Below are 115343 nucleotides of genomic sequence, written 5' to 3' on the forward strand. Positions count from 1 at the left end.
AAAATGACGGCCTTTTTTGTTCTCCATATTTATATACATAAAATGTCCGTTTCGCACCGATTGATTGGTTATATAAGTATCTTTTTGTCAGAGAGGAGGAGAAACGTATCGATACGACCACGGTTGAAGAATATGTAGTACAAGTCCAATCCGGCCAAACGGATGCATTTATTCCAATTGTTCAGGCATATCAAAGGCAATTGTACATCTATACATGCAGGATGCTGGGAAGCGAACAGGATGCGGAGGATGCTGTGCAGGACATTTTTCTCAAAGCGTTCAAATCGCTGCACGGCTACAAACCTACGGTTAGTTTTAATGCCTGGATCTATCGAATTGCTTATCATCATTGCCTGAACATCCTACATAAACGACAATCTTACGGAAGAGTTGCGAGATTGCTCAAGCGGGACGCTCAGGTTGGTAGTGCGGAGGAAGAATTTTTAAATGGAGTCTTTAGCGAGTCGCTATCGCTGGCGCTTGATAGTCTTCATGGCAAGGAGCGAGGCATGCTGATCTTGCATGCTTTTCATGAGAAGTCTTACGCGGAAATCGGAGAAATAACCGGCAAAAGCCCGGAATCGGTACGGAAGAAACTGACGCGAATTAAACAGAAACTCAAAAATAAGATGAGTCAAGGGCAGGAGGAAACCACATGGCAGACAAGCTGGATTCAAACGAAGAGCTGAAGAAGAATGCCAGGCCTGATCATAAGTTCCGCGATATCGATCTTACATATCCTATCCAGGATCAGATCCAAAGGATGGTGCAGCGTGACATGAAGCCGAACAAACGCGCATTCCGAAGGCCGGTGGTCGCTTCGATTACCGTATTGTCCATAGCATTCATGTCGTTTACCGCCTATGCAGCTTCGGAACATCTACAAATTTTTAATCAACAGGGAAAAGTGATCGTCAAAACAACGGACCCTTCACCGGGACTACCCGAGAAACTAAGTCGTCAGTTGGAGGATTACCGGATTCAGGTGCAGAGCGAACTGAAGCCCGGGGAACTAGCCGCTTATTATATTCATGATGAGTATATAAACACTACCAACGGTTATGATACCGTCAATCCGATTAAATACGAGTATAGGCCACTGGATTATACAACCTATGAGTCCTTTGAAGCCGAGCTTAAACGGACGCATGCGCCACAACTTGCGCTTCCTGAGCGTTTGCCAGATGGTTGGTCATTCTCTTATGGACAATTATCTCCGAGAGGGCTGTTTCGTGTCGGTGATGAGAAGATCCAATACGACAGCTTGAAACAGCGACTGACGGACCTTGCTATACAAGAACAAGATGGAGAAACACTGTTTATTGAGAAGCTCAAATGGACTCATGCCACTTCGGCAACTCTGTATCTGACGGATGGGACAAACAAGCACGCTCTATCGCTTCAAGCAACATATGGTTCGAATATTAGCCTGCCACACCAAGCTAATGGGACTTCTGAAAAAATAATGCTGAATCACTTAGAGGCCATCTACCAACGTAGTGAGAGTGGAGAAATGCGTATTGCCTGGTATGACAGCAAACAAGGTATCGCATATAATCTCAGCTTGAATGAGCACGGGGCGCTAAGCAAGAAGCAGCTTCAACAAATGGCTGCAAGTATGGTAGAGGATTAATGTGTGAAAGTCATTCCACATCAACCATAGGAATAAGCGGTTTGTTCTCAATAGGCGATGACATTACAATCAGAGTAACCGAATCACCGTATTTACCGCAGGCATTCGTAAACATTTCCAGTGATTGCAACGATTCCGTAACCACCTTCAATAGGAAATTATACTGACCACTGATGCGGTGTAATTCTATTAGTTCGGAAGATTGGTTGCAGAACGCAACCAGTTCTTCACAATTCTTGGTCAGGAACATCAAATACGCCGTGACATGTTTGTTGATTTTAGAGGGGGGGATGACGGCACGGTAATGATCTACCACGCCCCGATCCTCCAGCTTACGTACTCGCTCGGCAACAGCCGGCTGTGATAAGCCAACCAAATGACCTAATTCTTTCATCGAAATGCGGCCATGTCCTTGTATAATTTCTATTATATTCTTATCTGTAACATCCATGCAGATCGCTCCTTATTTAAATAAATCAAATGGTGGGATATTCCTTATTAAATTAATGATGTACACATAAACTCAGTTATTAATATATTCAATGTAGCATCATACTCCCTTAAAATAAAGTTAAAGATAACAAAAGGGAGTGAAAACATTGAGTTTATTGTTTACACCTATACAGATCCGTGACGTTGAAATTAAAAATCGGGTCATGATGTCTCCGATGGGAACTTTATCTGCAGGTTCCGATGGAAAAATAACAGATTGGCATATTGTGCATTATGGAGCCAGAGCGCTCGGACAAGTGGGTCTCATTATGATGGAAGCGACCGCGGTACAGGAAAAGGGAAGAGACGAAGGGTCGATCGGAATATGGAGCGATGATCACATCGAGAGCTTGCAGAAGCTTGTTACTACGATACATTCGCATGGTTCAAGAGCAGGTATCCAGCTCTGGCATGTCGGACGTAAATCAAATATTCGTGGCTATCAAGTTTCAGCGTCGGGTTTTCCATATCAAGATCGGGATAGCAGAGAACTCACTGTTCCGGAAATTCAGACCGTGGTAAGAGATTTCCAGTTAGCCGCAAGTCGTGCGGCATTGGCTGGTTTTGATGTGATAGAACTTCATGCCGCTCACGGGTATCTGCTAAATGATTTTCTTTCATCCTATACCAATAGAAGAACAGACGAATATGGTGGTTCGTTTGAGAAGAGATATCGACTTCTGGGGGAGGTCATTGAGGCCATCCGTAGCGTATGGCATGGACCGCTGTTTGTTCGAGTATCTGCTGATGAATACGGGGATATCGGTAACCGAATTGAGGATGCAATCCAATATGCATCTAAAATGAAAGAGCAGGGAGTAGATTTGATTGATGTGAGTACTGGTGGTGTTCACCCGGATAAACCGGAGATTTATCCAGGTTATCAAGTGCCGTATGCAAAGGCGATTAAGGATGCAGTCCAAATCCCCACAGCAGCTGTAGGTTTAATCACGACGGGAAGCCAAGCCGAGCAAATCCTACAGAATATGAGTGCGGACCTTATTGCCGTAGGCAGGGCGTTATTGCGTGACCCGTTCTGGGTAAGAAATGCCTCAGAGGAAATAGGAGAATACATCGAAGCTCCGAAGCCGTACCTTGGTCATTGGTATACATCAGAACATGCTCCAACCATGTCCTTGGAGATAATCTCTAATAGCTGTACGCCAGCTTGGCTGTTTCCTTTATCGTTCAGTGCAGGCCCAACGACGCCGATGCCGTATTGACCCGGTACCAAGGTCAGAATGCCGCCAGAGACGCCGCTCTTGGCCGGGAGGCCTACATCAATGGCGAATTCCCCGGAAGCATTGTACATGCCGCAGGTGGTCATAAAAGTCTTGGCGATTCGCACATAGCGCCGAGGAATAAGGGTCTTGCCTGTTATAGGATCTACGCCATCCATGGCCAGCACCAGCGCCATTCGAGCGAGATCCGCACAATTGGCCGTGATGGAACAATGCCGAAAGTATACATCCAGTACATCGTCTATCCGCCCAGTCAGAATACCATTCTCTTTCAAGAAATACGCAATGGAGCGGTTCAGATCACCGCTATCGAGTTCAGAGTTGTACACATCCATATCCACGGTTAGTGATTCATTACCGGATATGTCTTTGAAGAAACGCAGGACCCGCTCTGATTTCTCTGCGGGGTTACTGCCCTTAATTAAGGAAGTGACGGTAATCGCTCCGGCGTTAATCATCGGGTTGAACGGGATGCCTGGCCGCACCAATTCAAGTTTGAGCATGGAGTTAAAGTTGTCCCCGGTCGGCTCCATGCCAACCTTGCTGAAGACGAGCTCCTCACCGTTGTCCATCAAGCCGAGAATAAGCGTGAACACTTTAGAAATACTCTGCATCGTGAAGTTCAGGCCACATTCACCTGCTGTCGCGGTGTCACCATCAGCATTGATCAGTGTGATTCCGAGGGCATCTCGCGGAGCTTTGGACAATTCGGGAATATATGAGGCGACTTTGCCACTGGCGGCATAGGGCACGCTGGCTTTAATCCAGTCAGGCAACTTCTGCTGAATCGTGAGCATTTCGGGTGATATCATCTATACAAAAACTCCTTTCCTGATCATCTGAGATTGTGAAATTAGATACAAACAACGGTCTATTCTTGAAAAGTGTATCCCATCTTTAGTGAAATTTCAAAGCTGACGGCACAAATAATTCTCCCATTAAGATAACATGATTAGCATTAATAGGATAAAGTGAAGCTATTCAAGGGCTGTGTCGCTAACATAGAGAGGAGTGTTTACAGTACGAGGACAAGGATGTACAGCAGCAATGGATCAAGGATGATGAATAAAGAAATGCCTGCTTGAGAGCAGGCATTTTTTGTTGTATATCTGTCAGCCTCATTAAGGCTTGGCATTCTTCCAATAGGTATAGGCATGCACGACATGACCTGTGTAGGAAGTTGAGTCTTTTAGCATGTCGCGCAATTTAGCAAGCTCTTGCTCCATGTAAGCTTCACCTTCTTCGAAGAAGGTGATATGATCGCCTTCATGGCTTTCTTTCATCTCCACCGAGATCAGTATCGGCTTACCCAGCTCCTCCGCGAACGCGATCTCTTCCCTTGATACGGCGGCAATGCCATTGGTGCCTTCGGCCGTATCGCGGAAAGCCATAAGGGAAACATGGTCCATTCGATCGATCATCCATTTACTAAGAGATATATTGGTGCCTGGAACATTGAATTTATCCAGCCACACGGCCATATCCATGCTGGCTTCAAGATTTGAATCCTTCTTCAACTCATTGACAAAGGCATCGATATTGGATGTCCACTCCGTCATGACCCGATCTTGATTTTCCCTCCATATTGGCAGAACGTAGGGTTCAATATCGAGATGAATGCCATGGAATCGTTCATCGCCTTGCACGTTACGGTTATATTCCTTTACATAATTGACCAAACGCATTATACGATCACGATTCTCTTGCAGTGCCCAGATCGGATGACCGCCTAGAGCGTGCACCTCGATCCCTTGTGCAGCAGCTTGCTTCACGAAGGATGCGTATGCACTATATGGCTGCTGAAGATCTAACCGAACGTAAAGCCAGTTTACGTCTTTTTCTTTTGCAAATTCTAGAATTTCATGTCCATTATCTATGACTTCGTGGGCTTCCCATATGTAAGTACCCCTAATCATCGGATCTCGATTTACTGGATCTGCATCCGGCACGCGATCACCTTCACCTGGTTCTGGATTGGGTGTAGAAGGGTCTGGGTTCTCTCCGGCAGGAGGTTCTCCCTCGTTACCATCACCCTGCAGGTTCTGCCAGTAGCGGATATCGTGAATGGCAATACCTGCAAAGGAACTGTGAGAAGCAAGCCGGTCCGACAGCTGTTCCAGCGTCCGGTTCAGGCGATCTCTTCCTAGACCATAAAATGTAGTATGGGCTTCGCCTGGCATCTCTTTGGTATTCACAGCCACGAGGATCTGCTTGCCTAAGCGGTTGCCAATCTCGAATTCGTCTTCAGACAGTTTGATGATCCCGTGATCTGTATCGATTTCATTCCGGTAAGTCATAACGGTCACATGATCAAATGCACCAATCAACCATTCATTGAAGTTGCTGCCATCGGCTCTGGTGTAATGATCGACCAGAATGGTATATCAATGCCGAGGTCTAACGGTTCTCCCGATAATTGTTGTAGAAATAAATTCAAATTCTCTTCCCATGACGCAAGGATGTTGTTCTGTTCCTCTTCCCATTGAGCCAAAACATATGGCTCGATATCGAGATGGACCCCGTCAAAGCGGCCAGCTTCAGCTACACTCGCATTATATTCCTTTACCCAGTCGGCAAGACCAAGCATATCCGCTCGATAAGCGGTAAGTGCCCACCTAGGATCTCCGCCTAAGGCATGAACTGCGATCTGTTCTTCGTGCGCTCGTTGTAAAAATGATTCATATGTTGCTGCTGGAAGTTGGCGATTAATCTGTAAGTAGATCAGATTGATGCCTTCTTCACGTGAATAACGAATTAACTGCTCTCCACCATCTTGTATTAATTCCGTTTGCCACACCCATGTTGCCTTAATGGTAGATTTCTCTGCATGAGCCTGAGTTGGCAATCCGACTAGAATCAGGGCAAACAACAGACTAGTCAACCATCGGTAACCCTTTACATTCATGCTTTCCCTCCGTTTCTCTGTAAGAATGATTGATTCTGGTGCAGTAAACGGGCTAATTATAGCATTGATATTGGAAAATGAGATGAGCCCAATTTCTCAGGAAACTGACGCGAGTTTAAGAGAGAACAAATGATCGGTATATAAGGAACTATACCTGCTATGGAATAATATTTCTGTTTAAGATAAAACAGGAATTGATCTCCAGTTTTAAGGCCAACTGCTCAGGAATAAAGTTGCATTTTACGACGGAAATGCCATTAATGGTCACGGTTTTTCGGTAGAAGGTACGAAATATGATCTTTTATAAGATATTTAGATAGAATTTGAAAGATAATGATTGACAAATTATGGTGTGCGATTAGTATGAAGGTGAAGGCCTAATATTTTCATATATTAGTATTTAATTAGGGGGAGATTAAATGAGTCAACCGACGGTTCCATATCACGAGATTGAGCCATTATTACAGACCGGGGATATTTTTCTGGCGCATGGGATTTCGAAAGGAAGTATCATTATTGAAACACTTGAGCAGTGCCCTTGGTCTCATGTTGCTATTGTGGTCCGAACTCCTGATAATGAGGTGCTGTTATGGGAATCCACTTCTGCAGATGATCTAGAGGATTGTTGGTTTCACGTTAAGAAATCTGGTCCACAGCTCGTTAAACTACGTGATCGGATTATTAGTGATATTTCCGGTCAATATGATTCGATGTTTGCTATTCGTCAATTGGAGGTAGAACGTACTCCGGAAATGTATGATCAACTTGAAAATTTTATTGGACAGGTTCATGACGCAACTTTTCCAGATAAACTTCAAATGTATTGGGAGGTTCTTGAGGGGAAATTCGGGATTAAATCTTCCTTTAAAGATTTCTTCTGTAGTAAATTAGCTTCGGAAACTTACATGAGACTTGGATTGCTGTCTGAGTCAAAACCTGCTAATAGTTATGAGCCAAAGAACTTTACTTCTGAGCACCCTCTGAAACTTTTGAAGAATGCAAAATTAATGAATGAGATATATATTGATCCTGCTTCGGTTTATGTATGAAATGGTATAACTTTTTTCTGAAAACTTTAATTTTTTTTTTAATCTTCAGTTTATGGATAAATCCGGCTATATTCGCAGATGAATCTTCTTTCAGGGTAAAGAAGGGTGAAGTTAATATAACTAACTGGGATTTTGACAAAGACGGTATTTTTAACCTAAACGGTGAGTGGGAATTTTATTGGAGTCAGTTGCTAACTCCCTCCGATTGGAAGATGAATATTAATACTGAAGATCATTCTTACATACAAGTCCCTGGGTATTGGAATAAGCAAATAATAAACGGGGAGACTCTTCCAATCGAAGGATATGCAACATATCGCTTAACGATTCATGGAGTTAAATCAACTGAGCAGATGGCGATAAAGCTTCGTAACATGTACTCTTCGTATAATGTCTGGATTAATGATGAACTGGCTATATCAAATGGTCTGCCTGGGACAACACCTGAGGAAACCATCCCTAAACATGGTGCTTCTACAGTTGTACCAATCAATTCCAATTCGAAAGAGCTGACTATATTAATTCAAGTTGCAAATTTCACATATCCAAAAGGAGGGATAAATGATCAAATCCAGTTAGGTAATGCCAAACAATTACAGCATGTAAAGTCTAGCGAACTGGTTCAAGATAGTTTTGTTGTTGGTTCACTATTAATTATGGGAATCTACCATTTATTTTTATTTGGAATCAGACGCAATGACAGTACACCGCTTTATTTTGGGTTGTTTTGTATAACCATAGCTATTCGTACTCTATTGATAAATTCTCGTTTTATTTTGGAAGTTTTACCTGATTTTTCCTGGTTTTGGTTAGTCAAGGCTTCTTATCTAACTATTTATATAGGTGAATTATTCTTAGTATCATATATATATCATCTGTTTCCTCAATACTTATCCCGTTTGGTTTGGCGTACAACTCAGATCTTCACACTAAGTATATCGGTGCTTGTAGTGGTAAGTGACATTTATATTTATGACTACTCTCTTATACCCTTTGAAATTTACTCAGTTGGATTAGTCTTATATGCTGTTTATGCTTCTATACAACTAACTCGTAAACGCCAGGAAGGTCTATTCTTTTGATTGTCGGATTCAGTCTTTTATTCACTACAGCTATTAATGATATTCTTAATCGAACAGTATTTTTATTTATGCCTTCTTTACTGCCGTATGGGGTCCTAGCTTTCGTCTTCTTGCAATCGATACTCCTATCCCGTAAGTTCTCCAGCATTTACGCAAGTGGAACAATTATCGGAAAGATTACTGTCTCTGGACAAACTGAAGGATGAATTTCTGGCGAAGACGTCGCATGAATTGCGAACGCCTCTACATGGTATTATCGGCTTGGCGGATGCATTAATTGATGGTAGTTCCGGCAAATTGCCGCCTGCGGTAACGGAATTGCTAAGGCTGATGAAGACAAGCGGTCAGCGTCTTGCGCATCTGGTCAACGATATTTTGGATTTCTCGAAGCTGAAGCATCAGGAGATTGCACTGATTCCCGTGAAGGTGAATTTACAGCTGGCAGTAGAGTTGACTATTCAAGTTCTAAAACCTTTGGCAGAGAAGAAGGGGCTAGGGCTTTCGCATAAACTCTCGCATGATGTATATGTTATGGCAGACGAGAATCGATTGCAGCAAATTTTACATAACTTGATTGGTAATGCGATTGCGTATACAGAAGCAGGTACTATTACGATCACGGCCCAGGTTGAGGATGGGCAGGTCTTGATTCAGGTCACGGATACCGGAATTGGCATCTCGGCAGCGGATCAGGAACGGATATTTGAATCTTTTGAACAGGTGAATCCGATGGAACGACCGCAGCAGGAAGGGACGGGCCTCGGATTGTCTATTACGAAACAACTGGTTGAACTTCATAAAGGGACGCTGACGGTTAAGTCCGAATTGGGAAAGGGCTCTACATTTACACTTACTCTTCCTGTCTCAGGGGAGAGTGATCTTCACATATTGGGAACATCTGCTCAACAGAAGTCACCTATAGAAGCCATGAAGCAGCGTGAAGTCGCCGTTACCATCGCTCCTGCACCAAGTGAGCAGATGAACGAATATGAGGATGACCGGGCCTCCGTACTGATCGTTGATGATGACCCGATTAATGTCCAGGTGCTTGTTCAGTTTTTACGTGGACAATATTCACTCCGCTCGACTTGCAGTGGGCAAGAGGCGATGGATTGGATTCAGAGCGGATATCGACCGGACATCGCTTTAGTGGATGTCATGATGCCTTATGTTTCCGGGTTCCAGGTAGGTGAAGAGATTCGCCGTCATTATAATCCCGGTGAACTGCCCATTATTTTCCTTAGTGCGAAGAGCCAAATGAGCGATATTGTGGTAGGCTTTGAACAGGGCGGCAACGATTATCTGGTTAAGCCTGTGGAGAAACAGGAGCTGCTGGCCCGGCTCGCATTGCATCTCCAATTAGCGCATTGGAACGCTTCGCTTGAGCTTGAGGTGGATGCGAGAACGACTGAGCTCGAGGAATCGATGGAAGAGCGCGCACGAGCCATGTCGGAAGTATCCGTGCTTGCGGAGCGCAATCGTATTGCGCGTGAGATTCACGATCAAGTGGGGCATATTCTCACGGCTAGTGTGATTCAATTGGAAGTTGGAATGAAGCTATTCCATGATGAAGCTCCACAATCCGTCGAGAAAATGCAGGTTGTTTCTGATTTGGTTCGCAAAGGTCTGCATGAAATGCGAAAGTCTGTGCATATGCTTGCAGAAGAGCCTGCCAATCTATCAACCTTCCGTGATGTCCTGCTGCAGATCATCGATGATTCCAAGCGTTACGCGGACGTAACCATCGAACATACGATTGATATTATGGATGACAGATTCGAGCCAGATACAGAGAAGACCATTCGCCATGCTCTACAGGAAGGAATTACGAATGGGGTGCGACACGGATTGTGTACGCATTTTGAATTTGAGTTAATCGAAGTGGAAGGTATGCTCCAGTTCACACTCGATAATAACGGGCTTCCGTACAACGCAGTGGAGCTTGGTTTCGGATTGGCGATGATGAAGCGCACGATAGAGCGTCAGGGTGGTATGTTTCATATCAGCACGAATGCAGGCATAGGCTGCAGGCTCCAGTTCACGCTGCCTTTATAAGGAGTGATTAAGCATGCCAAGTATAACGATCGTTATCGCCGAAGACCAAGCGATAGTGCGCGATGGTTTGGAAACTATCCTGAATCTCGACCCTGAACTTCAGGTCGTCGCCACCGCAGATAATGGTCTGACGGCCTGTGAGTTGGTCAAAGAACATCGTCCACAAGTTGTCTTGCTGGATATCGAAATGCCTGTCATGAACGGGATTATAGCGACACAACGTATCAAAGAGCTTTATCCGGACACAATGGTTTTGATTCTCTCAACGTTCACGAATGAAGACTACATTATTGAGGGACTTGCAAATGGTGCTTCCGGTTACTTACTTAAGGATTTTACCGCGGACAAACTCATCTCTTCATTAAAAGAGGCCATTAACGGTGATCTGCTGCTCCCATCCAAACTGGCAGCAAAGCTGGCTGCGCGTCTAAGAACAACGCCCGTTAAGCGGATGCCAGCACAAGATTATGGATTAAAGCCAAGGGAGCTGGAAATTGCCAGACTAATAACAGAAGGCAAGAACAATCGTGAAATTTCGAAGAAATTATTCATAACCGAAGGAACGGTCCGTAACTATATCAGTTTAATCTACGAGAAAATCGGTACGAGTGAGCGTACGAAAGCGATTCCTATCTTGAAGCAAGCGCTAGGTGAAGAGGAATAACTTCAGTTTGAGCGGAGTTATTCCGTATAAAGCATGCCCATAACGTCCATCCTTTAATTAAAACAATGAGGATGGCGATGATGTATGATCGGTTTGCAATCAAGGTTTGAAAATTTGGAAGATCGGTTCGTGAAAATTGATGACTATTTGTGCAAACATCATTTTACGTTAGCCGGCAATTGGGATTATAAGCACGGATATCTGGATAGAGGACTGGATCAGGAGCGCATGGTATGGCTTAGAATTCCGTTTCACGTTACGAAGGGGAGTCTGGATGGCGAGTGCGGCGGCTGTAATGCTACGATCAAACTCGGCCGCCCCTATGTGTTCAAACACGTGTACAATACAGGGACGGACAAACATGCCGTTCCGCGATTGTTCGGAGCGTTGTTTGATCAGTTCCAAGCCCCGATCGATCCGGATGCAAGTGTAGATGATATGTGGGTTCAACAAGCCCAGCAACTACTGAATGAAGTAGAGAGCGGATATTTGCATTAGTTGCCAAGGCTGTCTTATGATTTTCCCGGAAGCTCAAGGACAGCCTTCATGTTTACCTGATTTTTCGAATCGCTGACTATTTCTGTCAGGAATGGTCCCGATCGCTTGGTGAAAAAGGCTATAAGAAACATAGTTGACATTGAAATCGGATTTCACTATACTGACTGTAATCTTATATACGATATACGTTGAAAGAGCCCAGTAGCAGCTTGGTCCCTGTCATAGAAAGCCGGGGGTTGATGGAACCCGGCACACACCAATGCTTGCGAATTACACTCTGGAGTATCTCGGGTAATGCCGAGCGGAACTTACGCGAACGATATCTCGCGACAAGAGCGGCTTCCATAGTCTTGCACACGTGCAAGCTCAACGGAAGCAATCTGGGTGGTAACACGGTTAAATAATCGTCCTATGTCAGTTCATGACATATGGGGCGATTTTTTGGTTTCAGCTGCCAACGAACATTCGGTATAAGGACTATATCATTAAGGGAGTGTTATGACGTTGAATATTATCGACGAACTACAGTGGCGTGACGCCATTAATCAACAGACCGATGCGGAAGGACTGCGAGCTTTAACCGAGCAGAAATCCATCTCCCTATATTGCGGTGTGGACCCAACAGGAGACAGTATGCATATCGGGCATTTGATTCCGTTCATGATCCTCAAGCGGTTCCAGCTTGCAGGTCACCGTCCTGTTATCCTGATCGGTGGAGCAACCGGTACGGTCGGTGATCCGAGTGGTCGTCAATCAGAGCGCTCCCTGCAGACGATGGAGCAAGTACAGGCGAACGTAGACGCGCTGACAGAGCAGATGAAGAAACTGTTCATAACCGAAGGCGACAATCAGATTCGGATGGTGAACAACTATGATTGGACGCATAAGATTAACATTATCGAATTCTTACGCGATTACGGTAAAAATTTCAGCATAAATTCCATGCTGGCGAAGGATGTAGTTGCCAGTCGATTGGATAGCGGGATTTCTTTCACTGAGTTCTCGTATCAAATTTTGCAATCCCTGGACTACTTGCATCTATATCAGAATGAAGATGTGCAACTGCAGATTGGCGGTTCGGATCAATGGGGCAACATTACGAGCGGACTTGACCTCATTCGGAAGAAAGAAGGGTCCGAAGCCGAAGCATATGGTCTCACCATTCCGTTAATGTTGAAAGCGGACGGAACGAAGTTCGGTAAGACGGCAGGTGGTTCCATCTGGCTCGATCCGAAACAAACAACGCCGTATGAGTTTTACCAATTCTGGGCAAATACGGATGATCGTGAAGTTGTAAAATACCTGAAATATTTCACCTTCCTTTCCAAAGAGGAGATCGACCAATTTGCCGAGAAAGTGCAGTCGGAACCACATAAGCGTGAAGCACAGAAGACGCTTGCGCAAGAAATGACGAGATTTGTGCATGGCGAAGACATGCTGGAGCAAGCCAAACGGATTACAGCTGCGCTCTTCAGCGGCGATATTCAGTCATTGACAGCCGATGAAATCGAACAAGGATTCAAAGAAATGCCAACCTTTGAATCCAATCTGGAAGCGAAGAATATCGTGGAATGGCTGGTGGATCTCGGCATCGAGCCTTCAAAGCGACAAGCGCGTGAAGATATTACGAAAGGAGCCATCTCGCTGAATGGCGAGCGTGTCAACGACCTGGAATTCGAGGTTACAGCGAGCCAGGCCATCGGCGGCCGCTTTATCATAATCCGTAAGGGCAAGAAAAATTACAGCCTGGTCAAAATGACGGTAACCACGGAGTAAGACTACCCACAGTAAGACCGCTTAACACGGAATGTGTTTAGGCGGTCTTTTTTAATTTGGATAATATGGCAGTGAACAAGTTGCAGGGGCAACACTCGATGTAACGTCAATGAACAGTGAGAAAAGAGCGTTTATTTCGTTAGGAGAGTCATTATGAAAAAACGGATGTATTCTTTGTTATTCTGGTCCATGCTTGCCGTCTATCTCTATTTGTTGGTCGATCTATTGTTCTTATCCAGAGGAAGCGGGTCGAACCAGCGCAGCATCAACCTCATTCCTTTCCATACCATTTCGCAGTACATTAGGGTTGATGATGGTATCCGTACGAAGCTTGTCGACGTGAATGTATGGGGGAATGTTCTCATTTTCATGCCAGCCGGGATTTACATGATGCTGTTTCGACACGGCCGATATGTCTCGACCTTCTTCTTGATCATGTCCCTCTCGATTCTGGCAGAGGTTATTCAATATGCATTTGCCATCGGTGCTTGTGATATCGATGATGTTCTCTTGAACTCGCTGGGCGGCCTCATCGGGATCGGCATTTATGCCTTACTTGCGGCTATATATCACTCGCCAGAGCGAATACGCAAGGTGATTACGGTGACCTCAACAGCTGTGGGTATCCCCGTGTTCGTCTTGTTTGTCATCTTACTTGCGGCGAATCTTTAAGACACAATCATTTGAATTAAAGAAGATGCTTTAAAAATCTTAGAATATGCTTAACTTGCGACTGGACAATGACTCATCATGATATAGTTATGTTAAAAAATGATGAAAGCGAGAACACGCCACCATGAACCAAAAATTACGTTTCAACGATGGTTGGGCATTTGCCAAGAGCGGCCTTGGAGTAACGGAATGCTCCGGCTTAAGTTTTGAACCGGTTGATATTCCGCATGATTGGCTTATCTATGATAGTCAGAACCTATACGAGAACAGTATCGGCTGGTATCGTAAAACATTTCATGTTCCTGATCATGAACAGCAGTGGCTAATCCACTTCGACGGGGTTTATATGGATTCATCCGTTTATGTAAATGGTCACTTTATTGGGGAATGGAAGTACGGATATTCCGCTTTTGAATTGGATATGACCGAGGCCATCGTGGAAGGCTTGAATGAAATCGTGGTGAAGGTTGTAAATCAGAGCCCGAACAGTCGATGGTATTCCGGTGCCGGGATCTATCGTAACGTATGGCTGAAGACAAGGGATCGGACTCATATCGCAACCCATGGTGTATATATCCATTCTACAAGACAAATGGATAGCAACGATTGGCTGATTGAGATCGAGACCGAGGCGGTCCTCGCCGAAGATGCAGAAATTCGGCATACGCTATGGTATGAGGGAGAGGCGATAGCGAGCGTTAATTCTGACGTACGGACAATCAACGGTGATGCCGCCATCATAACAAATCAGCAGCAGTTGATTGTGAATAAGCCCAATTTGTGGTCTCCTGACCACCCGCATCTGTATCAGGTCACCACCGAGCTGTGGGTGATGGGGCGAAGCATGCCACGAGCGGCGGTAAAGCTTGTTCTGGCGGAGACCGTTACTCATGCTATCGGATTCCGCGAAGTTCAATTACACCCCGAGCAGGGATTTATACTGAACGGGTCTAAGTTGAAACTCCAAGGCGTGTGTGAACATCATGATTTGGGAGCGCTTGGGGCGGCTTTTAATGTAAGCGCTCTCCGAAGGAGATTCAAGCTGCTGAAAGAGATGGGTGTAAACGCGATACGTACAGCACATAACATGCCGGCCAAAGAGTTCATGGTTCTGGCAGACGAGATGGGCTTCCTGATTGTGTCGGAGTCATTCGATATGTGGGAACGATCCAAAACACCGTACGATTACGCGAGGTTTTTCCCGGAGTGGTATCAAGCTGATGTAGAAAGCTGGGTAAAGCGCGATCGGAATCACCCCAGCCTAATTATGTGGAGCATCGGTAATGAAATCTATGATACACATGCGGATGTAAGAGGTCAGGAAGTCACGCGGATGTTGATGGATGAAGTGCTGAAGTATGATCCCAAGCACAATGCGGTCATAACGATCGGGTCCAATTATATGCCATGGGAAAACGCTCAGCGATGTGCGGATATCGTAAAGGTAGCTGGATATAACTATGCGGAGAAGTATTACGACCAGCATCATAAAGATCATCCGGATTGGATTATTTATGGAAGCGAGACGGCCTCCGTTGTCCAGAGTCGCGGCATCTATCATTTTCCGTTTGAGAGATCCATCTTGGCAGATGATAATGAACAATGCTCGTCATTAGGCAATAGTACCACCAGTTGGGGAGCGAAATCCGCGGAAGCGTGTATTTTGGCCGAACGGGATGCACCTTACTCACTCGGGCAATTCATTTGGACCGGGTTTGATTACATCGGGGAACCGACGCCCTACCATACCAAAAATTCATACTTTGGTCAGCTGGACACAGCGACTTTCAAGAAGGATGCCTATTATATCTATCAGTCTGCCTGGACGGACTACCGCAGCCAACCGATGGTGCATATCATGCCGTACTGGGACTTCAACGTTGATCAGATGATCGATGTAAGAGTATGTTCAAACGCGCCGCGCGTAGAACTGTTACTGGACGGAAAGCCTGTCGGAGACCTGGAAATCGATCATGAGAACGGGACGCAGCTCGTGGGATGGTGGAAGATTCCGTACGCTGCCGGTGAGTTAAAGGCGCTCGCCTACGACGAAACAGGCAATGTGATTGCGACGGATTGTCGAAGATCGTTCGGTGATGCGAGGCAAATTCGGCTGGAGACAGATAAAGATGAATTGATGGCGGACGGATCGGATCTTATGTTTATCGAAATTTCAATGGAAGATGAGTATGGGAATCCCGTGGAGAATGCAAATAATCGGGTCTGCGTCCAAGTGAGTGGAGCAGGACGGTTGCTCGGTCTGGATAATGGCGACAGCACAGATTACGATTCTTATAAGGGTATGAGCAGAAGACTGTTCAGTGGTAAACTGATGGCGATCATCGCGCCGACAATGGAGCCGGGTGACGTGCAAGTGGAAGTCTCATCTCCGGGAATGGTGAACAAGACGTTATCGCTTAAGACGCGCCCTGTTGATCGGTGCGAGCTGGAAGGAAAGGCTGCGAGTACCAGAAATGCAGTCATGCCAGCGGTTACGGGTAAGCAAGATGAATTGCCGGTACGCAAAATCGAGCTTATCAGCGAGTCTGGTCAACGATTGTCGGCGTCCAAGCGAGAGCTGGTTGTACATGCACAATTACACCCTGAATCTGCCTCCTATCAGGATGTCGAATGGTCGGTTGTGAATGATACGGGAGTCATCTCGAATATTGCTTCTGTTGCGGCCGATGGTCATGAAGCCAAGATTACCGCACTCGGCGACGGTAAATTTCGACTTCGCTGTACGAGCAAGAACGGCACGGACAAGACGAAGTTAATTTCACAGTTGGAGTTTGAAGCGACAGGTTTGGGGATGGCTTACAAGGATCCATATCAATTAATATCAGCAGGCTTGTATGATTACAGTCAAGGAGAAGTCAGTAATGGGAATGAGCGTGGTGTAGCTACTAGTAGGGACGGAGAAACACATGTCGGTTTCCGGGACATCGATTTCGGTTCGTACGGTGCGGATACGATCATTTTATCGATTTTCGCACTCAGCAGTGAACCGTACTTCCTGCAGATATGGGAAGGGATGCCGGGTGAGCAGGACAGTACGTTACTGGCTGATGTGATCTATCAGAAGAAATCCAGATGGAACGTATATCAAGAGGAGACGTATGTCTTATCCAAAAAACTGCGCGGCATCACTTCAATCTGCTTTGTGCTGCGGCAGAAAGTGCATATCAAAGGATTCTGCTTCAAGCCCGCCCGCAGAGCCTTTGAAATGAATCACGCCGCTGCATGTGATCGGGTATATGGAGATACGTTTAGGATTGAAGGAAGCTGTGTGGAAGGCATCGGAAACAATGTGTCCCTTGAATTTAAGCAGATGGACTTCGGTGACGGAGGAGCGAACCAACTTGTAATCTGCGGCAGATCGCCAATCGACAAGAACACGATTCAGATTAGATTCGGTGGTGGTGCTACCGGCGAAGAGCAGCAAGTAGTAGAATTCATTCATTCTGGTGAATACGAGGAACAAGTATTTGATCTCGCTGCAATCAAAGGTCTGCAGGTTGTGACGTTTATCTTCCTGCCCGGCAGCCGGTTTGACTTCGGATGGTTCCAGTTCAGGTGCAACGGAGAGTGATGATTTGATAGAGAAACCGCGGTTGAAGACAACCGCGGTTTTTTCGCTTGTATGTGTACAGTCGTGCCTATTTTCAATTTATGATTTGTGTTACAAAATAGCGAACATAAGCGCCTGTTATTGAAACGTGTTAAGCTGTTCTCTGTAGAGGTGACACCTTGTTAACTTATAGAGGTAGAGTTAATGAACGTGGAAGGGGAGTACCTATGAGAACAGAGCAACTTACAGATATTGCAGCGCGTTACGGAATTCCGGAGCCGACCGTTACTTTTATTAGACATAATGAGAATAGGACTTACCGGGCAGAGGGATCGGATGGGCAGACCTATCTGCTCCGAATTCATCAACCCGTCGAGGACGGAATGGCTGGGTTACAGCATACTTATGAAGGACTGCTTGGCGAACTGGTCATGTTGGAGGAATTATCAAAATGGGATGACCTTCCCTCGCAGAGACCGCTTCGGAACGAAGCAGGGGATTTGATTACCCTAATTGAAATAGATGGTAGGACTCAGAATTGCTCGGTCATAACCTGGCTTGACGGTAGGGACATGACGAAAGACGATGTGAAGGATCCTGTTATCGCACATAAGGTGGGTCATGATCTGGCACGGCTGCACACCTTTTTCCGCCAACATCGGCAGCAAGGTTTGGAGTATCGTCCAAGTCAAGGAATCGATTACAATGAGCATATGGTTCAAGTGATTCGCAGTGGACATGATCGGGGGTTGTTCACATCCGGTGATGTAGCGACGGTAGCACGGACCGTAGATTTCATTATCAAGCAATTGAAAGAGCGAGGGACAAGTGAATGGGGCTTGATTCATGGAGATGTGAATCTGGGCAATACGATCATATCACCGGCTGGTGAGATTTGTTTCATTGATTATGGCTTTTATGGTCCAGGCTACTACTTATCCGACATAGCGATGGGTGCGATGATGGTGCCTTCAGACAATCGCGAACGATTTTTGCAAGGGTATTATGGTCAGAATCGCGGTTATGATGAGGATATCAACATTTTAGAAGGTTTCATGCTTCTCTCCATTATCGGATATTACGTCTTTATGATGGAGAATGAGGCAATACATGACTGGATGCGTGAGCGAATGCCGCGACTATGCGAGAATTACTGCATCCCATATCTTAAGGGTGCTCGTATTTTTGATCAAATCTAGCAGCTTGCGAAAGGCGGGACATACTTGGCATTGGAGATCAATTGGGAAAGTATTCGTCAAGATCATTATCCTAAACATATCGCAATCATGATGGATGAAAATGGAATATGAGGAACAAAACAGAGCTTACCGAGAACCGTTGGCCATCTGGCAGGGATGAAAACCATGCGGAAGATCATACGTTTATGCCAGCGTATTCAGCTGCAATATGTAACGCTGTATGCTTTTTCATCTGAGAACTGGAAGCGCCCTCGTGCGGAAGTTTATCCTTGGGTTGCCACATAAGACAAACTTATAAATTGGCTATCCGGGGGATCCATATGTATTCAAGATCATAATCGAAAGAGGAGAGCGATAAACGATGGGCATATTGAAGCCGTATCTGATTTCGGAGGATGCAAGAACTCAAGCGAATTTTTATGTTCAATCTTTAGGCGGAGAGATTGTATCCATCTTAACACATGGGGACGCGATGGGTGTACAGGGAGAACTGCAGGATAAAGTCATGCATATGTGCGTGGCAGTCTCTGGACGAAATTATATTTTTATGGAGGATGCCATTGAACCCGTCACTCAAGGTACAGGATTCTGCTTGTCGATTGAATTTAAGTCATTAAAGGAAGCCGAGGAGGCATTCTCCAAGCTTGCTGAGGCAGGTAAGGTTAAGCTACCGTTCGAGCTACAACCATTCGGTCTGTATCTAGGTGAGCTTACCGATAAATTCGGTGTTCGATGGATGATTTCAGCTGAGATAAAAGAATAAGATAAACCGTGTTACTGGAAATTTTATAAATAAGGTTTACCGGAGATATGGTTTTATATATAATAATCATAATAAATGCGATGAAGAGATGAGTAAATAAACACGATTCGTTCAAAGAGAGCTCTGGTAGCTGAGAAGGGGCAACGGATAGTTTATTGAATAAAGACTCCGAGCAGCACATCGGAACCACAGGTGGGTTGGGATGGTGTGACAGGCGCTCCTGTTATAGAGCTAGAGTATATGCATGCCCGTTCATGCCGTACTCGATGAGGTTGATATGGTGACATATTAACGATTCTAGGGTGGTACCACGAGTATACAACATCTCGTCCCTGAGACTGCGGTCTTGGGGGTGGGATTTTTTATTATTTTCAAGAAGTTCTACGGCAAATGGGCAATCGACAGACACCATTTCAGGCGGTTTGAATAGTTATCTAGAAGATGAATTTTTTCATAACTACTCCTGGGGTCTATATACAGAAAGATCATGCTACTTCGAAGGGATTGATATCACTTATGTCAGAACAACTAAAAGTCGGTATTGTCGGTGGTACTGGGATGGTGGGACAACGACTCGTCCAATTGTTGGACGGTCACCCATGGTTTAACGTCACAGCGATCGCAGCCAGCAGCAGTTCTGCAGGCAAAACATATGAAGAATCGGTACAGGGTCGCTGGAAGCTTGCAACACCGATGCCAAATCACGTGAAAAACATCGTTGTGCAAGACGCATCGAAGGTAGAAGAAGTTGCCGCAGGTGTTGATTTTATCTTCTGTGCCGTTGACATGAAGAAGAATGAAATTCAGGCACTCGAAGAGGACTATGCTAAGACGGGAACACCGGTAATCTCCAACAATTCAGCACATCGCTGGACTCCGGATGTTCCGATGGTAATTCCAGAGATCAATCCTGGACATATCAAGGTTATCGATGCTCAGCGTAAACGTCTGGGTACAAGTACCGGGTTTATCGCGGTCAAGCCGAATTGCTCTATTCAGAGCTACGTTCCAGCACTGCATGCGCTGCTTCAGTTCAAACCCACAAATGTCGTGGCATCCACGTATCAGGCGATATCCGGAGCAGGTAAGAACTTTACCGATTGGCCGGATATGCTCGATAATGTCATTCCCTACATCGGTGGGGAGGAAGAGAAGAGTGAGCAAGAGCCGCTTCGTATCTGGGGTAGTGTGAAGGACGGCGAAATCGTAAAAGCAGCAGGACCACTCATTACAACACAGTGTATTCGGGTTCCTGTTACGGATGGGCATCTGGCCACGGTGTTTGTGTCCTTTGAGAACAAACCATCCCAAGAAGAAATCATTCGCCTCTGGCGCGAATTCCAGGGTCGTCCGCAAGAGCTGGGTCTGCCGAGTGCACCCAAACAATTCATCACGTACTTTGAGGAAGAGAACCGACCGCAAACCAAGTTGGATCGCGACATCGAGAACGGCATGGGTGTGTCGGTTGGCCGACTGCGTGAGGACTCATTGTATGACTATAAGTTCGTGGGGCTGTCGCACAATACGCTGCGCGGAGCTGCCGGCGGGGCTGTGCTGATCGCCGAACTGTTGAAGGCGGAAGGCTATATTCAAGCGAAGTAATCCATGTGTAGGTTCGAAATAACCCGCCTTAAATCAAGGCGGGTTATTTCTATGTACAGTTCCATTCTAGCACCAGCACTTGCACTTTGCTTACGACACGAGGTTAGCCAGTGATCTACCTCCGATCATTCGAGCCAGCGGGCTAATGACACCTATATTGATTATTGTTGGAGAGTTAAACCCTGATTCCATGCCTGATGTGGGTCTTCTGTTGACGGAAGCTATCCCTGATGCCAGGTTTATTCAACTAGCCGCGCAAGATCGTATGCCGGAGCCAGAATTGCTGTTGCCCATCTTCACGGAATTTCTATAATCAGGCGTCTAAGTTGTTTCGTTTTCTTGAGATTCATCGGTGTTCTGCTTCACCACTGGCTGGCTTAGTTCTCTTCGAAGCAGTGAGATTTCGTGCTTATAGGGCGGGTTTTTATATTTGATTTTGCCGATGGAAGGAGTTTCAAGAAGCTTCGGGATGCTCGTTAATTGTGGATGGTGTACGACGTAATCCAGCGCCTTCAAGCCAATATAACCATGATCGATATTCTCATGACGGTCTTTTCTTGATCCTCTCACGTTCTTGGAATCGTTGATATGAAGTACCTTCAATCGTTCTAAGCCGATGACTCGGTTAAATTCGTCCAGAACTTCGTCGAAATTGTGGACGATATCATAACCGGCATCATGAACATGGCACGTATCTAGGCAGACGGATAGCCGTTCGTTGTGAGTGACACCGTCGATGATATGAGCCAGCTGCTCGAAGCTTGCTCCAAGTTCAGTACCTTTACCTGCCATGGTTTCAAGGGAAATTTGGACTTGCGATGAATCGGTCAGAACTTCATTTAATCCCTCTATGATTTTTTGGAGACCAAGATCCGCTCCTGCTCCAACGTGACTGCCAGGATGCATGACAATCTGTTCAGAACCTAGAGCTTGCGTCCGCTCAATCTCGTCACACATAAATGAAACGCTGTGTTCAAACACCTGAGGGTTGACCGAGTTCGCCAGATTGACCAAGAATGGTGCATGAACAACGATATCGGAAATGCCATGCTCCTTCATATGAGCATGGCCCGCTTCGATGTTGTAAGCGGAGATGGGCTTTCGTTTGCTATTTTGCGGTGCGCCAGTATAAATGAGAAACGTCGATGCTCCATACGAAGCAGCCTCTTCACTGGCGCGTAGCAGCATTGTTGTACCACCCATGGATACATGACTGCCAATTAACATGGAGATCACCTCAGCTCATACAACATTCATAATAGAATTACACTACAATCATCCTACATTATTGGTCGAATATGGGAACGGATATACGCTACGTTTACGAACTTATTCCTAATGACAGGAAGTCTGCTAACCGTTAACCAGTATTCATGGATAGCGGTTGTTTTTTATACTAAGAAAGACATTGCTAATACAGAGCTTATGTTTTATAATGAGTAAAAACTCACTCAATAAAAGAGGTGGTATGATGCCACGTACCAAAGAACAGTTTGAAGAAATGCGCAATGCTACGAAGGAGAAGATCCATTCCGCCGCCATGAAGTTGTTTGTCAGGCAGGGATATGGCTCGACGAATGTTCAACTTATCGCGGATACGGCAGGCATCAGCATCGGTCTGCTGTATCGACATTATAGAACGAAGGATCAGTTGTTTCATGAACTGGTCACATACGCACTGGAAGGATTAAAACGGAATATCGCAGCATTTGAGTCAGGCGAGTCTCCGAAGCAGCTAATGGATCAGTTCGTGGACGAAGTCTACCACGATATGATGAACGGGGAAGAACTGGCTAATCTATTGATACTTATGAATCAATCCCTTTTGGCAAGTGCTGACAAAGACGACGCATTGCATGAAGAGATGCTCCAGGTCAATGCTAGACTGCTAGATGTGACAGCTCAACTCATCAGAACAGGGCAGCAGCTAGGGGAGTTTCGCGCAGGAGATGCACGGGAGTTGGCTGTATTATTCTATGCAGCCATTCAAGGTTTGGCTAATCTGAAGGTTTTGCTTAAAGAGGAGTTCTCAATGCCTTCACCGTCTGTATTCACATCGTTTCTATATAAGGAAGGGGTCTGATCATAATATGATTACCGTAATGAGAGCCGATCAAGTGGAGTTTGATGTCAGGCAGGAGATGTCAGTTATTTTCGGGGAGGGTTTTGCCCAATGGCTAGGTTTCTTCTCCAAAGATCCGAACAAAATAGCCAAGGCATTTGCTCATATGTTCGTATTGGATCAATTCTATGTCGCTATTTACAACCAACAAGTAGTCGGTATTACCGCATGCACGGATGGGGCAACCCATTCGGTGAAACTGGATAAGCAGGAGCTGCGCAAGCACCTAGGGTTCATCAAGGGCAGTCTGGCGGCAAAATTCCTGAAAAGAGAGTTTGAAAATATACTTGACCAACCTGCACCAGGCATTGGCTCGATTGAATTTGTTGGCACGGCTTCCTCTTCAAGAGGAAAAGGCGTTGCGTCAAAAATCATTCGCCATATTCTGGAGAACACGGACTATAAGGTATATTTGATCGGAGAAGTAGCAGACACGAATACTCCGGCCATGAAACTATATCGCAAGCTTGGATTCGTTGAATATCAACACCGTCCGATTCCGAAGGCCCAAGCCAAGAAGATCGGAATTAATTCTATGGTCTCCTTAAAATATGAAAAGGCACAGTGATCTAAGTTATATCCGATGAGAACAATCGTTGTACCTGCACATCAGTCAGGATATGACGATTGTTTTTGCTTCCCCAGTTTCTTTTTGGACATGTAGAAGGAAATGAAGTCACTTTGCTAGAATCCATAAACTCGATTACTTTTACAAGGAGAAGATCTTAATGATAACCCTATCTAAGCACAGCAAGCATGCATGTATACTAATTGGCCTTGCTTCTTGTCTGTTATGCAGTGGCTGTACGCTGTCACATGCCAACTCTGGCAGTACCCGTGATATTAAAGAAGATATAGTAGTACATAAGTCAACGAATAGTGAAGAAGTTTCATCATCATCTGATGATTACATTATTTTAGCTGAGAACAACGGGATAGTCATAACGACGACAGCGTCCCAAGATAATCTATTACGTGATATATCCGTGGATGTACGGGGAGAACAGAAGAGAACTTTTCAATGGAACGCTGTAGTGGATGAGACTCGTCCTCCGATCATTGATGAAGTCGATGTTAATGCGGATGGCATCAAGGAAATCGTGATTCGTCTGAATGCGGGAAGGGGAACTGAGTTATCGATCAACGATATCCATGTACTTCATCCCGATACGCTTGATGAATTGCACGTTGAGGATCCGGTAACGGCACTGAATGAACAATTGAAATCATCCATTGAACAACGTAATGGCAAAACCTATATCGATATGGAGCTTAACGGCAGGCATATAAGCAGGGTTTACGATTACGAAGGCTCCTCTTGGAGCGAGAATATTGGTTTCGGTTCGATCGTTAGTTATGAAGTGGTGGACGGTTATCTACAAGCCCGTCTCGATGGTCGAGCTTCGATCACTGAATTTCCGGTGCATGTCGTAGCCGATTACGGGAGCGATCTCTCCATTCAGGATGTGAAATTATACTACAGTTCATTCCTTCAACCATCGTTCACAGAAGAGGACGTAAAGTATATGGTGGAACAATGGTTACCTGGAGGAGAGATCACGTTTGACCCGAAGTCGGATCAATACACCGTCGTCTACCCCGTGGAGACCGGGAAAGGTGAGCCGATGATGTTGAAGATCAATCCTCAGACAGGTACCGTATACGATGCAACTTCAGGCAGCCCACGGATGAATTTTGCGAACAGGGAGGCACTTGATCTACCTCCATTTTCGAATGGGACACTTTACTATGAAGAACTGCATAGATTATTAGAGCCGATATTGGATGCGGCTAGTTTAAAGCTGGTGAGTCCTGAGTCGTGGTTCTCAGGCTTTCTAGGTGATGGTTATCTCATGATAGAGGTCGTTCAGGCTGAGCGGGAGGTTACCATTAAGATTGATGCATTCACAGGGCAGTGGGAAGTGATGGGAGAACATTCGTAATCAGCATCTACTGATCAGGCTTCTGCTCATGGTAGACGACTAGAACCTGAACCTAGCTTAACGCATATAATATAATCTCCAGTTCATTGTGCTAAGAGGAAGCAGGTGAGGGTGAGTGCGTAGCCGTCAAAATAACCAAAAATGGACGACCATACTGCGAAAGCTCGATCTGATCACGGCCATCCTTATCCTAAATGGACAAGTTACAATTACTGGTGTATTTCTTCAAACGGGAGGTGCCTTTTCTATTCCTGTTGGAGGTCCCATTACAGGTGGGTACCGGATTGAGAGCAGATCCAAGTCACAGGCTGGCAATGCAACGATTGATCTTATTGATATTTTGCTCGTTATTTTTCTGTTGTGTGATGCCATTAACGTTCAAGGGACCTACATTACTTCAGGCAGGTTCAGCATCGTATTGGGTGGGCCTCTATTTGGTGGAGATAAGACGGAAATGAAGGATGTTAGATCGTATTCCAGAGACTTCAAGAAATTCTTCAGTTCAAGAGACAAGAGAGGATGATGGATATGGCATTACACGACGCACCTACTCAGAAGACACCGGAAGGCATTGCCGTTGTTGTGGCAGTATCGTTAGCAAGTTTTATTTTTCTGTTCACGCAGCCCAAGGAATCGGATGTCGCATTGTCTGCCAAGCGAAAATGAAAGCCTATGAATGTGGAAGGGGACATCCAGCCAAGATTGGGGATCTGGCTGGATGTCCCCTTTGTTACGTCCAAATAAAATTCTCTCATAAAGAAAAATGAACCACGAACACGTCATTCCGGTGGTATATAATGGAAAATAAAAACGTATTTATAAAAGCGTATTCAATAAGTTTCCCAACACGGATCAGGGGAGGTGAGGCGCAAAGCCACGACAAGTGCATTGAAGTAAAAACTTATTTCAGATTATAGGAGGAAAGATTGATGTTGATTGCCAAAAAGTTGTTAAGTCTGCTGTTAATGATTAGCCTCGTAGCCATCTTACTGCCTGTTAAGAGTGCAAGCGCTGCCACGTGGAGTCTCGTATGGAGTGATGAATTTAATGGAACCTCGCTGAATCGTGCAAATTGGACAACAGAAATCGGTACGGGCAGCGGCGGCTGGGGGAATAACGAACTGCAATATTACACCGAGCGACCTGAAAATTTGCAGGTAACCGGAGGCAATCTGGTCATCACCGCACGCAAAGAAGGTTATGGCGGCATGAATTATACCTCCGCACGAATTAAGACCCAGGGCTTACAGAATTTCACGTACGGTAAGGTGGAGGCTCGCATTAAACTGCCTTCTGGGCAAGGTTTGTGGCCGGCATTTTGGATGCTTGGGTCCAATATAACTTCGGTAGGCTGGCCAAGAAGCGGGGAGATCGACATTATGGAGCGAGTGAATCATAATCCTAATGTCAATGGAACGGTTCATTGGGACGCCGGAGGACATGCGGAATATGGCAGAGCATCCGGCAACCTTGATTTTTCCCAGTTTCACGTCTACAGCATCGAGTGGGATTCCAAATACATTCGTTGGTTCGTTGATGGGCAACAGTTTAATGAATTCTACATTGAGAATGGTACAGGAAATACGGAGGAATTTCATCGTCCCTTCTTCATTCTGTTGAATATGGCAGTCGGCGGTAACTGGCCAGGAAGTCCGAATAATTCAACACCGTTCCCGTCACAGATGTTAGTCGATTATGTACGTGTATATCAGGATACGGGTGCACCGAGCGTGATTAGCGATGGCATCTATACGATCGGTTCCAAGGTCAGCGGTAAGGTGCTGGACGTTGCAGATGTCTCGACAGCGAGCGGGGCGAAGATTCAGCAGTGGACTAACTTTAGCGCTAACAATCAGAGGTTCCGCGTACAGAGCACAGGCGATGGCTATTATAAAATTACGGCAGTCCATAGTAATAAAGTGCTGGATGTACCTAGCTCTTCAACTTCTACCGGTGTGCAGCTTCAGCAGTGGGATGATAACGGCTCGAATGCGCAGCGTTGGCGCATTGTTGATGTAGGAGGCGGTTATTACAAACTCATCTCCAAAGCAAGCGGTTTGGTTGTGGATGTAGCGAGTGCTTCAACCGCAGATGGGGCTGCCATACAGCAATGGACCGACAATGGCAGCGATGCCCAGAAGTGGTCGTTCACCAAGATCAATTAATGAATCCTAACAAGCAGTCCGATAATGGGCTGCTTGTTTTGTCCTGATATCGATTCAGCGATGAGCATGAGCGGATTATTGATCGAGGGGCTTTACGAGAGTTGGTGGTATTTCGTGATAAAGTCATTAATCATCTTACGATGCTGTTCATGGTCTTCATACTGATTGTACATACGATTAGCCACAGTCTGAGCATTGCCGAAGAAAAACCGTTCAAATTGCAATTGCCGCCCTGCAAAAGCACTCCCTCCAAGCTCCCAGGCAAGCCGAAATAACCCAATCCTATCCCAGGCGCTCGAGTCAACACCTTTTAAATATTGATGGAGATACTCTCCTTGGCATGATTGAAAGTCCGATTCAGAGGGAATCATGATAAGACCGCTAGAACCTAGTAGTTGAATCATATCAACCATCTGTCCGTAGTAATCGGGAAACAAGGTGGTTGATGCCAGGAGAGGATTTTTGGCAGGCACGCAATATCCGAACTGATCCAGTGACGCGTTCTGTTCGGCGGAGAGCCTTAAAGCTTTGAATACTTCCAAAAAGGAAATGATTCGCGAAGCATTCATAATAACAGGGGGTTCAAGCCCTACATTTTGTTCATCTGCCAAGCATTCCAACATGCCCAGCATGAATTCGGTTTTTGCAATATAGCGAGTAGTGATCTGATGGGCAATATGCGTATGAAAATGACTCTCTACGAATAATCGACTAGCGTACGACTCATCCCCGTAATAAAATATTCGATCACGTGGCACCAGAACACGGTCGAAAATAACAAACGTATCCATTTCTTCATATCTCTCACTTAATGGGTGGTCGTAGCTCGAAGTAGCCCCATAGCTCTCACGACAGATAAAGCTCATACCGTCAAGATCGTTAGGTACGGCGAAGGCAAATGCATAGGGATTAAGCTTTTCATCCAGCATCATTGGGGATGGGTGGGGAATACTAGCATTTCTTCGCAGGTTGCACCTTGCGTGGCCATCATGAATGCTCCGCTGATGACCATGCCTTCTTCTTTCATCTCGATCACTTTGGCTGCGATTGATTCTTCCGGCTCGTCGTATAGACCAGACATTTTGCTAGCATAGGGTTGAATGAAGGCGTGAGACAGCGTAATATCACAATCCCGGCAATAGGCATAGTATTTGCGCAGATTGTCTGCGTATTCTGGGTTATGCTCCTCAAGTATATCAGCGGCAGTATATAGGGACATGATAGCCGTATTCATATAATCGGGAGAGCGCCCCAAAAAACCATGATGTTTACTGGCCCAAAGTTCCATCATTGTCCTGCGTCTCTGCAGATCCTCTTTATTCTTGGGTGGCAGAAAGGACAACCCGACATATTCTCCGGAATCCGGAGATTGATATGTCATCTGTTTCATATACTGTGCCTCGCACTGCATGTCATAAAGCTCCGCTTGTGTTTGAATAAGGCCTTGAAAAGCAGGGTGCTGTGATAAAGGACCTTCAATTCGATTTCCTTTATACCAGATATTGATCTTCTGTTGATCGATCCGCTCGATATACTCTTTCCCCGACTTTATAGGCAATGCGATCACCTCTTCACGAATCATCTTGATCACTTGAGTTAAGTTCTATTGTTGCTGTTAATTTACGTATCACATGGAATGGGGGTACTTTGTCCCTCATAGCATGTTCTAAAATATGCGAATGTACCTGTCGGTGAATCGGGCGTGTTAACATAACAAACAGGCTGATGAAACTGTTTACCATTATTGTTTTGCGGTTATTTATTATGTAGTTGATGATGACGTGGCTTGGATTGAAGGATTATGACCGGTGAAGGAGTGGAAGCGAATGAATCAGAGAGTTGAGGACAGCAAATGGGTCAAATTGTTGGCGATCCTCTTCGCTGTGTTGATGCTGGGCTCATTTGTGTTTGAATTCTTGATATTCTTCCTGATGTGATTCACTATCTGAAATCCAACTTGAACTACTTCGTAACATCTCTTGTATGCCTCCTGCAAACATTTAGAATGATGAACACATAAGAGGTAATAATAAAGGCATCCAAATATAGTGGAGGTCTTAGTGTGATATTCATCTACAATGATTATGGCGGAACGCATACAACGTCATTGGCTGCGGCTTATCATCTCAATCAATTACCAACAGATCGAACGCTGACCAAGGAAGAGATTCTGAGGGTAGATTATTTCAATAAATTGAAGACGTCTGACATGGGGAGGTTTATATTTCATGGGCTGGATGAAGATAACAATCCTGTCTATACGGTCGGACGCGGGAGCTCGAAGATTGTGGCACCTGCCTTACAACATCTGAGTCAGTTACTTCAAGACCGATATCACTTCGAAGAGAAATTGGTGTACTCCAATACTTCACCTACGGTCCCATTCTTAATGACTATAGGCGGATTCCTGTCCAGAAGATTAAAGCTGGACTTCATTGGCGTTCCCTTATTGGTTATAGGCGCAAAGCAATGTTGCAAGCAAATCCATGAATTGGTTGTCCATACGAAACAGGCGGGGCAAGCTGAATCAACACAGGTAATCGTACTTAACAACAATAAACATAACCAGTCGGGGACTTCCTGAATTAGATTCGTACAAATCACGTATATTATGAATGCTACAGTCACGAATTTGTATGAAATGCAGGAGGAATCTACATGTTCAAGATGAAGAATTGGGTTGTGTTATGGAGTTGTATGTTGTTTGTTCTATTGAGTATCTCTGCTTGCTCCGGTAATGGAGATGGAGGAGCCGCGGAGCCTGAACCTGCACCGGGTGTTACGGATGGTGGGACAGCTCTGGATGCGCAAGGTATTTACAAGAGCAATTGCGTATCATGTCACGGTACCGATCTGCAAGGACAATCAGGACCGAATTTACAGCAAGTCGGACAAAAATTAGATCGTGACCAGATCTACGCCATTATTAAGAATGGCGAGGGCGGAATGCCTGCATTCGGAGATCGATTGCAGGATGACGAGATACAAGTACTGGCTGACTGGCTCGCAGAGAAACGCTAAGAAGATGACTTCAGGTTATATTGCCTGGAGTCATCTTTGGCGTTAGCTAATGTTGAATTAATCCGTATAAACGGATACGTTAAAGCACTCCGGACCTGACCGGCCAATGTCGAGTACCAATGCCGTTACATACAAGGTATACACCAGAAGACCTGACGGGGGAGGGGGAACGTTATAGTCGGCAGCTACGAAAGATACGCTCTGGTTCTGAACCTGAGTAGGCTGATATTGAACATATGTCGTATGAATGATGGGATCAGATAATGACATTCCTCTTACGACATCAATTTGGATAATGGGGGCAAATATATCTTCGCTTAATATATATAGGCCGACTTGGCCTTGAAGCTGAGCCCGGATCGTGCCGAGGGTAGCGGTTGGTACACTTAGTCCGACCTGTCCTACAAGAACGGGAGTGTCCATGGTAAACCGCTCTATTGGTGGACCTGGAATGGCAACGGGCATATGATTAGAAGTTCGCGCATCCAGTAATATCGTCATCGTTATGCCTCCTTTCCAGATAAGAATCTTAATCCCTATTATTATATGAGGTTAGTGCCTGATTTACTTGGACTATGATCATTGATCATATATACATGATGCCAACTTATATAGAATGTCGTAATTTTAGATAACGATTGTCGTATAGTTATACTTAAAAAATCGGCCAATTGTGATATTTTATAGGTGGATGTCAGGCTAACAGACACAACCTATTGGAAAGTGAAGGTGATACTTAATGGATAAGGTATATCGTATTGGGATTATCGGATGCGGCGGAATCGCCAATGGCAAGCATCTACCGAGCTTAAGCAGATTGAAGAGCGTGGAACTCGTGGCCTTTTGTGATATCGTTCCTGAACGGGCTGAAGAAGCGTCTTCTAAATATGGGACTGACGAAGCGAAAGTGTACAGCGATTATACAGAATTGCTGAAGGATGCGAGCATTGATATCATTCATGTACTTACCCCTAATGATTCACATGCTGAGATCTCCATTGCTTCGTTGGAGGCAGGCAAGCATGTCATGTGCGAGAAGCCAATGGCTAAAACCGCAGCAGACGCCAAGCGGATGATGGAGACGGCAGAGCGCACGGGCAAGAAGCTGACGATTGGATATAACAATCGTTTCCGTCCAGATAGCTTGTATCTGAAGGAAATGTGTGAGGCTGGCGAGCTTGGCCATATTTATTATGCCAAAGCACATGCGATACGCAGAAGAGCTGTCCCAACCTGGGGCGTATTCTTGGATGAGGAGAAGCAAGGCGGAGGTCCATTAATCGATATTGGTACCCACGCACTCGACCTGACCCTTTGGATGATGGATAATTATAAGCCGAAGATTGTGCTCGGTACTACATACCATGAATTATCCCGTAGAGAGAATGCTGCGAATGCATGGGGGCCATGGGATCCGGAGAAGTTTACGGTGGAAGATTCGGCTTTTGGCATGATCGTTATGGAGAACGGCGCAACCATTACGCTTGAATCAAGTTGGGCACTTAACACACTGGATATTGATGAGGCGAAATGTTCGCTTAGCGGATCCGAAGCTGGCGCCGATATGAAGGATGGCTTGCGCATCAACGGAGAGAAGTTTAGCCGCTTATATACGAACAATATCGAATTGAACTCCGGTGGCGTCGCGTTCTATGACGGGAAGACGGAAGAGGCACCGGATGTAGAGATGAGAAAATGGATTGAGGCAATCGATCAAGATAAAGACCCTGTCGTGACGCCACAACAAGCATATGTTGTATCGCAAATCCTGGAAGCACTGTATGAATCGGCGCGTCTTGGCAAAGCTGTCTATTTGGATTAGACCCAGTATGTATGAAGCGTGCAAAACTAATAAAGAAGGCGACCAGTCATTGGCCGCCTTCTTTTTCTTACTGGTCTTTGCTCCAATACTTCTCAATGATTGCATCGCGGCCGGAGTACACACGCGATTCCTTGTAGAACTTGGGATTCTTGCGGTGGTAATTCTGATGATATTCTTCCGCAGGATAAAATACGCTGGCTTCTTCAATGGCGGTGACCACGGGTTTATCAAATCGGCCACTCTTGGCAAGCTCCTCGCGGGAAGAAAGTGCAGCCAAGCGCTGTTCTTCATTATGATATAGGATCGCAGCCCGGTATTGACTCTTGCGATCATTGCCTTGCCCTATTGCATCAGTTGGGTCTATTTGCGGCCAGTACAGTTCCAACAGCTTCTCATAGGGGAAGATAGCCGGATCGAACGTGATTTGGACGACCTCCAAATGCCCGGTTTCTCCAGTCAGTACTTGCTCGTAGGTGGGATTCTCGATCGTACCGCCCATATAACCGGACACAATGCCGTGAATTCCCGGTTGCTCTTCAAACGGACTTACCATGCACCAGAAGCAGCCACCGGCAAACGTTGCCTTTTGTAACATGTCCATACCTCATTTCATGATGTAAAAATGCAGTTGCCTTGTATAAATCCTCATTATAAAGACTTTTCCAGTGCAAGTCTATGAAGTTCTTGACCCTTGCCAAGAAAGATAACATAATAAATGATAGTTTCATGCATTACATAGAGACCTACGATTCGTGAAAGTGGAGGTTACGATAATGACGAAATGGCTGGAGACACAAATAGAAGGTAATGGCATACGGCTTCGTCCCGTTCGGGAAGATGAGCTTGAGGTATATTACGCGTTGTTGCTGGATCCGGAGTCCAATCGGCTGACGGGTACACAGCAGGAGATCAGCAAGGAATCGGTTGCAGCTTGGATTCAGAACATACGAATGGAGCATGCTGACCGCGTGGATATGATGATCGCGGTGGAGGCAACCGATGAGTTAATCGGAGAAGTCGTGTTGAACGAGATTGATTCCGTCAACCGCAGCGCCAACATCCGCATATTGATCTCCAATCAGCACAGCAACAGGGGATTTGGCACGGAGGCGATTAAGCTGATGCTGCAGCACGGTTTTGAACAAGTGGGGCTGCATCGGATCGAACTTGGAGTATATGAATTCAACCCTAGAGCCATTCATGTATACGAGAAGATTGGTTTCAAGCGAGAAGGTATACTTAGAGATGCGCTATATTGGAATGGGGAGTTCCACGATATGATCATGATGTCGATGATTGAGGATGAGTATCGATTGATGAGTGCTGTATACTGGCCGCTGGATCATAGATAACAACCGCGCAGGCCGCGGTTTTTTTGTTACATAACAACATAAACCTTAACAATGCGATATTGTCCTCGATACATGACTGAATTAAGATGAAATTACTCGCCATTTTTCTTTGAATGGTATGAAATAGCGGAAAAATGTACGCTCCCATACGCAGGAGTACCTATCCAACCGCTATTATCATCCATTATGATGTAATTTACTAAAGGTCTGTGTAGCTTGCTCAAGTTGTGAAAACGCTATCAAAATGGCAGGGGGGCTTAACTATACTTAGACACTCTAAAATATTCCGCAGTTTTTTGATCTCCTATATAACGATACTGTTAATCCCCTGCATCGGAGGATATATATCCTACTTGACTTCCATATCCGTAACACAATCCATTTCGATTGAGAATAGCGTCATTCAACTCGAGAAGAGCCAGGAACTATTTGAGCATCGGATGGCTGAGGTGGAGGGCATGACAAGACAACTGGCCATCAATCCAGAGGTCAACGTGCTGCTAAACGACAATCTGACGCAAAGAGATGTATACGGGATATGGAGAACGATGCGCAATGTTCTGACGTTTGGACAAACCAACGATTTTCTTCAACATTACTACATCTATTTAGCGAACTACGATTTGATATTAACGTCTGGTTCATCTTTTAGACCGGAGCATTATTATGAATTCTTTCATTATGACGATCTCTCATTCGAAGATTGGAAAACGGAGATCTTGGAGAAAACGCACCGAAGTGGAATTAAACCCCTTGCCTCCTTTACCGAAAGAGACAATGCAACCTCGGTCATCACCTATATGCAGTCACTCCCGTTGGACAGTTTCAATGATTCATCCCCAGCCAATGTTGTCGTCATCATCGACGAGAAGACAATTGCCGGCCTGCTCTCAGGGCTAACCGACGGCTATGGTGGCTGGGTGCATATCTACGATGCAGAAGGGAATACCCTGGCACTTCAAGGAAATATAGATTCGGATGTAGGAAAAATGATGGATGATCCTGCGTTCGATGAGAACAAAACGAGCCAGTTCTATAATCAGGATTTGGTCATCACCACGCGTTCAGATAAGAGTGGTTGGGTATATCAAGCGGGCATTCCACGGAGTACCTTAATGGAAAATGCCAACAAAATCAAACATGCGTCTTGGATCATTACCGGAGTCGCAATGATTATTGGCTTGCTTGTCGGGTTGTACTTGGCTCACCGGAATAGCATGCCAATCAATCGAATGATCGGCATTATGAAGGAGCAGTTTGGCAAGGACGAGCTCGCGGAACGTAATGAATTTGACTTCTTGAGCGGAAATATCGCCAATATGATAACCAAGAATAAGCAGTTGGAAACCGAGCTTACGCGGCAGCTTCCTTTTGTCCGCGATGCTTTTCTGAAGCGGTTGGTCGCCGGCGAATTTGAATCTCGCGATGAAATTGTATCCGCGGCCGAACAAGCCAACATTGCCTTGAATAACGGAGAAGGGTATATCGGCATTGTGCAGATCAACGGCTACGCTGGTATGGATAGTGTGGAGATACTGAACGAGCTCAACGCAGCCCGGTTGCTGATGAAGCAAGCCGTCTCAGAAAATGCAGGCCCCCTGCCTATTACGGACCTGGGGTCGGATAAGATTGTTGTCTTGTTCTTCACCGATGAGGAATGCAAGCCTGGCATTGAAGAAGAGAAGAGAATGGCCAGACTAATCGAAACACTGACACAACAAGTCTTTAATGAATATAAAATATCCATTCAGACCGGTTTCGGTGATCCATTCGAATCTGTTGTGGGAGTGGGACAATCCTTCGATCAAGCCAAGCAGGCACTCGAATATGCGGTTTACATGAATCAAAAAGGAATCGTATGGTATCAAGAGGCGAAGATGGAGAACACGACCTATTATTATCCGCTGGATACGGAGCAGCGCTTGGTCAGCACGGTTCGTGCCGGCGAACTGGAAGAAGCGGAGAAGATCATTCATTCGATCATCGATCAGAATCTCAATCAGCGCGAGTTATCAGTCGAAATGAAACATCAGCTGGTGGGCGAAATCAAGGGAACATTTCTTAAACTGCTGGATCAGAAGGTTTTCATGGAGTCTGAGCGGTTCGAAATCGTCAAGAGACGCATTATCGACATTGGATCTACCGAGCCGCTAGAAACCATTCGAAACGAAATCCATGCCATTATGGGGGAACTTTGCAGTTATATCACCAATAAAAAGAAGGATTCACATGCCAAACTGATCAAACAAATATATGAGTATACGGAAAAGATGCACACGAATCCCGAGTTAACGTTATATCGCGTGGCTGAGCATGTGGAGCGACCGGAAAAATACATTTCCCAATTGTTCAAAGAAGTGACTGGAGTCAATTATTCCGATCATTTGATCAAAGTTCGCATGGATCGGGCAGCCACGCTACTGACAGAGACCCAGGATACGGTAGACGACATCGCAGCACAAGTGGGATATAACAGCTCTCATTCATTCCGCCGGGCATTCAAAAGGTTGAATGGCATTTCGCCTAGTACTTATAGGCAATCGCATCAAGAGTAATGAAAGACCAAAGTTAACATAAGCCGCATCGTCTCCCATTGGACGGTGCGGTTATTTGCGCTGGAGATCACGCAAGAAACCGCCGGATTTGGCCCCTTAAGCGAAGGATGGCCCCCTTGAAAGCGGATATTTGTACGCAAAATGACGGAAGTGTACCTGTTCAAGAACCGGCGTGTTCCCCTATGATCGACACATAAAGAAAACGCTATCATTACATCACATCATCTGTGATTACACTAGGGGGGATTATTCTGGATAAGCAATTGGCAGTCCAATCCGAATTGAAAAGCCATACCAACACTCGTGCGAGTTATTGGCATGTTGCACGCAAAAGTATGATGAAGCACTGGCAGCTGTATCTGCTCGTGATTCCTCCGCTGTTGTTCTTTCTTATTTTTAAATACTACCCTATGCTCAACGCGGTTCTCGCTTTCAAGGATTATAACGTGATCAAAGGAATCTGGGGCAGTCCCTGGGTGGGCTTTAAGCACTTTGAGCTGTTTTTCGAAAATCCGTTATTCTGGACGCTCGTTAAGAACACCATCATTCTTAGCGGATATCTGATACTGGCAGGTTTTCCGATTCCCATCATACTTGCGCTCATGATTAACGAGATCCGGGGAGGGCGATTCAAGAAGTTTGTCCAACTCGTATCATTTGCGCCTTATTTTATTTCCACAGTGGTCATGGTTTCGATGATTATGTTATTTCTCGCTCCGCGGCTCGGCTTTGCCAATATTGCCTTGAATTTCTTTGGATTTCAGTCCGTGAACTTTCTTGGGGACCCTGATATGTTCCGCTCGATCTATGTCTGGTCGGATATTTGGCAGACGGCAGGCTACAGCGCGGTCATCTATTTGGCAGCCTTGGCCGGCATTGACCCGACCCTGTATGAAGCAGCCAAGGTCGATGGGGCTTCCAGATTTCAAAAAATACGTCATGTGGATTTGCCCGGCATTGTGCCCACGATCGTCATCATCCTCATTCTGAATGTAGCAATGTAATGGCCCTCGGATTCGAGAAGGTATACCTGCTGCAAAATCCGCTGAATCAGGTGAATTCCGAAATTATTGCCACCTATGTCTATCGAATCGGTCTGCTGAATGCGAACTACAGCTTTGCGACCGCAGTCGGATTATTCAATTCGGTCATTAACCTCATTCTTCTGCTTACTGTAAACGGATTGGCTAAACGAATTACCAATAACAGCATCTGGTAAGAAAGGAGTTATCGTATGGCAGTGAATCAATTAACAACGAAAAAGATCAAAGAGTCCGCAGGCGACCGTATTTTTCTAGGCACGGTATATACTGTCCTGACTTTGGTTATCATTGCGGTCCTGTATCCGCTCATTTATATCATCAGCAGTTCCATCAGCAGTCCGGCAGCCGTCACTTCAGGCCGGGTGTGGCTGTGGCCCGTCGATATCTCGTTTGAGGGCTTTCGGGTGTTGTTGAATACACCGGAGATTATTACGGGGTACGCCAATTCCATTTTCTACACGACGGTCGGTACGACAATCAGTGTCGTGCTAACCATCATGGTCGCTTATCCGCTGTCTAGAAAGTCGTTTTTTGGCCGCAACGTGTTGATGATGATCATTACATTTACGATGATATTCAGCGGCGGACTCATTCCGACCTATATGGTGGTGAGAGAGCTTAATTTGATCGATACCCGCTGGGCGTTGCTCATTCCTAATGCGATCTGGGTGTGGCAGGTGATTATCGCCAGATCCTTCTTCCAATCTTCTATTCCAGAAGAATTGCAGGAAGCCAGCGAAATGGATGGCTGTAGTGATATGAGATTTATCAGGAGCATTGTCCTGCCGCTATCAAAGCCTATCATAGCAGTGCTTGTTCTCATGTATGCGGTTGGCCAATGGAATGCATACTTTGATGCCTTGATTTACTTGAAGAGCGCAGACCTGTTTCCACTTCAGTTGATACTGCGCAGCATCATCATTCAGAATAACAGCTCAGGGTCGATGGATGCCTTAGCAATGGTCGAGCGACAACAGCTGGCCGAGCTGTTGAAGTATGCACTCATTGTTGTCGCTACTTTGCCGGTACTCGTGATTTATCCATTTGTCCAACGATATTTTGTACAGGGCATGCTCGTGGGTTCGGTAAAAGGATGATCGAATTCAAAAAATCGAACTTGCTGTAAGCAGTCTCTGGCTTCATTATAGAAGGAGGTGATGCTCTCTTAAGTTCACGGCAATGTATACAGCTTATACCATAATCGAAAAGGGAGCGATCAGATTTGAATAAGAATCTCTTAAGCATGTTCATGCTGCTATTGGCATGTACGATCGTGATAGCAGGCTGCTCGGGCAAAAACACAGATAGTCCGAACAGTACCCAAGGTGGCAGCCCATCCGGCAACTCGGACAGTTCGAAACCGGTGGAAATCAGTGTATTTGCCGTACAAGAATCCAACATTGACATACCGACTAATAAGTTCACCAAACATGTCGAGGAACAATTCGATATTAAATTTAAATGGCAGATCAATCCATCGGATGGTGCAAAGGAGAAACGTCAGATCTCTTTAGCAAGTGGCGATTATCCTGATGCGTATCTGTTGACCCATTACATTGACGAGTTCTCCCAAGCAGACGTACTCAAATATGGACAACAGGGTGTATTAGTACCACTGAATGATCTGATTGATCAGCACGGACCCAACATTAAAGCGGCCATGGAAGAAACTCCTGCAATGAAAGCGCTTGTAACTGCTCCGGATGGAAATATCTACGGACTGGGTGCTTATACGGAATGTTTCCACTGTTCCTACCCTAATAAGATGTGGATTAATACGGACTGGCTGGAGAAATTGAATCTGGAAGAACCCCAAACCACGGAAGAATTCAGAGATGTGCTGCGGGCATTCAAAACCCAGGACCCGAACGGTAACGGTAAAGCAGATGAAGTACCTCTCAGCGGTTCTACCGAGGACTTCGGTGTACGGATCATCCCGTTTCTAATGAACAGTTTTGTGTATGATGACGATCGAAACTACTTGATGATGAAAGATGGCAAGGTCGAATCGGCAGCCATTACACCTGAATGGAAGGAAGGCCTGACCTATATTAAGTCATTGTATGACGAGGGTTTGATCGATCCGGGTGCCTTTACGCAAAATGCGGAAGCGTTCAAGAAGATTGGTGAGAATGCGGAAGCAGAAATTCTCGGTGCAGGAGCGGGCATGCACCCAGCTATCTTCGTAAACATCGATCCTGGTAACACCCGTTCAGCGCATTACAATCCATTGCCCCCGCTTAGCGGACCGAATGGAGTATCCTACGCTACGCATGATGCGGGCGGGGTATCCCCTGGCGCGAAATTTGTCATTACCAATAAAGCCAGTGAAGAAGCTCGTATCGCTTTGATCAAGATGGTGGATTACATGTTCACGCCGGAAGGTCAAACGAATGCGGCCAACGGCATGAAAGGGATTGATTGGACCGATCCGGAACCTGGCGATGAAGCGCTTGGAGAAGGCGTGACACCGATGGTTAAAACGATTCCTGCGAAGGAAGGCGAAGCACCGCACAATGCGGGATGGAGCGGGATGGGACATTTCTATATGCCAAAAGAGTATCGCGATACCTGGGTACAGGGTACCGATATCTATGCTTCGGACGGATACGAACGCAGGTTGTATAACGCTTCACTGTTGTATGAAGGCCATGAACCTGAAGAAATCTTCCCGATCTGGTCGATCTGGATCGAACCAAGCGTGATCGATGAAGCGAGCATGCTTCAAACCAACCTCAAGAACTACATTGAACAGAACCAGTTGCAGTTCATCACAGGTAATAAGAACCTTGACAAGGATTGGGATGCCTATGTAAAAGGATTGAAAGACCTGAAACTGGATCGCTATCTGGAAATTCTGCAGACAGCTTATGATAACTCTGCGACGAGCTAACCAATATATGCTGTTGTGTAGGCCGCTTGAAGCAGGCACAACATACGTAGGCGGATGCCGGTCTTTAAACAGATCGGCATCTCTGCATTTTGCCAATATGGAAGGTGGCGGTGGCGTATACGAGGAAGAAGGCTTCATAAGGAGGATTGGATATGTATGTTGTGACTAATGAAGATAACGAAAGTCATTCTACTGCGCTTACGATTCCGCGCCGGGGACTACCTGCGCTCCAAGCCAAGCATGGTGGGTCGGGGCCGGTTACGGTTGTCTTTCTTGGTGGATCCATCACGGAGGGAGCTGGTGCTTCTGACCCGGATGAGACCAGTTGGCGTGCATTAACCGAGAGGTATTTAAGTGAACGATTCGGCAGTTCGCGGATACGCTGCATTAACGCAGGCGTGGGCGGAACCGACTCTACCTGGGGGCTCATCGCTTAGACGAACATGTGCTGCAAGCAGGCGTGCTTGATTTGCTATTCGTAGAATTTAGCGTCAATGATGGTGACAATCGTGAAGAATCGCTGAGGGGCATGGAAGGCATTGTCCGCCAATGTCGGCGTCGAACGCCCGATACCGATATTTGTTTTGTATATGCAGGAGCGATAAAGAACCTGTCGCGAATCCGGCCATTTAACATTGCGGTTCATGAAGAGGTGGCCGAATTGTATGGCATTCCCTCTATTGACTTTGCAGCCGGTATCTATAACATGCTTCATATCGGCGAAGTGGAATGGGCATCGCTTGCTCCTGATGGATACCATCCCAATGATCGTGGTCATGCTATTTATGCGGGCTTTTTACGGAAGTTCCTGGACGAGATGCTGCTGAAGGAACATGCGAGGCTTGATGATCACGACAGCTTGCCTGTCGAACCCTTAATTAAGGGGAACTATGAACATGGTGCGATGCTCCATCATGAAACTGCTTGCTATTCTGAAGATTTCTGCATCCAGGAACTGCAACCGGAGAAGGCCTTGATGAATTGGCGGTATTCAACGGAGCATCGGTATTCCGATCATCCGCAAGCTGCTCTTGATTTCGCGGCGGAAGGTCAATGCGCCGGTCTGCTTCTGCTTTGCGGTCCTGACACGGGGATATTTGAATATTCGGTCAACGGTGAACCCTTCGTTCAAGTTAATCCTTTTGACGAATGGTGCCTGCATGCTTATCGGCCGGTTCCCGTGATCTTTCCGATTCAGAATAAGCGAGGTCCAATCTTTATAACGGTTCGAAATACAGCGTATAAGGATCATCGGAGCCGTGGGATGGAACTGCGCGTGCTGAAGCTGCTCATGAGTTAGCCAAGAACATCAGGGTCTGTAGTCCAGGCGTCGGCGTGTGATATTGTAGTATCATATAAATTTTGAAAAGAGGTGGTGTAAATTATGCATAGTCCTGATCATGAGCGCGAAGCCGCTCCAACTGTCATCTCTCTGCGAGAGTTCGGTGACACGACCGACCCGGAGGCCGATACTCAGATGGCGATGAGACTCGCACTCGAGGCGGCTGGAGCATCAAGGGTCCGGTCATTGTGGACATTCCGCGGGGGTGTTATCATTTTTACCCACATCATGCGGTTCGGGCATCTTATCATGTGACCAACACCGCCAGCGAGGAAGAACAGCGGGATGTGACGAAGACGATCGGCTTGCTGCTAAAGCAGCTTCATCATGTAACGTTGGAAGGAAACGACTCGCTGTTCCTGTTTCACGGCAAGCAAACGATGCTTGTGGTTGATGGCTGCACGGATATAGAAATCCGAAATCTGCACTGGGATTACGCCGCGCCTACCGTGACGGAAATGACGGTGAATGTGCGTGAGGACGCTTACTTGGAGGCAACCGTTCACTTGGACTCTCACTATGAGTTAGTAAACGGAAAACTCGAATGGATTGGAGAAGGCTGGCGTTTCGGGGAAGGCCCGATGCAGCTGTGCGACTCAGGACTAAGTGCTACCTGGCGCGTTGATAATTGGCTGGAGCGGGTATTACATACCGAGGAACTGGCTCGCAATAGCTTCGCCTTCATTTCGAAAACAATGCGTCGCCGGATATCATTCCAGGCACAATCGTGCAAATGCGTGATGGCATTCGAGATCAAGTCGGTATGCTAATCGTAGGAAGCTCAAGGGTGACGATGAGGGATGTTGGGATCCATTTCATGCACGGCCTAGGTGTAGTTGGACAGTTCAGTGAGGATTTGACCTTTGAGCGGATGGACATTCGACCGCGCCCAGAGACGGGGCGAACCGTGACGGGCTTCGCCGATTTCATTCATCTGTCCGGCTGCAAGGGTCGGCTAACGATTCGGGATAGTCGTTTTGCAGGAGCACACGACGATGCGATCAATGTCCACGGCACGTATCTGCGAATCGTGGGGAGAACGGAGCCCCATCAACTGCTTGTTAGATTCATGCATCCTCAAACCTATGGATTTCCCGCCTTTGTTCCGGGAGACGAAGTCGCATTCGTGGGTGCAGACTCGCTAACCGCGTATGCTTCGGATCGGATCGCCGCAGTGGAGATGCGATCAGCACGCGAACTGATGATTACGCTGGAGGGACCGCTGCCTGAAGAGATAGGGGAGCGGGATGTGCTGGAAAATTTAACATGGACGCCGGAGGTTGAGATCATCGGCAATGATTTTGCCAGAATTCCTACGCGCGGCATATTGGCTACCACCCCAAGGCGCGTCGTGATCCGCGACAATACGTTTACGAACATGCATATGAGTGCGGTACTGGTTGCAGCCGACGCCAATTCTTGGTACGAATCGGGTGCGGTGGCGGACCTGAGTGTATTGGATAATCGATTTATCCAATGCGGCGGCGGCGAACATCCGGTGATCCAGATTGCACCTGAGAACAGCCATTCGAATGTCCAGACCCCCGTACACCGTAACATTCGAATCGTAGGCAATCAATTTGTAAAGATCCGTGGTGCGGTACTGTCGGCGAGAAGTACGAAAGGGCTTTGGTTTAAGCATAATGAGATCCTGCTGGAACATAGGGGTTCGTCATACGGGCAGCCGCTGCTTGAAGAATTCGTTAAGCTCGAAGGTTGCACAGAAGTGGATATAAACTCGAATACGTTGAACGTAAGCGAAACGACTTAAGGAGGCGAAGTAAATGGGAGAGAACATGCAGCTGCAGTACGATAAGCCGGCTTCGGTCTGGACCGAGGCACTCCCGATCGGCAATGGACGACTTGGCGCCATGATATACGGCGGTGTAGAACGGGAAACGATCAGCTTAAATGAGGATACGCTGTGGTCAGGTTATCCGCGTGACTGGAATAACCCGTCGGCGCGGGAAGTCTTGCCTGATATTCGAAAGCGGGTACAACAAGGGCATTACACGGAAGCCGACCAGCTAGGACGAAAAATGATGGGACCCTATACGGAATCCTATTTGCCGTTTGGCGATTTACGTTTGAGCTTTGATCACGGGGCCGTATATCATTCGTACCGAAGATCGCTGGATTTAGCTAATGCCGTTCAGCGGACGGAATATGGAATCGGTGACGTGTTCTTTACGCGGGAAATGTTTGCCTCTAGTCCAGATCAGATTATTACGCTTCGGCTCACTTCCAGCGTTCCTGGCGCACTTAATTTCCATGCACGTCTGGATAGCCCGCTGCGACATACTGCGAACATCGAAGGAGAGGTCTTCGTGCTGCGGGGATTCGCACCTGAACGCGTGGAGCCGAATTATGTATCTTCATCTGAGCCCATTCGTTACGGCGAACCTGAGCTTACAAGCGCGATGGCCTTTGAAGGTCAACTGATTGTCGCCGAAACGGATGGCCGTGTCAGCTTGGACGCAGGCGGCATTCATGTTCTGAATGCTACCGAAGCTGTTTTATATTTTAGCGCTGCGACAAGTTTCAACGGCTTTGATCAGATACCAGGAAACAAGGTGGACGGAGATAATCCGGCAGTCGTTGCGGCTACCTCTGCAGCCGCTTACTTGTCAGGAGCACAGGCTAAGTGCTGGACTGAGGTGCGCGAGCGGCATGTTAACGATTATCGCAGCTTATATGAACGTGTAAGTCTGCGCATAGGCGGATCATCGGTAAGCGAGAGTAAGGACATGGATACCGAGCGGCGGATTGAACAATTTGGTGCCAAAGATCCAGGTTTGGTTGAGTTGCTGTTTCACTATGGCCGATATCTGTTAATCTCCAGCTCTAGGCCGGGCACCCAAGCCGCCAATCTGCAGGGCATTTGGAATGCATCGACCGTCCGCCATGGAGCAGTAACTGGACCCTTAACATTAATGCGGAAATGAACTATTGGCCGGCAGAAGTGTGCAACTTAGCGGAATGCCACCAACCTCTGCTGGAGATGATCAAGAATCTGTCGGAGAATGGAGCCGAAACGGCGGCAGTTCATTATGGGACAAGAGGGTGGACGGTACACCATAACACGGACATCTGGGCTCATACCGCACCCGTTGGCAATTACGGAGAAGGGGATCCGGCCTGGGCTCTTTGGCAGATGGGAGGGATCTGGCTGACGCAGCATTTATGGGAGCATTATGCCTTTAGCGGCGATGAAGCTTATTTGCGTGATTTTGCTTATCCCATTTTGAAGGAAGCCGCTTTCTTTGCATTGGACTGGTTGATAGAGGACAGCTCCGGGTACCTTGTGACCTCTCCGTCAACCTCACCTGAGCATAAATTTCGTACGCCTGAAGGAACCGCCGCGATCAGTGAAGGGGCAACCATGGATATCTCGCTCATCTGGGAACTGTTCACGAATAGCATAGAAGCTGCTCACATCCTTGGTGTGGACTCGGAGTTCCGTGAGGAATTAATCCAGAAGCGGGACCGATTGCTGCCTCTTCAGATCGGGCGATATGGTCAGTTGCAAGAGTGGTCCAAGGACTTTGAAGATGAAGATGTATTTCATCGCCACACTTCGCATCTAATCGGCGTGCATCCCGGGCGGCAGCTGTCGGAGAGAGACACGCCGGAGCTATTTGCAGCCGCGAGAACATCTCTGGAGCGGCGGGGTGACGAAAGCACAGGCTGGAGTTTAGGGTGGAGAGTTGCGCTATGGAGCCGATTCGGCGAAGGGGATCGTGCGTTGGAGCTTCTGTCCAACATGCTGAGACTTGTGAAAGACGGTGAGACGGAGCGTTACGAACAAGGAGGCGTGTATGCGAGTTTGTTAGGGGCGCACCCACCGTTTCAAATCGACGGAAATTTTGCTGCCACAGCCGGTATCGCGGAAATGCTGTTGCAATCCCATCGTTCCACGCTGATGCTGCTTCCCGCATTGCCGGATGCTTGGCAAGCAGGTGAGGTTCGAGGCCTACGCGCACGCGGAGGTTTTGAAGTGAGTATTCGCTGGGAGAACGGAAGTTTAGAAGAGGCGGAGATCACCTCCTGTTCCGGACATAGGTGCAGCGTAAGTGCAGGAAGTGAAGCGAAGCTAACGGTTTATCATGGAGATATCGAGGTTCCGATTCAACGCGCAGATGACGGTACAATATCATTCTCAACAGATACGGGAACAACGTATCGGCTGGTTAAGCAACCATATGCCGGTTAAGGAGGAACGGACATGAGCAGTTATGCAGATTCGTCAAAATTATGGTATACAAAACCAGCTCATCGCTGGTCCGAAGGTCTGCCGCTTGGTAATGGAAGAATCGGCGCAGTAGTCATGTCCTCTCCACAGCGTGAGGTGTGGAGTTTAACCGAATCCAGTTATTGGTCGGGTCGAGCGGAAGAGACTCCCGGAGAGGGCGGAGGGAAACCAGCGCTCGAAGCAGTGAGAAAGCTGTTATTCGCCGGAGATTATGCAGGAGCAGATCGACTAGCTAAAATGCACTTTCAGCCATTAAAGCAAAACTTTGGTACACATCTTGGCATGTGTAACGCTGTGATTGAATTTGTGTCTTCACCTCAGGAAGAATTGGCCGAGTTCAGGCGCGAGCTGGATCTAACAACAGCGCTACATTATACAACCAGCGGTTCGGATGGAACTAGGGAGGCCCTGCATCGTGAGATGTTCACTTCCCATGCCGATGATCTTCTCGTTGCGCGAATATGGGCGGAAGGATCAGGGAATGTTTCGTTTACGTTCAGCTTAGAAGGGCAAACAGACAATTTTATGTCTCGCTCTTTTGGTTCGGCTGCACTGGAATTTCAAGGCATGGCAACGGAAAATGTCCACAGTGACGGTAATTGCGGGGTATCTTGCCTAGGATGGATACACATCGAGACCAGAGGCGGTTCAGTCCGTACGGATGGTCAGCAGATTATGGTTGAGGACGCTGATGAGGCTTTGATCTATCTGGATGTACGCACGGATTATCGACAGAATGTTGTAGCGGAGGCCAAGACCGCTCGAGATCAAGTAGAGCTAGCATTGGCAAAAGGCTACGAGGGTTTAAAAGCCGACCATTTGAGCGATTATGGTCCTTGTATGATCGGGTCTTCATAGAACTAGGGACAACGCCAACTTCCGCGACGGATCCAAGCCATCTGCCAACGGATCAGCGAATTTCCAGGCTAGCGCAGGGCAAGCATGATCCGCAGCTATTCGCACTCTTCTTTCAATATGGACGTTATTTGACGCTTGCGGGTTCACGGGAGGATTCCCAACTGCCTATGCATCTCCAGGGCATCTGGAACGACGGTGAAGCCTGCCGTATGGGCTGGAGCTGCGATTATCATCTTGATATCAATACCCAGATGAATTATTACCCGACAGAGGTAATCCATCTTGCGAGAGTCACTTGCCATTGATGCGTTATCTTGAGGATTTGGCAGAGGCCGGGCGCACGACCGCCCGTCAGTATTATGATTCGCCAGGGTGGGTAGCCCATGTCTTCTCAAACGTATGGGGGTTCACAGACCCGGGTTGGGACACTTCATGGGGACTAAATGTTACAGGTGGGTTGTGGCTCGCGGTTCATATGATCGAGCATTATCGATTTAGCGACGATCGCGAATTTTTGGAGAAGCAGGCATATCCGGTGCTCCGTGAAGCATCGTTATTCTTTCTCGATTACATGACAGTTCATCCGGTGAAGGACTGGTTGGTCACGGGTCCGTCCAACTCGCCAGAGAACCACTTCTATTCTGGAGAACGGGGGGATGGAGCCTGGCAGCTCTCCATGGGCTCGACGATTGATCAGGTGCTGGTGCGTGAGCTGTTTGAATTCTGCTTGGAGGCCGGGCAGCTCATCGGAAAGGATGAAGATCTAAGACCGCGTTTGGAACAAGCGATTAAGCAATTACCACCGCTGCTCATCGGCAGTAAAGGGCAAGTGCAGGAGTGGCTGGAGGATTATGAAGAGGCGCAGCCTGAACATCGTCACATGTCTCATCTTTTCGCATTGTATCCTGCTAATCAGATTACGCCGGAGGGAACACCGGAACTGGCAGCGGCGGCAACCGTAACGCTGGAGAACCGCAAACTTCAGGATGAACTCGAAGATATTGAGTTTACGGCAGCGTTATTCGCATTGTATTATGCACGGCTGCATGACGGAGATAGCGCCTTAGGGCATGTCCGCCATCTGATTAGTGAATTGTGCTTCGATAATCTCTTTACTTTCTCCAGAGCGGGTATTGCGGGGGCAGAGAGCAATATTTTCGTGATTGATGGCAACATGGGAGGTACTGCTGCCATAGCGGAGATGCTGCTGCAAAGTCATGGAGGAGAAATCACCCTGTTGCCAGCATTGCCTGCTGCTTGGCCGACGGGCAAAGTGAATGGGTTGCGAGCGAAAGGCAATGTGGTTGTAGATCTAGCCTGGGCTCATGGCAAGCTTACCTCTGCACGCATCCGCACGTTCTCACCCGGGCCGAAGACTGTCCGCTGGGGCGGCAATCAGATATCCTTCGAGGCTGGGTCTGGTTCCGAGTATATATTTGACTCGCAGCTGCAGCTCAGACAAACTCAGACCTCGAACTAGAAAATTTCAAAGAAATTTAGCCGCGATTCATTCGCGGCTTTTCAATGTAAAGAAGGATATCCACACCCTATGTTGAAGCTATTTAGGGACAACGATCTGAGAAATCAAGGTGAGGGAGCTGATAAGGCATGGACTTAGGACTCAAAGAAAAAGTGGTGCTGATTACCGGCGGGAGTAGGGGAATTGGTCTTGAGACCGCAGTGACGTTTGCTTTGGAAGGAGCCAAGGTGGCTATTTGTGCAAGGGACGAAGAGCAATTAGCTGCAGCGGCTGATCATATCAGGCATGCAACGGCATCTGAGGTGCTTGCCATTGCAGCGGACGTGACGAAACCCGAGGAGTGCATACAAGCTGTATCCGATACCGTCCAGCACTACGGTCGACTCGATATTTTGGTGAATAATGCGGGGACCGCTGCTGCGAAGCCATTCGAGTTGATCGAAGACGAGCAATGGGCATCGGATCTGGATCTCAAACTATTTGGCGCTATTCGATTTTCGCGTGCAGCGGTTCCTCATATTCGTGAGAATGGGGGTGGGGCGATCATTAATGTCACGACTTCCTGGGCGAAGACGCCGCCGGCTTCATCCATGCCGAGCAGTGTCAGCAGAGCAGCAGGGCAGGCCATGACTAAGGCAATGAGTCACGATCTGGCACCCGATCGCATCAGAGTAAACACCGTTTGTGTCGGAATGATCCGCAGTGCACAGCTGGAGGAACGGTGGAAGCGCGAGGAACCAGGATTAACATGGGAAGAGTTTGCCCGGGAACCACGCCATAAGATTCCGCTAGGACGCATAGGGAATACGGAAGAAGCGGCCAAGGTCATCGTCTTTTTAGCCTCAGATGCCGCCTCTTATGTAACCGGAACTTCCATTAATATCGATGGCGGTTCAGCCCCGGCTTTATAGACCGTAAGCAATTGGATTTAGGAGGATCTGCAGTATGGTTCATGATGTAGTCATTGGAGTGGATGGTGGTGGATCACAAACGCGCGTCATGGTCAGTGATTTGACTGGAAATATACTGTCCTATGCCGTTGGTGGGGCATCCTCGATTCATAAAGACAGCAATGCACACGTAAATGTTCAGAGAACCATCCAATCGTCGCTTGCCATGGCGGGTTGCAGCGTGGATCAAGTGAAGGGGCTGTACGCGGGAATAGCGGGTTACGAATCCGATCAAGACTTGGAGTGGGTTACCCAATTAACCGATGTAGAAGGCCTAGACTGCCCGAAATGGTATGTAAACGATTCGCTTGTTGCGCATGCAGGAGCATTTATCGGACAGCCGGGTATCGTTGTCGTGTCAGGGACGGGATCGATGATTCTGGCTATAACCGAACAAAAGATGGCTATCAAGAATATAGACTTTCATCATTATGCAGCCAGTGCCGCAAGGTTTCTCGCTTATGATGCTGTGTATCAGGCATTGGCTGGGAATACGCACGGATCGGATGAAACATTGATTCGTGATATTCAATCCTATTGGGGCGTTAACAACCTAGAACAGCTTCGATTCTTGGCGGCTCAAGGTTTTGTAGAAAATCGAATGGAGCGAAACAAGAAATTCGGCGAAATGGCCCCAATGATCACAGATGCTGCCGAAGCTGGAAGTTACATGGCCCAGATCGTATGTGATAGAGCCATAGGGGAGATCATGGTAGGTGTCGAAATTCTAGGTTCATACTTCCAATCGGCTCAAGTGTCGGTTACAGGAATCGGGAGTGTCATGAACTGTTCCTATATGAGATCAAAGTTCGCCGACCGTTTGCAATCGGGCAATAATAAACAATATGATTACACAACCCCAGAGTTATCGGCCGTATCCGGTGCCGTGTTAAAGGCACTTCAGAGTTTAGGGATATCCATAGAAATACATATGATCGAATCCATACGCAGACACCCTAATGCTTCTTGGTAAGTAGTTCTTAATGATTAAGAAAGTGTTTGATCTCTGATCAAATGCTTTTTTTGTATTCCGAGTGGAATTTAAGGTACGAATATATTATTTCATCGCATTAATCATTAATCCGATAAACAAAATAAAATGGCAATGCTGGATGCTAGATTTAGATTCGATGATGGCCCAACAATCATTAGTTCAAGAAGAGTTGAGATGTCCTTCATCTTATCGGAACGGCATATACGATGTGTAGCTGCTCATTGATTTGCTGATGTTTGGTTACATAATCAAGATCTTCAAACAATGCCAACACGGTTGAGAGTGAGGCGCAGTACAGACCTTCTTCGTCGTTTGGCGCTGACGGATGGTTAGCAGTTAACATTAAATCCGTAATGCAAATGCGGCCGTGTGGTTTTAAGACTCGACGCATTTCATGAATAGCCAACACTTTCTGATCATCGGTTAAATGATGGAATGCAAAGCTGGACACCACAAAATCAAACTTGCTTTCCAGATAGGGGAGGGCTAGGAAATTACCCAGCTTCGTTTCCATTTCCGGAAACTTCTCAGCGCAGTGTCGCAGCATTTCCTTAGATTGATCCACCCCTGTCATATCCACCCCTTTCTCCATAAGTCTTCCTGCTAGATTACCTGTTCCTGTTCCAATATCCAAACCTTTTTCTCCCGTTCGGGGGGACAGACAATCCACCGTGAGTTGCAGTGCTTTATCATAGTCTTTGTACTTAGATAAATCCCCATTAGTCACTCGTTCGTCATGAACCGTAGCGACTTCGTCGAACGCCCAGAGATCCTTCCAGCTATTTCGATGCTCACGTAGTCTCTTGGATCCCTTGGCCAATTGGTAAATATCATCAAGCGGCAATACATGCTCTTCTTTCAAGCTTTGAATCATATTATCCGTAGTTTCTATCATTTGTTTGATTTCAAGCCATTTAGAGAACATGACGGAACGCTGTAATTCCAAATAATATTGAATTTCTTTTTTGTCTTTGCTATCGATTTTCTCAAGGGCCACCTTAATGTCAGCAACCGACATACCGGCTTCTCTTAAAGCGACAATTGTTTGCAGACGCCAGATATCATGATCTTTAAACTCTCGATATTGATTGATGTCCTGCTTCTCGGGAACAACCAGACCTTTCTGCTCGTAGAATCGAATAGCCCTTGTGGAGATGCCGAGCTTCTCTGCTACCTCTTTAATTCTCATTTGACCACCACTTTCCTGTTAGATAGCCGTCGTCTAGTTAGACATCAGATTCTAGATTTGACTTTTATCATGCGGAAAAGATTATCCTAACGTAAACCTTTCAGCTATAGAAATGGATGTACTTACACCCTCCGCATGAAGTGAAGTTCATCTGACCAAGGGAAAACCTGCCCCTTGACCTTCTCCTAACGTGAACATTTATGCTAATGATATCACAGAGAAGCATAGGAGGCTTGTATGAGCATATTGATAAAAAACGCAACGATCCTAACGATGAACGACGATGCTCCTTTCACAGGAGATATACGAATCGAAGGTGAGGACATTGTGGAGATTCGGGAGAGCATTGACGATGCTGAAGCCAAGGAAGTTATAGAAGCGACAGGAATGGCAGCTATGCCGGGGTTGATTAATGCGCATCAACATACCCCAATGAGTCTGTTGCGGGGATTCTCTGATGACCTGCGGCTCATGGATTGGTTGGAGAAGAAAATGCTTCCTGCAGAGTCAAGAATGACTCCGGAAGATATTTATTGGGGAGCCAAGCTGTCGATGGCTGAGATGATTAGAAGCGGTACGACAACTTTTGCCGACATGTACATTCATATGAACGAAATAGCTATGGCTACAGCAGAGGTGGGTATGCGAGCTTCTTTAACGCGCGGATTGGTTTTTCAGGAAGATGATGGCGGCAAGAGAATAAGTGAAGCTTTAGAGCTGATCCATCGGTGGCATGGAAAAGCGGAGGGAAGAATCACGACAATGTTGGGGCCTCATTCCCCATACACCTGTCCAACTGAGTCATTCAAGGATGTGATTCATTTGGCGGAGAACATGAATATCCCTATTCACACGCATTTGGCCGAGACCATCGAGGAAGTAGTAAAAATCAAAGATAAGTATAATCAGACACCCACTGAATTTCTTTATGATCTTGGCTTATTTGAGAAAACGCACGCAGTATTAGCCCATAGCGTACATTTGAATGACAGGGATATCACTCTCTTGAAGGGGATGCGCGGAGGCGTATCTCATAACCCGGTCAGTAATTTGAAGTTGGGATGCGGGATTGCACCCGTATTAAAATTGATACAACAAGGAATCAACGTTGGTATCGGTACCGATGGTGCCGGGAGCGCTACGACGGTTGATATGTTTGAAGAGATTAAAGCGGCAGCCTGGTTGCAGAAGTTGGAGTATGGCGATCCTACGCGAATGCCTGCTAATCAAGCGCTGTCTATGGCTACCCGTGAAAGTGCCAAATTATTAAATATCCATGATACCGTAGGTACGCTTCAAGTGGGTAAAAAAGCAGATGTCATTCTAATCGATTGCAGGAAGCCACACTTACAGCCTATTCACAGTATTCAATCACTCCTTGCCTACAGCGCAAATGGAGGAGACGTAGATACAACGATTGTTAATGGGAAAATTCTGATGAGACATAGACATCTTCTCACAATGGATGAGGATGAACTGTTTGATCAAGTCAATAAACGATCAAGAAGAATCACGCAAGAAGTGTAATTTGATCGTTAGCTTTCACATTCTTTGATGTTGATGATGAGTGAGAGGGGCCATCGCTGCACGCTGCGAGGGCCCTTTTTGCTTGTTTTGATTTATAAAAATTCGGGAAAAGGGATGGTGTACAGGGAATATGTACCGTCGATTTAGAGGAAATCGGGACGGTATTTCATGAATTGAACCTATCTGGAAATCGATGGATCTTCTATGATCAGAAGTGGGAAAGCGCTATCATTCATTGGCGGACATGATATAGGGAGGTGAAGAAGCACAGATATAACATGAAGACTTATCCGAATGACTTGAGGATGCTGCTAATGAATTCGGTAAGCGACAGCCTATTATCCGCGAAAAGGAGAAGATGTGATGAAGAAATGGAAGCGCGTGGTTCGGGTGATGCTGGCTGCCTTGTTAGTCACAGCACAGACCACCTTGGGGTTCCCTCCCCAAACGCCCCTCGTCCAAGCGGCCGAGAATGACCTAGCGAGTAAGCCTTATATGGGGTGGAGCAGTTACAGTCTACAAGTGTACCATACCGGTGATTGGATTACGGCGGATCATATTAAAGCGCAATCCGATGCGATGCATGAGAAACTGCAGCCCTATGGATATGATTATATTAATGTAGACGCGGGATGGAATGGAAGCATGGATGAGTACGGCAGGCCCGTTCCAAGTACGACGCTATATCCGGACGGACTTCAGGACGTGATCGATCACGTCCATGCCAACGGCCAGAAGTTTGGACTGTATCTGATCCCGGGATTATCCCCGCAGGCATATGAAGACAATCTGCAGATCTACGGCACGTCTTGCCGGATGCAAGAGATTGCCGCGCAACCGCTGCAAGATGCGGATTACTGGGGACTCGGTTACAAGATTGATTTCTCCAACCCTTGTGCGCAAAAATATGTGGATTCCATTGCAGACCAATTGGGGGAATGGGGAGTTAACTTTATCAAATTCGACAGTGTTACACCGGGTTCTGGTATATCCGATCTGTCGATGGATGCCCGTGACGATGTGAAGGCTTGGTCGCAAGCACTCAAGCGTCATAATATTTGGCTCGAATTATCCTGGGCACTGGATATCAACTATATCGATTACTGGAAAGAGTATGCCGATGGTTGGCGTGTCGATTGGGATATCGAATGCTACTGTGATTCGGAAGCGCTTACGACTTGGTCCAGTATCGCTCGCCTGTTCCCGAGGTAGAGCAATGGTGGCGGCATGCCGGTCCGGGTGGCTGGAACGATTTTGACTCTTTGAATGTGGGCAACGGTGAAATGGATGGATTGACAAAAGACGAGCGTCAATCGGCGATGACCTTTTGGTCGATATCCTCTGCTCCGCTCTACATTGGAGATGACATGACGCAACTGGACGACTATGGCATTGAACTGCTAACGAACGAAGAAGTTATTGCAGTCAATCAAGCGGGTCGTCCGGCGCGTCCGATATCCACGGATACCGAGCAGCAGGTATGGTATGCGAACAATGGTGATGGCACGTATACGGTAGGGCTGTTCAACCTTGGTGAAGAGAGCGCAGAGGTTACCGTAGACTGGAAGGCCATTGGTTTAGAAGGTGCGGCATCCGTGCGTGACCTGTGGAGTCGCACCGAACTTGGCATCTTCAAGGATGGTTATGGTGCTGAACTCCCTTCGCACGGTTCACGTCTGTTCCGCGTGTCCGCACAGGAAGGCTGGGTGGCAGTGAACGATGATGACACCGCCATGAACTACATCGGAAATTGGGTGCGCAACGGCGGCTTGGAACTTCCGGCGGACACGCAAAATCTCGTGGTCGACGTGCTTGACGAGAGCGTTAACGGAAGCACGATTAGTCCCTCAGCCGCGAGCTTCGATAAGAATACCGCGGAGCAGCAGGATGTAACGGTAACAGTAGAATGGAACGACAACACTGAGATTCGTCGTATAACAGGTGGCGGTCGTGATTTGGTTCCGCAGACCGATTATACAGTGAGTGGAAATCAGATCAGTATTCATAAATCCTATTTGGCGAAGCTTCCGAATGGAGCGACGAATTTGACGTTGACCTTCCCCACCGGGGCACCGCAGCAGCTTCTTCTAACCATCATGGATACAACGGTGCAGGATAGCAAGGTATATCCGCCCGTCGTTAGCTTTGATCGTAATGAACGGTTAGCTTCGGATCAACATGGCGCTAATCTTACCATCGCATCGAACGGGAATAGACTGAGTGACATTACACATGGCAATACAACACTCGAAGCGGGAGCGGATTATACCGTTTCAGGTAATCAACTGCTATTAAAGAAAGAATTTCTGTCCACGCTACCAGTGGGAATGTCTGAACTCGGGTTCACATTTTCCGATGGTAAGGCACAACGGTTGACGGTAGTGGTCCGAGATACTTCTGCAGGTGGTATGATCTCGCTGAATGATGACGATCCGGGCATTAAGTATACGGGAGCTTGGAACCGCAGCTATAATCGCGGGTTAGGAGATTACCGTGACGATGTTCATTTTGCGGAGAAGAATGGGGAGTATTTCGAATATACGTTCCAAGGAACGGGTGTTGAGCTTGTTACAGAGCTTGATCCTTCCCAAGGCGAGATCGATATCTATGTAGACGATGATTTTGTTCAGACGGTTAACACATCGAATGCTGGACGATTAGCCCAGCAGACGGTATTCCATATGTCAGGTCTTGAGAACGGGACGCATACCGTCAAAGCGGTGAAAAAATCCGGCACGTTCATGCTGCTGGATCAAATCCGGATCCTGGTGCCCGATCTGATCACGCCGTCCGAGGTGAAATACGATAAAGCGGATGACGCTCAGCATGACGTTACAGTCACACTTGCCACGTATGACAATCATACGTTGAGTCGTATCACTAACGGCGATAGTGAACTTGTTAAGGACGAGGATTACTCCATAGCCAATCAACAAGTACTTCTAAAGCAGACTTATTTAGATGCGCAACCGATTGGAATAGCGGATCTTCTATTCTCCTTCAGCGGAGAAGCTTCGCAATCGCTTGCCTTGTCAGTAGAGGATTCGGCTGCCCCAAACAGTCTGTTGAACTCAGCGGAAGAGGAGTTTGATAAGAATGAGACTGCGTTGCAAGACATAGTGGTGGGCGTTGATTGGAACGGTAACACGCTGACTGGTATTTCCCATCGGGGCAACGATCTGGACTCAGATACAGACTATGCGGTAAATGACAACCAAATCGTGCTAAGTAAAACGTATCTAGCGGAATTACCGGTAGGCCGCACCAATCTGACATTCACGTTTAGTGCAGGCGCGCCGCAAACCTTGGCCATTGACGTGCGGGATACAACACCACCGTACAGCACCATTCAGCCGAGCGCGACAAATTTCGATAAGAACGCTGAAGCACAGAAAGTTATCACAACAACGATGGAACTAAACGGAAATCAATTGACTGATATTGCTTACGGCAATTCAAATCTTGCACAGGGTACGGATTATATCGTCTCTGGCAATCAAGTTACGGTCTTGACACCGTTTCTTGCACAATTGCCGCTTGGTACGGCGGTGCTTGAATTTAAGTTCGACTCAGGCAAATCGCAGGAACTGGCAGTGGTCGTAATCGACTCTTCCAGAGGACGTTATGTAAGCATTAACGATGATAACCCTCGGGTGAAGTATAGCGGAGCATGGCAGCACAACAGAAATCGTGGTGTGGGTAACTATAAGGATGATGTGCATTTTACCGAGAAGAACGGTGATTATTATGAATTCACGTTTAAGGGAACCGGTATCGAGATTATCACCGAGAAAGATAATGCACAAGGCGATATGGATATTTATGTTGACGGCGAATTCCAACAGACGATAAGCACCTATGCTCCAGAGAAGCAGGTTCAGCAGAGTGTATACCACATTGCAGGACTGCCCGATGAAGAGCATACGGTGAAGGTCGTGAAAAAATCAGGCTATTACATGCTGCTTGACCGCTTAAAATATCAGGTTGCCGACTTAATCGAGCCAGATACGGCGAGCTTTAACAAGAGTGGCAATAAACAAAAGGATATTGAGGTCAGCCTTCGCATCGACGACACCAATCTGCTAGAGATCCGGCATGGCTCAACCGTGTTGAAGAAAGGCAAAGATTATAGCATATCCAACGATAAGGTAAAGCTTAAGAAATCCTACTTCATGAAAGCGCCGGCGGGAACGAATGTGTTCGAGTTCCGGTTCCGCGGCGATTACTTGAACGATGTGCACGCTACGGACCAGAACGACGATTACTTCGAGTATACATTCCAAGGAACGGCTGTTGAGCTGTTGACACCAAAAGGACCGAGTCAAGGGAAAATCGATATTTACGTGGACGGCAAGTTTAAGAAAACGATAAATGCACACCATGACAGCCGACAGACCGTACAGAGCGTCTATCGTTTGACCGGGCTTAAAAATGGCACGCACACGATAAAGGGCGTTAAACGCTCCGGAGAATGGATGATGGTCGATCAACTTAAGTTCTATGTCAAACAAAACAAATCGTAAGAAATCGTCTTTGAAATAACGAACTGTACATTAAGTCTTTCATTTCGATCATCTTCAGATGGTTGAAATGAAAGACTTTTTATATTTCTGACCCAAACTTACACGAGTTGTCATAACAAATATCAACTTTATATAACTAAAGTCACAATTTTCCACGCAGTTATTGACGAAATATCGAATCATCACTAGAATGTGTTATAACAAATAATGAATTACATAAGAAGTGTCAGTACAACAAAATGTAGGGAGAGGTGATAGTCAACAGGAATCCAAGTCTATTGAATGAGTTGTTAATAACTGCCAATCTCCTAATACCTGATTTGTTATAAAGAAGGAGGTCATGACAACGTATGGATGCCCGGTTAACCTCGTCATCGCCGCAGCCTGTGTCCAAGCCTAGCAGATGGAAACATGTCAAGCGACAGCTTAAACGTAACATTGGGCTGTATATCATTATTTCACCGGCGGTGCTTTACTTTTTGATCTGGCATTATTGGCCGATGTATGGCGTGCAGATCGCATTTAAGGATTTTATGCCCGGTCTCGGAGTATGGGATAGCCCTTGGGTCGGTTTTGAACACTTCGAACGACTATTTGACGCTTATTATTTCTGGACGATTCTAAAGAATACCATTGGCATCAGCTTGTATGGTTTATTGGTAGGCATTCCAGCGCCAATTCTGCTTGCGTTATTGTTCAATGAAATCAGAGTCCGGAAATTTCGCTCTTTCGCCCAGACCATATCCTATGCACCACATTTTATTTCGGTGGTCGTCGCCGTCGGCATTCTGTTCTTCTTCATCTCACCAACGAACGGTGTGATCAATTCGATCTTGGTCTCTTTCGGGAGGGAACCGCTCGACTTTCTGGCCGAGCCTTCGAATTTCTGGCATCTGTATGTATGGTCGGGTGTATGGCAAGGAGTCGGCTGGTCATCACTCATATATAGCGCAGCCATATCCGGGATTTCACCGGATTTATATGAAGCAGCTATATGGACGGCGCCAGCAAATTTCGGAGAATCTGGCATATCACGATTCCAGGTATTGTGCCCACCATTATGATACTGTCCATTCTGAGTGCAGGTAGTATTATGAGTGTCGGCTTCGAGAAGATCCTGTTAATGCAGAACGCGATGAATTTGGAAACTTCGGAAGTTATCTCTACTTATATGTACAAAAGCGGACTGCTTAACACCCAATATAGTTTTTCCGCAGCCGTCGGACTGTTTAACAACGTGATTAACTTTATCATACTGATTATCGTTAATTCCGTTGCCAAGAAGGCAGGAGAGACGAGCTTGTGGTAGGGGCGGTTAAAGTAGGAGATCAGGAGGGGAACAAACCTTGTTGCTCAATATCAAACGAACACCCGGGGAGAAGCTGGCCGACATCATTATTCTTATACTTTCCATCCTCGTGACGATTGTCATCTTGTATCCACTGCTATTTGTATTATTTGCTTCCTTCTCGGATCCTCGTCAAATATGGGAGAAACCGCTGCTGCTGTATCCGACAGGCTTTAACCTGGACAGCTATGCGAAAGTGTTCGAGAACAAGGAGATATGGAGAGGGTATGGTAACACCATTCTCTATGCATTCGTGGGCACGGCAATCAATATTATGATGACGGTGCTGGGTGCGTATCCACTATCTAGAAAGCGCTTTTATGGCAAAGGCTTATTCACGATGATATTTGCGTTTACGATGTTCTTCGGGGGCGGGCTCATTCCATTGTACCTCGTGAACAAAGAGCTTGGCTTGCTAAACTCGATGTGGGCTTTAGTGCTTCCTGGTGCAATTAGCGCGTACAACATGATTATCATGCGAACTTATTTTCAGACCAGGATTCCTGTAGAACTAGAGGAAAGTGCTTATGTTGACGGTTGTAATGATTTTCATATGCTCTACAAAATCGTTCTACCATTATCGATGCCTATCATCGCGGTGATGATCCTATTCTACGGGGTCGGCCATTGGAATTCGTATTTCGACGCCATGATCTATTTGACGGATCGAGATAAATTCCCGCTGCAACTCATATTAAGGGAAATTCTGGTCCAGAACGACTTCAAGGAGATGGCCGGGATATCGGTCGGTGCCGAATATGCTGATCAGATGATGGTCAAAGAAGGCTTGAAATATGCAATTGTCGTGCTGTCTGCATTACCGCTGTTGTTACTGTATCCGTTGTTATCGCGCTTCTTTGAGAAAGGCATCATGGTGGGAGCTATCAAAGGTTAAGACAACTCTTAATTATGGAAAGAGGGATCGTAGATATGAGAAAAGGACTACAGCTAATGCTTACCGCCATGATGTCGTTTGCGCTTCTATTGACCGCTTGCAGCGGATCGGGAGGAGGAGCGACGCCCGAACCAAGCGGAACGGACGGAGAGGAAGGCAAGATCTCGCTCAAGATTGTAAAGCGCGGGTATACGGATGTGCATCCGCCAGCCGACCAATTGTGGATGTGGCAGAAGTATGAGGAGATCTCAGGTATTCACGTTGACTTCGAGGAGTTAGCGGGTGCCGCCGTAACGGAGAGAAAGAATGTGATGCTTGGATCGAACGATCTGCCTGACGCATTCTACCGGATCGCTTTCGGGACGGACGAGCTGATGAAGTATGGCCAACAGGGTTTGTTCTTGCCGTTAGAAGAGTTAATCAAGGAACATGCGCCTAATTTGAACAAGCTGCTCAGCGACAATCCGGATATTAAAGGGGCCATTACGATGTCTGACGGGCATATTTATGCACTCCCTTATGTCGACTTCTCCAAGGCGTTCAACTCGGTTCGACTATATATCAACAAGGGCTGGCTAGATGAAGCGGGACTCGATGTACCCCAGTCAACCGAGGAATTCCGTCAGGCACTGATCAAGGTGCGGGAGAAGGACAGTTCTCGTCTGGGATGGGTGCTGGAGACGCAATATTGGACGTTCCTGGAGAGTTTCTTGGCCGGTAGTTTTGGCATGGGCGAAGGAGGAGCCAAGGCTTGGGGGCAATATTTGTACAAAGATGAGGACGGTCAAGTAAAAACGACGTTCAATGATCCGAAATACAGGGAGCTTCTGCGTTATATGAATGATCTGTATAATGACGGATCTCTCGCACAGCAGAACTTCACGACAGGCTATGATTATGCCAAATGGTCAACGGATGGCTCCAACAACATGATTGGTTCGTTTGTATGGGAGGGGCCAGGTTATATAGGTAAAGAAGCCGCAGAGAATTATGTCGGAATCAACGCGCTGGAAGGTCCGAGCGGGGACAAGCTGGCTGGCGTGCTGGGGCCGCCAGCCAAGGGAATCTTCGGCTTTATCATCACGAACAAAAACCAGCATCCCGTTGAAACGATCAAATGGATAGACTACTTCTACGGTGAAGAAGGCATTAACTTCGGTACCTTCGGTCTGGAGGGCGAGACTTACGATTTGGTTGATGGTAAACCAAAGTATAAAGAAGACATTCTGAATTACAAAGGCGGCGTACAGTTGGGTGCATTCCAATATGTCGATAACGTATACGGGGCTTATTATCCGTATGTAGAACCGGACGACGAATTGCGAATGGCGGCAAGAGGTACGACCGTCGCTGATGAGATTAAGGCAGACCCGGCTGAGTTGGATGAACTCGCTCCGAATGAGCTGTGGCCTGATTTTGTGCCAACGGACGACGAAGCCAAGACGACAAGCGCGATTCTTACGGATATTAATAAATATATCGAGGAGATGCGGGTGAAATTTGTTACAGGCAAAGCAAGCTGGATAATGACTGGGATACTTACGTGAAGACGCTGGATAAGATGCGTGCGCAGACGTACCTGGATATCAAGCGTGCGCAGTATGAACGATATTCCAATGTAAATTGATGCTGAATTGAGCAGATTCGAAAATTATTTGGGGATCTTCCTCCACATGGAGGATGCCCCCGAATCTGCAAGGGATATGTCCGGTTTACATGCAACCGAGGGAAACGCTATAATTTTAGAGAGAGAATGAACTTAAGTAAAAGATAGGATGAGAACCAAGTTGAGCAAAGACAATAAACCGCTGTATAGCTTGATCATGGACGAGCTTAAATCACAAATATCCTCGGGGCACTATCTTCCTGAGACGCAATTGCCAACGGAAGCTGAGCTGAGCTCCAGGTTCGGGGTGAGTCGAATTACGACGAGAAGAGCGCTCGAAGAGCTAGAGCGGGGCGGCTTTATCTACCGAATCAAGGGGAGTGGCAGCTTTGTCAAACCGAGAAGCAAGGGCAATGAGCAGCGATCCGAAGGGACGGAGAAGATGATCTCGCTGATTCTGCCATCGGAAGATGAACGGGGTACGATGGGGTATATTCGAGGAGCTTCAGACTGGTTAAACGCTAACGGTTATTATTTGAGCATACATCAGAGCGATTACGATTCTCAGAAAGAACGAGATCTGCTGGAGATGCTGACACGGAAGGGCATCGCAGCCATCATTCTGTATCCGAGAAACGATCTGACGAACTTTGATATTCTTCACAGACTTTGCCTTGAAGAATATCCGATCGTCACCATCGATAAATATTTTGACAGTTTGCCGTTAGGAGCCGTTGTATCCGATAATTTCAACGGTTCCTATCAATCCGTTTCCAGGTTGATTGAGCTCGGTCATCGTAAGATCGCGTTTCTGACTGCGGTCAGCATTGAATCAACCTCATCCGTACGCGATCGATATTTCGGCTACTGCCATGCGCTTAAAGATCACGGGCTCCCTGTTGACAGCCGATATATTAAGCTGAATATGAAGGGATATCGGGAACAGGTCGGCGTTGAACGATTTTATGACGAATTGTTGGATTCTTATCGCGCAGAAGGGGTTACAGCGGTTCAGACTGAAAATGATCTAATCGCAGCTAATCTGCTGAACCTTTGTTTGGAACGAGGGATCCGTATTCCTGAGGATATATCAATTATTGGCTTTGATAATAATCCAGTTACAGAGCATGTCATCATCCCGCTGACCACCGTCGAGCAGAATTTTTACGAGATTGGACGCCAAGCGGCTGAAAGTGTTGTTCAATGGCTGGAGCGAGGAGTACAACCTTCTAGCCGAACGCTTGTCCCGGTCAAGCTAGTGGAGAGAGGTACAACAGCTGCGGCCCCGAATCTGAAAGTATAAGTATTAGCAAGTATCGAGTAAACCTGGTTGTGGATTGGGCAGCGGCCCGTTCATCTGCAATCGGGTTTTTCTATGTCTCTTTACGAAACGAATAGTTACCGCTGTCGTATTATACAGACTAGACTTTACATACTGCTATCTGGAGAAGGTGTGAATAGGTGACAAGAAGACCGAAGAACAAATTGAAGCCTACACAAACATATACATATCAACGTAAAAACCGAAAGTCACCGAAGAAGAAAAAATCCCGCAGCATGGGGCTGATTATCCTCGAAGCAATCGGATGGGTTATTCTACTTGGGGTGTTGCTTATCTATTCGAATACAAGCCGAGTTATATCCATCATTAAAAATGCTGAGCCTGTGGAACGTTTGACTGAAGACAAGACAGGCATTGTCAGAGTAGAAGGTGCTGCGGTAAGTGAAAAGCTCATGACAGATGAAGGCATGCTGCGGCGGGAGTATGCTTTGCTGCAGAAGGAGCCATTCAACTGGACCTGCAGCCGCAGCGGTTGCGATTATAAGATTGATGATTCAGAGTCGACGAAAATCTGGGGCGAAATGACTGTAAATGGAGTTCATATCAAGGCGGAGAGATATCAATTCTATTCGAACTGGCTGCCCCTGAATGCCGCAACGGTAGAAGACAATCATTTCTTCAATATCCATGAACGCACTTCTCCCCGTCCTCTCATCGAGGTAGATCAGAAGAGCATGGCGTACGGATACCACGCCATTTCCCCTGGGGATTGGGTGACGGTGATCGGCGAGGCCAAGCAAGGCGAGCTGCAACCTATAGCGTTACCGGGTAACGAAGATATGCAATCTGTCATACTTATCGGCGATCATGTTGACCAAATGATATCGAAGGAGAAAGGGATTCGAACCAGATTTCTGATTGTGGGAATTGTAATTATGCTGATGTTGCTGCCGACGAACATTGGAAGAGTAAGAAAGCTATATCGAAAAATCGAAACGAGAAGGGCTAGCAAACAAGGATAGAAAAAACATATCCTTATGGAAACTCGCTTAACCCCGCCGACTTCGTTGGTGGGTTTTAAGCTTGCTAACAGTTAATGCTTCATCTAATCGTTTTCGCGCTGTTTAACTCGCTTTTGAATCATATCAATAATGGTCCGATAATACGATACGGGATGCGGCACCATATCCGTTATACCGATCTCCATATCGGTCGCTACCTTTTTCCCTTGCGAATCAGTTCGAAACCCATGAACAGGGATCTTGTCTTTAGTACCCAGCCACAAAGAGGCGAAGTCCGCAACGCTTGCACTGAACATTCCGGATACTTCCTCAGGTTGAAGCACAAAATCATCGAGGCTCTGCGACATCGGGTACAAAAAGACGTGGGCGAATTCATTATCGATGAAGCATCTTTGGTCATCGTATATTTCTGCACGCCAAGCGGTATCAAATCATCATAAGCGACATCGACCCCGATTTCTTCCTGAATCTCTCGTATGCCATCCATGACCGTCTCGGTGGCGAGCAGGTGTCCCGCGGCTGTAATGTCCAGCAGGTTCGGATGATCTTTTTTGTCCGTACTTCGCAGCTGTAGATAAATACGTTCGATTCCTTCTTCCTTTTTGATGAACCAGCACTGAAACGCCTCATGCCAGTGCCCCTGGCGATGGACCTCATCGCGAGTGGCAGTTCCGATGCGCCGATGGTCGCCATCGAACACGGCAAGAACCTCGCTTTCCATAACATCTCCCCCTCTAAAGCATACAAGTGTTAACGTACTTCATTATTTTAGCATGTCGTTCGCCTGTCTTCATGCTTGTGCTGAATGAAATTTGGACATCGCTGAAAGATCCATCTATCAGCTTATGAATCATTCGATATAAGTTAACGAAAAATAAATTATGTAAACTAAATTCCACACTCAGAACGAAACGGGATATAATTGTATATTTGGGAAAACCTAACCTTAGGAAAATGAGGCTATCGGATTCAAATACTCTGCTAAGGGTAAACATGAATAATTGAAGCGATACAGGAGGTTAGGGTATGAAACAACCGATGGAAAAGACAGATATCGCCATACTGGGCATGGGTACAGCACTGCCCGTGCATTCCGTTGCTCAGACTGACATTGCGAATCTCATTGCATCCACGCTGCAGGACAGACCGGATCTGGCTCGCTTTGCGCGAAGAGTATTTAAATCATGCGGGGTGGAGAAGCGTTATACGTGTGAATCCAACTACTTGGACCCTGTGGAGGAATGCCGTTATCTGCCTACAGGTGATGAGTCCGTGATTCCAAGTACCGAAGAACGCATGAATACATACAAGCGAGAGGCGCTTCCGCTTGGGATTGAAGCCGCCGGCAAGGCGTTAAAAGATGCCGGAATCACCGCTCAGCGCATTACGCATATCATTACGGTCAGCTGTACCGGTCAATACCAGCCCGGACTCGATGTGATGTTGATCAAGCAACTCGGCTTATCCCCGCGCGTGAACCGGCTGCCATTAATATTTCAAGGATGTGCTGCAGGACTTAAAGCGATCCAGATGGCTCGAGATGTCGTTCAAGGAGCACTGGCTCGCAAGTGTTGGTTGTTTGCGTAGAGTTATGCACGCTTCACTTTCAACCGGTTAAAGAGAGAGAAGCGTTGTTTGCAGCCTCGTTCTTCGGTGATGGAGCTTCAGCATGCGTGATTGGTCATCCAACATCTGTGACCACGGATTATCTGTCACTGGGCGCTGGATACTCCGTTATCTTACCGGACTCCACCGAGGATATGACATGGGAGATCGGAAATACCGGCTTTGATCTGTTTTTATCACCTCGTATTCCGAAGCTGCTCGGCGTTCATTTGGAAGAAGAGCTGCATCATTTGCTTCAGGGTGATAAACTTCCGGAATTATGGGCAATTCATCCGGGAGGACGGGGGATTGTCGACAGTGTTCAGGACGTGATGAAATTAACCGATGAGCAAACAAAATATAGCAGAGAGATTCTTCGAACTGCCGGTAATCTATCTTCGGTCACGATTATGTTTGTATTGAACGCGATGCGCCAGGAAATGAAAGCGTTGAAATCAGCTTCAACTGACGGGGTTGCGATGGCTTTTGGACCGGGTCTTACCGCAGAGCTCATGCGCTTCAGCTATGTGAAAGCACATTCACCATTAGTGAAGGAGCAGGACCATGTCCTTCTTTAGGACGTTGTCCCATCGGGCGCAGGAAGATGAGCTAATGGATGACTTTTCCATGGGCGGAGAAGAATTAAGCGAGGCGCTGAAGCACTTGAGACGGTTGAATAAGATTTTTGCCGCAACGGGTCCAACCCTCGCTGGCGTTGAGAAATTATGGACATCCATCGGCTGCCCGACATCTCTTCGTATTCTGGATGTGGGGGCCGGTTCAGGGGATGTGAACCATAAGCTGTTAGAATGGGCGGACAGTAAAGGGATACAGCTTCACATTACGCTTGTCGATATGACCGAGGAAGCGTGTGAAGAAGCCAGACGTTTATTTCGAAACGAGTCCAGAGTTCATGTCCTTCGTGCAGATGTCCGAGATTTACCGGAAGCGACGGCCGATATCGTAACCGGCTCGCAATTCGTTCACCATTTTGATGGGCAGCAGTTAGTGGATATCGTGTCCCATATGCTGCGAACTTCGAAACATGGCGTTGTCATTAGTGATATTCATCGTCACGTCGTCGCTTACACGGCGGTATGGATCACGACGCGTATCATATCCCGAAATCGCTATATTCGGCATGATGGGCCGCTTTCCGTTGCAAAGGGCTTTAAAGGCAGGGACTGGCAAGAGCTGAAAAAACAATTGAATCACGAGTCGATGACCTACGAATGGAAGCCGTTATTTCGTTACTCAGTAGTTATTCCGAATCAGAGCTCAACTTCATGATGAGAACAAGGCAATTGTGTTGACAGCTGAAGGAAGTGGAGGTGTGCTTATGTCTATGCAAATGGATGCCATTGTGATTGGTGCAGGAATAGCCGGAACAAGCTCTGCCTTACAGCTCGCCAGAGCAGGGCATCGGACTCTGTTATTGGATCGTCAGCAATTTCCTCGCCATAAGACATGTGGTGAATTCATGTCACCCGAGACAAGAGAAATGCTGGAATACCTGGACATTTATCTGCTTGACAATGAAGTCAAGCCAAGTACGATGGACCATGCGAAGATCATCATGCCTTCAGGCGGAGAGATTGCAGCCCCGTTACCTGGTCCGGCATATGGAATCAGTCGCTTTGAACTGGATCGTCTCCTGCATGAGCAGGCTACGGCAGCAGGTGTGCAGATCGCTACAAGAACAGCAGTTACAGATATTAAGCAGCTTGGGGATCAGAGTTATGAAGTCATTACGCAGCAACAGGGCAAACCTGTGCATTACCGAGCCAAAGCTGTTATTGGAGCCTACGGCACCAAGAAACCTCGCGGCATTCCATATACGCAAGAAGAGCGTGACGACACGGTTTATGTCGGTGTCAAATCGCATTTTCAAGGAATTATGGTACCGTCTCGTGTGGAATTATACTTTTGCGATGGGGGCTATGTAGGAATCTCGCCGATCGAGGATGGTAAGGTCAACGTTGCCGCACTGCTAGCGCTGGACGTTGTTCAAGGAAGCGGAAAGTCGGTACCTGATATTCTGGAAGCGGCCACTCGTTCCAACATGTCCTTAAGGAAGAGAATGGAGGCTGGCACTCCCGTTCCGGGAACGCAAGTATCCATCGCACCGCTTCGTTTGTCTGACACGCCTAACCCTTGGTCTGATTATCCCCATATCGGGGATGCCATGATGATGCTGCCTCCACTATGTGGAGATGGGATGTCGATTGCCCTGCGTTCTTCCTTATTATGCTCGCATTGGACTGACCGTTATCTTCTGGGGGAGATAGGTTATACGGAGTGGCAGGAGGGATACTCGAATGCAGCGAATCAGACGTTCACGCAGCTGCTAAAACGTGCCAGAAGAATTCAGAAGCTGGCCTTTGCCAAAACCAATCGCTTCTATCCAGGCATAGCCCGGGTAATTCCGGGTCTCGCATCGTACGTTATTAAATCCACTCGGTTATCGGAGTCAGGCTCATTGACACGGTAATGACAATCATTCATGATAAACCCGCTGCATCAGCGGGTTTATTTGTGTTTGTCACCGTTCATTCATCCCAGATGCATGGGTCCCCCTCTGGTAGCGTAAGAATGCGGAATAGCCGGACGAATCTTGTTCATTGCACGTTCCTTGGTCTCATCTAATACATGCGTATAGATTTGTGTCGTGGAGATATCTTCGTGTCCGAGAAGTTCTTGTACGGCACGCAGATCGGCTCCGTTACGCAGCAGTTCCGTAGCAAATGAATGCCTCAATTTGTGGGCGGACAACGATTGCCCGGATAACTGCGGGTATTGCTCGGTCATCACGGCAAATGTCTTCTCGGCAATCGTCTGGACCATGCGCTTGCTGATTCGCCGACGAAACTGGGAGATGAAGAAGGCATTCTCCTTCATATTATGGGGAACAATGCGATCAGCCAAATACAATTGTAACAGATGATTCATTTCGGTGGGGAGGGGGATATACCTCCATTTATTTCCTTTTCCAAGGACGCCGATATGGGAGTTCTCCTGATCGAAATCCGGCACGTTGAGCTTTACGATCTCGCTAACGCGAAGACCTGCATACGCCATAAGCGCGATGATGGCAACATCCCGGGTTATGTACCGGCCGTGAACCCATTCCAGGCAAGCATCCAGGAACTGTTTTTGCAGATAGGTAGGTTGACGATTCTTCTCGACCTTGGCTTTCTCGATCTCCATCGCTGGATTATGGGTTGCTATTTTAAACCGCATTAACACTTTGTAGAAGAGGCGGATAGCCGATTGGCAACGGTTCCGATAGCGAGCGCCAGCGCCGCCTTCCCGGATTTCGGTGAGATAATACATCACATCAATGTCGGTCACATCCGTAATCGGTTTGCCATGCAGCGCTATGAGAAAATGCTTGATGTCGTGCAGATATCCGTTCTGCGTATCTTTGGAATATTCACGATCTTTCATATAGGAGATGAATAGCTTCATTTCACGATCATATTGCTCAAAAACTTCGGTATATTTCATAAGCCTCGCACCAGTCCAATCGATTTGAATCGAAATTGCATTAAATATAGATTTAATGCAATTTAATTATAGCAGAATGGAGCGTTATGAAGAAGAGAAGGGGGTATAGCAGGAGCTAATTTGTTCATAGAGAATTAACATATAAGAAGGTAGATACTGCAGCCTGCAGAATGAGAAACAAGGAGAACGAAGTCATGAATAAGCATTACGAGTTTAAGCGAGATGAGATGGAACAGTTTATCCAGCGCTTTGGTGAAGATTTGTATGAGCAAGTCCAACGGGTCCTGGACATCTATGCGGAAAAGTGGAAGTTGAGCGCGTTTGACTTTATTCCTTCCTACTCTGCAAATTTGGTGTTTACATGCCATGCAGAGGAATACGGTTATGCCGTTCTGAAAGTAAGCGGTGTCGCTTCGGATAGCATCCATACAGAATATCATACGCTGCGTGAATACAGTGGTGGACGATTCTGTCAGGTATACGAGGCTGATCTGGCAGCCGGGATTATGCTGGAAGAAGGTATACAACCAGGTGATGCACTGCGAGCCGAGGCTTCGCTGGATGCAAGGCTGTCCGTGTTTAGTCATCTTTATCGGGATATGCATAACAAACCGGCGAATGCCGATATCTATCCAACGTACATGCACTGGGTCGACAACATAACAGCCTACATGGGCACGCGTGCGGATTGTGCAGAGTTGCATCAATACATGCTGCGGGCCAATGAAGTATGTCGGTCCGTTTCTGCTCAGTACTCGAACAATGTGCTGCTTCATGGCGATTTCCATCACGATAATATACTGCGTGCTAATGATGGGACGTATAAGATTATCGATCCCAAAGGAGTTATCGGCGATCCTGTCTGGGATGTTCCGCGTTTTATTCTCAATGAATTCGAGGATGACATTACACCAGCGTTGTATGAGAAGATCAGCTATATTATCAACGTACTCGAAGGAAGCCTTCATGTTCCGAATGAAGTGATTAAGCGATGCCTCTTCGTAGAAACCGCGATGGGATCATGCTGGAGTGTGGAGGACGGTGCAACGCCTAAGGAATGCAACGCTTTACTCGAACGTGTAGTTTTCGCAGCCAAGCTCGCTGGCGAGTTATGAAGATGATCATGTAGATGAACGAAAAGCTGCCCAAGCGGGCAGCTTTCAGGGGCGGGCGATCATAACGTTTCAGCTCCAATGTCCGGTTAGACGCAAGCCCAAATATGCATAATTCCACACATTCAAATCATTCGGACGATCGAGCGGAACTTGAAGTGTGCTAATGCCATCAAAGCCCCAATCGATTTCTTGAACATAGGTCATACCTTCAATGGGTTGCATAAACAATACGTTGCACGTGCCAGAAACGAAAGGGGATAAGGCAGCGTGGAGCTCAACGGCCTCTTGGGGGTTTACAGGACCCCATCTTACGAATAACACAGATGAACTGTTCTTAAGGACATCATAGAATCTACGGATTCTTTCTTGCAACTTGGCTTTGTATGAATCGTACGTCTCCGTCCAGTCTCGGTTGGGCCGCACCGGGAAGTCATGCACGGATATTACATTGTACCACGTATCTAGTATGAAATGAGCGTCGTCATGCGCCTGTCCAGCCTGATTGGGGCTAGCAATGCCATCCTCCAAATAAGCGGAGGTGCCATCAATCTTCTTGATACGCTCAAGGTCCATGAAGCCGTCGAAATGGTTGCTGATTAACCGTGTTACATCGGGAAGCGAATTCGAGATCATCCAGTCCAGCGGGAACGAGAATCGTCGCAATTGATGCTGGCGCAAATAGATGGATGGACCGCACCAGGATCCCAAACCAATGATAACATCGTAGGCGCGTTTGATATTTAGCAGTTCCATACTTGTCACCTCGCGGTCATATGAATCTACTCCTATCGTATGCGGCCTTATATTAAGATGTATAGTTATACATGGCTAATAAAACGCCTATTTAAGCAAGCGTCCGTTGGGTTAGAAACCATAGACGCGACAGTAATAGTTCTTGATCAAGTCGGAGATCAGCGCACTCTTTTCCTCTAGAATGAAATGTCCACCACATAATAGATGAATCTCTGCTCGCGAGAGAATCTTAGCGAAGAAGTTGGCGCCATCCACCGTAAAAATAAAGTCATTCCTTCCCCATGTCACAAGGCAGGAGGCTGGTAATGATATAAATATTGCTGCCAGCGTGGGTACTCCTTCACGTTGTTGCGATAGTCATAGCCTAGTGCCAACTGAATCTCATCGTTACCTGTTCGGTTCAAGAAGAATTGATCCATGGAATAACCGTCCGGACTTACGACTAGCGGTTGGCATACACCCGTGAGATATTGTTGCATCGTAAACTCAAAGCGGGCCAGGGTTGCAAATTCTGCTTGATTCGCGGGTGACGGATCGCGCCATAACTTCTTGAACACGTCAAAGGGCTGTCCTAATCCGTCTACGTTCACGACTGCATTCTGAATCACGAATCCGAGGATTCGCCAAGGAGATCGAACAGCGATGCGAAACCCGACCGGACCCCCATAATCATGACAATACAAGATGCAACGGGAAACATCTAATCGGGTAAGAAATTGTTCAATGATTCGTGAGATATGCTCAAACGTATACTGGAACTCGCGAACGCCAGGCATGCTGCTATTACCGAAGCCGGGATAGTCCGGCGCTATGACATGATACCGATCGGCAAGCAGCGGGATTAAGTCTCGAAACATATGCGAAGAACTTGGAAACCCATGCAACAAAACGATGGTCGGTTTGGAAGAATGACCTGCTTCGCGATAGAAGATTTCGACATCTTCTACTTGTAACTTTTTGTACATGACGTGATTTATCATCATGATCTATCTCCTTATACATGTGTACTAAAGCGTCGTTATCCTTCATTATGTATGTGGAAATTACGTGAAATAGAATAAGCGTACCTTCGAGGATGCACGTCCGGCTAGAGTAAGCGGGTTAGTACGCGAATCGGTAACAAAGTCCGTGCGCGGTGATAACACCGTGCACGGACTTTGTTGCTGTAAGGTGCTCCGCCCATCCGTTGAATTCTGCATCAAATCCGAAACAAAAACGAAACTAAAAATAAACCTCCACTGCCGATACAATGGAAATATCCATTGGAGACGGACCGGCAGGGGTTGCGATCTTTGCCGTTATTGAAGAAAGGATAGGTGTTGATGGAACGTTTATATACGGAAGTACTGATTGCCGGAGGCGGCATTTCCGGTGTCACAGCCGCTTTGGCGGCAGCCCGGAACGGCGTGAAGGTCGTCATTTGTCAGGACAGGTCTGTACTAGGAGGGAATGCGTCTTCGGAAATTCGGATGCATATCGTCGGAGCGGCTCACTCCAAGCGGGGAAAGGCGCTGGAGACAGAGGCCAGGGAAGGCGGCATAATTGAAGAAATCCTTCTTGAATGCGCGGTTCGTAATCCGCAACGTAGCGCGTCTATGTTCGATCTTATTCTATATGAGAAATGCAGAGCGGAACCGAACCTGACGCTGATGCTTAATACTGCGATTACGGGCGTGCAGATGGACGGGAATCGAATCGAGTCGGTGAGGGCTGCCAGGGAAAGCACGGAGCATGTCTTTGACATATTCGCAGATATCTTCATGGATTGTACGGGAGACGGCCGTCTCGGCAAAGAGGCAGGTGCGTTATTTATGACCGGCAGGGAGTCCGCACAGCAGTATGGAGAGTCGCTGGCGGAAGAGGAACCCGATTCGCATCGTCTGGGTTCTTCGCTATTATTTACGGCCCGGGATGCCGGCAGGGCCATGAAGTTTATACCGCCTGTATGGGCGAGGAAATTTTCGGAAGAGGATTTGAAGTACCGCAGCCATACCTCGTGGGAATATGGATATTGGTGGGTGGAGTTCGGTGGATTGTTGGATACCATTTCGGATAATGAAACGATCCGTGATGAATTGCTGGCCATCATGATGGGGGTCTGGGACCATATTAAGAACAGCGGCCAACATCCGGAGTCCAAGAACTGGGCGCTGGACTGGTTCGGCTTCGTGCCCGGAAAACGTGAGTCGCGCCGGTTTATCGGGAAGCATCTCCTCACTCAATCCGATTTGGAAGAGGCTGTCCATTTCGAGGACGTAATAGCGTATGGCGGGTGGCCGTTGGATACGCATCCTCCGCAAGGAATCGAAGCGAAGGATCGCGAGCCCGCCCGGCAGCCTCATACAAACTATGTATACGGGATTCCGCTCAGGGCGCTGATCAGCGCTAACGTGGATAATCTGATGTTCGCCGGACGCAATATATCGGCTACACATATTGCTTTCTCAAGCACGAGGGTAATGGCAACATGCGGCGTGATGGGACAAGGCGCGGGTACGTTCGCGGCAATGGCGGTGAAGGAGGGCCTTTCGCTGGAGGCAGCTTGGCCAAACCGGGAATTGATCCGCAAGACGCAGCAGCAGCTTATGACACAGGACGCTTTTCTTCCCGGCATCCCCGCGACCTTAAATCTGGCGAGTCATGCTACCGTTCGCGCTTCGTCCGAACAGCCAGAGGGGAGGGCCTTGAATGTCATCGACGGAATCACCCGTTCCATGCATGGAGAGAACGGAGTCAGGCAGGACCTGGCCGTTCCCGGCACGCATCGCTGGATGTCGCATCCGGAGGACCGGGAACCTGGATCGAACTCGAATGGGAATCACCGGTATCGGTTCGTAATATTGTCATTGTGTTCGATACGGGCATGCACCGGCGGCTGACGTTGACGCACGAGGACCGGTTGCATCAACAGCTCGAATGGGGGCCGCAGCCGGAAACGTTGAAGGAGTTTCGGATCATCACTTCCTTTGCAAACGGAGATGGCATCGAAGTGATGCACATTCGGGATAACTATCGGCGTTTGATTGATCGCACGGTAAACCTGGATCAAGTTCTCAAGCTCCGCTTGGAGGTGCTCGGTACCAACGGACTGGATCATGCAAGAATTTTCGAGATTAAATGCTATTGAAGGAGGGTACGAGTTTGATCGAACGAAAGCCGCTTTTTCCGAAACTGAACCGAATGCTGCACGGCGCAGATTACAATCCCGAGCAGTGGACGCATATGCCCGACATTCTGAATGATGATATACGCTTAATGGGACTTGCCAAGTGCAATGTCATGACGATCGGGATGTTTTCGTGGTCCAAACTGGAGCCGAAAGAAGGAAGCTTTGATTTCGGCTGGATGGATGAAGTGATAGATAAGTTGTATCATAATGGCATTTATACCATACTGGGGACGCCCAGTGGAGCTCGTCCGGCCTGGTTGGCAAAGAAATATCCAGAAGTGCTTCGCGTGAGGCCCGAGCGGATACGCAATTTGTTTGGACTTCGGCATAATCATTGTTATACATCGCCTGTATACCGGGAGAAGGTGAGCCACATAAATACGTTGCTGGCGGAGCGCTATCGCGAACATCCGGGCTTGCTGCTCTGGCACATCTCCAATGAATACGGCGGCGAATGCCATTGCGATTTGTGCCAGGCGGCGTTTCGTTTATGGTTGCGGAACAAATATGAGAATGATTTGGGCAGATTGAACGAGGCGTGGTATACCACCTTTTGGAGCCACATCTATACCGATTGGGAGGAGATTGAGTCACCTTCCCCAATAGGCGAATTCAAATTGCAGGGATTACTATTGGACTGGAAGCGTTTCATAACCGATCAGAGCATTGACTTTATGAACCAGGAAATCGAACCGTTTAAGCGGCTTGCCCCCGACATTCCCATTACGACGAATTTTTTGGGAGGGTGCATCATCAATTATGACAAAATGGCAGAGCATATTGATATCGTGTCATGGGACAGCTATCCGCAATGGCACGGAAGACATCCTGATTGGCGGACGGCCTGTCACGCGGCATTCATCCACGACAAGTATCGCTCGTTCAAGCCGGAGCAGCCGTTTCTGTTGATGGAAAGCACGCCGAGCATGACGAATTGGCAGGAGGTTGCCAAGCTGAAGAGGCCCGGGATGCATGCGTTGTCCTCTATTCAAGCCGTCGCGCATGGCTCCGATTCTGTGCAATATTTTCAGTGGCGTAAGAGCAGGGGAGGTTCGGAGAAGTTTCACGGCGCCGTTCTGGACCATAGCGGACATGAGCATACGAGAGTTTTTCGGGATGTTGCAGAATTAGGTGCTTGTCTGGAACGTCTGGATTCGGTTATCGGTAGGATCGTCCAGGCGGAAGTCGCGCTGATATACGACACGGAGAACAAATGGGCGGTAGAAGGAGCAGACGGACCGCGAAATCCGAAGCTTAATTACGATGAAGAGGTACTGCACCATTACGAGCCGTTCTGGAAGCTAGGGATTCCGACAGACGTTGTATCCATGGATCGCCCGCTGGACCGTTATAAGTTAGTAATCGCTCCTATGCTTTATATGCTGAAAAAGGATACGGTTGAGCGGTTGGAGGCCTTCGTCCGTTCCGGAGGGACGCTTGTCCTGACTTATTGGAGCGGGATTGTCGACGAGAACGACCTTTGCTTTTTAGGAGGATTTCCGGGACCCCTCCGCAAGCTTGCGGGAGTATGGGCTGAGGAGCTTGACTCGCTATATGTTGAAGATCACAACTCGATTGTTATGAATGGAGGTCAAGGGGACGGCTTAACAGAAACGTATTCGGTGTCGCTGATGTGCGATCTGATTCATGCCGAAACGGCGGAAGTTCTTGCGGAGTACGGGGAGGATTTTTATGAAGGTTATCCCGCATTAACCGTAAACCGTTTTGGAGATGGGGAGGTCTATTATTTGGCGGCACGAACGGAGCAGGCGTTTATGGATGATTTCTATGGCGAACTTGCAACCCGTTGCGGGATTGAGTGCGCGGTTCGGGCGGAGTGGTCGGAAGGCGTAACGGCACAAGTGCGTACAGATGGTACCATGGATTATATCTTCCTGCAAAATTATACCGACAGGGAGCAGCTAATCACATTGAAGGAGCCTGTTTGCGACCTGGAGGGAGCTCCGGCCGGCGAAAGCTTGCTTCTTCCCGCGTACGGGTTCCGTATTTTAACGAAAAAAAGAAAGACACTGAAACAACAATACAGGTCCGCCGCTAATCCAATAAGCAATGAACCTGCCGAAAACAATGGGACCGAATGATATTCGGCCAATTGCATTGAAAATGCGAAATAAGTTCAGCCCCTACTTAAGGCCCTGGTCTCCGACATCAGGGCATTTTTTTTGTGTCATTAGTCCCGCGATGTAAAAGATACTATTGTACATATTGAATATCTATAATATATTATATATAATGATTGTAGGAAGGAAATGGAAGAGATGAAACTGTTCTATGGAATAAAGCGCAGCATCAGGTAACAACTATTGAAAGCGCTATTATTGAAAGGGGGGATGCTTTTAGAAAAAGAACGGTAATGGGTACAGTAAACCGATTAAAGGAGATGTGGTAATGATGAGGAAAAGATTTACTGTAGGTCTGGCTCTTCTATGTACACTATCTTTTGTCTTCGGGACGTCTGCATTTGCGTCCAGTGCAAAAACGTATCCTGACAACATCAGTTGGCCAAAAAATCAACAACTCCCCACGTTTTCAAAGCCCAAACATCTGGATGTAGTCAACGTGTACAATGAGTCCGGGGACATCAAGCTGCTTATGACATCTCTTCAAGGGATTGTCAACAGACATAACACTCGCATTTATCTGCAGCAAAATGAAGCCGATCCGTGGGTGAACGAATTGAAAGTTCCGTATACAAGGCATCAAGATCCAATGGATGTGTTTAAAGCCTACTCCCACGAAATCAAAGGCATGATTATTTATGACCCTGCTGTTCCAGACTCGATCAATGTGGCATCTACGCTTGCTGGCCTGAAGGACGGCGTCGTCGTTAGTCCTGAACTGGCGGAAAGTTTGACCGCTAAACCGTATCGTCTAAACGTACTCGATGATTTGCAGGGGAAATTCAAAGATCGAATGGATGCTTATACTTGGCAGTATGAACATCTGTGGAGTCAAACGACTAAACGGATGATTGTTGGACTAAGTCCCAACACTTCCATTCCAATTCCCCCAGGCATTCCGGAATCCTTTCAAACCGTTGTTGAAGAACAGGAACAGGTGCGCGACGGAAGCAATCGCAAAGCTTACGAGCTTGATTTAACTGAATTGCTCGGGCAAGAAGCCGTCTATCTCCGGTTTGATGATGCCTTTCCGCAAGATGGATGGGGACCAGCTGTCCATGAAATTAGCGTGAAAGCGGACGGAGAAGAAATTATACATTTTAAAACAGGAACGCAGGAAGAAGAGAAGTATCTTTTTGACCGGCATAACTCCAAGTTTCTTCCGGGCAGTGATCACAGATTCGCCGATCACGGCAACTACTTCGTGTATGAATTTGTGCCCCCAACGAATACGAAACAATTGACTGTCTCCGTAGAGATGTGGAACCAGTTCAAAGTGTCTGCCGGCAATGTGCGTCCGCTTTCCTCTGAACAGAGAGAACCTTATGGTTTTTTAAGGGATTATGCGATCGCCAATAAAGCTATGATTTTCTGGTTGTCTACGGATGTGCCAGAGCAAAAGGTACTCTTCGAGAAGATTTTATCCGATGTAAAGCCTGGGACTCCTTATTTGGGATGGTTTGATAACGACTTTGAGGGCGAGGTTGCTGGCATCGATATTACTTCGCGCCATGGCGTTTATGTAGTTCCTTCCGATTGGTTTCATAACATGACTGTGTTTTCGGGGACAAAACCAGAGCCAATAAAATCACCTAAGACAAAAACACCGAAGTTAAACAATAAAATCTATGTCACTTTCACGTTCGGCGAGGGCGACAACTTGCAATATGACCAGAATCATATGCGCAATCTATGGAACGACCCTTCACGCGGAAAAGTTCCGATCAATTGGACATCCAGTCCGCTGTTGTACGATGCAGCACCGGCAATCCTGAACTACTACACCGCCACAGCAACGGAAAATGATTTGCTGGTCGCAGGGCCATCCGGAGTAGGATATTTCAGTCCCCACGTCTGGCCTGAAAATTCCTTTAATACATTTCTCAAAGACACATATCCTTATTTAAAAAAGAGCAATATGTCATATCCTTTCGTGCTAAACAGAGAACTGGATAAGGACCTTCCTCTTAGTCCGTCTATAGCAGACGGATATGCGAAAATTCTTAAAGTTCCCGGCTTATTTCTAGGTGCTGGTGATCAGATGGGGGTTGAAATTCTCAACGGCAACTTGCCGGTATCGATGCTGCGCGGAGCTGGAACTGTTCAGGACGGGAAAAACATCCTGAACGAGTTTAAAGCCGGTTGGGACGGTAAATCACCGACATTTATCTCCGTAGGAATCAATGCTTGGGGGATGACGCCGTCGGATGTATTAGCCATTGCGGAATCACTTGGACCGGAGTATGAAGTTGTGAAAGCAGATCAATATTTCTCGCTCATCCGAGAAGCTTATAAACTCCCGAAAAAACCGTAGTTAACTCTAAGGATGCAGGTTGATGGAAGGCGGTCTATAGGGGGGCGATTCGTACGCGGGGCGTCTCCCAGCAGCAAGAGGGTATCTCTTAAGATCTGAAGATCTTAAGAGATACCCTCTCTTTTCTGTACGCCTAGGATGAGCTGAAATGGAAGGGCAAGCACGTAATTTTTAATAAATACAGCGAAATAGCTCTCCAATAACGACATTCCATTCAGTCCATTGGACAAGTAGGTAAACAGCAAGCCGTACCAGGACATACAGAATACCATGCCTGTCACCATGCAAAGGGCCATGGACAAAACCACGAGCACCTTTTTGGATTTATCATAAGGCAAGGAAAAAGCGAGGTTCTTCGCAACGGGTTCAACCACGAATGATTCCAGCACGTAGGCTGTCATAAATCCTAAAGCGTATTGAAGTCGCTCTTCATAAGTGAACGTTCTGTGATCTTTCTACTTTCCAGTTTTCTTCGTTATAATGGATGAAGTGATTGAAGAGAGGGATGTATGCATGAAGAAAATAGTTGTTATTGGAGCGGGAATACTAGGTGCCTCCACGGCGTACCAATTAACGAAACTTGGAGCAGAAGTTGTTATTGTTGACCGACAAGACCAGGGACAAGCTACCGATGCTGCTGCCGGGATCATTTGTCCGTGGCTGTCTCAGAGACGCAATCAGGCATGGTATCGGTTAGCGAAGGCTGGTGCCAGCTTCTATCCGGGATTAATAGATGAACTGGTTAACGAAGGGGAGACAGAAACAGGATATGCACAGGTTGGCGCCCTGAGCATTCATCAAGATGCGGATAAGGTCCGGAAGATGGAAGAACGAGCGGTGCTGCGTAAAGAGGATGCGCCGGAGATCGGGGAGATCATACGACTGGGCGAAACCGAAACCAATGCGTATTTCCCTATATTGGGGGAAGGTTATTCATCCGTATTCATCAGCGGTGCCGCACGCATTGATGGTCGGGCGCTTCGCGACGCGTTGCTGCGGGCAGCCCGGCGAAATGGAGCCAACTACATCCAAGGTGATGCTGCGCTATTGTATGATTCACATCAAGTAATCGGCGTAACGGTCGGTGCTGAGCACATCTTATCGGATGTGGTTATCGTTAGTGCCGGTGCATGGGCGAACGCCTTGTTTGAACCTTTAGGTCTGAACTTCAAGGTTCGATATCAGAAAGCGCAAATCATGCATCTGCTGCTTCATGATCAGGAAGATACAGGGAAGTGGCCGGTGATCATGCCGCCAACGGATCAATATTTGCTGGCATTTGATCAACAGAAGGTTGTGATCGGCGCGACCCATGAGAATGACGTTGTCGGCTACGATACCCGGGTAACTGCCGGGGGGATGCATGAAGTTCTGAACAAAGGGCTGGAATTAGCACCAGGGCTTGCGAATAGCACCTTTCAAGAAGTCCGGGTCGGGTTTCGACCGTTCACACCGGGATTTCTTCCCGTCATCGGAACCGTTCCAGGCTGGGAAGGATTGATAACAGCGAATGGATTAGGTGCATCCGGTCTGACCATGGGGCCATATATCGGGTACCAATTGGCCAAACTGGCGCTAGAAATGCCGCTGGATATCAATCTACAAGATTATGATTTGCGAGGAGCCATTGAAGTGATATAAGACCTTGTTATCACAGCCCCGTCCATCGGTGATTTGCCGAAAGACGGGGTTGTTTGTTCTACTCCTCTAACCGAGCAATATTGGCGCCTGCTTAACAGAAGGAGCGTGTCCGAGCACCTTTTTGTAAGAACGATAGAATGAAGAGTAATCCTGAAAGCCAACCGCAGAGGCGGCGGAGGTGGCGGATTGACCCTGCATCATCAGATTCTGTGCCATGACGATACGCTTATGTATGACATAATTCCAGACCGTTGAACCGGTTGCCGTACGAAATATTTTGTTGAGATGGTGTTTGCTGACAAAGAACTTGTCAGACAAGTGATCCAAGGTTATGGATTCGGTGATATGGTCGTTCAAATATTGAATAACCCTTGCGACGGTTCTCGTCGTCGTATCGTGGTCGGTAGGACCGGCCAGGGAATAACGGCTCATCAGGACTTGTGATAACAGTGCTTCCAGACGCACGCGAAGGGACAGATCCCGAATCGATTCATCGGCGAGACGGGCTGCCATCAATTGTTTGAAGAAGGGATACATCATTTGATCACCGTTATCCGTGTAATAGATGCCAGTCGTAGGCGGATCGGCATGGAACGGAGATAACAATAGCGACTGATTCTCCGGCGGCAGAAATCCCGGCACGAAATGAAGCGAGATGCGTTCATACGGCAGATCACTTTCAATTCGGACACCATGAAATACATGAGGGGCAATAAGCAGAAGACTATGCGGCTCTAATACATAGCGTTTACCCTCCACAAGATAACTGACATCCCCCGATATAAAGTAAAAGATCTCATAAAAATTATGACAATGTATAGCATGCTGGTCCGTCATTTGCTGATCTACGGCGTGATGAAGGATTAAAGCGTCCGTATGGATGTTGATGAGCTGCATGGATAAACCTCCTCTAAGAATACCCACTTAGTGTATGAGATGATCGCTATATTTACAATATCTTAGCTCTGATTTGCAATGGAACTTCCGCAGGAAATCCCTATACTGAAAGAGAGTTAAGCCATGATAAATACAGGGAGGTGCTATCATTCATGCGTTTAGGAGCTCAATTGTATACCGTGCGATCATTTCTGCAGACAGAACGGGACATTGAACGGACATTGCAAAAAATTGCTGCTATTGGCTATACATCCATACAGGTATCAGCGATAGGTCCGATAAAGCCAGAGCGATTACGAGCGCTATGCGATGAATTATCGTTAGAGATTGTGCTGACGCACACGAATCCAGATCGTATCCTGAACGATACGGAGCGAGTGATCGAGGAGCACGATATATTAGGCTGTCAATATATTGGACTCGGAGCGATGCCGGATAAATATCGCGATCCGAAATGGTATTCGTATTTCGCAGCGGATTTCAGTGAAGCGGCTGGGCGGATCGCTCAGGCAGGTAAGCTGTTCATGTACCATAATCATCATTTCGAATTCGAGAAGATGGGCGGCAAGCGGATGATAGAACGCCTAATGGAAGACTTCTCGCCTGAGGAGATGGGCGTTACGCTCGATACGTACTGGGTGCAGGCGGCTGGCGCGGATGTATGCGAATGGATCGACATCTTGCAAGATCGTCTTCATTGCGTGCACTTGAAGGATATGGCCGTGATCGGTTCCGAGCAGCGTATGGCGCCGGTAATGGAAGGGAATATGAACTTTCGTGCGATTATGGCAGCACTCGAACGCGCCAACACCAAATATTTGCTTGTTGAACAGGATGTATGTTTAACCAGTCCGTTCGATTGTCTGTCGACAAGCTATCAGAATCTGGCCACGCTCGGCTACCGCTAAGGAGACAGGAGCTATATTATGAAAACATTACGTATTGGCATTATTGGCATGGGTAACATGGGCTCGGACCATGCAAAGAAATTAGCTCAAGGTACGGTGCCGGAAGTCATCTTAACGGCCGTGTCGGAAAACGACGGCCAGCGGCTTGCGGCTTCCCGATCTTACTTGCCCGATACCGTCGGCTTCTTCGCATCGCCGCATGAGATGATGGACAGCGGACTTTGCGATGCGGTCATTATAGCAACCCCTCATTATGATCATCCGGAGCTGGCGATAGCAGCATTCAGCAAAGGATTGCATGTACTATGCGAGAAGCCTGCAGGCGTATATACGAAGCAAGTAAGGGCGATGAACGATAAAGCGCGCGACAGCGGCGTTGTATTCGGCATGATGTTTAATCAAAGAACCAACCCGTTGTACCGGAAGATGCATGATATGATTCAGGGCGGAGAGCTTGGAGCAATTAAGCGCGTCAATTGGATCATTACCGACTGGTACAGAACGCAGGCGTATTACGATTCAGGCAGCTGGCGTGCAACTTGGGCCGGAGAAGGCGGCGGGGTGCTTATTAACCAATGCCCGCATAACATTGACCTGCTTCAATGGATATGCGGCATGCCAACGAAGGTCCGAGCTTTTTGCCATGAAGGGAAATGGCATGATATCGAGGTGGAGGACGATGTAACCGCGTACCTGGAATTCGAGAACGGTTCAACGGGAGTATTCGTAACGACGACAGGGGATTTACCCGGCACGAATCGTCTCGAGATCACGCTGGAGTTCGGCAAGCTGGTATGCGAGAACAATACGCTGACTCTGCACAAGCTCAGCCAGAGTGAGCGCCAATATTGTTACGAATCGAAGGATGGCTTCGCACAACCTACCGTTGATGTAAGTCATGTACCCGTGGAAGGGGACAACAGCCAGCATATGGGCGTCATCCAATCGTTTGCGAACTCGGTGCTGGACGGAACGGCGTTGATTGCAGACGGGGAGGAAGGGATTCGCAGTCTCATGCTATCCAATGCCATGCACTTATCCAGTTGGCTGGGTGAGACCGTCGATTTACCCATCGATGAAGAAGTGTTTCTCAGAGAGCTAGAGAAGAAGATAGAGGCAAGTAATGCAAGAGTAACTAATAAGTAAACAGTACTCAGCTCCTCGTGTCCATAAACAATGAATGATATCTATCCATAAAACGTTTCACCGTTGAATCCATCGACATGGATTCTTTCATCACCCAGCCAATCACGATGTCTCTCTGCGGCATATCGATATCGATCGATACGAAATCATTGTGATTGGCCAGGTGATTGCGGAACGAGTATTCATGACCAATCGTAACGGCATCCAATTGGACTAGCGCAGCTCCGATCGCCTCAGAGTTGCAGCTGCGAAACAGTACATGCACCTGCGTGCCTGCGTGAGTTAACTGTTCAATGAAAGGATCGGCAAATTCATCGTTAAAGACAACAAAAGTTTGTCCCTCTAAATCCTCAAGTTTAATTTTCTTCTTATTGGACAGCTTGTTCTCCTTGCTTACACATGCAAATAATTTACCTCGTTCGATCGAATGAAACAAGAGGCCGTTTAACTGCGTGTCGATATCATCGGCAGCAATGGCAACTAATCCAAAATCGATTTCCTCTTCGCGTACTTCCTGCACGATGATTCGGGATTCCTGTTCCGAGAGCTGAAATTTGAGCTCAGGATAAGAGTTTTTCATGGAGGAGATGGATTGGATTACAGACGGGAGTCCACCAGGAATGACCGATAACCGAAGCTCTTCCTTACCCTTTTCTCCCATATAATCCGCAATTTCTTTAATCGCCAGAGTGCTGTTCAGTATATCCTTCATTTTGTCGATAATGGGACTACATTCCGAGATCAGATAAGCGCCTCTCCTTGTACGAAGGAAGAGCTTGATATCAAGCAGTTCTTCCAGCTTGGTGATCGCTTGGCTTATTGTGGATTGGGTAACCGACAAGTTCGCAGCAGCCATCGTGATCGATTCGGTCCTTGCGACCTCGACTACGTACTTCATATGTTCAATATTCATCTGCCTGCCCCAGTCATTAATTAATTTAATAGTAACTTAATTTAACTTAAATATACATAAAGTAAGGGCGGATGTACAATAATGAAGTAAGCGATATCATGTTGGAAGGGAGACTAAGGATATGACTGTCACTCGTTTTCAAGATAAGGTAGCGATTGTTACGGGGGGAGCGTCCGGCATCGGACATGCCATTGCAGAGCGTCTCGTAAGGGAAGGCGCGTATGTCGTAGCAGCAGACCTGAATCAGGAACGCTTGCATGATATGCAGAAGGCCCTTGGTGAGCGTTTCTTGGGCGTAACGGCCAATGTCACGCAAGAAGATCAAGTGGCTAAACTTGTTCAAGATGCGGTAGAGAAATTCGGCGGTTTGGATATCGCCTTTAATGTAGCGGGAGCTTCCAAGTCAGGGACGATAACGGAGCTATCGGAAGCAGATTGGGATTTTACCGTTGATTTATGCTTGAAAGGCGTATTCTTAAGCATGAAACACGAAGCCAAGCAGATGATGAAACAGGGTGGAGGAGCTATCGTCAATGTGGCTTCACTCAATGCCCACGTTCCGATGTATGCGGGTTCGGCTTATGCCTCAGCCAAAGCTGGCGTGGAAATGCTGACACGCAACGGCGCGCTGGAAATGGCTCGCAACAACATCCGCGTGAATGCCATTCTACCGGGATTGATTGAGACGCCGCTAACCTCCGGACTGCTCAGCAGCGAAGAGATTCGCGCCGCCTATATGGAGCGAATTCCAATGAATCGGGCAGCTGTTCCTGAAGAAATGACAGGTCCGGCATTATTTTTGGCTAGTAGTGATGCAGCGTACGTATCCGGGGCCAGCTTGCTAGTGGATGGCGCATGGAATACGAGCGGGTATCCGGATTTAAGCCGCTGGTTCTAGGGGCAACTCATGACTAAAAAACCGCGAATGATCGCGGTTTTTTTTGTGATCAATTCATTTGACAAAGGCTCCTGCAATTCACTATAATTTAAATGAACAGTTGTTCAATAAATGTATGGAGGGATTTGTCATGCGTTTGAAGGATAAAGTAGCCGTCGTGACTGGTGCTGCATCAGGCATGGGTAAAGCGATAGCTGAATTGTATGCAACAGAAGGGGCAAAGGTTGTCGTATCTGATCTTAATATCGAAGGTGCGCAAGCGGTTGCTGACGGGATTAAAGCTGCTGGTGGCGAGGCAGTAGCCGTTAAGACCAATGTTGCGGATTCAGGCGATATCAATACGATGATTGATACAGCCGTCAATACTTACGGAACACTCGACATTCTAGTGAACAACGCGGGCATTATGGATAATATGGCAGCGATCGGTGAGGTAGAGGATGAAAGATGGGATCTGATATTCGATGTAAATACCAAGGCCGTTATGCGTGCCATTCGCAAGGCCATTCCGATCTTCCTGGAAAAAGGTAATGGCGTTATCGTTAATACCGCTTCAACAGGTGGTTTTAGTGGAGCGCATGCAGGCGCTGCTTATACGGCGTCGAAACACGCTGTGATCGGTATTACCAAAAACACAGGATTTATGTACGCACAAAAAGGGATTCGCTGTAATGCGATCGCACCTGGCGCAACAATGACGAACATTTCCGCTTCGATTAAGAATGTGGACGAATTTGGTGCATCCCGCACGAAGGTAACCCAAGGCGTCATTCCGCGTGTTGGACAACCTGAAGAGATCGCCCAGGTTGCGTTGTTCCTGGCTTCGGATGAATCCAGCTTTGTGAACGGCACCGTCGTATCCGCTGATGGCGGATGGACCGCTGGTTTCTAACAAACTTTATTCATACTAATATCACAACTATCAAAAGTTGCAAGCAGATTCGATGCTCGCAACTTTTTTTATTTTATTGATTTTGAAGTATACTTTTTGCGGCACGCATTATATAATACTCTTCATAAATCTAGTAATTGAACACAAAGAATAAAAACCGTTCATTAAACGAAGAGTGGGTAATATATATCAGGGAGTGCATGGGACATGAATGATCAGGATCAAAGAGTCATCAAGACTAAAACAGCCTTACATCAAGCGCTCGTAGCCTTATTGAAGACGAATGCCCTGGAGTCCATTTCCGTATCCGCGCTATGCAGAGAGGCAAGCGTTAACAGGGGGACTTTTTATCTGCATTACAAAGACATCGGGACCTTATTTGACGAGCATCTCAATTATTTGCTTAAGGATTTGGAAGAATCGTACTATGAGCCATACCGACACGTGTCTTTATTAATACCAAATGATCTCGATCCATCCACAATCCGGATTTTTCATCACGTGAAGAAATATCAATCTTTCTATGAAATCGTATTTGATAAGAAATCTTCGTTGTCCTACTACTATTCATTACTTGAGAAAATAAAGGCTCTTATGCTGGAAAGCTCATTGAAACATCGTTCGGATATACATGAGTTGTCATGGTTGATTGCATACCAGGCTAATGCGATTATGGGCTTAATTATCCAATGGAATGAAGATGGGTATAAGCACACGCCGGAATTCATGAATGAACAGCTCACGTATTTCTTGAGGTCTCAAGATAGAGAAACATCATATGATCGTTCATAATAATAGGAGGTCAGCGTCCGTTGAATGGGGGCTGGCCCTATTTCATATTTGTGGCTGCTTTAAGGCGGCTTTTTCTGTTTACATACAAGACATACTGGACCTAAGTCTGGGATGTAATCTCATTCGCGGGGCCAATGCTAAAGCTTTCCAGCGATGCTATACTGAACAGGACTCCGAAGATGGAAGCGGATGGTAAAAACTATCAGGATGATGGAAGAATGGAGAATGGATATGCGGAAAAGCACAGGTTGGTTAATCGTTATTGTGGGTGTGCTGTTGTTAATATTCACCTTAAATCCAACGAAATATTTCTCAGGCATTCAATTAGGAAATATTCTCAATATGGAAGAGATCAATGATGAAGAAGTATTCCCGGCCGAAGATTTCCAGCAACTGCAGTTGCATACGGGAAGTACCAATGTGAATGTCATCCAAGGCAACTCCGACCAAATCAAAGTTAGCCTGCAAGGAAAGGCAAGTACGAATCTAGCAGAGCAAATAAAGCTTAAGGCGGAACCTCGCGGGGACACCCTTGTTCTGGGCGTTGATTACCCGCAGGGCATCAATCTGGGCGTGCAGATCAGAAACGTTGAAATGATATTGGAAATGCCCGAGAAGCAATGGAAAACCGCGGTAATTGAGAGCGGAAGCGGCAATATTGATATAGCTCAGTTACTGGGTGATCAGATTGAAGTGAAAGCGTCAAGTGGTAACGTCCGTTTAACGCATGTGAGTGGTGATAAGCTTCAGGTCTACACGGGCAGCGGTAATATGTCGATTGAAGAGATCCGAGCGGAATCGATCATGTTGAAGGCAGGTTCTGGTAATATTAGAGCAGAACAATATACGGCTGCCTCTCTAAGTTTCCAAAATGGTAGTGGTAATGTTGAGCTGGATAGCGGAGCATCGGAACTGCAAGGGAAAAGCGGTTCAGGTGACATCCTGATCGTCACAGAAGATCTCGCGCATAACACGGATATTCAAGCTGGAAGCGGTAAGGTAACCATCGACTTGGTTCAAATGCCTTCTTCATTAGAGGTGGACTACCAAGGAGGCTCCGGCAGAGGAAGTGTGGAATGGGACGGCTTCCAATCTGAAGTGAATGACCAGAACGGTAAACGGTTGAAGGGAATGTTTGGTGCTGGCGAGGCATTACTCAAGGTACGCACAGGCTCAGGAAACTTTACGTTGAAATAAAGGAGCCGGCAGGTTTAGAATATCTCTTTCGTGTTATGATAGATAAGAATTCCATTCTGAATTTAATTAAGGGAGCGAAAGAGTTATGATCGGTAAAGTTGGTCAAATTATGGTGTATGTGAATGATCAGGATGCAGCCGTCAATTTCTGGACGGAAAAGCTCGGGTTTCGAATCGTGTCTGAGGAGAATAACGGACAAGGAATGCGATGGATCGAGGTTGCTCCGAGCGACGACGCGCAAACGAGCATCGTTCTGCACAATAAAGAAATGGTTGCCAAAATGTCGCCTGGAGTTAGCTTGGGCACTCCGTCCTTAATGTTCTTCACTGCCAATATCGATGAGCTGTATAGCCGATTATCTAGTAACAACGTCAAGCTTGGTGAAATGATCAATATGCCTTCGGGCAAAGTCTTTAACTTTGCCGATGATGAAGACCAATATTTCGCCGTCATGGAAAGACAATGAGCTTGATTCAATATGAATGTAACGGCAGTCGCAGCAGCGACTGTCGTTTTTTGTATGGAATCTTTCCTCATATTGGCATGGTTCAAAAGTTTTAATCAGTGCGTTTGATTGGTTGAAAAGTAATACGCGCAGAAATTAATTATAGACCTCCGACTGATATACGGGGCTATTTAATCGTGGTAGGGTAAAAGCAAGGATGAGACAGCATGGTTAAAAGAACAAACGATGTTGCCGTCAGATCCTCTTTTTTTATCATAAATTGACCATATTACGATATTGGTCAATTCGTATTAACAGAGAGAAATAAGGATATGGAGGGAAAATAAATGACAACACCTATGGCAAAGGTGCCACCACAACCTAAAACCTTCGGTCCTCTGGGAAATCTGCCACTGATGGACACGGATGCTCCGGTACAATCGCTTGTGAAGGTGGCTTCAGAGATAGGACCGATTTTTCAATTTCAGTTTCCCGGAGGACGCAAGGAATTGTACATTTCCGGACATGAATACGTGAAGGATGCGTGTGACGAGAAGCGCTTTGATAAACGGGTCTGGGCTCCGCTGCAGAATGTTCGGCCGTTTGCAGGGGATGGTCTGTTTACGAGCGCGACGCAAGAGCCCAACTGGAAAAAGGCGCACAACATCTTGCTATCAAGCTTCAGCCAGCGCGCGATGCAGAATTATCATACGAAGATGATCGATATCGCCATGCAGCTCATCCAGAAATGGGCGCGGTTAAATCCGGATGATACGGTTGACGTTCCAGCAGATATGACTCGCTTAACCCTGGATACGATCGGTTTGTGTGGATTCAATTACCGCTTTAACAGCTTTTATCGTGAAGACTATCACCCCTTTATCGACAGTATGGTCGGTGCGCTTGATGAAGGTATGAATCAACTTCACCGACTGGGTATTCAGGACTTGTTCATGGTTCGGAAGAAGCGTCAATTCCAGGAAGACATCCAAACGATGTTCGATCTTGTGGATACGTTGATTGAAGAACGTAAGGCACATAGCGGGGAGGATGGAGATTTGCTTGCCCACATGTTGGATGGGGTAGATCCCGATAACGGGGAGGGTCTGGATCATGAGAACATCCGCTATCAAATGATCACGTTCCTCATCGCGGGGCATGAGACGACCAGCGGTCTGTTGTCTTTCGCGATCTATTATCTGATGAACCACCCGGATAAACTTCGCAAAGCGGTGCATGAGGTCGATCGTGTTCTTAAAGACCCTGTACCAACGTATCAACAAGTACGGGATTTGAAATACGTGCGGATGGTTCTGAACGAGTCGCTTCGATTGTGGCCAACGGCACCCGCATTCTCGTTGTATGCGAGAGAAGACACGGATATCGGAGGTACCTATCCGATTAAGAAAGGGGACAGCGTAACGGTACTGATCCCCGGACTCCACAGGGACCAGCGTGTGTGGGGAGAGGATGCGGAAGCTTTCATACCTGAGCGTTTTGAAGACCCAAGCAAGATTCCACATGACGCATACAAGCCGTTCGGTAATGGACAGCGGGCTTATATCGGTCAGCAGTTCGCTATGCAGGAGGCCACTTTGGTGTTAGGGATGGTTCTCAAATATTTTGAGTTGATCGATCATCAAGGATATGAACTGCAAGTCAAAGAGACGCTGACCTTGAAGCCGGAGGGTTTCCGCATACAGGTGCGCCATCGTCAAGGAGATGCCGCCCGTGTGGTACCCGGAATTTCGGCTACACCCGAGAAAGAGCAGGAAGAACGTGCAAGACGTCAGGAGACAGACGCAACGAACAACCATAACACGCCGCTACTCGCGCTGTATGGATCTAATCTAGGTACTGCAGAAGGAATTGCCAGAGAAGTGGCTGATGTTGCAAAGTATCAGGGCTTCAGCAGTCAGGTGGGAGCATTGGATGATTATGCTGGCAAGCTTCCGCAAGAAGGGGTCGTTGTGATCGTTAGTGCCTCTTACAACGGTCAGCCGCCTTCCAATGCCAGAGCTTTCATGGAATGGTTGGAGCATGCAGAAGAACATGAGATTCAAGGGGTTCGCTATGCGGTATTCGGCTGCGGGGATCATAACTGGGCAAGCACATATCAACGAATCCCTCGTATGATTGACGAATGGATGGCTTCCAAAGGAGCTCAGCGATTGCTTGCACGCGGGGAAAGCGATGCAAGCGGTGATTTTGAACGCGAAGTCGATGCATGGACGGAGCATTTATGGCCAGATCTGCTGCAAGCGCTCGGATTGCCGCTCGTTGCCGATACGGGTACGAAGCGAAGCACTCTATCTGTCCGCTACGTCCATGGCGTAGCCGCTGTACCCTTAGCAGAAACGTATCAAGCCGCAATTGGCCACATCATGTTAACCCGAAATTTACAGCATGCGAATAGTGGTCGTATGACACAGCATATCGAAATTTCGCTTCCGGAGGGGACGGAATATCGAGAAGGGGATCATATGGGGATCCTTCCGATCAATTCGGAAAAGCTTGTTGGACGTGTGCTGCACAGGTTTAAGCTCCAGGCTGCTGCCCATTTCATCCTCGCTACTGAAGGACGAAGCAGCGCTCATCTTCCTGTCGGTGTCCCAGTTCGTCTGGATGATCTATTGTATCGCAGTGTCGAACTGCAGGAACCGGCCACGCGCGCTCAAATTCGGGAGATGGCTGATTGTACGGTATGTCCGCCGCATGCCCAGGCGTTACTGGATCTGCTTGAGGAGGAAGCTTATCTAAGTGAGGTGCGAGCCAAGCGGATTACGATGCTTGACTTGTTGGAACGATATGAAGCTTGCGAATTGCCGTTCGAACGATTCCTTGCGTTATTGCCAGCTTTAAAACCGAGATACTATTCAATTTCCAGCTCGCCAAGCATAAGCCGGACCGAGCCAGCATCACCGTTAGTGTCGTCAGGGAGAAGGCTTGGAGTGGACAAGGTGAGTACCGCGGAGTCGCCTCCAACTATTTAGCCCAACTGGAGACAGGTGCAGAAGTGACGATGTTTGTCCGTTCCCCAGAATCAGGGTTCGAGCTACCGGAAGACCCTGCAACCCCGATCATCATGGTTGGACCAGGAACCGGAGTCGCACCTTTTAGAGGGTTCATTCAAGCGAGACGTTCGCTGCGGGGGGAAGGCAAGAAGCTTGGAGCAGCCCATCTGTACTTTGGTTGCCGTAATCCGGAGCAGGATTATATTTATCGGGAGGAATTGGAGCAGGCCACTGAAGAGGGTCTCGTGTCCTTACGAACCGCTTTCTCGAGGTTGGATGGAACTCCGAAATGTTATGTCCAGCATTTAATGAAGGAGGATGCAGAGGAACTGTTATCCTTGCTCGAAACAGGTGCACGCCTGTATATTTGCGGAGACGGCTCCCAGATGGCACCGGATGTGGAACGAACATTGGTCAATGCCTATCAGGATAAACACGGAGTGACTGAGAATGAATCAGGGGCCTGGCTGACCCGTTTGGAGTCAACAGGTCAATATGTTAAGGACGTCTGGGCTACGGCATAGGCTTTTCTCCCTGTTGCATATGATGTGTTAATGGGGAGAGAAGAACAGCTTGCCTGATCTGAAGGCTGTAGAGCGATAGGCCCGTTCGAAGACGGAAGAAGTATTTCCTGGACAAGGAAATACTTCTTTTGTGCATTATAGAGGCTTCACAGGTTGTCGATAAACTGCAAATATTCCAGCGCACTGACTTCGAGCTTGCTCTTTGCTGGTTCTTCCTCTGCCCCCGGTACATGTTCTCCAGGCGCATTTTCTTGACCATAGAATGCAAAGAACGAACGATAATCCGCACTACAGTAGCGAAAGGTGGTCTCGAAGGGCGATAATAAATGCCCCAGCGTGTAGCGATATCTTCCATCCTCGGCGTAATCTTCTCGTTTGATTCCGGTGGATACGGCTAGAGCAATCTTCCGATTGGTCAACTTATCTCCTTCAGAACCATGGGACCAGCCATAAGTAAAAACATCATCCAGCCATTGTTTGAGCAGGGGAGGGCAGCTAAACCAATAAATCGGAAACTGCAGCACAAGTTGCTCATGCGATTCGATTAAGCGGTGTTCCTGCTCGACGTCGATGTTTCCATCCGGATACGCCTTATGCAACTCGTGGACTGTATACTTCTGCGGATATTTCCGGAGTTCTTCGACCCATCGTTTATTGATGATGGATGTTTCAAGATGGGGGTGAGTTACAATGACGAGCGTTGTGGTATTCATGGATAAATCCTCCCTATGCATGTTGTATGTATCGAGTATAGAGATTGATTTGCTGCGATGTAAGTACGCACTTTTTTTACAGGTACTTACATAAAGGTGAGTGTTTCATTCGTTCTGGCATCAGATCATCGGCAATATTTTATCTTTCATTTTCATTTATTGTATAATGATTTAATAAAGGAATAGAGATACATAAGTGAAGGAGAAGATTCATGGAGCAACCTCGTATATGGCCTGATCGGTTCAAACGATTTTTTCTCAACAACAAGTTTGTCTTAGTGTTGCTTGTCCTGTTGCTTGTCGGTCTTAACATCTTGGTGATGAGCAAGATCTCGTTCGTATTGCACCCGCTTGCGGTATTGATCAAGACGATCGTATTGCCCATCATTTTATCGGGTATTTTGTATTATCTGCTGAATCCCCTCGTGGATGTCATGGAGAAGTGGAAAATCAAGCGTGGCTGGTCCATTCTGATCCTGTATCTCGCTATTGCGGGTATACTGACTGTGGTCGTGATCGCCGTCATTCCGGCTGTGCGTAATCAAATCACGGGATTAATTCATAATTTCCCAACGTATAGCGAGAACGTGAAACAGCAATTTGAGGAGCTTACGGGGAGTCAACTGTTTAGTCAGCTTCAGGAAACTATAAACATTAATTCTCAAGAATGGTGGAGCACGCTCACCCAAAAGGCAACGGAGATATTGAATCAAACCTGGACCCGGGTGGGGGGCTTTTTGGGTGCTTTTACTGAGACGGTGGTATCGATTATTACCGTGCCGTTCGTGCTATTCTATATGTTGAAAGATGGGAAGAAGCTGCCGCATAAAATCTTGTCCTTTCTCCCTACCAACAGTCGGGGCAGCCTTTTGCGTGTGCTGAGTGATATCAATCATCAGATCAGCTCCTTCATCCGCGGACAAATAATTGTCAGCTTTTGCATTGGTGTTCTTCTTTACATTGGTTACATGATCATTGGCTTGGACTATGCATTAATCCTGGCTATTATCGCGGCGTTTACGAATGTCGTACCTTACCTGGGACCTGCGATCGCCATTACGCCTGCACTGATTGTGGCCTTGGTCACTTCTCCAGTGATGCTGCTCAAAATGGTTGCCGTCTGGACGATCGTTCAATTGATCGAGGGTAAATTCATCTCGCCTCAGATTATGGGTAAGACACTCAAGATCCATCCGATCACGATCATCTTCGTTATTCTAACTTCAGGGAATCTGTTCGGTGTGGTCGGTATTCTGTTGGCTGTTCCTGGTTATGCCGTACTTAAAGTCTGCACAACCTACCTCTTCAATTGGTTCAAAGCTCGCTCCGGGCTATATGAGCCGCCTAAACCAGATCAAATGGTATAAGTAGCAGAACCCTCGTTCATCGGCGATTCGTCGATGAACGAGGGTTCTTTAAGTTCAAGGGAAATGAGTGTCGGAGAGGTTGCGGTTACAACTAGCGATATACCTTTACTGGCAGGGAGGACAGCATTTGTCCTGCTGCGGACGGTGTCAGATTATCCGCTAGCGTAAAGCCGGGAACGGGTTCGATTCGAGAGAAAGTATCCATAAACATCCCGATCCCCATGTTCGCTTCTAGTCTTGCTAGCGGGGCACCTAAGCAGAAATGGGGTCCATTGCCGAAAGTCAGATGCTGCTTATTGTTAGGACGATGGATATCGAGCGTGAATGGATTGTCGAATACGTCTTCATCCATGTTCGCAGCACTCATCCATGCGACCACCACATCGCCTTTCTTCAGTTCTACCCCGAGCAGGTTGTTATCCTGCTTGACCGTCCGATCCATCTTGGCAATATTAAACCGATAGCGAAGCATTTCTTCCACGGTGTTGGGAAGTAGTTCACGGTTAGCACGTACTTCGCCGTAGATTTGTGAATTATCATATAGGAACGAATAGAACGTATTGGCTAATAGATGGCTCGTGGTCTCGATGCCAGCCCCTAAGATAAACATCGTGGTACGTACGATATCATCATCCGATAAGCGCTCTCCGTCAACCTCGGCTTGGATCAAATCCGAGATGATATCATCGGACGGGTTAGCCCTCTTTTGCACGATATGAGGGAAGAGGTAGCTATAGTATGCTTTTGCGGCCTGGCGTTTGATCTCCTGTACATTTTCTGTATTCTCTTTGGGCATCGGGAGGAACAGGTCGTATACCCATTTCTGAAACAACAGCCGGTCTTCCATGGTACGCCGAGCAAATCAGAGATCACGATCGTAGGCAGGGCACTGGCAAAATCTTTCACCACATCGATCTGTTCGGCTTCTTTTATCTCCTGGATCAGCTCGCTCACGATCTCCTGAATACGCGGCTCCCACAGCTTCAAGCTGCGGGGGGTGAATGCAGCCGCAAGCAAGGAGCGGCTCTTGCGATGTTCCGGTGGATCGGTCATCAGGTTGAACTTGCCCATGTGCTTGCCTTCATCGTTATCGGCCCCAACACTAATCGTTGTTCTTGTTCTGACATTAGAGAAATGCTCATAGTCGCTGAGTACTCTCTTCACGTCCTGGTAACGAAAGGCATTCCAGGTGTCCGTGGCTTCGTTGTAGCTGATTGGTTCATGTTGCAGTTTGTGTTTGTACCACACATAAGGGTTGAACTCCTCGGTTGGCGATTGAAACTGAGTAATGTCTTCTAAAGAGATAATCTCATTATTCATATCTTTCCTCCCAACTGCTACGATTAGTTAAGTTAACTTAACACTTGTTATTTTAACATTTAATAGCAATGAGAACCTTCATCCTAATGTCCTAAGCCCAAAGAACCCACCATTTGCGGGTTTCAATATATGGTGCTATGACTCGATTTTGGTTACAGCCAACAATTTCAGAATAATCGAGACAGCTTCCGCCCGAGTCGCCTCCGCCCGAGGGTCGAAATTGCCCTGATTACGTCCCTGCACAATGCCCAACTCCTTCAGGGCATCCGCCGAGCTTTCGCCCATGCCGGTATGCTTGCAGCGTCGGTAAATCCGGCGTCTTGGCTAGAGGCATCACGCCAAACGCTTTGGCTGCCAAGACTACCAGCTCCGCGCGCGTAATGCGCGCATTTGGCCGGAACGTGCCGTCCGGATAACCTGTGACGATGCTCTCATGATAAGCATAGGCAATCGATGGCGCGGCCCAAGCTCCAATGGCATCGTGATCGGTAAACTCAACTGTGGCGATTGCATTGCTTGCTTCCGTTCCAATCACATTCATCAGCATGACCAGGAATTCCGAGCGCGTGACGGGCGCGTTTGGTTTAAAGGTCTCATCAGGATAGCCGCCGGCTACACCAGCACATACGGCTTGCTTAACCGTAGCTTCGGCCCAGTGGCGGGCAAGATCGGTTATGTGCACATGTTCGTTAACGCAGGTCGCCACGGGAGCCTGATCACGCGTTACAACGATTCGGTATTTCACCACGCTTCCGTTCGCGGCCTTCACTTCGATTTCAACTTCGGTCTCACCGACCTTGAGCGCAATCGGCTCACTTGCTTTACCGCCCGATACGAGCATGCCGTTCACTCGAGTTGTGGCCTGAGATTGTTCCGCTTTCGGGGTCACAACAAACGAATCCACAGCATGGGCCACACTTGCCCGATATTCTGTGATCGACGGAGAAAACGTCGGGTCGAGCTTTCCGCTGGACAATTGGATATCGCTTAGTCGCGCATTGCCAGAGAGCACGGGCGCCGTTGGCGTTGGTGTGGATGGCGCTGAAGGCGGCGACGGTATGGACGGTGGTGATGACGCGACTGCCCGCGTGGCTTCGATGGTATAGGTTTGCGAAGGCCCATTGGACACTTCCAACCGTATTTCGATCCGGTTTGTTCCCACATCAAGCGGCAGCGGGCTGGATGCCGTATCGTTAGCCAGCCCAATCGGTCCTGAGACTAACGTTCCGGCTGGATCATACACGCTTGCTGTTACCTGAACGATGGGGTTCGCACCCGAAGGCGTAACCGTGATTTCGCTGATATCGTTATTCACGTTTATCGTATAATCGTTGATGTTGGAGGCAAAAGAGGGGGTTAAGTTGCCATTGGAAATGGTGAGACCCGCCAACTGAGGAATTAGAAATAAGATGGGATTGGAGGAGGGGATGTTTCGACTCGTATTTGATCCATCACCCAGTTGACCATAATAATTGTTGCCCCATGTCCACACCGTCCCATCGTTTTTTAATGCTGCGGAATGAGCAGACCCAGCGTCAATGGCGACTACATCGCGCAGACCTGTTACTTCAAACGGAGTCAGTCGATTTTGCGGGATTTCTTGACCATTTTGATATAAAAAATAATTTCCCCATTCCCACACCGTCCCGTCATTTTTTAACACGGAGGTTGAGTATGTGCCCAAAGAAACCTCGACAATGCCATCTAATATCTTGACTTCCGTTGGTGTGCTTTCATAATTCGTACTAGTTCCTAGCCCAAGTTCTCCCTCTCGATTGGAACCCCAAGCCCATAAAGTGCCATCTTCCTTTTGAGCGAAGGAATGAGTCGGTCCCGTGGCCATGGTTCGAACTTGATTTAATCCTATAACCTGCACGGGCAGGCTCTGATCATCAGTATTCCCGTTTCCGAGTTGACCGAGAATATTGGACCCCCAAGCCCATATCTTCCATCATCCTTGAGCGCAGCAGAGCGATAATGGCTTGCCGCTATGGCATCCACATTGCTTAATGCCATTAATTGTTGTGGTGTATATTGCTCTGTCGTCGTCCCATCTCCGAGCTGGCCATATTGATTGCTGCCCCAAGTCCAGACCGTGCCATCTTGTTTCAATGCTACGGAATGAACAATTCCCATTGCAATTGCTTTGACATCATCAACTTGCTGGATTTGTACTGGGATGTCACGATTCGTTGTGGTTCCGTCTCCGAGTTGGCCGTGATCATTCAGGCCCCAGGCCCATACAGTTCCGTCACTCTTCAACGCTAGAGAGTTACCATATCCAGCTGCAATTGCCACAATGTCGTTTAATCCCGTTACTTGTACGGGCATAGTCCGATCTGTTGTGCCCCCGTCACCAAGTTGGCCGTGATTATTCAACCCCCACGCCCAAACATTTCTGTCCCGATCAAGTGCGAGCGTATGCATAAGCCCTACAGCAATGTGGGTAATGAACACGTCCCCGCTAGCCTCAACCCTCTCCGCTTCGCCGAGATGGTCGTCACTACGATCATGAACGCTAACATCCATTTCCAGATCCTATTCATGAAAAAATATCACGCCCCCTTTAAAATGTCCTATCTATCATAGAGCATGCTGTCTGTTTATTTCGACCAACTAAAGTTGGTTTTATGAAATGAAACCCGCTTAAATTCCGAAGAACGCCACGAAAAGCAGCATATACGCTGCTCCCTTTTTCTCATGGTCTCTATAAGGAGCAAACAATAAGAATTATGTTGTTACTTCCCGTGGTAGGATAACTCTGTTCGCGCGCGCAAAGAATACCATAGGTGGATTGATCATAATACTGAATAGCAGTTAATTAAACGGAAGGGACAAAGAATGATGACAGCAAACGAGGATAGTAAGATGGAGCATTGGAAACGAGACATCATCCTATTTATGAGCAGCCAGACACTCTCGCTGTTTGGTTCAGCTTTAGTGCAGTATTCCATCATGTGGTATATCACGCTTTCAACCCAGTCAGGCATCATGATGACACTATACATTATTTGCGGGTTTATCCCAACGTTTCTGTTATCACCGTTTGCAGGTGTATGGGCAGACCGCTTCAACCGTAAGAAACTGATTATGATTGCGGATGGGATGATTGCTGTCGTCACGCTGATTCTGGCCATTACGTTCTTGCTCGGTTACGATGCGATATGGTTGCTATTCGTCATTGCTGCGGTACGCGCCCTCGGAGCAGGTATCCAGACCCCTGCAGTCGGGGCAATTCTGCCCCAGATTGTGCCGCAAGATAAGCTAACGAGAGTCAACGGCATTAATGGCAGCTTACAAGCACTCACCATGTTTGTTGCTCCGATAGTTAGCGCAGCGCTGCTTACAATGGCAACCATTGAGATGATTTTTTTTATTGATGTTGTTACGGCAGCGATCGCGATTTTTACCTTGCTGTTTTTTCTTAAAATTCCACTGCATCAAAAAGCGGCAGACACCCAAACCACCGGGTATCTACACGACTTCAAGCAAGGGCTACAATACATCGGCCAACATGCTTTCTTGAAAACCTTTTTCATCTTCTTTGCATTTTTCTTTGTGCTTATGGCACCGGCTGCTTTTTTGACTCCGCTACAGGTAACTCGCAGCTTCGGAGATGATGTATGGCGTTTGACCGCGATTGAGATTGCGTTTTCGATCGGTATGATGGCGGGTGGGGCAATTATAGCTTCATGGGGCGGCTTTAATAATAAAGTGTATACGATGACGTTTGCCAGTCTCATCATGGGTGTATGTACATTCGCGCTCGGGGTTGTGCCTGTCTTCTGGATTTACTTGGCTGTGATGGCAGTGTTCGGCGTGGCGATGCCGATGTTCAATACACCGACAATGGTTCTATTGCAAGAGAAGGTGGATCCGAATTATCTTGGGCGTATTTTCGGCGTCTTTGGTATGATCTCGACGTCCATGATGCCCCTCGGCATGCTGATCTTTGGCCCACTTGCCGATGTGGTCCAGATCGAGTGGCTGTTGATCGGAACCGGGGTATTTATGTTCATCCTTGCCATCATTTTCTATCGTAACAAACGATTGGTCGAAGCGGGTATGCCATTGATAAAGGAAGAGTTGCAGGAAGAGCTGGTATAACAGCAACAGGAAAAAGTACTGACTTGACAGTTAGACCCCATTATAGATATTATAGATATGTTAAGTCTATAATTATTCGAGGGAGAATTCAATATATGAGGCAACATCAACATACAAATTCGGTTCCGAAGCTGGATTCAGGGATTTTGGCCTTGTTGCAACCAGAACCGGAAGAACGAATACTTGATATAGGTTGTGGCATGGGAGAATACATGGCAGGGATGGCATCTGCGGGTGCATTGCCAACGGGCATCGATCTCTCGGAGAAGATGTTGGAACGAGCGAGACTGAAATATCCCCACTTGGATTTTCAGATGAAGGATATTTGTCACTACCGAACCGAAGTACCCTATGATGCCGTATTCTCCAATGCTGTCTTGCACTGGATTCAGGATGCTCCTGCAGTTGCAAGATCGATCTGGCTCGCCCTGCGGGATGGCGGCCGGTTTGTGGCTGAATTTGCAGGCTATGGCAATGTTGGTGTACTTGTCGCCGCGATGAAGCAGGAGCTGATAGCAAGAGGCTACGAGTGGAAAGGGCGCAATCCGTGGTATCATCCCACCATCGGTGAATACGCCAGTCTACTGGAGCAGACCGGATTTCGGGTTGTGTTCGCGCAACACTTCGACAAGCCAACCGCATTGAAGGGGAATATGGGGGTTAAGGATTGGATGGACAGCTTTGCGCATTATTTTTTTCCTGATCTGAGTTCCACCGAGAAGATAGCGATCTATCAGGCCATTGAAGATCAGGTCAAGCCGCAGCTCTATCACGAGGGTCGATGGGTACTCGATACGAGCAGAATCCAGATCGTAGCCATTAAAGACATATGAGAGTGAAGTCGCCATACTGGCGGCTTTTTATTTTTACGTGAATGAAGGTAGCGGCGCCATTATATGTATTGGCATAAATCTCAGAAAAATATAGAATAAAACATTAAATTACATATATAATCAGAGGGATCATAATAAAATTTTGGCCTAAAGGCGGGGATCATGTGGATAAGTATAGACACCATTTAACCGTAACGAGAGAGCTTCTGTTACAGGAGATTTCATATCTCGATGATGATGTATTTAATCGTATATCGGAGCCTAATGCGTGGAGTATAGCCCAGATCAGCCAGCATCTATTGAAGACGGAAACCTTGTTCAGAAAAGCTATCCTACATGGACTTAAACAGAATAACGTATCCCAAACGGAGCGTAAGCCGATCGAAATCGTGTCTGATTTGTCAGTAAAATATCAAGCACCTGCGATAGCCGAACCGGATACGGGACCATTTCAAGTATCTCAAATCATATCATTGTTACATAACGCCAGACAGAAATTCATGGCTGTCCTAGATCAGATCGAGGATGTCTCCAAAATGAAGGCACTGGCTGTAAGTCATCCCAGGTTCGGTGATCTGCCATTGGATCAGTGGATTGAACTGCTGTACTTGCACGAGCAACGACATATCGAGCAGATTAAAGAGCGGAAAGCTCGAGACTGAAATACTGACTTATACATATATCAACTTACAATGCATAGAAGTCGCCAAACCGGCGACTTCTTGTGCTATCGTTATACGTCCGTAACTGGCGACTTAAGCAACTCGTCAATGGATACTGGGAATAACGGCTTAACTAATTCATAGACGGCCTTGGCGTAGAGCTGAATTTCGACTTGCGAGTCGTGAGCAAGCCTTTGATTCAGGAAATGGCACACCGATTGAAGGGAAGCTGTCCAATAATATGCGGTATACATGCCATAAGCCGAGGGAATAAGCAAGCGTGCTTGTTCGGGAGCAATGTTATTCGCCAGAGCCCACTCATAATCTTGTAGTCCTTGCTCGATTTGACGAAGCAAGCGCTGGGTTGCTTCGTGACCGATGGGTTCCGAGACGGGATCTCCACTGCCTTGCTTGGAATTCTCTGGTTTGCTTCTCCAGTCCTTTGGGTTCGGTATGTAGTTCTCTACATCTATCGTTATGTATCTGCGCGAGGCTTCATTCCAGGCATCCATCGTATGGTCGCTGCCAACGACATACTTCCAGTGTTGCCGTGCCACCATCAGCGGGCTGTATACTTCGAATTGAACTGTCGCATGACGAAATGGCGACATATGATCTTCCCGGGCAAGAAACTTGATTAGCTTGATATCATTGGGAGACAGTTCATGCGATTCTTTAGCATAAGATACCCTGGCACTATTCACGACGGATAAATCTCCACCCATGTGGTCGACAAGCCGAACGTATCCTTTATCCAGCACATTTATTTTCATATAACACCCTCCTGTAATTTCATCTTGATCTCATCAAAAATGATATCAAATATTGTTTAAGTTTCATAGTTTAAGAGACCAATCGATAGAGAGGGGCAAGCATATGCGAATCGGTTTTGTATTATTTGACGGCATGACAATGATGGACCTTGCCGGATTCTATGAGGCCATTACCTGGCTGGGCATATTGAAAGCCAAAGAAGACGTGAGCTGGAGCTTCTGTGCCGATAAGGCGGAGGTGACGGATGACCGTCACTTAAAGTTGAAGGCGGACGAGGTGCTGCGGAATCTGGGAGCGTTTGATTTAGTGTTTTTGCCAGGCGGGATGACGACAAGAAAGCTTCGCTATGACGAAGATTTTATGCAATGGATTCGAACCGCGAAAGACGTTCCTTATAAAGTATCTGTATGCACCGGTGCTTTGCTGTGGGGAGCAGCCGGCGTATTGGCAGGCAAGAAGGCGACAACAAACGCGGCGGCCTACGATTTATTGGCTCCATACTGCTCGGAAGTCATTCCAGCCCGTGTCGTTCGGGATGGGTCGGTTATTACGGGTGGCGGCGTTACAGCTTCAATTGATCTGGGCCTGTACATGGTAGAGATGTTGACGAGTACGGAAACGGTTATTCAAGTACAGAACAAACTGGAGTATCCATATTATCAGCCTGGGCGCTTGAGTGACGTCTATACGCGGACGGTGTAGCCTCATATCATTTTCGTTATACTTGTTCTCTCCCATCCACGCAAAGAAGTCCCCATCCTCCTCAGAGGACGGGGACTTCTTTGCCGCGTTAAAAAACATGTATGTACGTCTTGAGGTAACTTTACGGTTTGACCGTGCCTGTTTGACGATCAGATAGTACGCTGAATCCTGGTTCGTCTGCTGCGGCAACAGGAGATGAGTAAGCAGATAAGGACAATGTGAGGAATACAGCTGCAAGTAATGCAACGGTACTTTTCTTCATAGATAAACCTCCTTTCAATGGGATTATATTCCATAAATATTATAAACGACAACGCTCACATTATCCACTGATATATGAATGAGACGAGTTAAACCACTTCCACGATCCGTTTTAACAGGATCCCGACTTGGTTGGCCATGTCCTGCGGCGGATGAGGCATTTGATTGGTAATCCACCATTCCACGCTACCTGCGTAAGCGGTCGCCATAAACCGCAACATGACCTCTTCATCCAAATCGCGATTCTTATCTTCAGAGATATCGACTTCATCCTTAAATTCCTGGATTAGAAACTCTTGAAATCGATTTCGAAATGAAGGGGCTCCTTTGCTTGCTAACATCGTTGCGAAGAATAAATAATTTCGCTCGAAATATTCGAAAAGAACCTGAGTGGCTTCACTCCAATCCATTTCGCAAGCCCATGTGCATATTTCCTGCATCTGCTTGATATGTTCTTCTATGAGCTTATCCAGCAGGTCATATTTGTCTTGATAATGAAGATAGACCGTTCCTCTATTTACGTTGGCCTTGTCGGAAATGTCCTGGATGGTAATGCCATCGAACGGTTTCTCCGACATTAATTCGATCATTGCTGTTTGGATCGCATCCTGGGTTTTCAGTATTCGCCGATCGACTTTGGTCATATGCAAGCTCACCGCCAATTCTACATATTCAACAGATTTAACGATATTGATCAATAAACAACAAAGGACGTTCAAATAACCATTGAAGATCGCATCGTACTTTTTATAATAGTAAACACGTGTTGGATAATCAACTTGTATTGAATCTGACACTGTCGGAATGAAGGGAAGGAGAAGATGGGATGGAACGTCTGTGGACGAAGTCATTCATATTGATGACGGTGGGGACGCTTTTTTTATTTAATGCTTTCTATATGCTCTATCCAACGCTTCCACTGTTCATCAAGCAGTTGGGTGGCAATGAAGCACAGGTTGGACTATCGATGGGGGTGTTTATGTTGACATCTGTACTGGTACGCCCCATTGTGGGCGGGTTATTGGATCGTTACGGTAGAAGAGTGTTTATCGTGGCTGGATTGCTGCTATTCGTGGCGGCGATGTATTTATACAACTGGGTCGGAGCAATCGTCACGCTTATGGGACTTCGCGTATTACACGGGCTAAGCTGGGCGGTTTCGTCAACTGCCATCAACACCGCCGTTACGGATATGATTCCGGCTGCACGCCGTGGCGAAGGAATGGGATGGTTCAGTACATCTATGACGTTGGCGATGGCTTTCGGTCCCATGGTGGGTATATGGATTATACAGGATTTCTCATACTCAGTATTGTTCTACCTTGCTGTCATGCTCTCCGTCGCTGCACTCGTCCTTACATTTGGCGCGAAGATGCCTTTCCGACCACAATCAGGCAAGCAAAAAATCGAGTTGTTCGAAAAATCCATCTTGCCCATCTCTGCATCGGTCTTTCTCATGTTCTTCGCTTATGGGGGGATCACCACGTTCATTCCGCTGTTCGCGGATTCAATTAGGGTGAATTCAGGGGTGTTTTTCTTGGCTTTCGCGGGTACGCTTGCGCTCAGTCGTCCTGTTTCGGGCAAGCTCGCGGATCGGTATGGCGAGGTAGCGGTGATTGTGCCCGCGCTCGTGATTACCATCCTGGCTTTACTCTCATTAAGCTTATCCAGCGGTTTGGTCGGCGTATTAATATCGGCTATCCTGTATGGAATCGGATTCGGTTCTGCGCAGCCGGCTCTCCAGTCTGCGACGATTCGATTGTCGCATCCCGAGCGCAAAGGTATTGCGAACGCTTCTTTGGCCACGGCCAACGATCTGGGAATTGGACTCGGTGCAATCATTCTCGGCTGGGTATCGCAATATACAAGCTATTCGTTCCTGTTTGTTGTCAGTGCAGTGAGCGTTACGCTTTCGATTCTGGTGTTTGTGTATCTTGTTCGTCATTCGCTCAAGAGAAATCACACGACCGAAATAGATCGGACGATGTAAAAGACGACGGATTTTAATCCTAATTTTGCACTTTTCATATTGTATTCGTTTCATTCCATTGCAGTGGTTTATGATTTAAGTATAGAGGGGGAATTAGCACTATATGGAAGCTAGAAAACTAGTAAAATAGAACAATTTGCAATAGTAGGGATAATCATGCATTACATATCGTGGTAATATAAAGTAAAATAAATGGTAGATTTTGTGTGGGGGTGATGCGGATCAGTGTTGATGTCAACCATACTACAATGATGGAGGTATCGTTATGAATCAACTTCACGTGCGGAACCCTATGAAACGAAAGTTCAAGCTCGGGGCATCGGTTGCCCTCGCTCTGCTTCTGTTTGCCATGTCAGCTTTCCCGGCATTTGCCGCTACGCCTCAGAAAACAGTGAACGCATCAGCCACGCTGGCTTATAATATCAAAGGACTCAAGCATAATGTTGCTGTACAGAAAGCCTATATTGCAGATAAGTATCTCTATGTGACACAACGTTCGGGCGGGACTTGTTATCTATCCAGATTGCTGATGGAGGGTAATAACGCAACGTACGTGGATGAGATGACCGTCACCAACACCGGTCATTGCCAGACACTGGATATGTACACGTATAACGGTGTGAACTATTTCTACTTCAGCTCCAAAGCTGATCCATCAACGAACTATTACTGGTCGCTTCAGGTAGCCAGACTCCAGTATTCGGCTGGTAAGACCGTAGATTATACTTCACTGCCGCGGTTCACCTATATGAATTATGCGAATAAGACCGGCGCCAGATTGGGTGACACGTACCGTGTAGACGGAGGGGGTAACAGCACGCATACGTTCTTCCGTGTTCAGACGAAGGAAGGCACGGTTACCTGGTCGATCTATGATACGGTAGCCTTGAACAAATTGCTTGATAATAACGAGATGGTACGCATGGACAGCGCGGCCGCCGTGAAGGCGAACGTAACCAGCTTTACGCAGTCGGGCAGTAATATCATCAGGCCGAATGGATCGTTCCAGGGCGCTGACATGCTGGGCAGTACCGAAATTTACACCTCTGGAGGTGCAGATGGAGATACTCCACAGATCGCATATATCTCCAACACCGGAGTTTACAAGACACTCGTGAATATTACGAATGTAGGCAAACGTGAGATCGAGGGTGTGCAGACGAAGAACGGTAACGTGTACTTCACGATCGTCACAGATCCGGTCAACAAGAAAGATACGCAAAAAGTGTACTATGTTCCTAACAGCATTTTTAAATGAGCTGTTTCTGATTTCGATAGCGCCATATGTTTTATCATAGAACACCCGGCAAATGCCGGGTGTTTTTACAATGCGCTGACTATTATGATAGGAAAGATTGCTCAACCGAGCGAGTAGCTTGATCAATAAACTCCGAAATTTGTTGAGGGCTCTGACTCATCCCTGTTCGAACCCAATCTGCAATAATCGCTGCACTGCCACTGGCGATAAATGAATATAGCGTTTCCAGCGTATCAACAGGCAGATGCGGCGCATACTCTTTCCAAGCTGCAATGCTTCGATCATGCAATATATAAATGACGCGCTTCAAGTAATCGCCATTCCCGTGATCCGAGAACAAGATGGCACACAAGTCTCCATTCGCAGCGATATGCTCGCAGATCTCAAGTAAAGATCCGTGATCGATGCCCACCATGAATGAACGTTCAATTACGCCCCGGATGACTTCGAAGAAAGATTCTTCAATGCTGGATAGCAGATGCAGCGGCGAGTCGTAATGCGTATAGAACGTATTTCGATTCAGGTCGGCATGCTTGCATAGCTCCGTCACCGAGATTTTGTTGATCGGCTGATCCTTCATAAGGGTTAACAAGCTTTCTCTCAGGACCATTTTGGTATATAGAATGCGGCGATCTTCTGGCATGTTGTTCATTAAACCTCCTAATGTTTATACAAGATTCGAACGTGAATATGGAAAAAGCAGACAGATACTAAAGATTCGTTCGATAACTATCATTATTTATCGAACTGCCTGTTGATTAACTAACACAGTGTTAATATAATGTATTCAAATTTCGGAATCAATCCACTTGAGGAGGGCGCATATGAAGGTCACCTATACCATGATAGATAAAGAGCTAAGATTGAGAGGAAGGCTGCTGAATCTCTTACTCAAGAGTTCAAGTGAAGCCAAATTCATCAAGACGATGCACAATCGACAAAAACAAAGCGACAGTCGGAAAGGGAAGCACATGGACGGATTAAACTGCCGTGAGGAATGGATCGAACGCAAGGACGGCTCCAAACTGCGGCTGCTGGTTTATGAACCATTGCAATCCAACCACGAGGTTCCGGGTGTGCTATGGCTTCATGGCGGCGGATACGCACAAGGCATACCCGAGATGTTCGAGCATACGTACAAAAGATTGATGGATACCCACAACTGCGTGATTGTCGCACCGGACTATCGCTTATCGATTGAGGCTCCCTATCCGGCGGCACTGGAGGATAGCTACGATGCGCTATTATGGATGAAAGAGCAAGCCGAAGAACTTGGCATTCGTGATCATCAGATTATGGTCGGCGGGGAAAGCGCCGGCGGGGGCTTGACGGCAGCCCTTACGCTGTACGCCAGAGATCGAGGGGAAGTGAATATCGCTTTTCAAATGCCGTTATATCCGATGCTGGACGACAGGATGATTATGGAGTCCTCAAAGGATAATCATGCTCCCATCTGGAATTCGGAGATGAACCAGTGGGCCTGGAAGCTCTACCTTGGAGATCAATATGGATCTGAGGTTTCTCCATATGCCGCTGCTGCCAGGGCAACCGATTATTCGGGGCTTCCGCCTACGGCGACCTTTGTCGGTGATATCGAGCCGTTCCGAGATGAGACGATGGAGTATGTGAAGCAACTGCGGTCAGCCGGAGTGCCGGTTGAATTTGAGTTATACCCCGGTTGTTACCATGGCTTTGATATCATTCATCCGCAGGCGAAGGTGAGTCAAGACGCGATTTCCTTCTTTTTGAAGTCGTATGCTTATGCGGTAGAGCATTATTTTGCTGAACAATCATAGATTTATACAATAATATCAGCCTACCCTGTTGACTTGGAGTTAACTCCAAGTGTCATAATAGCGAATATCTGTAGTATCAGACTTATGAGGAGAGGTGCTTACTTATGGAATATGTGAAGCTTGGTAACTCTGGGTTGGATGTTTCGCGGTTATGTCTCGGTTGTATGGGTTTCGGCGAAGCAGGGCGCTGGATCCATCCATGGGTCATGAATGAAGAGAACAGTCGTGCCGTTATTCAGAAAGCGCTGGAACTGGGCATTAATTTTTTTGATACGGCGAATGTCTATTCGGATGGAACAAGTGAAGAGATTGTTGGACGCGCCCTTAAAGACTTCGCCAACCGAGACGAGATCGTCATTGCAACGAAGGTTCACTTCCGCATGCACGAAGGACCGAACGGTGCCGGATTATCGCGCAAGGCCATTATGAGTGAGATCGATAAGAGCTTGAAACGTCTCGGAACAGATTATGTCGATCTGTACCAGATACATCGCTGGGACTACACTACGCCGATTGAAGAGACGATGGAGGCGCTGCATGATGTCGTGAAGGCCGGAAAAGCCAGGTACATTGGTGCTTCCGCCATGTATGCCTGGCAGTTCCTGAAAGCGTTACACGTAGCGGATGATCACGGTTGGACCCGCTTTATCTCGATGCAGAACCATCTTAACCTCATCTATCGTGAAGAGGAGAGGGAAATGTTGCCGCTCTGCAGGGAGGAGAAGATCGGCGTCATTCCGTACAGCCCGTTGGCAGGTGGAAGATTGACTCGCGACTGGCAGGAATCAACGCATCGCGCTGAGACTGATCAAACCGCCAAGTCCAAATACGATGCCACTGCAAATACCGATCGTGTCATCGTGGATCGCGTTTCGGAGATTGCAGAACGCCATGGTGTGCCGCGGGTTCAAGTTGCACTGGCGTGGTTGCTGCAGAAGCAGCCCGTAACCGCACCCATCATCGGGGCTACGAAGATATCGCATCTTGAGGCTGCAACAGCAGCTCTTAACGTTACGTTAACGGCGGAAGAGATCGCATCGCTGGAGGAACCTTACGTTCCGCATCCCGTGGTAGGGGCGCTGTGATCTGATCGGTAAGGGTAGCGTGATATCGGATACGAAGTAAGATGTTATATATATCTAGAAGAAGAACCCTCCGCAGCGGAGGGTTCTTTCTAACAGAGGAAGAAAATCTTAATTAGGGTTTTGATTAATCAATGCTTGTATCATGCTCGAATCAAGTATTTTGCCGTGATGTACTTTTACATATTTATGCCCGTCACGTACGGATATTTTGAGCAAACCAGTATCAAAATCGGTGTTAAGTTCTTTGAAGAACAGTCCTTCTGCAACGGATTGACTTTTGGAATCTACATTATTATTAATAATGTAGTCTGAATCTTTTTGAAGGATAGACACACGAATGCCCCGTTCATGTGTATCGATCAGTCGGTTATCAATTCGCTGCACTGCCACGATATGCAGATCGGTTTCCCCGATTTGCTTCAACAACTCATTAACGAATGAACCTGTCTGATTTCTTGCCATCTCGTTTTACACGTTTGACCGATGATCAACTGCGTGATTTGGTGAACCGCTGCCGTCTCTGCGATGATCTGCGAAGCTTTTCGCTGATTGTCAGATTGGGTGATGAACGTTGCTCCAATTGCTTCACATTGCATTTTCCATTCGGCGATATATTGTTCCTGATCCTGATCTAGTTCATTCTCGCGGAGTGGAATAACGCTTAATACATATAAGGGACAGTGGAGCAAGCTTGCCAATTCTCCACCTCGGCGAATCAATCGTTCTCCATTGGGACCGTAATACACGCAGACCATTATTTTCTCGTTATTAACCATGATATCATCCTTTCAACTATCATTATTCCCCAAATAGCAAAAAACTTGGGTGCTAAGATATACTGCTTCCAAGCTTGGGCATGCAATCTTAACAGGCAACATAAACATAATGAAATATATTCCAATTTAAAAGCGGACGATATATTATGAATATGTAATTTATTTATTCTATCATGAAGGGGGAATATTAAGAAATCATAGTATGGAATTACCTCATGGCATCAATGTTAAAACAGTGTACGTAACACATTTTTGCTAAAGTATCATACTTAACGGAGGTATCCATATGTACCCATTGCAAGCATTGGGCATTACAGGACGTCAATTTAAACTCATCACGACATGGATTTTGCTATCGCCGATAAGTATCTATATGTAACGCAGCGTTCAGGTGGAACATGTTATCTTTCCAGATTGCTTATGGAAGGGAACGACGCCACCTACGTTGATGAAATGACGGTCACGAATACCGGCCATTGCCAGACACTGGATATGTACACGTATAACGGCGTTAATTACTTTTACTTCAGTTCCAAGGCAGATCCTTCAACGAATTATTATTGGTCGCTCCAGGTGGCAAGACTGCAATATGCAGCGGGTGCGACGGTTGACTATACCGACCTTCGCCGGTTCACTTATTTGAATTACGCGAATAAGACTGGCTCGAGGTTTGGTGAGACGTATCGGGTAGATGGCGGCGGTAACAGTACGCACACGTTCTTTCGCGTCCAAACTGCGGAAGGGACGGTAACTTGGTCAATCTATGATACGGTGGCACTGAACCAACTGCTGGATAACAATCAGATGGTGCAGATGGACAGCGCTGGGGCGGTGAACGCCGCGCTCACCAGCTTTACGCAATCCGGCAGCAGTATCATCAGGCCGAATGGATCATTCCAAGGGGCTGATCTGCTGGGCAGTACGGAAATCTATACATCAGGCGGTGCTGAAGGAAATACACCTCAGATTGCGTATATCTCCAATACCGGAGTCTATAAAAGCTTGGTGAGCATCACGAATGTTGGCAACCATGAAATCGAGGGTGTACAGACCAAGAACGGCAATGTATACTTTACGATCGTTACAGATCCTGTCAATAAAAAAGATACACAGAAGGTATATTATGTGCCGGATAGCGTGTTTAATAATAGCAGATCATGTGATTTATTTAAGGATTTTTGATCGCATCCGTTCCAGAATGCTCTCTCAGCGCTCACGGAGACCTTATACGGAGTGTTGGATAATAGAAGGAAGGGCCACCCCAGGATCATAGATCTTGGGGTGGCCCTTCATGGAGTGGAGGGACAAACATTGAAGAACTATACTAAAAAATACCGTTGGGATAGCGGCAAGTAAGAAGAAGGGAGACTCGTCAGTTTCTCACCATTGACCGTAACCACGTAGGTTACTGGATCGACTCGGATATCTGGTGTTGCGCTGTTATGAATGAGATCGGCTTTGCGAACGGTACGGCAGTTGTGAACAGGCAGGAGCTGCTTGCGCAGACCTAGCGGATCGAGTGTGCCCATCTCTAAGGATGATTGAGAGACGAATGTCGCGCTTAACGAAGTCTGCGCACCGCCGTAGCTTGCGAACATTGGGCGGTACATGTAAGGCTGCGGGGTCGCGATCGATGCGTTCGGATCACCCATGACCGCGTGCACAATCATGCCACTCTTGAGCACGATCTCGGGCTTGGCGCCGAAGAAGGCGGGTTTCCAGAGAACGAGATCTGCCATCTTACCAACTTCGATGGAGCCTACATAGTCCGATATACCGTGTGTTATGGCAGGGTTGATCGTGTATTTCGCGATATAGCGCTTAATCCTGAAGTTGTCTGACTTCGCATCGGTTTCAAGCGATCCGCGTTGCTGTTTCATTTTATCTGCCGTTTGCCATGTACGAATGGCAACTTCCCCGACACGTCCCATAGCTTGAGAGTCGGAACTGGTCATGCTGATTGCGCCGATGTCGTGAAGTATATCCTCTGCGCCAATGGTCTCCGAACGGATGCGGGAAGCCGCGAAAGCGACATCCTCCGGTATGCGCGGATCCAGATGGTGACAGATCATGAGCATATCCAGGTGTTCGTCAACCGTATTAACCGTGTAGGGCATCGTTGGACTGGTAGAGGAAGGGAGGACATTGGGCATAGATGCGACACGCAGCAGATCCGGGGCATGACCGCCGCCAGCGCCCTCCGTATGGTACGTATGAATCGCCCTTCCATTAAAGGAGCGGAGGCTGTCTTCAACGAATCCCGCTTCGTTTAGCGTATCCGTATGAATGTTAACCTGTACATCCAACTCTTCCGCTACATTGAGACACTTATCGATGACATAAGGCGTGCTGCCCCAATCCTCGTGTATCTTTAATCCTGCCGCACCGGCATGCACCTGCTCGGCAAGAGCTTCAGGGCGACTGCTGTTGCCTCGGCCCAGAAATACCATATTGATTGGCAAGGCATCAGTGGCCTGCAACATCCGCTGCAAATTCCACACCCCGGAAGTACAGTTAGTCGCCAGCGTCCCTGTAGCAGGTCCGGTTCCACCCCCAACAAAGGTTGTAACCCCGCTCTGAAGAGCAATTTCCACTTGTTGCGGGCTGATGAAATGCACATGTGAATCGACCCCGCCTGCAGTGACAATCAGGTTCTCGCCGGAGATGACCTCCGTTCCGACACCGATAATCATGCCATCCGTTACACCATCCATCATCATGGGATTACCTGCCTTGCCGATTCCGCTAATGAGTCCGTCTTTAATCCCGATATCGGCTTTGACGATGCCCCAGGTATCGATGATAATGGCGTTGGTAATGACCAGATCGAGCACGCCTTCTGCACGGGTAGCCAGTGGATGCTGGCCCATCCCGTCACGAATGACCTTGCCTCCGCCGAATACACATTCATCACCGTATACGGTGTAATCTTGTTCGATCTCCAGCCAAAGCGACGTATCTGCCAGACGTACACGATCTCCGGTAGTTGGGCCGTACATGCTGGCATAAGTAGCGCGATCAATCTTCGTCATAAGCTCACCATCCCATTCGTTGTCCCGTTCGTTAACCCTGCAAAACCATGAATCTCACGGCTGCCGCCAATCTGCACCAGCACAATCTCCATCGTTGCGCCCGGCTCAAACCGGTGGATAAACCAGAAGCAATATCTAGTCGATACCCTTGTGTACCGTTACGATCAAACTGGAGCGCAGGATTGCATTCGTAGAAATGGAAATGAGAGCCTACTTGAATCGGACGGTCCCCAGTATTCGTGACCGTACGTATGATGCGCGGTCGATCAGGGACGAGTTCGATCGGTTCTTCACGCAGATCATATTCGCCTGCAACAATGCGTGAAGGCTGAGCACCTTGGATGGGATCGTGCACACTGACCAGCTTGGTGCCGTCGACGAAAGTCGCCTCGACCTGAACCTCGCTCAGGAGCTCGGCTACTCCGTCCATGACCTGTTCGGCGGACAGCACATGTTTCGCATCCTCCATGAGCTCGGCCACGGATTTGCCATCGCGCGCGCCTTCAACTACAAATCCGGAGATGAGTGCGGCTGCTTCAGGATAATTCAGTTTCAACCCTCGGGCCAATCGTTTCTGGGCAAGTTCAGACGCGAGAAAAAGCAATAATTTGTCTCTTTCCTGGTACGTAAGATGCATCCAAGTCACTCCTTCTTCATTGCTTTATGTTAGATATAATGACGCAAAAGAGTCTAACATGCTGCGTAATGATGTTTATTTTGGATAAATGTAGCATCTTACAGAATGACAGTCAACATATATGTCAGATATATTTACATAAGAATAACAGGTAAGGGAGGGTTATCGCAGTATGCCATAATCTTTATGATCCGTTTGTTCACAGTCTGTGTACTTTGCACAATTATTATCCAACCAATACCAGTCGGGAGAATAAGCGATTACCTCCCGGGCATCTTATAAACGGCTGGAAAAAGAAGGACACAGAAGGAGGATTTCGGCATGTGGCACAGTATTCTATTGACAGGAACTTTGTGGGTGGGTTCCTTGGTTGGGACAGTGCAGGGTAGCGTTCATCTTAATCCTGACATGCAGCAAGAGATGCTGGAAATCGGGGCACAAGGTATGGAGCATGCATTACGTGCGTGCGAGGACTATTTCGGAAAAGCAATCACACTACCACCTGCACTTCCTGGCGTTGCATTTACCCATGTTTTTGGCCGATGTTACGATCCAACTGATCCGCGACTGGACGCTCACCTGGAGATTGAGTATATGCATAAGAGTCAACCAGAGAATCATTATAGTCTGGAGTTATATCCAGCAGAGTATCACCAGCAACTAAGTTACTTGAAGTTCGAGGATGTGATGCTGGGGCACAATACGACTGCCAAATACTATAACGGGCCACTGAATACCATGAAGCTGCTCACGTTTAAAACAAAGGAGTGGCAATATGTACTTCATGCAGTGAATCTCCCTGAGAGCCGAATTAATCAAGCGGAATTAGTCTCTGTGGCGCAGTCTCTGCTAGAGCTAATTGACAGGAAGAGACCGCAGTCAGCCAAGTGGGGAGAAACAGCGATGAAGAGTGCGGGAAAGCATTATAATATGGAGGTTGTAGACTATTTGTATTCAGGTAGGTTTCGTGTTTCGCCACAAGTGGAAGAAGAGAGGTTTAAGCTCTGGTTGAGACAAGGAAGCTTGGAGCTTAGCGTGCATGTGACGGTTGTCTATGACCCCAATTCCGAACGATTGCTTCGCATCCGATATGAGGAGGTATGAGGAATTTAATGAATTCTCGGACGAAGCGTTTCATTCAATGAATTGGAAGATGAAGTAAATTTCTTCTGTTCATAAGCATCTGGATGGTGTACCATATTTGTTGAAACTTGCCACTTCCGTTTTTTCTACAATTTGTGCGCCAGTACATATCGATTTAGGAGTGATTTTGTTGCCATTCATGATCCTCAAGCTCCTATTTGTTCCATTGATATCGGTGTTTGTAATCAGTTCTTCCCTATACCTGCATGATTCAGATCGGCTTTATTGGATGGTTGTTACGGCGATACTCTTCAATGCATCCATCTTTCTCGACAAAAGGTATCCATGGATGAGATACATCCAGTTCATTTTCCTAGGCGCATTTCATTATACTACCGAGCTAAACTGGTGTATCTTACTATACTACATACTCATTATTAGCCAGATCTACAACAAGGATCGCATAAGAGAATCGATGCCGATCAGTTTCTTCATTATTCTACAATACTCCCTGATTCGACTCGCTTACTCAACCATTACGGGATATAACGTACTCGTTTCGGTATTCGATGGCTTGGCTTCCATCATTGTAGTGTTATCGTTTCATATCGTTAATCACTTGGAGTCGGAGAAGCGCAAATTGTACAAGCAGAACGATTATCTTACCTATCACGATTCGTTAACAGGGCTGCTGAACTACGAAGGATATTTGCAAAAGGTGCAGCATCTTATTGAAGTCAACAAACCGTTTCAACTCGTGCTGCTGGATATTAACAACTTTAAATCGTTAAATGCCAAGGATATTACGACAGCCAACGAAATATTGATTAATTTCTCACGCTCGGTACGCCGTTTGTTTCTGAATGATATGCTCGCTGCTTCTCGATACGCCGGCGACCGATTTGCAATACTGTTGCCTGAGCATGTGAATATCGACAGCAGCATGTTTAATTTTGAACGGATCGGCGTTCAGGTTACATACAGTATAACTTGCTATCCGCACGAGGCGATGACCTATCAGGAGATGATCAGCACGGCGGAAGAGCGTATATTCCAGATGCGTCGCAACACGTGGTTGCAAAGTCAGGAAGAGCTGATGAGGTCAGAGAAAATGAAGATGGTCGGGGAACTTGCAGCCGGCATGGCCCATGAAATTCGTAACCCTCTGACGTCCATTAAAGGTTTCATCCAGTTGTCCAAGAATCAAAGCTACAACATTCAGCCGTGGTACGAGGTCATTATGGGCGAGATCACACGAGTAGGGGAGTTGACCGCGGAATTTCTGCATTTCTCCAAGCCGCATGCCAGCAATATGAGGGCGGAATCGTTAAGGGACTGCGTGGCGCGCGTCTTCTCATTATGTGAGTCCGAAGCGGCATCACATGGCCATCTATTTACTCCAACACGGGGATGAAGCGATATATGTCATTATGGATCGTGACAAGATGATTCAAGTGCTTATTAATCTCATCCGTAATGCGTTCCAAGCGATGGACCAAACGGGGGCAGTTAAGCTTTCTTTACGCAAAGAGGCGTCAACGGCCATCGTTGAAGTGGAGGATACGGGGATTGGGATTGATCAAGAGAGTCTTACCCGGATATTTGACCCGTTTTATACGACGAAGGAAGAAGGAACCGGGCTCGGATTATCACTATGTCAAAAAATTGTCGAGGATCATGGGGGGCGTAT

The 115343-nt window shown here is 47.1% G+C and carries 99 protein-coding genes, 11 pseudogenes and 1 other annotated feature (1 of these 111 running past the window's edge); of the genes and pseudogenes, 79 read left to right on the forward strand and 31 right to left on the reverse strand.

What is annotated here, in order from left to right:
- Positions 1–176: 176 nt before the first annotated feature.
- The gene (locus tag JCM10914_RS15400) at positions 177–689 is read left to right on the forward strand and encodes an RNA polymerase sigma factor (RefSeq protein WP_269433897.1); all 513 of its coding nucleotides are present in this window, start codon (positions 177–179) and stop codon (positions 687–689) included.
- Positions 656–1633 (forward strand): hypothetical protein, encoded by a 978-nt coding sequence (locus JCM10914_RS15405; protein WP_023962538.1) that lies wholly within the window; start codon positions 656–658, stop codon positions 1631–1633. Before JCM10914_RS15400 ends, JCM10914_RS15405 begins: the two co-directional genes overlap by 34 nt.
- 10 nt (positions 1634–1643) lie before the next feature.
- On the opposite strand, the gene JCM10914_RS15410 is transcribed toward JCM10914_RS15405, so the two are convergent.
- Entirely contained in the window at positions 1644–2084 is a 441-nt protein-coding gene (locus JCM10914_RS15410) for an Lrp/AsnC family transcriptional regulator (protein WP_023962540.1), read from the reverse strand.
- 148 nt (positions 2085–2232) lie between these two features.
- On the opposite strand from JCM10914_RS15410, the gene namA reads away from it, so the two are divergent.
- Positions 2233–3348 carry an NADPH dehydrogenase NamA gene (gene namA / locus JCM10914_RS28445; protein WP_148300219.1) on the forward strand — a complete coding sequence of 372 codons (1116 nt, stop codon included), beginning with the start codon at positions 2233–2235 and terminating at the stop codon, positions 3346–3348.
- Here namA and glsA read toward each other — a convergent pair.
- The 3 genes and pseudogenes from glsA to JCM10914_RS30460 form a co-directional block, all read right to left on the reverse strand.
- A pseudogene (gene glsA, locus JCM10914_RS15415) lies at positions 3315–4178 on the reverse strand (glutaminase A); the annotation flags it as partial. The gene namA and the pseudogene glsA sit on opposite strands and share 34 nt — an antisense overlap.
- Before the next feature lie 309 nt (positions 4179–4487).
- Positions 4488–5672, reverse strand: coding sequence for a hypothetical protein (locus tag JCM10914_RS15420; RefSeq protein WP_023962544.1), 1185 nt, complete (start codon positions 5670–5672; stop codon positions 4488–4490).
- Between the two features lie 17 nt (positions 5673–5689).
- Positions 5690–6271 (reverse strand): hypothetical protein, encoded by a 582-nt coding sequence (locus JCM10914_RS30460; RefSeq protein ID WP_023962546.1) that lies wholly within the window; start codon positions 6269–6271, stop codon positions 5690–5692.
- 419 nt (positions 6272–6690) lie between these two features.
- Between JCM10914_RS30460 and JCM10914_RS15425 the strand changes: the two genes are divergently transcribed.
- The 13 genes and pseudogenes from JCM10914_RS15425 (at position 6691) to JCM10914_RS28925 (ending at position 21515) form a co-directional block, all read left to right on the forward strand.
- Positions 6691–7320, forward strand: a complete 630-nt coding sequence (locus JCM10914_RS15425; RefSeq protein WP_023962548.1) for a hypothetical protein — start codon at positions 6691–6693, stop codon at positions 7318–7320.
- Entirely contained in the window at positions 7317–8402 is a 1086-nt protein-coding gene (locus tag JCM10914_RS30465) for a 7TM-DISM domain-containing protein (protein ID WP_023962550.1), read from the forward strand. The genes JCM10914_RS15425 and JCM10914_RS30465 overlap by 4 nt, the downstream gene beginning before the upstream one ends.
- A gap of 156 nt (positions 8403–8558) precedes the next feature.
- Complete coding sequence (locus tag JCM10914_RS30470) at positions 8559–10457, forward strand: ATP-binding protein (protein ID WP_023962551.1); 1899 nt, start codon at positions 8559–8561, stop codon at positions 10455–10457.
- Positions 10458–10470: 13 nt separating this feature from the next.
- Positions 10471–11121: a response regulator transcription factor gene (locus tag JCM10914_RS15435; protein ID WP_023962553.1), complete on the forward strand. Its 651-nt coding sequence runs from the start codon at positions 10471–10473 to the stop codon at positions 11119–11121.
- Positions 11122–11205: 84 nt separating this feature from the next.
- Entirely contained in the window at positions 11206–11619 is a 414-nt protein-coding gene (locus JCM10914_RS15440) for a YugN-like family protein (RefSeq protein ID WP_023962556.1), read from the forward strand.
- Positions 11620–12123: 504 nt separating this feature from the next.
- Positions 12124–13395 carry a tyrosine--tRNA ligase gene (gene tyrS, locus JCM10914_RS15445; protein ID WP_036718476.1) on the forward strand — a complete coding sequence of 424 codons (1272 nt, stop codon included), beginning with the start codon at positions 12124–12126 and terminating at the stop codon, positions 13393–13395.
- Between the two features lie 153 nt (positions 13396–13548).
- Entirely contained in the window at positions 13549–14067 is a 519-nt protein-coding gene (locus JCM10914_RS15450) for a VanZ family protein (RefSeq protein WP_023962560.1), read from the forward strand.
- Between the two features lie 124 nt (positions 14068–14191).
- Complete coding sequence (locus tag JCM10914_RS15455; RefSeq protein WP_023962562.1) at positions 14192–17659, forward strand: glycoside hydrolase family 2 TIM barrel-domain containing protein; 3468 nt, start codon at positions 14192–14194, stop codon at positions 17657–17659.
- Positions 17660–17865: 206 nt separating this feature from the next.
- Positions 17866–18837 carry a phosphotransferase enzyme family protein gene (locus JCM10914_RS15460; RefSeq protein ID WP_023962564.1) on the forward strand — a complete coding sequence of 324 codons (972 nt, stop codon included), beginning with the start codon at positions 17866–17868 and terminating at the stop codon, positions 18835–18837.
- A 129-nt stretch (positions 18838–18966) separates the two neighbouring features.
- Positions 18967–19122: pseudogene (locus JCM10914_RS31880) on the forward strand (undecaprenyl diphosphate synthase family protein); the annotation flags it as partial.
- A 76-nt stretch (positions 19123–19198) separates the two neighbouring features.
- Positions 19199–19600: a VOC family protein gene (locus JCM10914_RS15465; protein WP_023962566.1), complete on the forward strand. Its 402-nt coding sequence runs from the start codon at positions 19199–19201 to the stop codon at positions 19598–19600.
- A gap of 71 nt (positions 19601–19671) precedes the next feature.
- Positions 19672–19937 (forward strand) — a binding site (T-box leader).
- 179 nt (positions 19938–20116) lie between these two features.
- A complete protein-coding gene (gene asd / locus JCM10914_RS15470; protein ID WP_081739811.1) occupies positions 20117–21202 on the forward strand; it encodes an aspartate-semialdehyde dehydrogenase in 1086 nt (361 codons plus the stop codon).
- 145 nt (positions 21203–21347) lie between these two features.
- A complete protein-coding gene (locus JCM10914_RS28925; RefSeq protein ID WP_023962570.1) occupies positions 21348–21515 on the forward strand; it encodes a hypothetical protein in 168 nt (55 codons plus the stop codon).
- 8 nt (positions 21516–21523) lie between these two features.
- On the opposite strand, the gene JCM10914_RS15475 is transcribed toward JCM10914_RS28925, so the two are convergent.
- The gene (locus JCM10914_RS15475; RefSeq protein ID WP_023962571.1) at positions 21524–22429 is read right to left on the reverse strand and encodes a deoxyribonuclease IV; all 906 of its coding nucleotides are present in this window, start codon (positions 22427–22429) and stop codon (positions 21524–21526) included.
- A 244-nt stretch (positions 22430–22673) separates the two neighbouring features.
- Here JCM10914_RS15475 and JCM10914_RS15480 point away from each other — a divergent pair, with 244 nt between their 5' ends.
- From JCM10914_RS15480 to JCM10914_RS15500, 6 genes are all read left to right on the forward strand, one after another.
- Positions 22674–23285 carry a TetR/AcrR family transcriptional regulator gene (locus tag JCM10914_RS15480; RefSeq protein WP_023962573.1) on the forward strand — a complete coding sequence of 204 codons (612 nt, stop codon included), beginning with the start codon at positions 22674–22676 and terminating at the stop codon, positions 23283–23285.
- A gap of 7 nt (positions 23286–23292) precedes the next feature.
- A complete protein-coding gene (locus JCM10914_RS15485) occupies positions 23293–23892 on the forward strand; it encodes an N-acetyltransferase (RefSeq protein ID WP_023962575.1) in 600 nt (199 codons plus the stop codon).
- 160 nt (positions 23893–24052) lie between these two features.
- Positions 24053–25267, forward strand: coding sequence for a hypothetical protein (locus JCM10914_RS15490; protein ID WP_036718479.1), 1215 nt, complete (start codon positions 24053–24055; stop codon positions 25265–25267).
- A gap of 115 nt (positions 25268–25382) precedes the next feature.
- A complete protein-coding gene (locus JCM10914_RS15495) occupies positions 25383–25790 on the forward strand; it encodes a hypothetical protein (RefSeq protein ID WP_023962580.1) in 408 nt (135 codons plus the stop codon).
- 5 nt (positions 25791–25795) lie between these two features.
- Positions 25796–25933, forward strand: a complete 138-nt coding sequence (locus JCM10914_RS29280; RefSeq protein WP_162834835.1) for a hypothetical protein — start codon at positions 25796–25798, stop codon at positions 25931–25933.
- A 263-nt stretch (positions 25934–26196) separates the two neighbouring features.
- Positions 26197–27432 carry an RICIN domain-containing protein gene (locus JCM10914_RS15500; RefSeq protein ID WP_023962581.1) on the forward strand — a complete coding sequence of 412 codons (1236 nt, stop codon included), beginning with the start codon at positions 26197–26199 and terminating at the stop codon, positions 27430–27432.
- Positions 27433–27524: 92 nt separating this feature from the next.
- Here JCM10914_RS15500 and JCM10914_RS31885 read toward each other — a convergent pair whose 3' ends face one another.
- On the reverse strand, positions 27525–28364 hold the full coding sequence (locus JCM10914_RS31885; protein ID WP_023962583.1) for a 4-hydroxyphenylacetate 3-hydroxylase C-terminal domain-containing protein: 840 nt from the start codon (positions 28362–28364) through the stop codon (positions 27525–27527).
- Positions 28361–28990 carry a 4-hydroxyphenylacetate 3-hydroxylase N-terminal domain-containing protein gene (locus JCM10914_RS31890; protein WP_370570259.1) on the reverse strand — a complete coding sequence of 210 codons (630 nt, stop codon included), beginning with the start codon at positions 28988–28990 and terminating at the stop codon, positions 28361–28363. The genes JCM10914_RS31885 and JCM10914_RS31890 overlap by 4 nt, the downstream gene beginning before the upstream one ends.
- A gap of 504 nt (positions 28991–29494) precedes the next feature.
- Between JCM10914_RS31890 and JCM10914_RS15510 the strand changes: the two genes are divergently transcribed.
- Both JCM10914_RS15510 and JCM10914_RS15515 read left to right on the forward strand, forming a co-directional pair.
- Positions 29495–30016: a DUF3189 family protein gene (locus JCM10914_RS15510; protein ID WP_023962588.1), complete on the forward strand. Its 522-nt coding sequence runs from the start codon at positions 29495–29497 to the stop codon at positions 30014–30016.
- Between the two features lie 74 nt (positions 30017–30090).
- Entirely contained in the window at positions 30091–30453 is a 363-nt protein-coding gene (locus JCM10914_RS15515; RefSeq protein WP_023962590.1) for a cytochrome c, read from the forward strand.
- A gap of 57 nt (positions 30454–30510) precedes the next feature.
- On the opposite strand, the gene JCM10914_RS15520 is transcribed toward JCM10914_RS15515, so the two are convergent.
- Complete coding sequence (locus JCM10914_RS15520; protein ID WP_023962592.1) at positions 30511–30954, reverse strand: hypothetical protein; 444 nt, start codon at positions 30952–30954, stop codon at positions 30511–30513.
- Between the two features lie 238 nt (positions 30955–31192).
- Here JCM10914_RS15520 and JCM10914_RS15525 point away from each other — a divergent pair, with 238 nt between their 5' ends.
- The gene (locus tag JCM10914_RS15525) at positions 31193–32275 is read left to right on the forward strand and encodes a Gfo/Idh/MocA family protein (protein WP_023962594.1); all 1083 of its coding nucleotides are present in this window, start codon (positions 31193–31195) and stop codon (positions 32273–32275) included.
- 67 nt (positions 32276–32342) lie between these two features.
- Here the strand turns inward: JCM10914_RS15525 and msrA are convergent, their stop codons facing one another.
- On the reverse strand, positions 32343–32870 hold the full coding sequence (gene msrA / locus JCM10914_RS15530) for a peptide-methionine (S)-S-oxide reductase MsrA (protein WP_023962596.1): 528 nt from the start codon (positions 32868–32870) through the stop codon (positions 32343–32345).
- Positions 32871–33048: 178 nt separating this feature from the next.
- Here msrA and JCM10914_RS15535 point away from each other — a divergent pair, with 178 nt between their 5' ends.
- The 16 genes and pseudogenes from JCM10914_RS15535 to JCM10914_RS15600 all read left to right on the forward strand — a co-directional run bounded on the left by JCM10914_RS15535 (position 33049) and on the right by JCM10914_RS15600 (position 49973).
- A complete protein-coding gene (locus JCM10914_RS15535) occupies positions 33049–33627 on the forward strand; it encodes a GNAT family N-acetyltransferase (RefSeq protein WP_023962598.1) in 579 nt (192 codons plus the stop codon).
- A gap of 353 nt (positions 33628–33980) precedes the next feature.
- Positions 33981–36182: a helix-turn-helix domain-containing protein gene (locus JCM10914_RS15540; protein WP_023962600.1), complete on the forward strand. Its 2202-nt coding sequence runs from the start codon at positions 33981–33983 to the stop codon at positions 36180–36182.
- Positions 36183–36517: 335 nt separating this feature from the next.
- A pseudogene (locus JCM10914_RS15545) lies at positions 36518–37401 on the forward strand (ABC transporter permease).
- 15 nt (positions 37402–37416) lie between these two features.
- Positions 37417–38322 (forward strand): carbohydrate ABC transporter permease, encoded by a 906-nt coding sequence (locus tag JCM10914_RS15550; protein ID WP_023962605.1) that lies wholly within the window; start codon positions 37417–37419, stop codon positions 38320–38322.
- A 125-nt stretch (positions 38323–38447) separates the two neighbouring features.
- Positions 38448–40118 carry an ABC transporter substrate-binding protein gene (locus tag JCM10914_RS15555; RefSeq protein WP_023962607.1) on the forward strand — a complete coding sequence of 557 codons (1671 nt, stop codon included), beginning with the start codon at positions 38448–38450 and terminating at the stop codon, positions 40116–40118.
- A 152-nt stretch (positions 40119–40270) separates the two neighbouring features.
- On the forward strand, positions 40271–40555 hold the full coding sequence (locus JCM10914_RS15560) for an SGNH/GDSL hydrolase family protein (RefSeq protein WP_023962609.1): 285 nt from the start codon (positions 40271–40273) through the stop codon (positions 40553–40555).
- A 32-nt stretch (positions 40556–40587) separates the two neighbouring features.
- Positions 40588–41418 carry an SGNH/GDSL hydrolase family protein gene (locus JCM10914_RS15565; protein WP_158442472.1) on the forward strand — a complete coding sequence of 277 codons (831 nt, stop codon included), beginning with the start codon at positions 40588–40590 and terminating at the stop codon, positions 41416–41418.
- 84 nt (positions 41419–41502) lie between these two features.
- The gene (locus tag JCM10914_RS30475; protein WP_052019832.1) at positions 41503–41715 is read left to right on the forward strand and encodes a hypothetical protein; all 213 of its coding nucleotides are present in this window, start codon (positions 41503–41505) and stop codon (positions 41713–41715) included.
- The gene (locus JCM10914_RS30480) at positions 41712–42230 is read left to right on the forward strand and encodes a hypothetical protein (protein ID WP_023962615.1); all 519 of its coding nucleotides are present in this window, start codon (positions 41712–41714) and stop codon (positions 42228–42230) included. Before JCM10914_RS30475 ends, JCM10914_RS30480 begins: the two co-directional genes overlap by 4 nt.
- 17 nt (positions 42231–42247) lie before the next feature.
- Entirely contained in the window at positions 42248–43231 is a 984-nt protein-coding gene (locus tag JCM10914_RS30485) for a hypothetical protein (protein WP_023962618.1), read from the forward strand.
- Positions 43232–43256: 25 nt separating this feature from the next.
- A pseudogene (locus tag JCM10914_RS15585) lies at positions 43257–45673 on the forward strand (glycoside hydrolase N-terminal domain-containing protein).
- A 12-nt stretch (positions 45674–45685) separates the two neighbouring features.
- A complete protein-coding gene (locus JCM10914_RS30490; protein WP_023962623.1) occupies positions 45686–46570 on the forward strand; it encodes a glycoside hydrolase N-terminal domain-containing protein in 885 nt (294 codons plus the stop codon).
- On the forward strand, positions 46549–46875 hold the full coding sequence (locus JCM10914_RS30495; RefSeq protein ID WP_023962626.1) for a hypothetical protein: 327 nt from the start codon (positions 46549–46551) through the stop codon (positions 46873–46875). The genes JCM10914_RS30490 and JCM10914_RS30495 overlap by 22 nt, the downstream gene beginning before the upstream one ends.
- Complete coding sequence (locus tag JCM10914_RS30500) at positions 46875–48050, forward strand: glycoside hydrolase family 95-like protein (RefSeq protein WP_023962628.1); 1176 nt, start codon at positions 46875–46877, stop codon at positions 48048–48050. Before JCM10914_RS30495 ends, JCM10914_RS30500 begins: the two co-directional genes overlap by 1 nt.
- 128 nt (positions 48051–48178) lie before the next feature.
- On the forward strand, positions 48179–48961 hold the full coding sequence (locus JCM10914_RS15595; protein ID WP_023962630.1) for an SDR family NAD(P)-dependent oxidoreductase: 783 nt from the start codon (positions 48179–48181) through the stop codon (positions 48959–48961).
- A gap of 34 nt (positions 48962–48995) precedes the next feature.
- Positions 48996–49973, forward strand: a complete 978-nt coding sequence (locus JCM10914_RS15600; protein ID WP_023962631.1) for an N-acetylglucosamine kinase — start codon at positions 48996–48998, stop codon at positions 49971–49973.
- A 202-nt stretch (positions 49974–50175) separates the two neighbouring features.
- Here the strand turns inward: JCM10914_RS15600 and JCM10914_RS15605 are convergent, their stop codons facing one another.
- Positions 50176–51183 carry a MerR family transcriptional regulator gene (locus tag JCM10914_RS15605; protein WP_023962633.1) on the reverse strand — a complete coding sequence of 336 codons (1008 nt, stop codon included), beginning with the start codon at positions 51181–51183 and terminating at the stop codon, positions 50176–50178.
- Between the two features lie 237 nt (positions 51184–51420).
- Here JCM10914_RS15605 and JCM10914_RS15610 point away from each other — a divergent pair, with 237 nt between their 5' ends.
- The 8 genes and pseudogenes from JCM10914_RS15610 to JCM10914_RS15645 all read left to right on the forward strand — a co-directional run bounded on the left by JCM10914_RS15610 (position 51421) and on the right by JCM10914_RS15645 (position 63386).
- Entirely contained in the window at positions 51421–52710 is a 1290-nt protein-coding gene (locus JCM10914_RS15610) for an amidohydrolase (RefSeq protein WP_023962636.1), read from the forward strand.
- Between the two features lie 363 nt (positions 52711–53073).
- The gene (locus JCM10914_RS29285) at positions 53074–53922 is read left to right on the forward strand and encodes a glycoside hydrolase family 27 protein (protein WP_023962638.1); all 849 of its coding nucleotides are present in this window, start codon (positions 53074–53076) and stop codon (positions 53920–53922) included.
- Entirely contained in the window at positions 53889–57233 is a 3345-nt protein-coding gene (locus JCM10914_RS15620; protein WP_023962640.1) for a X2-like carbohydrate binding domain-containing protein, read from the forward strand. Before JCM10914_RS29285 ends, JCM10914_RS15620 begins: the two co-directional genes overlap by 34 nt.
- 350 nt (positions 57234–57583) lie before the next feature.
- Positions 57584–58542, forward strand: a pseudogene (locus JCM10914_RS15625) (ABC transporter permease).
- Between the two features lie 37 nt (positions 58543–58579).
- A complete protein-coding gene (locus JCM10914_RS15630) occupies positions 58580–59476 on the forward strand; it encodes a carbohydrate ABC transporter permease (protein ID WP_023962646.1) in 897 nt (298 codons plus the stop codon).
- A gap of 35 nt (positions 59477–59511) precedes the next feature.
- Positions 59512–61023 carry an extracellular solute-binding protein gene (locus tag JCM10914_RS15635; protein ID WP_023962648.1) on the forward strand — a complete coding sequence of 504 codons (1512 nt, stop codon included), beginning with the start codon at positions 59512–59514 and terminating at the stop codon, positions 61021–61023.
- 240 nt (positions 61024–61263) lie between these two features.
- Positions 61264–62385: a substrate-binding domain-containing protein gene (locus tag JCM10914_RS15640; RefSeq protein WP_023962650.1), complete on the forward strand. Its 1122-nt coding sequence runs from the start codon at positions 61264–61266 to the stop codon at positions 62383–62385.
- A 158-nt stretch (positions 62386–62543) separates the two neighbouring features.
- A complete protein-coding gene (locus JCM10914_RS15645; RefSeq protein WP_023962652.1) occupies positions 62544–63386 on the forward strand; it encodes a hypothetical protein in 843 nt (280 codons plus the stop codon).
- Positions 63387–63579: 193 nt separating this feature from the next.
- Here the strand turns inward: JCM10914_RS15645 and JCM10914_RS15650 are convergent, their stop codons facing one another.
- Positions 63580–64107: a hypothetical protein gene (locus JCM10914_RS15650; RefSeq protein ID WP_023962654.1), complete on the reverse strand. Its 528-nt coding sequence runs from the start codon at positions 64105–64107 to the stop codon at positions 63580–63582.
- Positions 64108–64412: 305 nt separating this feature from the next.
- Between JCM10914_RS15650 and JCM10914_RS15655 the strand changes: the two are divergent.
- The 3 genes and pseudogenes from JCM10914_RS15655 to JCM10914_RS15665 all read left to right on the forward strand — a co-directional run bounded on the left by JCM10914_RS15655 (position 64413) and on the right by JCM10914_RS15665 (position 67482).
- Positions 64413–65569: pseudogene (locus JCM10914_RS15655) on the forward strand (type III polyketide synthase).
- Positions 65556–66281: a methyltransferase domain-containing protein gene (locus JCM10914_RS15660; RefSeq protein ID WP_023962660.1), complete on the forward strand. Its 726-nt coding sequence runs from the start codon at positions 65556–65558 to the stop codon at positions 66279–66281. Before JCM10914_RS15655 ends, JCM10914_RS15660 begins: the two are co-directional and overlap by 14 nt.
- Before the next feature lie 49 nt (positions 66282–66330).
- Entirely contained in the window at positions 66331–67482 is a 1152-nt protein-coding gene (locus JCM10914_RS15665; RefSeq protein WP_023962662.1) for an NAD(P)/FAD-dependent oxidoreductase, read from the forward strand.
- Positions 67483–67544: 62 nt separating this feature from the next.
- Here JCM10914_RS15665 and JCM10914_RS15670 read toward each other — a convergent pair whose 3' ends face one another.
- Positions 67545–68498 carry a tyrosine-type recombinase/integrase gene (locus JCM10914_RS15670; protein ID WP_023962664.1) on the reverse strand — a complete coding sequence of 318 codons (954 nt, stop codon included), beginning with the start codon at positions 68496–68498 and terminating at the stop codon, positions 67545–67547.
- A gap of 194 nt (positions 68499–68692) precedes the next feature.
- Here JCM10914_RS15670 and JCM10914_RS15675 point away from each other — a divergent pair, with 194 nt between their 5' ends.
- Complete coding sequence (locus JCM10914_RS15675; RefSeq protein ID WP_023962666.1) at positions 68693–69613, forward strand: aminoglycoside phosphotransferase family protein; 921 nt, start codon at positions 68693–68695, stop codon at positions 69611–69613.
- Between the two features lie 69 nt (positions 69614–69682).
- Here JCM10914_RS15675 and JCM10914_RS15680 read toward each other — a convergent pair whose 3' ends face one another.
- Together JCM10914_RS15680 and JCM10914_RS15685 are read right to left on the reverse strand one after the other, a co-directional pair.
- Positions 69683–70366, reverse strand: a complete 684-nt coding sequence (locus tag JCM10914_RS15680) for a DUF1796 family putative cysteine peptidase (RefSeq protein WP_023962667.1) — start codon at positions 70364–70366, stop codon at positions 69683–69685.
- A 284-nt stretch (positions 70367–70650) separates the two neighbouring features.
- On the reverse strand, positions 70651–71349 hold the full coding sequence (locus tag JCM10914_RS15685) for an alpha/beta fold hydrolase (RefSeq protein WP_023962671.1): 699 nt from the start codon (positions 71347–71349) through the stop codon (positions 70651–70653).
- Between the two features lie 339 nt (positions 71350–71688).
- Between JCM10914_RS15685 and JCM10914_RS15690 the strand changes: the two genes are divergently transcribed.
- The 4 genes from JCM10914_RS15690 to JCM10914_RS15700 all read left to right on the forward strand — a co-directional run bounded on the left by JCM10914_RS15690 (position 71689) and on the right by JCM10914_RS15700 (position 77990).
- Complete coding sequence (locus JCM10914_RS15690) at positions 71689–73245, forward strand: FAD-dependent oxidoreductase (protein ID WP_197286851.1); 1557 nt, start codon at positions 71689–71691, stop codon at positions 73243–73245.
- A gap of 2 nt (positions 73246–73247) precedes the next feature.
- Complete coding sequence (locus JCM10914_RS29290; protein WP_197286852.1) at positions 73248–73493, forward strand: hypothetical protein; 246 nt, start codon at positions 73248–73250, stop codon at positions 73491–73493.
- 53 nt (positions 73494–73546) lie between these two features.
- Positions 73547–75637, forward strand: coding sequence for a beta-galactosidase (locus JCM10914_RS15695; RefSeq protein ID WP_231638674.1), 2091 nt, complete (start codon positions 73547–73549; stop codon positions 75635–75637).
- Positions 75638–75944: 307 nt separating this feature from the next.
- Positions 75945–77990: a GxGYxYP domain-containing protein gene (locus tag JCM10914_RS15700; protein WP_231638670.1), complete on the forward strand. Its 2046-nt coding sequence runs from the start codon at positions 75945–75947 to the stop codon at positions 77988–77990.
- Between the two features lie 104 nt (positions 77991–78094).
- Here the strand turns inward: JCM10914_RS15700 and JCM10914_RS15705 are convergent, their stop codons facing one another.
- Positions 78095–78379 carry a hypothetical protein gene (locus JCM10914_RS15705; protein ID WP_148300220.1) on the reverse strand — a complete coding sequence of 95 codons (285 nt, stop codon included), beginning with the start codon at positions 78377–78379 and terminating at the stop codon, positions 78095–78097.
- Between the two features lie 124 nt (positions 78380–78503).
- Between JCM10914_RS15705 and JCM10914_RS15710 the strand changes: the two genes are divergently transcribed.
- Positions 78504–79631, forward strand: a complete 1128-nt coding sequence (locus JCM10914_RS15710; RefSeq protein WP_036718489.1) for an FAD-binding oxidoreductase — start codon at positions 78504–78506, stop codon at positions 79629–79631.
- A gap of 66 nt (positions 79632–79697) precedes the next feature.
- Here the strand turns inward: JCM10914_RS15710 and JCM10914_RS15715 are convergent, their stop codons facing one another.
- Positions 79698–80528 carry an AraC family transcriptional regulator gene (locus JCM10914_RS15715; RefSeq protein WP_023962684.1) on the reverse strand — a complete coding sequence of 277 codons (831 nt, stop codon included), beginning with the start codon at positions 80526–80528 and terminating at the stop codon, positions 79698–79700.
- 152 nt (positions 80529–80680) lie between these two features.
- On the opposite strand from JCM10914_RS15715, the gene JCM10914_RS15720 reads away from it, so the two are divergent.
- Together JCM10914_RS15720 and JCM10914_RS15725 are read left to right on the forward strand one after the other, a co-directional pair.
- Positions 80681–81436: a sugar phosphate isomerase/epimerase gene (locus tag JCM10914_RS15720; RefSeq protein ID WP_036718492.1), complete on the forward strand. Its 756-nt coding sequence runs from the start codon at positions 80681–80683 to the stop codon at positions 81434–81436.
- A gap of 18 nt (positions 81437–81454) precedes the next feature.
- The gene (locus tag JCM10914_RS15725) at positions 81455–82582 is read left to right on the forward strand and encodes a Gfo/Idh/MocA family protein (protein ID WP_023962688.1); all 1128 of its coding nucleotides are present in this window, start codon (positions 81455–81457) and stop codon (positions 82580–82582) included.
- A gap of 7 nt (positions 82583–82589) precedes the next feature.
- Here the strand turns inward: JCM10914_RS15725 and JCM10914_RS15730 are convergent, their stop codons facing one another.
- The gene (locus tag JCM10914_RS15730) at positions 82590–83495 is read right to left on the reverse strand and encodes a LysR family transcriptional regulator (RefSeq protein WP_023962690.1); all 906 of its coding nucleotides are present in this window, start codon (positions 83493–83495) and stop codon (positions 82590–82592) included.
- A 121-nt stretch (positions 83496–83616) separates the two neighbouring features.
- Here JCM10914_RS15730 and JCM10914_RS15735 point away from each other — a divergent pair, with 121 nt between their 5' ends.
- The 6 genes and pseudogenes from JCM10914_RS15735 to JCM10914_RS15765 all read left to right on the forward strand — a co-directional run bounded on the left by JCM10914_RS15735 (position 83617) and on the right by JCM10914_RS15765 (position 91257).
- A complete protein-coding gene (locus JCM10914_RS15735; RefSeq protein ID WP_023962692.1) occupies positions 83617–84393 on the forward strand; it encodes an SDR family NAD(P)-dependent oxidoreductase in 777 nt (258 codons plus the stop codon).
- A 130-nt stretch (positions 84394–84523) separates the two neighbouring features.
- Entirely contained in the window at positions 84524–85285 is a 762-nt protein-coding gene (locus JCM10914_RS15740; protein ID WP_023962694.1) for an SDR family oxidoreductase, read from the forward strand.
- Positions 85286–85492: 207 nt separating this feature from the next.
- Positions 85493–86077, forward strand: coding sequence for a TetR/AcrR family transcriptional regulator (locus JCM10914_RS15745; RefSeq protein ID WP_023962696.1), 585 nt, complete (start codon positions 85493–85495; stop codon positions 86075–86077).
- Between the two features lie 231 nt (positions 86078–86308).
- Entirely contained in the window at positions 86309–87274 is a 966-nt protein-coding gene (locus JCM10914_RS15755) for a DUF4097 family beta strand repeat-containing protein (protein ID WP_023962699.1), read from the forward strand.
- Positions 87275–87359: 85 nt separating this feature from the next.
- Positions 87360–87740 carry a VOC family protein gene (locus JCM10914_RS15760; RefSeq protein WP_023962701.1) on the forward strand — a complete coding sequence of 127 codons (381 nt, stop codon included), beginning with the start codon at positions 87360–87362 and terminating at the stop codon, positions 87738–87740.
- A gap of 326 nt (positions 87741–88066) precedes the next feature.
- Positions 88067–91257 (forward strand): annotated as a pseudogene (locus tag JCM10914_RS15765) (bifunctional cytochrome P450/NADPH--P450 reductase).
- 146 nt (positions 91258–91403) lie between these two features.
- On the opposite strand, the gene JCM10914_RS15770 reads toward JCM10914_RS15765, so the two are convergent.
- Positions 91404–91970 carry an NAD(P)H-dependent oxidoreductase gene (locus JCM10914_RS15770; RefSeq protein ID WP_023962707.1) on the reverse strand — a complete coding sequence of 189 codons (567 nt, stop codon included), beginning with the start codon at positions 91968–91970 and terminating at the stop codon, positions 91404–91406.
- Positions 91971–92182: 212 nt separating this feature from the next.
- Between JCM10914_RS15770 and JCM10914_RS15775 the strand changes: the two genes are divergently transcribed.
- Complete coding sequence (locus JCM10914_RS15775) at positions 92183–93337, forward strand: AI-2E family transporter (protein ID WP_023962709.1); 1155 nt, start codon at positions 92183–92185, stop codon at positions 93335–93337.
- A gap of 91 nt (positions 93338–93428) precedes the next feature.
- Here JCM10914_RS15775 and JCM10914_RS15780 read toward each other — a convergent pair.
- From JCM10914_RS15780 to JCM10914_RS15790, 4 genes and pseudogenes are all read right to left on the reverse strand, one after another.
- A pseudogene (locus JCM10914_RS15780) lies at positions 93429–94657 on the reverse strand (cytochrome P450).
- 135 nt (positions 94658–94792) lie between these two features.
- Entirely contained in the window at positions 94793–94900 is a 108-nt protein-coding gene (locus JCM10914_RS31895) for a hypothetical protein (RefSeq protein ID WP_158442473.1), read from the reverse strand.
- Entirely contained in the window at positions 94887–96602 is a 1716-nt protein-coding gene (locus JCM10914_RS15785; RefSeq protein ID WP_370570261.1) for a cadherin-like beta sandwich domain-containing protein, read from the reverse strand. The genes JCM10914_RS31895 and JCM10914_RS15785 overlap by 14 nt, the downstream gene beginning before the upstream one ends.
- Entirely contained in the window at positions 96521–97186 is a 666-nt protein-coding gene (locus JCM10914_RS15790) for a hypothetical protein (protein ID WP_052019837.1), read from the reverse strand. Before JCM10914_RS15790 ends, JCM10914_RS15785 begins: the two co-directional genes overlap by 82 nt.
- Positions 97187–97498: 312 nt before the next feature.
- Between JCM10914_RS15790 and JCM10914_RS15795 the strand changes: the two genes are divergently transcribed.
- From JCM10914_RS15795 to JCM10914_RS15805, 3 genes are all read left to right on the forward strand, one after another.
- Positions 97499–98764, forward strand: coding sequence for an MFS transporter (locus JCM10914_RS15795; RefSeq protein ID WP_370570260.1), 1266 nt, complete (start codon positions 97499–97501; stop codon positions 98762–98764).
- A gap of 95 nt (positions 98765–98859) precedes the next feature.
- Positions 98860–99597 (forward strand): trans-aconitate 2-methyltransferase, encoded by a 738-nt coding sequence (locus JCM10914_RS15800; RefSeq protein ID WP_023962721.1) that lies wholly within the window; start codon positions 98860–98862, stop codon positions 99595–99597.
- Between the two features lie 164 nt (positions 99598–99761).
- On the forward strand, positions 99762–100259 hold the full coding sequence (locus JCM10914_RS15805) for a DinB family protein (protein ID WP_023962723.1): 498 nt from the start codon (positions 99762–99764) through the stop codon (positions 100257–100259).
- A gap of 71 nt (positions 100260–100330) precedes the next feature.
- On the opposite strand, the gene thyX is transcribed toward JCM10914_RS15805, so the two are convergent.
- A complete protein-coding gene (gene thyX, locus JCM10914_RS15810) occupies positions 100331–101032 on the reverse strand; it encodes an FAD-dependent thymidylate synthase (protein WP_023962725.1) in 702 nt (233 codons plus the stop codon).
- Positions 101033–101135: 103 nt separating this feature from the next.
- On the opposite strand from thyX, the gene JCM10914_RS15815 reads away from it, so the two are divergent.
- The gene (locus tag JCM10914_RS15815) at positions 101136–101735 is read left to right on the forward strand and encodes a DJ-1/PfpI family protein (protein WP_023962727.1); all 600 of its coding nucleotides are present in this window, start codon (positions 101136–101138) and stop codon (positions 101733–101735) included.
- 121 nt (positions 101736–101856) lie between these two features.
- On the opposite strand, the gene JCM10914_RS28930 is transcribed toward JCM10914_RS15815, so the two are convergent.
- Together JCM10914_RS28930 and JCM10914_RS15820 are read right to left on the reverse strand one after the other, a co-directional pair.
- The gene (locus JCM10914_RS28930) at positions 101857–101997 is read right to left on the reverse strand and encodes a hypothetical protein (RefSeq protein WP_156332325.1); all 141 of its coding nucleotides are present in this window, start codon (positions 101995–101997) and stop codon (positions 101857–101859) included.
- An 88-nt stretch (positions 101998–102085) separates the two neighbouring features.
- Positions 102086–102640 (reverse strand): TetR/AcrR family transcriptional regulator, encoded by a 555-nt coding sequence (locus tag JCM10914_RS15820; RefSeq protein WP_023962729.1) that lies wholly within the window; start codon positions 102638–102640, stop codon positions 102086–102088.
- 182 nt (positions 102641–102822) lie between these two features.
- Between JCM10914_RS15820 and JCM10914_RS15825 the strand changes: the two genes are divergently transcribed.
- Together JCM10914_RS15825 and JCM10914_RS15830 are read left to right on the forward strand one after the other, a co-directional pair.
- Positions 102823–103986 carry an MFS transporter gene (locus tag JCM10914_RS15825; protein ID WP_023962731.1) on the forward strand — a complete coding sequence of 388 codons (1164 nt, stop codon included), beginning with the start codon at positions 102823–102825 and terminating at the stop codon, positions 103984–103986.
- Between the two features lie 292 nt (positions 103987–104278).
- Positions 104279–105244 carry a helveticin J family class III bacteriocin gene (locus tag JCM10914_RS15830; RefSeq protein WP_036718535.1) on the forward strand — a complete coding sequence of 322 codons (966 nt, stop codon included), beginning with the start codon at positions 104279–104281 and terminating at the stop codon, positions 105242–105244.
- An 82-nt stretch (positions 105245–105326) separates the two neighbouring features.
- Here the strand turns inward: JCM10914_RS15830 and JCM10914_RS15835 are convergent, their stop codons facing one another.
- The gene (locus JCM10914_RS15835) at positions 105327–105887 is read right to left on the reverse strand and encodes a TetR/AcrR family transcriptional regulator (protein ID WP_158442474.1); all 561 of its coding nucleotides are present in this window, start codon (positions 105885–105887) and stop codon (positions 105327–105329) included.
- Between the two features lie 181 nt (positions 105888–106068).
- Here JCM10914_RS15835 and JCM10914_RS15840 point away from each other — a divergent pair, with 181 nt between their 5' ends.
- Positions 106069–107040, forward strand: coding sequence for an alpha/beta hydrolase (locus tag JCM10914_RS15840; RefSeq protein ID WP_023962736.1), 972 nt, complete (start codon positions 106069–106071; stop codon positions 107038–107040).
- Between the two features lie 104 nt (positions 107041–107144).
- Complete coding sequence (locus tag JCM10914_RS15845) at positions 107145–108125, forward strand: aldo/keto reductase (RefSeq protein WP_023962737.1); 981 nt, start codon at positions 107145–107147, stop codon at positions 108123–108125.
- A gap of 108 nt (positions 108126–108233) precedes the next feature.
- Here JCM10914_RS15845 and JCM10914_RS30505 read toward each other — a convergent pair whose 3' ends face one another.
- Both JCM10914_RS30505 and JCM10914_RS30510 read right to left on the reverse strand, forming a co-directional pair.
- Positions 108234–108587 carry a hypothetical protein gene (locus JCM10914_RS30505; protein WP_023962739.1) on the reverse strand — a complete coding sequence of 118 codons (354 nt, stop codon included), beginning with the start codon at positions 108585–108587 and terminating at the stop codon, positions 108234–108236.
- On the reverse strand, positions 108545–108901 hold the full coding sequence (locus JCM10914_RS30510) for an osmosensitive K+ channel histidine kinase KdpD (RefSeq protein ID WP_023962741.1): 357 nt from the start codon (positions 108899–108901) through the stop codon (positions 108545–108547). The genes JCM10914_RS30505 and JCM10914_RS30510 overlap by 43 nt, the downstream gene beginning before the upstream one ends.
- Positions 108902–109255: 354 nt before the next feature.
- Here JCM10914_RS30510 and JCM10914_RS15855 point away from each other — a divergent pair.
- Positions 109256–110083, forward strand: a pseudogene (locus tag JCM10914_RS15855) (helveticin J family class III bacteriocin); the annotation flags it as partial.
- A gap of 137 nt (positions 110084–110220) precedes the next feature.
- Here the strand turns inward: JCM10914_RS15855 and ureC are convergent.
- The 3 genes and pseudogenes from ureC to ureA all read right to left on the reverse strand — a co-directional run.
- Positions 110221–111933: an urease subunit alpha gene (ureC, locus tag JCM10914_RS15860; RefSeq protein ID WP_023962745.1), complete on the reverse strand. Its 1713-nt coding sequence runs from the start codon at positions 111931–111933 to the stop codon at positions 110221–110223.
- Positions 111930–112288, reverse strand: a pseudogene (gene ureB, locus JCM10914_RS30515) (urease subunit beta). Before ureB ends, ureC begins: the two are co-directional and overlap by 4 nt.
- Positions 112274–112570 (reverse strand): annotated as a pseudogene (ureA, locus tag JCM10914_RS30520) (urease subunit gamma); the annotation flags it as partial. The pseudogenes ureA and ureB, both read right to left, overlap by 15 nt.
- A 321-nt stretch (positions 112571–112891) precedes the next feature.
- On the opposite strand from ureA, the gene JCM10914_RS15870 reads away from it, so the two are divergent.
- From JCM10914_RS15870 to JCM10914_RS30525, 3 genes are all read left to right on the forward strand, one after another.
- Entirely contained in the window at positions 112892–113674 is a 783-nt protein-coding gene (locus JCM10914_RS15870; RefSeq protein WP_023962749.1) for a DUF3889 domain-containing protein, read from the forward strand.
- 178 nt (positions 113675–113852) lie between these two features.
- The gene (locus JCM10914_RS15875) at positions 113853–115067 is read left to right on the forward strand and encodes a histidine kinase dimerization/phospho-acceptor domain-containing protein (protein WP_231638675.1); all 1215 of its coding nucleotides are present in this window, start codon (positions 113853–113855) and stop codon (positions 115065–115067) included.
- Positions 115036–115343: the 5' portion of an ATP-binding protein gene (locus JCM10914_RS30525; protein WP_023962753.1), read on the forward strand. 70 nt of this gene lie beyond the right edge of the window; 308 of the gene's 378 nt are visible here — the first part of the coding sequence; the start codon lies at positions 115036–115038; its stop codon lies beyond the right edge, outside the window. Before JCM10914_RS15875 ends, JCM10914_RS30525 begins: the two co-directional genes overlap by 32 nt.

It is taken from the genome of Paenibacillus sp. JCM 10914, from assembly GCF_001315105.1.
Lineage (GTDB): Bacteria > Bacillota > Bacilli > Paenibacillales > Paenibacillaceae > Paenibacillus_AQ.

Excerpts from the sequence above, each read along its gene's own strand:
- JCM10914_RS15405 (WP_023962538.1), top strand. The coding sequence starts at position 656 with ATGGCAGACAAGCTGGATTCAAACGAAGAGCTGAAGAAGAATGCCAGG.
- JCM10914_RS15410 (WP_023962540.1), bottom strand. The coding sequence starts at position 2,084 with ATGGATGTTACAGATAAGAATATAATAGAAATTATACAAGGACATGGC.
- JCM10914_RS30460 (WP_023962546.1), bottom strand. The coding sequence starts at position 6,271 with ATGAATGTAAAGGGTTACCGATGGTTGACTAGTCTGTTGTTTGCCCTG.
- JCM10914_RS15425 (WP_023962548.1), top strand. The coding sequence starts at position 6,691 with ATGAGTCAACCGACGGTTCCATATCACGAGATTGAGCCATTATTACAG.
- JCM10914_RS30465 (WP_023962550.1), top strand. The coding sequence starts at position 7,317 with ATGAAATGGTATAACTTTTTTCTGAAAACTTTAATTTTTTTTTTAATC.
- JCM10914_RS15435 (WP_023962553.1), top strand. The coding sequence starts at position 10,471 with ATGCCAAGTATAACGATCGTTATCGCCGAAGACCAAGCGATAGTGCGC.
- JCM10914_RS15440 (WP_023962556.1), top strand. The coding sequence starts at position 11,206 with ATGATCGGTTTGCAATCAAGGTTTGAAAATTTGGAAGATCGGTTCGTG.
- JCM10914_RS15450 (WP_023962560.1), top strand. The coding sequence starts at position 13,549 with ATGAAAAAACGGATGTATTCTTTGTTATTCTGGTCCATGCTTGCCGTC.
- JCM10914_RS15455 (WP_023962562.1), top strand. The coding sequence starts at position 14,192 with ATGAACCAAAAATTACGTTTCAACGATGGTTGGGCATTTGCCAAGAGC.
- JCM10914_RS15460 (WP_023962564.1), top strand. The coding sequence starts at position 17,866 with ATGAGAACAGAGCAACTTACAGATATTGCAGCGCGTTACGGAATTCCG.
- JCM10914_RS15465 (WP_023962566.1), top strand. The coding sequence starts at position 19,199 with ATGGGCATATTGAAGCCGTATCTGATTTCGGAGGATGCAAGAACTCAA.
- asd (WP_081739811.1), top strand. The coding sequence starts at position 20,117 with ATGTCAGAACAACTAAAAGTCGGTATTGTCGGTGGTACTGGGATGGTG.
- JCM10914_RS28925 (WP_023962570.1), top strand. The coding sequence starts at position 21,348 with ATGACACCTATATTGATTATTGTTGGAGAGTTAAACCCTGATTCCATG.
- JCM10914_RS15475 (WP_023962571.1), bottom strand. The coding sequence starts at position 22,429 with ATGTTAATTGGCAGTCATGTATCCATGGGTGGTACAACAATGCTGCTA.
- JCM10914_RS15480 (WP_023962573.1), top strand. The coding sequence starts at position 22,674 with ATGCCACGTACCAAAGAACAGTTTGAAGAAATGCGCAATGCTACGAAG.
- JCM10914_RS15485 (WP_023962575.1), top strand. The coding sequence starts at position 23,293 with ATGATTACCGTAATGAGAGCCGATCAAGTGGAGTTTGATGTCAGGCAG.
- JCM10914_RS15490 (WP_036718479.1), top strand. The coding sequence starts at position 24,053 with ATGATAACCCTATCTAAGCACAGCAAGCATGCATGTATACTAATTGGC.
- JCM10914_RS29280 (WP_162834835.1), top strand. The coding sequence starts at position 25,796 with ATGGCATTACACGACGCACCTACTCAGAAGACACCGGAAGGCATTGCC.
- JCM10914_RS15500 (WP_023962581.1), top strand. The coding sequence starts at position 26,197 with ATGTTGATTGCCAAAAAGTTGTTAAGTCTGCTGTTAATGATTAGCCTC.
- JCM10914_RS31885 (WP_023962583.1), bottom strand. The coding sequence starts at position 28,364 with ATGATGCTGGATGAAAAGCTTAATCCCTATGCATTTGCCTTCGCCGTA.
- JCM10914_RS15515 (WP_023962590.1), top strand. The coding sequence starts at position 30,091 with ATGTTCAAGATGAAGAATTGGGTTGTGTTATGGAGTTGTATGTTGTTT.
- JCM10914_RS15520 (WP_023962592.1), bottom strand. The coding sequence starts at position 30,954 with ATGACGATATTACTGGATGCGCGAACTTCTAATCATATGCCCGTTGCC.
- JCM10914_RS15525 (WP_023962594.1), top strand. The coding sequence starts at position 31,193 with ATGGATAAGGTATATCGTATTGGGATTATCGGATGCGGCGGAATCGCC.
- msrA (WP_023962596.1), bottom strand. The coding sequence starts at position 32,870 with ATGTTACAAAAGGCAACGTTTGCCGGTGGCTGCTTCTGGTGCATGGTA.
- JCM10914_RS15535 (WP_023962598.1), top strand. The coding sequence starts at position 33,049 with ATGACGAAATGGCTGGAGACACAAATAGAAGGTAATGGCATACGGCTT.
- JCM10914_RS15550 (WP_023962605.1), top strand. The coding sequence starts at position 37,417 with ATGGCAGTGAATCAATTAACAACGAAAAAGATCAAAGAGTCCGCAGGC.
- JCM10914_RS15560 (WP_023962609.1), top strand. The coding sequence starts at position 40,271 with ATGTATGTTGTGACTAATGAAGATAACGAAAGTCATTCTACTGCGCTT.
- JCM10914_RS30475 (WP_052019832.1), top strand. The coding sequence starts at position 41,503 with ATGCATAGTCCTGATCATGAGCGCGAAGCCGCTCCAACTGTCATCTCT.
- JCM10914_RS30490 (WP_023962623.1), top strand. The coding sequence starts at position 45,686 with ATGAGCAGTTATGCAGATTCGTCAAAATTATGGTATACAAAACCAGCT.
- JCM10914_RS30500 (WP_023962628.1), top strand. The coding sequence starts at position 46,875 with ATGCGTTATCTTGAGGATTTGGCAGAGGCCGGGCGCACGACCGCCCGT.
- JCM10914_RS15595 (WP_023962630.1), top strand. The coding sequence starts at position 48,179 with ATGGACTTAGGACTCAAAGAAAAAGTGGTGCTGATTACCGGCGGGAGT.
- JCM10914_RS15600 (WP_023962631.1), top strand. The coding sequence starts at position 48,996 with ATGGTTCATGATGTAGTCATTGGAGTGGATGGTGGTGGATCACAAACG.
- JCM10914_RS15605 (WP_023962633.1), bottom strand. The coding sequence starts at position 51,183 with ATGAGAATTAAAGAGGTAGCAGAGAAGCTCGGCATCTCCACAAGGGCT.
- JCM10914_RS15610 (WP_023962636.1), top strand. The coding sequence starts at position 51,421 with ATGAGCATATTGATAAAAAACGCAACGATCCTAACGATGAACGACGAT.
- JCM10914_RS29285 (WP_023962638.1), top strand. The coding sequence starts at position 53,074 with ATGAAGAAATGGAAGCGCGTGGTTCGGGTGATGCTGGCTGCCTTGTTA.
- JCM10914_RS15635 (WP_023962648.1), top strand. The coding sequence starts at position 59,512 with ATGAGAAAAGGACTACAGCTAATGCTTACCGCCATGATGTCGTTTGCG.
- JCM10914_RS15650 (WP_023962654.1), bottom strand. The coding sequence starts at position 64,107 with ATGGAAAGCGAGGTTCTTGCCGTGTTCGATGGCGACCATCGGCGCATC.
- JCM10914_RS15660 (WP_023962660.1), top strand. The coding sequence starts at position 65,556 with ATGTCCTTCTTTAGGACGTTGTCCCATCGGGCGCAGGAAGATGAGCTA.
- JCM10914_RS15665 (WP_023962662.1), top strand. The coding sequence starts at position 66,331 with ATGTCTATGCAAATGGATGCCATTGTGATTGGTGCAGGAATAGCCGGA.
- JCM10914_RS15670 (WP_023962664.1), bottom strand. The coding sequence starts at position 68,498 with ATGAAATATACCGAAGTTTTTGAGCAATATGATCGTGAAATGAAGCTA.
- JCM10914_RS15675 (WP_023962666.1), top strand. The coding sequence starts at position 68,693 with ATGAATAAGCATTACGAGTTTAAGCGAGATGAGATGGAACAGTTTATC.
- JCM10914_RS15680 (WP_023962667.1), bottom strand. The coding sequence starts at position 70,366 with ATGGAACTGCTAAATATCAAACGCGCCTACGATGTTATCATTGGTTTG.
- JCM10914_RS15685 (WP_023962671.1), bottom strand. The coding sequence starts at position 71,349 with ATGATGATAAATCACGTCATGTACAAAAAGTTACAAGTAGAAGATGTC.
- JCM10914_RS15690 (WP_197286851.1), top strand. The coding sequence starts at position 71,689 with ATGGAACGTTTATATACGGAAGTACTGATTGCCGGAGGCGGCATTTCC.
- JCM10914_RS15695 (WP_231638674.1), top strand. The coding sequence starts at position 73,547 with ATGCTGCACGGCGCAGATTACAATCCCGAGCAGTGGACGCATATGCCC.
- JCM10914_RS15700 (WP_231638670.1), top strand. The coding sequence starts at position 75,945 with ATGATGAGGAAAAGATTTACTGTAGGTCTGGCTCTTCTATGTACACTA.
- JCM10914_RS15710 (WP_036718489.1), top strand. The coding sequence starts at position 78,504 with ATGAAGAAAATAGTTGTTATTGGAGCGGGAATACTAGGTGCCTCCACG.
- JCM10914_RS15715 (WP_023962684.1), bottom strand. The coding sequence starts at position 80,528 with ATGCAGCTCATCAACATCCATACGGACGCTTTAATCCTTCATCACGCC.
- JCM10914_RS15720 (WP_036718492.1), top strand. The coding sequence starts at position 80,681 with ATGCGTTTAGGAGCTCAATTGTATACCGTGCGATCATTTCTGCAGACA.
- JCM10914_RS15725 (WP_023962688.1), top strand. The coding sequence starts at position 81,455 with ATGAAAACATTACGTATTGGCATTATTGGCATGGGTAACATGGGCTCG.
- JCM10914_RS15730 (WP_023962690.1), bottom strand. The coding sequence starts at position 83,495 with ATGAATATTGAACATATGAAGTACGTAGTCGAGGTCGCAAGGACCGAA.
- JCM10914_RS15735 (WP_023962692.1), top strand. The coding sequence starts at position 83,617 with ATGACTGTCACTCGTTTTCAAGATAAGGTAGCGATTGTTACGGGGGGA.
- JCM10914_RS15740 (WP_023962694.1), top strand. The coding sequence starts at position 84,524 with ATGCGTTTGAAGGATAAAGTAGCCGTCGTGACTGGTGCTGCATCAGGC.
- JCM10914_RS15745 (WP_023962696.1), top strand. The coding sequence starts at position 85,493 with ATGAATGATCAGGATCAAAGAGTCATCAAGACTAAAACAGCCTTACAT.
- JCM10914_RS15755 (WP_023962699.1), top strand. The coding sequence starts at position 86,309 with ATGCGGAAAAGCACAGGTTGGTTAATCGTTATTGTGGGTGTGCTGTTG.
- JCM10914_RS15760 (WP_023962701.1), top strand. The coding sequence starts at position 87,360 with ATGATCGGTAAAGTTGGTCAAATTATGGTGTATGTGAATGATCAGGAT.
- JCM10914_RS15770 (WP_023962707.1), bottom strand. The coding sequence starts at position 91,970 with ATGAATACCACAACGCTCGTCATTGTAACTCACCCCCATCTTGAAACA.
- JCM10914_RS15775 (WP_023962709.1), top strand. The coding sequence starts at position 92,183 with ATGGAGCAACCTCGTATATGGCCTGATCGGTTCAAACGATTTTTTCTC.
- JCM10914_RS15790 (WP_052019837.1), bottom strand. The coding sequence starts at position 97,186 with ATGGATGTTAGCGTTCATGATCGTAGTGACGACCATCTCGGCGAAGCG.
- JCM10914_RS15795 (WP_370570260.1), top strand. The coding sequence starts at position 97,499 with ATGATGACAGCAAACGAGGATAGTAAGATGGAGCATTGGAAACGAGAC.
- JCM10914_RS15800 (WP_023962721.1), top strand. The coding sequence starts at position 98,860 with ATGAGGCAACATCAACATACAAATTCGGTTCCGAAGCTGGATTCAGGG.
- thyX (WP_023962725.1), bottom strand. The coding sequence starts at position 101,032 with ATGAAAATAAATGTGCTGGATAAAGGATACGTTCGGCTTGTCGACCAC.
- JCM10914_RS15815 (WP_023962727.1), top strand. The coding sequence starts at position 101,136 with ATGCGAATCGGTTTTGTATTATTTGACGGCATGACAATGATGGACCTT.
- JCM10914_RS28930 (WP_156332325.1), bottom strand. The coding sequence starts at position 101,997 with ATGAAGAAAAGTACCGTTGCATTACTTGCAGCTGTATTCCTCACATTG.
- JCM10914_RS15820 (WP_023962729.1), bottom strand. The coding sequence starts at position 102,640 with ATGACCAAAGTCGATCGGCGAATACTGAAAACCCAGGATGCGATCCAA.
- JCM10914_RS15825 (WP_023962731.1), top strand. The coding sequence starts at position 102,823 with ATGGAACGTCTGTGGACGAAGTCATTCATATTGATGACGGTGGGGACG.
- JCM10914_RS15830 (WP_036718535.1), top strand. The coding sequence starts at position 104,279 with ATGAAACGAAAGTTCAAGCTCGGGGCATCGGTTGCCCTCGCTCTGCTT.
- JCM10914_RS15835 (WP_158442474.1), bottom strand. The coding sequence starts at position 105,887 with ATGCCAGAAGATCGCCGCATTCTATATACCAAAATGGTCCTGAGAGAA.
- JCM10914_RS15840 (WP_023962736.1), top strand. The coding sequence starts at position 106,069 with ATGAAGGTCACCTATACCATGATAGATAAAGAGCTAAGATTGAGAGGA.
- JCM10914_RS15845 (WP_023962737.1), top strand. The coding sequence starts at position 107,145 with ATGGAATATGTGAAGCTTGGTAACTCTGGGTTGGATGTTTCGCGGTTA.
- JCM10914_RS30505 (WP_023962739.1), bottom strand. The coding sequence starts at position 108,587 with ATGGCAAGAAATCAGACAGGTTCATTCGTTAATGAGTTGTTGAAGCAA.
- JCM10914_RS30510 (WP_023962741.1), bottom strand. The coding sequence starts at position 108,901 with ATGGTTAATAACGAGAAAATAATGGTCTGCGTGTATTACGGTCCCAAT.
- ureC (WP_023962745.1), bottom strand. The coding sequence starts at position 111,933 with ATGACGAAGATTGATCGCGCTACTTATGCCAGCATGTACGGCCCAACT.
- JCM10914_RS15870 (WP_023962749.1), top strand. The coding sequence starts at position 112,892 with ATGTGGCACAGTATTCTATTGACAGGAACTTTGTGGGTGGGTTCCTTG.
- JCM10914_RS15875 (WP_231638675.1), top strand. The coding sequence starts at position 113,853 with ATGATCCTCAAGCTCCTATTTGTTCCATTGATATCGGTGTTTGTAATC.